This window comes from [Clostridium] innocuum, from assembly GCA_012317185.1.
GTDB classification, from domain to species: Bacteria; Bacillota_I; Bacilli_A; order Erysipelotrichales; family Erysipelotrichaceae; genus Clostridium_AQ; species Clostridium_AQ innocuum.
Map to the genome: position 1 here is coordinate 288,358 of CP048838.1, position 115,343 is coordinate 403,700.

General features: G+C 43.2%; 112 protein-coding genes, 4 pseudogenes and 1 other annotated feature (1 of these 117 running past the window's edge). Of the genes and pseudogenes, 75 read left to right on the plus strand and 41 right to left on the minus strand.

Features of this window, described 5'->3' with window-relative positions:
• Positions 1-305, plus strand: partial view of a transcriptional regulator gene (locus tag G4D54_01465; GenBank protein ID QJA01173.1) — the 3' portion only. It extends 19 nt beyond the left edge of the window; only the last 305 of its 324 coding nucleotides appear in the window; the start codon falls outside the window, past its left edge; the stop codon is at positions 303-305.
• Between the two features lie 394 nt (positions 306-699).
• On the opposite strand, the gene G4D54_01470 is transcribed toward G4D54_01465, so the two are convergent.
• Both G4D54_01470 and G4D54_01475 read right to left on the minus strand, forming a co-directional pair.
• Positions 700-2,388, minus strand: a complete 1,689-nt coding sequence (locus tag G4D54_01470) for a sensor histidine kinase (GenBank protein QJA01174.1) — start codon at positions 2,386-2,388, stop codon at positions 700-702.
• A gap of 13 nt (positions 2,389-2,401) precedes the next feature.
• Positions 2,402-3,103 (minus strand): response regulator transcription factor, encoded by a 702-nt coding sequence (locus tag G4D54_01475; protein QJA01175.1) that lies wholly within the window; start codon positions 3,101-3,103, stop codon positions 2,402-2,404.
• A 288-nt stretch (positions 3,104-3,391) separates the two neighbouring features.
• Here G4D54_01475 and G4D54_01480 point away from each other — a divergent pair, with 288 nt between their 5' ends.
• The gene (locus G4D54_01480; protein ID QJA01176.1) at positions 3,392-4,501 is read left to right on the plus strand and encodes an amidohydrolase family protein; all 1,110 of its coding nucleotides are present in this window, start codon (positions 3,392-3,394) and stop codon (positions 4,499-4,501) included.
• Between the two features lie 417 nt (positions 4,502-4,918).
• On the opposite strand, the gene G4D54_01485 is transcribed toward G4D54_01480, so the two are convergent.
• From G4D54_01485 to G4D54_01495, 3 genes are all read right to left on the minus strand, one after another.
• Complete coding sequence (locus tag G4D54_01485) at positions 4,919-6,112, minus strand: hypothetical protein (GenBank protein ID QJA01177.1); 1,194 nt, start codon at positions 6,110-6,112, stop codon at positions 4,919-4,921.
• Between the two features lie 257 nt (positions 6,113-6,369).
• Positions 6,370-7,614 carry a hypothetical protein gene (locus G4D54_01490; GenBank protein QJA01178.1) on the minus strand — a complete coding sequence of 415 codons (1,245 nt, stop codon included), beginning with the start codon at positions 7,612-7,614 and terminating at the stop codon, positions 6,370-6,372.
• A 179-nt stretch (positions 7,615-7,793) separates the two neighbouring features.
• A complete protein-coding gene (locus G4D54_01495) occupies positions 7,794-9,656 on the minus strand; it encodes a penicillin-binding protein (GenBank protein QJA01179.1) in 1,863 nt (620 codons plus the stop codon).
• Between the two features lie 698 nt (positions 9,657-10,354).
• Between G4D54_01495 and G4D54_01500 the strand changes: the two genes are divergently transcribed.
• From G4D54_01500 to G4D54_01600, 21 genes are all read left to right on the plus strand, one after another.
• Entirely contained in the window at positions 10,355-10,771 is a 417-nt protein-coding gene (locus G4D54_01500; GenBank protein QJA05136.1) for a DUF1934 domain-containing protein, read from the plus strand.
• Positions 10,768-12,411, plus strand: coding sequence for an arginine--tRNA ligase (locus G4D54_01505; protein QJA01180.1), 1,644 nt, complete (start codon positions 10,768-10,770; stop codon positions 12,409-12,411). Before G4D54_01500 ends, G4D54_01505 begins: the two co-directional genes overlap by 4 nt.
• An 18-nt stretch (positions 12,412-12,429) precedes the next feature.
• Positions 12,430-12,750 (plus strand): DNA-directed RNA polymerase subunit delta, encoded by a 321-nt coding sequence (gene rpoE, locus G4D54_01510; GenBank protein ID QJA01181.1) that lies wholly within the window; start codon positions 12,430-12,432, stop codon positions 12,748-12,750.
• A complete protein-coding gene (locus tag G4D54_01515) occupies positions 12,701-12,889 on the plus strand; it encodes a hypothetical protein (GenBank protein QJA01182.1) in 189 nt (62 codons plus the stop codon). Before rpoE ends, G4D54_01515 begins: the two co-directional genes overlap by 50 nt.
• A gap of 122 nt (positions 12,890-13,011) precedes the next feature.
• Positions 13,012-13,881, plus strand: a complete 870-nt coding sequence (gene fba, locus G4D54_01520) for a class II fructose-1,6-bisphosphate aldolase (protein QJA01183.1) — start codon at positions 13,012-13,014, stop codon at positions 13,879-13,881.
• A gap of 300 nt (positions 13,882-14,181) precedes the next feature.
• Positions 14,182-14,853, plus strand: coding sequence for a hypothetical protein (locus tag G4D54_01525; protein QJA01184.1), 672 nt, complete (start codon positions 14,182-14,184; stop codon positions 14,851-14,853).
• Positions 14,854-14,880: 27 nt separating this feature from the next.
• Positions 14,881-16,914 carry a transcription antiterminator gene (locus tag G4D54_01530; GenBank protein QJA01185.1) on the plus strand — a complete coding sequence of 678 codons (2,034 nt, stop codon included), beginning with the start codon at positions 14,881-14,883 and terminating at the stop codon, positions 16,912-16,914.
• 120 nt (positions 16,915-17,034) lie between these two features.
• On the plus strand, positions 17,035-17,493 hold the full coding sequence (locus G4D54_01535; GenBank protein ID QJA01186.1) for a PTS sugar transporter subunit IIA: 459 nt from the start codon (positions 17,035-17,037) through the stop codon (positions 17,491-17,493).
• A gap of 32 nt (positions 17,494-17,525) precedes the next feature.
• Entirely contained in the window at positions 17,526-18,950 is a 1,425-nt protein-coding gene (locus G4D54_01540; GenBank protein ID QJA01187.1) for a PTS ascorbate transporter subunit IIC, read from the plus strand.
• Positions 18,951-18,975: 25 nt separating this feature from the next.
• A complete protein-coding gene (locus G4D54_01545) occupies positions 18,976-19,254 on the plus strand; it encodes a PTS sugar transporter subunit IIB (protein ID QJA01188.1) in 279 nt (92 codons plus the stop codon).
• Positions 19,255-19,354: 100 nt separating this feature from the next.
• Positions 19,355-20,287, plus strand: coding sequence for a transketolase (locus G4D54_01550; protein ID QJA01189.1), 933 nt, complete (start codon positions 19,355-19,357; stop codon positions 20,285-20,287).
• Position 20,288: 1 nt separating this feature from the next.
• On the plus strand, positions 20,289-21,248 hold the full coding sequence (locus G4D54_01555) for an alpha-ketoacid dehydrogenase subunit beta (protein QJA01190.1): 960 nt from the start codon (positions 20,289-20,291) through the stop codon (positions 21,246-21,248).
• Between the two features lie 311 nt (positions 21,249-21,559).
• Positions 21,560-22,291, plus strand: a complete 732-nt coding sequence (locus G4D54_01560; GenBank protein QJA01191.1) for a GntR family transcriptional regulator — start codon at positions 21,560-21,562, stop codon at positions 22,289-22,291.
• Between the two features lie 398 nt (positions 22,292-22,689).
• On the plus strand, positions 22,690-23,436 hold the full coding sequence (locus G4D54_01565; GenBank protein QJA01192.1) for an amidohydrolase: 747 nt from the start codon (positions 22,690-22,692) through the stop codon (positions 23,434-23,436).
• Entirely contained in the window at positions 23,433-23,900 is a 468-nt protein-coding gene (locus tag G4D54_01570; protein QJA01193.1) for a PTS sugar transporter subunit IIB, read from the plus strand. Before G4D54_01565 ends, G4D54_01570 begins: the two co-directional genes overlap by 4 nt.
• A 21-nt stretch (positions 23,901-23,921) precedes the next feature.
• Positions 23,922-24,671, plus strand: coding sequence for a PTS sugar transporter subunit IIC (locus G4D54_01575; GenBank protein ID QJA01194.1), 750 nt, complete (start codon positions 23,922-23,924; stop codon positions 24,669-24,671).
• 4 nt (positions 24,672-24,675) lie between these two features.
• Entirely contained in the window at positions 24,676-25,491 is an 816-nt protein-coding gene (locus G4D54_01580) for a PTS system mannose/fructose/sorbose family transporter subunit IID (protein QJA01195.1), read from the plus strand.
• Between the two features lie 12 nt (positions 25,492-25,503).
• Positions 25,504-26,220: an amidohydrolase family protein gene (locus tag G4D54_01585; GenBank protein QJA01196.1), complete on the plus strand. Its 717-nt coding sequence runs from the start codon at positions 25,504-25,506 to the stop codon at positions 26,218-26,220.
• Between the two features lie 9 nt (positions 26,221-26,229).
• A complete protein-coding gene (locus tag G4D54_01590; GenBank protein ID QJA01197.1) occupies positions 26,230-27,216 on the plus strand; it encodes a translation initiation factor eIF-2B in 987 nt (328 codons plus the stop codon).
• Positions 27,206-28,009 carry a BtpA/SgcQ family protein gene (locus tag G4D54_01595; protein QJA01198.1) on the plus strand — a complete coding sequence of 268 codons (804 nt, stop codon included), beginning with the start codon at positions 27,206-27,208 and terminating at the stop codon, positions 28,007-28,009. Before G4D54_01590 ends, G4D54_01595 begins: the two co-directional genes overlap by 11 nt.
• Positions 28,009-28,404 carry a PTS sugar transporter subunit IIA gene (locus tag G4D54_01600; GenBank protein ID QJA01199.1) on the plus strand — a complete coding sequence of 132 codons (396 nt, stop codon included), beginning with the start codon at positions 28,009-28,011 and terminating at the stop codon, positions 28,402-28,404. Before G4D54_01595 ends, G4D54_01600 begins: the two co-directional genes overlap by 1 nt.
• 25 nt (positions 28,405-28,429) lie before the next feature.
• Here G4D54_01600 and G4D54_01605 read toward each other — a convergent pair whose 3' ends face one another.
• Both G4D54_01605 and G4D54_01610 read right to left on the minus strand, forming a co-directional pair.
• Positions 28,430-29,359 (minus strand): family 43 glycosylhydrolase, encoded by a 930-nt coding sequence (locus tag G4D54_01605; GenBank protein QJA01200.1) that lies wholly within the window; start codon positions 29,357-29,359, stop codon positions 28,430-28,432.
• A gap of 263 nt (positions 29,360-29,622) precedes the next feature.
• Complete coding sequence (locus G4D54_01610; GenBank protein ID QJA01201.1) at positions 29,623-30,318, minus strand: VanZ family protein; 696 nt, start codon at positions 30,316-30,318, stop codon at positions 29,623-29,625.
• 364 nt (positions 30,319-30,682) lie between these two features.
• Here G4D54_01610 and G4D54_01615 point away from each other — a divergent pair, with 364 nt between their 5' ends.
• Positions 30,683-30,994 carry a hypothetical protein gene (locus tag G4D54_01615; GenBank protein ID QJA01202.1) on the plus strand — a complete coding sequence of 104 codons (312 nt, stop codon included), beginning with the start codon at positions 30,683-30,685 and terminating at the stop codon, positions 30,992-30,994.
• On the plus strand, positions 30,972-32,483 hold the full coding sequence (locus G4D54_01620; protein QJA01203.1) for a histidinol-phosphatase: 1,512 nt from the start codon (positions 30,972-30,974) through the stop codon (positions 32,481-32,483). Before G4D54_01615 ends, G4D54_01620 begins: the two co-directional genes overlap by 23 nt.
• A 346-nt stretch (positions 32,484-32,829) precedes the next feature.
• Here the strand turns inward: G4D54_01620 and G4D54_01625 are convergent, their stop codons facing one another.
• Genes G4D54_01625 through G4D54_01645 form a run of 5 tightly spaced genes read right to left on the minus strand, consistent with a single transcriptional unit; the run spans position 32,830 to position 35,701 of the window.
• Positions 32,830-33,336 carry a hypothetical protein gene (locus tag G4D54_01625; protein ID QJA01204.1) on the minus strand — a complete coding sequence of 169 codons (507 nt, stop codon included), beginning with the start codon at positions 33,334-33,336 and terminating at the stop codon, positions 32,830-32,832.
• Complete coding sequence (locus G4D54_01630; protein QJA01205.1) at positions 33,320-33,928, minus strand: ABC transporter ATP-binding protein; 609 nt, start codon at positions 33,926-33,928, stop codon at positions 33,320-33,322. Before G4D54_01630 ends, G4D54_01625 begins: the two co-directional genes overlap by 17 nt.
• A 13-nt stretch (positions 33,929-33,941) precedes the next feature.
• Positions 33,942-34,457: a hypothetical protein gene (locus tag G4D54_01635; GenBank protein ID QJA01206.1), complete on the minus strand. Its 516-nt coding sequence runs from the start codon at positions 34,455-34,457 to the stop codon at positions 33,942-33,944.
• A complete protein-coding gene (locus G4D54_01640; protein QJA01207.1) occupies positions 34,451-35,245 on the minus strand; it encodes a hypothetical protein in 795 nt (264 codons plus the stop codon). Before G4D54_01640 ends, G4D54_01635 begins: the two co-directional genes overlap by 7 nt.
• Before the next feature lie 57 nt (positions 35,246-35,302).
• A complete protein-coding gene (locus G4D54_01645) occupies positions 35,303-35,701 on the minus strand; it encodes a hypothetical protein (protein ID QJA01208.1) in 399 nt (132 codons plus the stop codon).
• A gap of 30 nt (positions 35,702-35,731) precedes the next feature.
• Between G4D54_01645 and tnpA the strand changes: the two are divergent.
• The 9 genes and pseudogenes from tnpA (at position 35,732) to G4D54_01690 (ending at position 42,281) form a co-directional block, all read left to right on the plus strand.
• Positions 35,732-36,115, plus strand: a pseudogene (gene tnpA, locus G4D54_01650) (IS200/IS605 family transposase).
• A gap of 290 nt (positions 36,116-36,405) precedes the next feature.
• Positions 36,406-36,561, plus strand: a pseudogene (locus G4D54_01655) (histidinol-phosphatase).
• Positions 36,562-36,871: 310 nt separating this feature from the next.
• The gene (locus G4D54_01660) at positions 36,872-37,198 is read left to right on the plus strand and encodes a hypothetical protein (protein QJA01209.1); all 327 of its coding nucleotides are present in this window, start codon (positions 36,872-36,874) and stop codon (positions 37,196-37,198) included.
• Positions 37,199-37,365: 167 nt separating this feature from the next.
• Positions 37,366-37,686: a nucleotide pyrophosphohydrolase gene (locus G4D54_01665; protein ID QJA01210.1), complete on the plus strand. Its 321-nt coding sequence runs from the start codon at positions 37,366-37,368 to the stop codon at positions 37,684-37,686.
• Between the two features lie 13 nt (positions 37,687-37,699).
• Positions 37,700-38,530, plus strand: a complete 831-nt coding sequence (locus G4D54_01670; GenBank protein ID QJA01211.1) for a M55 family metallopeptidase — start codon at positions 37,700-37,702, stop codon at positions 38,528-38,530.
• A gap of 23 nt (positions 38,531-38,553) precedes the next feature.
• Complete coding sequence (locus G4D54_01675; GenBank protein QJA01212.1) at positions 38,554-39,144, plus strand: Crp/Fnr family transcriptional regulator; 591 nt, start codon at positions 38,554-38,556, stop codon at positions 39,142-39,144.
• A 60-nt stretch (positions 39,145-39,204) separates the two neighbouring features.
• On the plus strand, positions 39,205-39,507 hold the full coding sequence (locus tag G4D54_01680; protein ID QJA01213.1) for a cupin domain-containing protein: 303 nt from the start codon (positions 39,205-39,207) through the stop codon (positions 39,505-39,507).
• Position 39,508: 1 nt separating this feature from the next.
• Entirely contained in the window at positions 39,509-41,230 is a 1,722-nt protein-coding gene (hcp, locus tag G4D54_01685) for a hydroxylamine reductase (protein ID QJA01214.1), read from the plus strand.
• On the plus strand, positions 41,223-42,281 hold the full coding sequence (locus G4D54_01690) for a hemerythrin (protein ID QJA01215.1): 1,059 nt from the start codon (positions 41,223-41,225) through the stop codon (positions 42,279-42,281). The genes hcp and G4D54_01690 overlap by 8 nt, the downstream gene beginning before the upstream one ends.
• Before the next feature lie 132 nt (positions 42,282-42,413).
• Here G4D54_01690 and G4D54_01695 read toward each other — a convergent pair whose 3' ends face one another.
• Together G4D54_01695 and G4D54_01700 are read right to left on the minus strand one after the other, a co-directional pair.
• A complete protein-coding gene (locus tag G4D54_01695) occupies positions 42,414-42,653 on the minus strand; it encodes a hypothetical protein (GenBank protein QJA01216.1) in 240 nt (79 codons plus the stop codon).
• A 14-nt stretch (positions 42,654-42,667) separates the two neighbouring features.
• Positions 42,668-43,921: a hypothetical protein gene (locus G4D54_01700; GenBank protein QJA01217.1), complete on the minus strand. Its 1,254-nt coding sequence runs from the start codon at positions 43,919-43,921 to the stop codon at positions 42,668-42,670.
• A gap of 360 nt (positions 43,922-44,281) precedes the next feature.
• Positions 44,282-44,489 (plus strand) — a binding site (T-box leader).
• 34 nt (positions 44,490-44,523) lie between these two features.
• On the opposite strand from G4D54_01700, the gene metG reads away from it, so the two are divergent.
• From metG to G4D54_01715, 3 genes are all read left to right on the plus strand, one after another.
• Entirely contained in the window at positions 44,524-46,497 is a 1,974-nt protein-coding gene (gene metG / locus G4D54_01705; GenBank protein ID QJA01218.1) for a methionine--tRNA ligase, read from the plus strand.
• Positions 46,498-46,689, plus strand: a complete 192-nt coding sequence (locus G4D54_01710; protein ID QJA01219.1) for a hypothetical protein — start codon at positions 46,498-46,500, stop codon at positions 46,687-46,689.
• 618 nt (positions 46,690-47,307) lie between these two features.
• Complete coding sequence (locus G4D54_01715) at positions 47,308-47,814, plus strand: hypothetical protein (GenBank protein ID QJA01220.1); 507 nt, start codon at positions 47,308-47,310, stop codon at positions 47,812-47,814.
• 130 nt (positions 47,815-47,944) lie between these two features.
• Here the strand turns inward: G4D54_01715 and G4D54_01720 are convergent, their stop codons facing one another.
• The gene (locus tag G4D54_01720) at positions 47,945-48,481 is read right to left on the minus strand and encodes a flavodoxin family protein (GenBank protein ID QJA01221.1); all 537 of its coding nucleotides are present in this window, start codon (positions 48,479-48,481) and stop codon (positions 47,945-47,947) included.
• A 288-nt stretch (positions 48,482-48,769) separates the two neighbouring features.
• On the opposite strand from G4D54_01720, the gene G4D54_01725 reads away from it, so the two are divergent.
• From G4D54_01725 to G4D54_01770, 10 genes are all read left to right on the plus strand, one after another.
• On the plus strand, positions 48,770-49,084 hold the full coding sequence (locus G4D54_01725) for a hypothetical protein (protein QJA01222.1): 315 nt from the start codon (positions 48,770-48,772) through the stop codon (positions 49,082-49,084).
• A 613-nt stretch (positions 49,085-49,697) separates the two neighbouring features.
• Complete coding sequence (locus G4D54_01730; protein QJA01223.1) at positions 49,698-51,272, plus strand: PTS transporter subunit EIIC; 1,575 nt, start codon at positions 49,698-49,700, stop codon at positions 51,270-51,272.
• Positions 51,273-51,328: 56 nt separating this feature from the next.
• The gene (locus tag G4D54_01735) at positions 51,329-52,654 is read left to right on the plus strand and encodes a 6-phospho-alpha-glucosidase (GenBank protein ID QJA01224.1); all 1,326 of its coding nucleotides are present in this window, start codon (positions 51,329-51,331) and stop codon (positions 52,652-52,654) included.
• 170 nt (positions 52,655-52,824) lie between these two features.
• Positions 52,825-53,601 carry a MurR/RpiR family transcriptional regulator gene (locus G4D54_01740; GenBank protein QJA01225.1) on the plus strand — a complete coding sequence of 259 codons (777 nt, stop codon included), beginning with the start codon at positions 52,825-52,827 and terminating at the stop codon, positions 53,599-53,601.
• A gap of 83 nt (positions 53,602-53,684) precedes the next feature.
• The gene (locus G4D54_01745; GenBank protein QJA01226.1) at positions 53,685-54,230 is read left to right on the plus strand and encodes a MerR family transcriptional regulator; all 546 of its coding nucleotides are present in this window, start codon (positions 53,685-53,687) and stop codon (positions 54,228-54,230) included.
• Complete coding sequence (locus G4D54_01750) at positions 54,230-54,760, plus strand: MerR family transcriptional regulator (GenBank protein ID QJA01227.1); 531 nt, start codon at positions 54,230-54,232, stop codon at positions 54,758-54,760. Before G4D54_01745 ends, G4D54_01750 begins: the two co-directional genes overlap by 1 nt.
• A gap of 199 nt (positions 54,761-54,959) precedes the next feature.
• Complete coding sequence (locus G4D54_01755; GenBank protein ID QJA01228.1) at positions 54,960-56,021, plus strand: DUF2185 domain-containing protein; 1,062 nt, start codon at positions 54,960-54,962, stop codon at positions 56,019-56,021.
• Positions 56,022-56,281: 260 nt separating this feature from the next.
• The gene (locus G4D54_01760; protein ID QJA01229.1) at positions 56,282-56,656 is read left to right on the plus strand and encodes a GntR family transcriptional regulator; all 375 of its coding nucleotides are present in this window, start codon (positions 56,282-56,284) and stop codon (positions 56,654-56,656) included.
• Positions 56,649-57,542, plus strand: a complete 894-nt coding sequence (locus tag G4D54_01765; protein QJA01230.1) for an ABC transporter ATP-binding protein — start codon at positions 56,649-56,651, stop codon at positions 57,540-57,542. Before G4D54_01760 ends, G4D54_01765 begins: the two co-directional genes overlap by 8 nt.
• On the plus strand, positions 57,502-59,019 hold the full coding sequence (locus G4D54_01770; protein ID QJA01231.1) for a hypothetical protein: 1,518 nt from the start codon (positions 57,502-57,504) through the stop codon (positions 59,017-59,019). Before G4D54_01765 ends, G4D54_01770 begins: the two co-directional genes overlap by 41 nt.
• A 283-nt stretch (positions 59,020-59,302) precedes the next feature.
• On the opposite strand, the gene G4D54_01775 is transcribed toward G4D54_01770, so the two are convergent.
• On the minus strand, positions 59,303-60,250 hold the full coding sequence (locus G4D54_01775) for a hypothetical protein (GenBank protein QJA01232.1): 948 nt from the start codon (positions 60,248-60,250) through the stop codon (positions 59,303-59,305).
• A gap of 362 nt (positions 60,251-60,612) precedes the next feature.
• Here G4D54_01775 and rpmE point away from each other — a divergent pair, with 362 nt between their 5' ends.
• Positions 60,613-60,816, plus strand: coding sequence for a 50S ribosomal protein L31 (gene rpmE, locus G4D54_01780; protein QJA01233.1), 204 nt, complete (start codon positions 60,613-60,615; stop codon positions 60,814-60,816).
• Between the two features lie 376 nt (positions 60,817-61,192).
• Here the strand turns inward: rpmE and G4D54_01785 are convergent, their stop codons facing one another.
• A complete protein-coding gene (locus G4D54_01785) occupies positions 61,193-61,417 on the minus strand; it encodes a hypothetical protein (GenBank protein QJA01234.1) in 225 nt (74 codons plus the stop codon).
• On the opposite strand from G4D54_01785, the pseudogene G4D54_01790 reads away from it, so the two are divergent.
• The 13 genes and pseudogenes from G4D54_01790 to G4D54_01850 all read left to right on the plus strand — a co-directional run bounded on the left by G4D54_01790 (position 61,418) and on the right by G4D54_01850 (position 72,866).
• Positions 61,418-62,077 (plus strand): annotated as a pseudogene (locus G4D54_01790) (transposase). It abuts the gene before it with no gap.
• Between the two features lie 623 nt (positions 62,078-62,700).
• Positions 62,701-63,294, plus strand: coding sequence for a thymidine kinase (locus G4D54_01795; protein ID QJA01235.1), 594 nt, complete (start codon positions 62,701-62,703; stop codon positions 63,292-63,294).
• A gap of 405 nt (positions 63,295-63,699) precedes the next feature.
• Positions 63,700-64,164 (plus strand): PTS sugar transporter subunit IIA, encoded by a 465-nt coding sequence (locus G4D54_01800; protein ID QJA01236.1) that lies wholly within the window; start codon positions 63,700-63,702, stop codon positions 64,162-64,164.
• Entirely contained in the window at positions 64,164-64,448 is a 285-nt protein-coding gene (locus tag G4D54_01805) for a PTS sugar transporter subunit IIB (GenBank protein ID QJA01237.1), read from the plus strand. The genes G4D54_01800 and G4D54_01805 overlap by 1 nt, the downstream gene beginning before the upstream one ends.
• A 12-nt stretch (positions 64,449-64,460) precedes the next feature.
• Complete coding sequence (locus tag G4D54_01810; protein QJA01238.1) at positions 64,461-64,745, plus strand: PTS sugar transporter subunit IIB; 285 nt, start codon at positions 64,461-64,463, stop codon at positions 64,743-64,745.
• Positions 64,746-64,777: 32 nt separating this feature from the next.
• The gene (locus G4D54_01815) at positions 64,778-66,157 is read left to right on the plus strand and encodes a PTS galactitol transporter subunit IIC (protein QJA01239.1); all 1,380 of its coding nucleotides are present in this window, start codon (positions 64,778-64,780) and stop codon (positions 66,155-66,157) included.
• Between the two features lie 2 nt (positions 66,158-66,159).
• Positions 66,160-66,831, plus strand: coding sequence for a dihydroxyacetone kinase subunit L (dhaL, locus tag G4D54_01820; GenBank protein QJA01240.1), 672 nt, complete (start codon positions 66,160-66,162; stop codon positions 66,829-66,831).
• Positions 66,815-67,813: a dihydroxyacetone kinase subunit DhaK gene (locus G4D54_01825; protein QJA01241.1), complete on the plus strand. Its 999-nt coding sequence runs from the start codon at positions 66,815-66,817 to the stop codon at positions 67,811-67,813. Before dhaL ends, G4D54_01825 begins: the two co-directional genes overlap by 17 nt.
• 76 nt (positions 67,814-67,889) lie before the next feature.
• Positions 67,890-69,968, plus strand: a complete 2,079-nt coding sequence (locus G4D54_01830) for a BglG family transcription antiterminator (protein ID QJA01242.1) — start codon at positions 67,890-67,892, stop codon at positions 69,966-69,968.
• Entirely contained in the window at positions 69,962-70,630 is a 669-nt protein-coding gene (locus G4D54_01835) for a class II aldolase/adducin family protein (protein ID QJA01243.1), read from the plus strand. The genes G4D54_01830 and G4D54_01835 overlap by 7 nt, the downstream gene beginning before the upstream one ends.
• 1 nt (position 70,631) lies before the next feature.
• Complete coding sequence (locus tag G4D54_01840) at positions 70,632-71,264, plus strand: histidine phosphatase family protein (protein QJA01244.1); 633 nt, start codon at positions 70,632-70,634, stop codon at positions 71,262-71,264.
• Positions 71,245-72,231 (plus strand): dihydroxyacetone kinase subunit DhaK, encoded by a 987-nt coding sequence (locus tag G4D54_01845; protein ID QJA01245.1) that lies wholly within the window; start codon positions 71,245-71,247, stop codon positions 72,229-72,231. Before G4D54_01840 ends, G4D54_01845 begins: the two co-directional genes overlap by 20 nt.
• A gap of 11 nt (positions 72,232-72,242) precedes the next feature.
• The gene (locus G4D54_01850; protein ID QJA01246.1) at positions 72,243-72,866 is read left to right on the plus strand and encodes a dihydroxyacetone kinase subunit L; all 624 of its coding nucleotides are present in this window, start codon (positions 72,243-72,245) and stop codon (positions 72,864-72,866) included.
• Between the two features lie 187 nt (positions 72,867-73,053).
• On the opposite strand, the gene G4D54_01855 is transcribed toward G4D54_01850, so the two are convergent.
• Entirely contained in the window at positions 73,054-73,686 is a 633-nt protein-coding gene (locus G4D54_01855; GenBank protein ID QJA01247.1) for a transaldolase, read from the minus strand.
• Positions 73,687-73,889: 203 nt separating this feature from the next.
• On the opposite strand from G4D54_01855, the gene G4D54_01860 reads away from it, so the two are divergent.
• Complete coding sequence (locus tag G4D54_01860) at positions 73,890-75,008, plus strand: iron-containing alcohol dehydrogenase (protein QJA01248.1); 1,119 nt, start codon at positions 73,890-73,892, stop codon at positions 75,006-75,008.
• Positions 75,001-75,816, plus strand: coding sequence for an HAD family phosphatase (locus G4D54_01865; protein QJA01249.1), 816 nt, complete (start codon positions 75,001-75,003; stop codon positions 75,814-75,816). The genes G4D54_01860 and G4D54_01865 overlap by 8 nt, the downstream gene beginning before the upstream one ends.
• 38 nt (positions 75,817-75,854) lie before the next feature.
• On the opposite strand, the gene G4D54_01870 is transcribed toward G4D54_01865, so the two are convergent.
• Positions 75,855-77,342: a transcription antiterminator gene (locus G4D54_01870; protein QJA01250.1), complete on the minus strand. Its 1,488-nt coding sequence runs from the start codon at positions 77,340-77,342 to the stop codon at positions 75,855-75,857.
• A 418-nt stretch (positions 77,343-77,760) separates the two neighbouring features.
• Between G4D54_01870 and G4D54_01875 the strand changes: the two genes are divergently transcribed.
• Complete coding sequence (locus G4D54_01875) at positions 77,761-79,137, plus strand: MATE family efflux transporter (protein ID QJA01251.1); 1,377 nt, start codon at positions 77,761-77,763, stop codon at positions 79,135-79,137.
• A gap of 51 nt (positions 79,138-79,188) precedes the next feature.
• A complete protein-coding gene (locus tag G4D54_01880; protein QJA01252.1) occupies positions 79,189-80,085 on the plus strand; it encodes a hypothetical protein in 897 nt (298 codons plus the stop codon).
• Between the two features lie 183 nt (positions 80,086-80,268).
• Here G4D54_01880 and G4D54_01885 read toward each other — a convergent pair whose 3' ends face one another.
• Positions 80,269-81,438, minus strand: a complete 1,170-nt coding sequence (locus G4D54_01885) for an aminotransferase class I/II-fold pyridoxal phosphate-dependent enzyme (protein ID QJA01253.1) — start codon at positions 81,436-81,438, stop codon at positions 80,269-80,271.
• Complete coding sequence (locus tag G4D54_01890; GenBank protein ID QJA01254.1) at positions 81,438-81,926, minus strand: Lrp/AsnC family transcriptional regulator; 489 nt, start codon at positions 81,924-81,926, stop codon at positions 81,438-81,440. The genes G4D54_01885 and G4D54_01890 overlap by 1 nt, the downstream gene beginning before the upstream one ends.
• Positions 81,927-82,143: 217 nt before the next feature.
• Between G4D54_01890 and G4D54_01895 the strand changes: the two genes are divergently transcribed.
• From G4D54_01895 to G4D54_01920, 6 genes and pseudogenes are all read left to right on the plus strand, one after another.
• Positions 82,144-83,322 carry a hypothetical protein gene (locus tag G4D54_01895; protein ID QJA01255.1) on the plus strand — a complete coding sequence of 393 codons (1,179 nt, stop codon included), beginning with the start codon at positions 82,144-82,146 and terminating at the stop codon, positions 83,320-83,322.
• Between the two features lie 64 nt (positions 83,323-83,386).
• Positions 83,387-83,875 (plus strand): sigma-70 family RNA polymerase sigma factor, encoded by a 489-nt coding sequence (locus G4D54_01900; protein QJA01256.1) that lies wholly within the window; start codon positions 83,387-83,389, stop codon positions 83,873-83,875.
• The gene (locus G4D54_01905; GenBank protein QJA01257.1) at positions 83,872-85,098 is read left to right on the plus strand and encodes a hypothetical protein; all 1,227 of its coding nucleotides are present in this window, start codon (positions 83,872-83,874) and stop codon (positions 85,096-85,098) included. The genes G4D54_01900 and G4D54_01905 overlap by 4 nt, the downstream gene beginning before the upstream one ends.
• 288 nt (positions 85,099-85,386) lie before the next feature.
• Positions 85,387-85,994, plus strand: a pseudogene (gene mtnN, locus G4D54_01910) (5'-methylthioadenosine/S-adenosylhomocysteine nucleosidase).
• A gap of 412 nt (positions 85,995-86,406) precedes the next feature.
• The gene (locus tag G4D54_01915; GenBank protein QJA01258.1) at positions 86,407-87,243 is read left to right on the plus strand and encodes a hypothetical protein; all 837 of its coding nucleotides are present in this window, start codon (positions 86,407-86,409) and stop codon (positions 87,241-87,243) included.
• 75 nt (positions 87,244-87,318) lie between these two features.
• Entirely contained in the window at positions 87,319-87,843 is a 525-nt protein-coding gene (locus G4D54_01920; GenBank protein QJA01259.1) for an NUDIX domain-containing protein, read from the plus strand.
• 500 nt (positions 87,844-88,343) lie between these two features.
• Here the strand turns inward: G4D54_01920 and G4D54_01925 are convergent, their stop codons facing one another.
• Together G4D54_01925 and G4D54_01930 are read right to left on the minus strand one after the other, a co-directional pair.
• Positions 88,344-88,952, minus strand: a complete 609-nt coding sequence (locus tag G4D54_01925; protein QJA01260.1) for a YigZ family protein — start codon at positions 88,950-88,952, stop codon at positions 88,344-88,346.
• A 73-nt stretch (positions 88,953-89,025) separates the two neighbouring features.
• Complete coding sequence (locus G4D54_01930) at positions 89,026-91,038, minus strand: maltodextrin glycosyltransferase (GenBank protein ID QJA01261.1); 2,013 nt, start codon at positions 91,036-91,038, stop codon at positions 89,026-89,028.
• A gap of 131 nt (positions 91,039-91,169) precedes the next feature.
• On the opposite strand from G4D54_01930, the gene G4D54_01935 reads away from it, so the two are divergent.
• Entirely contained in the window at positions 91,170-92,357 is a 1,188-nt protein-coding gene (locus G4D54_01935; GenBank protein ID QJA01262.1) for a hypothetical protein, read from the plus strand.
• Here the strand turns inward: G4D54_01935 and G4D54_01940 are convergent, their stop codons facing one another.
• The 7 genes from G4D54_01940 to lysA all read right to left on the minus strand — a co-directional run bounded on the left by G4D54_01940 (position 92,358) and on the right by lysA (position 98,724).
• Positions 92,358-92,729, minus strand: coding sequence for a hypothetical protein (locus tag G4D54_01940; protein QJA01263.1), 372 nt, complete (start codon positions 92,727-92,729; stop codon positions 92,358-92,360). It abuts the gene before it with no gap.
• 317 nt (positions 92,730-93,046) lie between these two features.
• Complete coding sequence (dapD, locus tag G4D54_01945) at positions 93,047-93,739, minus strand: 2,3,4,5-tetrahydropyridine-2,6-dicarboxylate N-acetyltransferase (GenBank protein ID QJA01264.1); 693 nt, start codon at positions 93,737-93,739, stop codon at positions 93,047-93,049.
• Positions 93,740-93,749: 10 nt separating this feature from the next.
• Positions 93,750-94,469, minus strand: a complete 720-nt coding sequence (gene dapB, locus G4D54_01950) for a 4-hydroxy-tetrahydrodipicolinate reductase (protein ID QJA01265.1) — start codon at positions 94,467-94,469, stop codon at positions 93,750-93,752.
• Positions 94,463-95,344, minus strand: coding sequence for a 4-hydroxy-tetrahydrodipicolinate synthase (locus G4D54_01955; GenBank protein QJA01266.1), 882 nt, complete (start codon positions 95,342-95,344; stop codon positions 94,463-94,465). The genes dapB and G4D54_01955 overlap by 7 nt, the downstream gene beginning before the upstream one ends.
• The gene (locus tag G4D54_01960) at positions 95,337-96,158 is read right to left on the minus strand and encodes a diaminopimelate epimerase (protein ID QJA01267.1); all 822 of its coding nucleotides are present in this window, start codon (positions 96,156-96,158) and stop codon (positions 95,337-95,339) included. Before G4D54_01960 ends, G4D54_01955 begins: the two co-directional genes overlap by 8 nt.
• On the minus strand, positions 96,155-97,354 hold the full coding sequence (locus G4D54_01965; GenBank protein ID QJA01268.1) for an aspartate kinase: 1,200 nt from the start codon (positions 97,352-97,354) through the stop codon (positions 96,155-96,157). Before G4D54_01965 ends, G4D54_01960 begins: the two co-directional genes overlap by 4 nt.
• The gene (lysA, locus tag G4D54_01970; GenBank protein QJA01269.1) at positions 97,351-98,724 is read right to left on the minus strand and encodes a diaminopimelate decarboxylase; all 1,374 of its coding nucleotides are present in this window, start codon (positions 98,722-98,724) and stop codon (positions 97,351-97,353) included. Before lysA ends, G4D54_01965 begins: the two co-directional genes overlap by 4 nt.
• A gap of 290 nt (positions 98,725-99,014) precedes the next feature.
• Here lysA and G4D54_01975 point away from each other — a divergent pair, with 290 nt between their 5' ends.
• A complete protein-coding gene (locus tag G4D54_01975) occupies positions 99,015-100,112 on the plus strand; it encodes an N-acetyldiaminopimelate deacetylase (GenBank protein QJA01270.1) in 1,098 nt (365 codons plus the stop codon).
• 329 nt (positions 100,113-100,441) lie between these two features.
• Here the strand turns inward: G4D54_01975 and G4D54_01980 are convergent, their stop codons facing one another.
• The 6 genes from G4D54_01980 to G4D54_02005 form a co-directional block, all read right to left on the minus strand.
• Positions 100,442-101,185: a copper homeostasis protein CutC gene (locus G4D54_01980; GenBank protein QJA01271.1), complete on the minus strand. Its 744-nt coding sequence runs from the start codon at positions 101,183-101,185 to the stop codon at positions 100,442-100,444.
• A gap of 23 nt (positions 101,186-101,208) precedes the next feature.
• Positions 101,209-102,318, minus strand: a complete 1,110-nt coding sequence (locus tag G4D54_01985) for a M20 family metallopeptidase (GenBank protein QJA01272.1) — start codon at positions 102,316-102,318, stop codon at positions 101,209-101,211.
• Between the two features lies 1 nt (position 102,319).
• Complete coding sequence (locus G4D54_01990) at positions 102,320-103,276, minus strand: N(4)-(beta-N-acetylglucosaminyl)-L-asparaginase (GenBank protein ID QJA01273.1); 957 nt, start codon at positions 103,274-103,276, stop codon at positions 102,320-102,322.
• 231 nt (positions 103,277-103,507) lie between these two features.
• Positions 103,508-104,602: a DUF871 domain-containing protein gene (locus G4D54_01995; GenBank protein ID QJA01274.1), complete on the minus strand. Its 1,095-nt coding sequence runs from the start codon at positions 104,600-104,602 to the stop codon at positions 103,508-103,510.
• A gap of 391 nt (positions 104,603-104,993) precedes the next feature.
• Positions 104,994-105,314, minus strand: a complete 321-nt coding sequence (locus tag G4D54_02000; protein QJA01275.1) for a PTS sugar transporter subunit IIB — start codon at positions 105,312-105,314, stop codon at positions 104,994-104,996.
• An 18-nt stretch (positions 105,315-105,332) separates the two neighbouring features.
• The gene (locus G4D54_02005; GenBank protein ID QJA01276.1) at positions 105,333-105,662 is read right to left on the minus strand and encodes a PTS lactose/cellobiose transporter subunit IIA; all 330 of its coding nucleotides are present in this window, start codon (positions 105,660-105,662) and stop codon (positions 105,333-105,335) included.
• 204 nt (positions 105,663-105,866) lie between these two features.
• Here G4D54_02005 and G4D54_02010 point away from each other — a divergent pair, with 204 nt between their 5' ends.
• Positions 105,867-107,633: a M3 family oligoendopeptidase gene (locus G4D54_02010; GenBank protein QJA01277.1), complete on the plus strand. Its 1,767-nt coding sequence runs from the start codon at positions 105,867-105,869 to the stop codon at positions 107,631-107,633.
• Positions 107,634-107,915: 282 nt separating this feature from the next.
• A complete protein-coding gene (locus tag G4D54_02015) occupies positions 107,916-109,379 on the plus strand; it encodes a M81 family metallopeptidase (protein QJA01278.1) in 1,464 nt (487 codons plus the stop codon).
• A 748-nt stretch (positions 109,380-110,127) separates the two neighbouring features.
• On the opposite strand, the gene G4D54_02020 is transcribed toward G4D54_02015, so the two are convergent.
• From G4D54_02020 to G4D54_02040, 5 genes are all read right to left on the minus strand, one after another.
• Positions 110,128-111,219, minus strand: coding sequence for a M42 family metallopeptidase (locus G4D54_02020; protein QJA05137.1), 1,092 nt, complete (start codon positions 111,217-111,219; stop codon positions 110,128-110,130).
• A 9-nt stretch (positions 111,220-111,228) separates the two neighbouring features.
• Positions 111,229-112,293 (minus strand): M42 family peptidase, encoded by a 1,065-nt coding sequence (locus G4D54_02025; protein ID QJA01279.1) that lies wholly within the window; start codon positions 112,291-112,293, stop codon positions 111,229-111,231.
• A 132-nt stretch (positions 112,294-112,425) separates the two neighbouring features.
• Positions 112,426-112,950 (minus strand): glycine/betaine/sarcosine/D-proline family reductase selenoprotein B, encoded by a 525-nt coding sequence (locus tag G4D54_02030; protein QJA01280.1) that lies wholly within the window; start codon positions 112,948-112,950, stop codon positions 112,426-112,428.
• A gap of 1 nt (position 112,951) precedes the next feature.
• Positions 112,952-113,281, minus strand: coding sequence for a PTS sugar transporter subunit IIB (locus G4D54_02035; GenBank protein QJA01281.1), 330 nt, complete (start codon positions 113,279-113,281; stop codon positions 112,952-112,954).
• Positions 113,282-113,646: 365 nt separating this feature from the next.
• Positions 113,647-115,008: a PTS sugar transporter subunit IIC gene (locus G4D54_02040; GenBank protein ID QJA01282.1), complete on the minus strand. Its 1,362-nt coding sequence runs from the start codon at positions 115,006-115,008 to the stop codon at positions 113,647-113,649.
• Between the last annotated feature and the right edge of the window lie 335 nt (positions 115,009-115,343).

The window sequence follows — 115,343 nt, forward strand, 5'->3', positions numbered from 1 at the left end:
TTATGTCCAATGACGACAGTCCTGCAGTTTCCAGTGCATTGACAAAAGAAAATTATCAGGTAACAAGACTGGCAACGACTGGAGGATTCCTGCGTGCAGGAAATACCACCCTGATCGTAGGTACTGATGACGATAAGATTGAACGTGCGATTGAAGTGATTGGAGAATACAGCAGACGCCGTACGGAAGTGGTACCGAGTACAGCATCCTACGACATCGGAAGATATGCATCTTTCCCGGTTGAAGTACAGGTAGGAGGCGCAACGATCTTCGTTATCGATGTAGAAAAATTCATTAAATTATAATGCAAAAAGGAACCTCCGGGTTTCTTTTTATTATGCTTTCAGGTGGTGTGAATACACAAGCTTATACCCTTTGGATATCGCTGATTTGCATGTTTAATTCTCATTTGTGATTGTGATGATATATAGGTCTAAGCTTACGTATCCAGCATTATAATATTTATTAACATCCCATCATAGAAAACGGGTATACTTTTTAGAAATATAGAAAAAGGAGCTTCCTTATTCAATGATGTGTCATAGGAAAGCTCTTTGTTTTAGGGTTGCTTTTGTATATCGGCTGTATAACAGTTCCTGTTTTCCGTAGTAACGGTATGATACGCTGATGCCTGCTGTGTCTGTTTCATATTCGTCATCTGTCCGTACGAAACAGCCAGGATGTTGCCTAGTCTGCTTTTCATGGCAGCTCCTTTTGGAAAATCAGCTCCACCTTGAACAGGTCGGCATCAAAGCTGATGTGCATATGCCCGTTTTGCAGCACTGTAAAGCTTTTGGCTATCGCAAGACCTAAGCCGCTGCCCTCCGTATTCCTTGCCTTATCGCCGCGCTGAAAGCGTTCCATGATATCGGCAGGGTCAAAGTCAAGCTCTGTTGCGGATATATTTTTGACAGATATATATACCTCCTGCTCACGTTCCTCCACATAGACATACACACGGGTATGCTCCAAGGCATATTTTCCTGCATTCACCAGTAGATTTTCCAATATGCGAAAGGTTTTTTGAGGATCAAGGCTGAGAACGATCTTCTCTTTACTGAAAGTGTTGCGTATCGTCAGGTCATGCTGAATGAACAGTGCCTCGTATTCCATTTCCACCTGCTTAATCAGAGAAATTAAATCAACATCCATGCGATCCAGCTGTATGTTGCCTGTGCTGGCCTTGCTGACTTCAAATAAATCCTCAATCAAGTGCTTTAGACGATTGCTGCCGGATTCCAGTATTGTGATGTAACGCAGCCGCTCCTCTTCCGGAAGATTCTTGTTTTTCAGAAGGTCGATGTAGCTGATCATGGAGGTTAGCGGAGTTTTCAAATCATGAGAAACATTGGTGATCAGCTCCGTGCGCATATTCTGTGAGCGAACCTCCTGTGCAACAGCCTCCTGAAAGGATGTCTCAATATTCTGAAGATTGTCCTTCAGTGATTCATAGATGCCCAGATCTTCATCCACAGTGGTTTGGAAGTCACCATTTGCAACGCGCTGAATAATGCCTTCAAGCGATTGAAAGTCTCGTTTCATCCTGCTGTTTTGACGATGACGGATAGAATACAGGATCAGACAATAGCATGAAAGCAGAAGATAGAAAAATATTCCGCTGTCCCGGTAGATACATACTATGAGGATACATACGATATGCAGGAACAAAGTGGCGAGCAGGCGAAGCTCTCCCTTATCATGAAAATCAAAGCCGATAATATAGCGATACAGCCGTTTTGCCTGTCTGCCAAGCAATACGGAATTTTGCGTTAGCAGGGAGTGCTTTTGCAGGGATACCCGCACACCGTTGTGCTGCATGGAGCGAATCGCATAGCCGCATCCGGAAAGCACTGCGAACAGTCCGCTTAAACAAGCAATCTGCAACAGATAATAGCTGGAAATCTGCCATGTATCGGCTGAGAGAATATCCAGTGAGAAATCCTCCGGCAGACGAAACATCCGGTACACAAGCTCGCTGCCCCTGATTTTATAGAAATAAAGTCCAAGCAGTGCAGCACCCAGCGTGATTTCATAGGGCAGCCTTTGTGTAAAAAAACGATAGAAGCCGCTTTTTACCGCCCATTTATATGGCATAAGCAAAGACCATGCAAAAAGCAGTGTGCCTACCAGCAAAGTAATGCGCTGCAGGGCCGGCTCCATATATTCCTCAATTCGGGAATATTCTATGGGAATGGAATCATCAGCCGGTTCTTTGATAAATGTATTACCGCTAAAGTCCCGTTCCTCTTCGCTGTTAATGTATTTGTAATGCGTTTTGTACTCTTCGATGGCTTTTTGATCAAGGGATGGAAATACCAGAAACATAGATATGATTGCCAGTGCAATACCGGACAGAAGAATTAGGGTAGTCCAATGTACTTTTTTCATAATTCACCTCTTTTTACTGTTTCTCAATCTTATACCCGACACCCCAAACAACCTTGATATAACGGGGAGCACGGGGATTGATTTCAATTTTCTCTCTCAGATTTCGAATATGGACCATAACGGTTTCGGTGTTGACTGCGGTTTCGTTCCATACATGCTCATAAATATCATCACTGGAAAAGACCTGACCAGGATGCTCCATAAACAGCTGCAGGATCCGAAATTCAATCGGTGTCAGCCGGCGTGATTCTCCATCCACAAAGACCTCCTTGCTTTTGCGATGCAGTTCGATTCCACCCAGAAGCAGCCTGTCCTCCACCTCCTGCTTTTGCTCGAGCAGCTGCTGATAGCGCAAATGCCGCCGCAGCTGTGCATGTACACGGGCGAGCAGCTCCATCGGGACAAACGGCTTTGTCACATAGTCATCCGCACCGATATTCAGACCGGTAATCTTATCAATATCTTCCGATTTGGCAGATAATATGATGATAGGAAACTCATGCAGCTCTCTGATTTTCATTGTCAGGGCAATCCCGTCCATTACCGGCATCATGACATCGATGATTGCAAGATCCACCGTATTGTTTTGTAATAGCTCCCAGGCAATGGCTCCATTCGCTGCTTTCAGGGTCTGATACCCCTGGCTTTTTAAATAAATTTCAATAGCATCCGCAATCGATGCCTCATCCTCGGCAATTAGTATGACAGAACTCATGATGACACTCCTTTTTTATAATTATACAACAGATATGTGCTATTTTCTTGTTTTTTCATAAAATGCAGACATATCAAAGGTATGCAGACAGAGTAATCCGGCAAGGCTGAATCCGATAAACAGTATCATGATATCCAGTATGTTCATAATCCGTCCTCCTGAAGCAAGTATATCGAAAAAGTATTAAGGAACGACGGCATCAATTCAAAAGATTTTCTAAAGAAGTCCGGGTATTTGCTTGTAAAAGGCATTCCAATGAAATACAATTAAGGAAGAAAGGGTGTTTGTATGAAACGAATCATTGAAAATATAAAATTTATGCAGGATGGCACCATGGTGTTTGGTGATCTGCATCTGGAAGATGGCTTTGTGGAACGAATTGATTATAAAACACCACATATGGTGAGTGATATAGCAATACCGGGGTTAGTGGATATTCATACCCATGGCTTTCACGGCTATTCCTGTGAAAATACAGATATCGGGAATCTGCATGCGCTGGCGCTGGAATATCCAAAACGCGGAATCACCTCGTTTTGTCCGACGGTATCAGCAAGATCACTGAATGAATTTCGTACGATCATCGACGCATATCGGAAAGCCTTTCAGGGAGATTATCGGGGAGCACGCTATGAGGGCGTGCATCTGGAGGGTCCATATTTAAATCCGGATCGCCGTGGTTCCATGAAAAAAGAAAATCTTATGGAAATTCATCTGGGTGAGCTGGAGGATTTTTTATCAGAGTATCATGATGATATAAAAATTATGACAATAGCTCCGGATGTAAAAAATGCCATGGAAGCAATCTCGTTACTGCATCTGTATGGGGTTGAGATTTCGCTGGGGCATACGAATGCAGATTTTACCCAGACCAATGAAGCGTTCGCATGTGGAGCTACACAGATTACACATCTGGGAAATACCATGCCGGAAATCACACATCACAAGCCCGGTATGATGGATGCCGTATTCTTATCCGACTGTCTGTGTGAAGTTATCATGGACGGCGTACACATGCAGAAGGAGATGCTGAAATGGGTGATTCGTCTGCTGGGCTGTAGCCGTGTGGTTGCGGTAAGTGACGGCACGCCTTTTTCTGGCTTTCATTATCCGGACGGCTATGAGCTGGAGGATGGAAGTGTTATACGAAACGGCGCTGTTTATAAAGAGGATGTACTGCTGGGCAGCAGCTGTGACCTGCTGGATATCTTTCAGTATCTGTACAAGCAGGAGGGCTATGATCTGTCCGACTGTATCCGTATGTGTTCCACCAACGCTGCAAGGATGCTGAAAACCTATGCCCATGAAATCGGATTGGGAAAAAATATCAATCTAGTGATTCTGGGACATGATATGCGTGTGAAAGAAGTTATTATCAACGGAAGAAGTGCGTTATGAATTTTATGGGAAGATGCTGTGAAGGCTTTGCATAGCTTACGGGAAGTGTTTATGGGAATATAAAAGGGCTCATGGGGTTTTTATGAAACCTGTCATGAGTCTTTTATTGTGGATGGAATGCAAAGGCAGAAACCGGCAATGCGATACCTGAGCTATTATTTTTCCAGGCTTATGAAGCAGAAATAGAGATTCTATGAATCGTTAAGAGTAGAAGAAAGGCAGACAAGGAGAGTTAAGAAATCTAATGACGCTTATAAACTCGTTTTAAGAGGAGTTTGTATTGCTGGGAATACAGGAATCAGTTAATTCTCTTAAAACGCTCTAAAACGAATAAAAATGGTGATTTAAGAAAAATTAAGAATTGCCTGGAGAGCAGAGATACAAAAAAGAAGGCATTTGCCTTCTTTTTTACACAAATTATTTGTTTACACGGATAAATACAGGACCACTTCCGATATAAGCAGATGCTTCAACGGTCGTTCCGCCCTTCCATCCACCATGAACAGCCTGTCCGTTACCAACATATACAGCGATATGAGGAACTCCGGCACCGGCATCATCATAGTAAATTAAATCTCCCGGCTGTGGACTGCTTGTTACGCTACCCAGAGACATATACTCTGCCGGCCAGCCGTGGAAATAGATTCCCTGTGCTGCCAGTGCATTGGAAGCCAATGCTGTACAGTCCTGACCAACACCAAGCTGAGCCAGTGCTGCAGAAGCGATTCCGCCATCAGCAGTTCCCAGGTTTTTAGAAGAGCTTGCAGCTCTGCTACCGGAACCATTGCTTGCAGTATCTTCGCTGTCAGCTACATCTTCACTTGCGTTATCTGTAGTTTCAGCCTTTTCTTTTTTCTTGATTTTCTTTGCTACACCGTTTTTGTCAAACTTGTAACCAGCATATTCTGTCTTGGTTGCAGCCTGACCTTTTTTGTTGAAATAATACTTCTTACCGTCAATCGTCTTCCAACCCTTGGTCATGAAGCCGTAATCTGTGTAATAGTATTTCTCTCCGTCCTTCTTCACCCATCCGGTCGTAATCGTACCGTCATCGTTGAAGTTGTACTTTTTACCATCAATGGTTACAACGCCGGAAGCCAGAGAACCATCTTTTGTGAAGTAAACTTTCTTTCCGTTTACCTTGGTCCAACCGGTAACCAGTTTACCATCCTCGCCGAAGTTGTAAGTTTTGTTATCGATCTTCTGTACACCAGTAACAGCAACTCCAAATTCATTGTAGTATGTATCCTTTACTTCGTTCCATCCTGTCAGCAATACTCCAGATTTCTGGAATGTGTATTCATGACCATCGATGACCTGTTTTCCATTCACACGGTGACCTTCTGCATCAAAGTAGTAGGTAGAACCGTTGATTTCTTTCCAGGAACTTGTAATCGGATGACCCTCGTTGTTCAGGTAGTAGCTGCCAGCCTCATCAAATACCCATGAGCTTGTTTTTACCTGGCCTTCCATTTTGTAGACTCTGTCCGTGCCACTTCCGTGCCATCCGTCAGAATTTTGTGCCGCATATACCGTAGTTACTGCTGTTCCAGCTGTAGCCAGACACAGGACTAAAGCAACTTTCTTTGTGTTTTTTTCGATAAAATTCATGTTATCACCTCGACATCAACGCCCTCATTGTAACAAAGCGTTTTTTTATTTGCAACCCCTATTTTTTGAAAACTTACGATTTTGTCACTTTTCCGTCCCATCACGATTCCCTTTAAAAGCTTTGTTTATAGGCTGAAACCCGATTTTAGAAAATTTTAAAAAAGTTATGAAATTTTTTGTATTTCTTCCGTTTTTCATCCGAAATGCGTCAGAAACACAAAAAGGAGCCGTAGCCCCTTTTTATTGTTTTTTGCTTTTTACGGTCTGCGGATTGCCGTGATACTCTGTCCGCTGTTGTTGCTCCAGAAGCTTACAGAGGATGTGATAACTCCTGTAGATGGATTCGTTGCATGAACCATCTGTCCGCCGCCTACGTAAATGGATACGTGTGCACCACCGCTCCATACAATCAGATCGCCTGGCTGCATATTGCCGTAGGATACCGCTGAACCGACACTTGCCTGTCCGCCTGCTGTTCTCGGGATGCTGATGCCTGCCTGTGCATAGGCATAGGAGGTCAGACCGGAGCAGTCAAAGCCTGCAGGTGAGGATCCGCCCCAAACGTAAGGGGAGCCTACCATGGAAGCCGCAATGCCTGCCGCACTGGAGTTGCTTCCGGAACCTGCCGGATTCAGATTTGCACTTGAGGAGGAAGAGCTGCTTGAAGCCGCCGCGGAGCTGTTGCCAGCTGTGCGTGTGCTCTGTACATTCTCATTGCTTTCTGTTGTTTCTTCTTTTTTCTTCTCTTTGATTTTCTTCGCCACACCGTTCTTATCAAACTTGTAGCCTGCGTACTTCGTGCTGGTTGCTGCCTGTCCCTTGCGGTTGAAATAGTATTTCTTTCCGTCAATGGTCTTCCAACCCTTTGTCATAAAGCCATACTTGTCGTAATAGTATTTTTCTCCGTCTTTTTTCACCCAGCCACTCTGTAAGGAACCGTCGCTGGAGAAGTTATAGGTTTTTCCGTCAATCTCTGTTTTCGCTGTTGCCAGTGAGCCGTCTTTTTTGAAGTACAGCTTCTTTCCATCTACCGTCTGCCATCCGCTGACAATGTTTCCGTCCTTATCGAACAGATACTGTTTTTCATCAATTGTCTGCAGACCGTTCAGCTTTTCGCCGAATTCGCTGTAGTAGGATGTTTTTGTCTGATTCCAGCCGGTCAGCAGTACGCCGGATTTCTGGAACTGATATTCATGACCGTCAATGACCTGTTTTCCGTTCACACGGTGTCCTTCGGAGTCGAAGTAGTAAACAGAGCCGTTGATGGTCTTCCATTCGCTGATAATCGGATGCCCGTCTGCATCCAGGTAGAAGCTTCCGCTTTCGTCAAACAGCCATGAGCTGGTCTTGACAGCGCCTTCCTCTTTGTAAATGCGGTCCGCTCCGGTTCCATGCCATCCGTCCGCATTAGTGGCAGCATATACAGTTGTGACTGCAGTTCCAGCTGTTGCCAGGCACAGAATCAGCGCCACTTTTTTGGTATGTTTTTCAATAAAATTCATGTTGTCACCTCACAGTTTTGCATTCTAACAGAGAAAATTCCTTTTTGCAAACCCATTTTCTGTAAAATGTGCCAAAAGAATGCGTACAGTGAAATGACACAACAGCAAATCGCCGCTTATTCATGGGCTTTTTTACTGTTCGGCAGGATATATAAAATTTTTTTGATTTTTTTTATACCCTACTCTTTTTTGAACCAGTAGACAGAGCCTTCGGAATCTTCCGTACCGGTGATGGGATTCACTCGTTTTTCCTGAATGCCGTCACTGGGCTGATACCAGACACCCTTACGTTTTTTGTATAATCCGTTAAAGGTATCCTTGAAGATATCCTTGCTGATGGTGTAATACTGCTTTTCCAGTTCGCGGTTATCATCGAAGCCGCTCCAGATGCCTACGGTATATTCCGGATTAAAGCCCATAACCAGTGAATCCCAGTCGCTGGTGCCTGATTTAGCCGCTACGGTGATATCCGGCTCATGCCCGTACATGCTTGGGAAGGTATAGGATTTATTGCGGATATCGAAGGTCGAGGTCATCATCTGATTCAGTATCAGTGTTTCATCCCGCTGGAGCAGCCGTTTCGGCTGAACCTCACGCTTGTATACAACATCATTCCCGCTGGTGATATGAGAAATGAGCGCAGGCTTAACATACAGACCCTCGGAAGCAAAGGTATTGTAAATACGGCTCAGCTCCAGCAGCGACATATTCACGGTGCCGAGCGCCTCACTTGGATTCGGAGAGGATTGACGGATGTTGAAATCAAGCAGTGCGTTGTGCAGTGTATCCACACCGAGAAAAAGCTGTGTTTTTACGGCGTAGATATTGTCACTCAGGGAAATGGCATTGATCATGGAAATTTTTCCGTTCGCATAGACATTGCCGTAATTGGTCGGCGCATACTCCTCATCATCGGATACGCGGAAGGTCGTCTTCTGTGAGGTGAATTGCGTGGATGGGGTAAAGCCCTGCTGGAGGGCGCAGTAATACAGCAGCGGCTTGATGGTACTGGCGACCTGTCGGGAGGAATAGATGGCGCGATTGTATTGTGAAATCGTATAATCCTTTCCTCCAACCATAGCCATTACGTTTCCGGTGAAGGGCTGTGTGATAATGCCGGCTACCTCCAGCTCACTGCTTAAATCCACATGCTTCGTGACAGCATTGCTCAGCTGCATTTGTACTTTTGGGTCATAATAGGTGTGTACATGAATTTCCCGGTTCAAATCGATATTCAGCTTGCTGAGCTCCTGAATAACCGCATCAATGTAGTATTCATCAATGCCGTAGGTACTGATGTTTACATTGGTGGAAAGCTTCAGCTTTTCCTTTTTGGCTGCTTCATACTGCTTTGATGTAATGACATCGTTATTCTTCAAAACCTCCAGAATCAAATGCTCCCGCTTGATTGCATTGTCCTTGTGCAGAAACGGGGAATAAATACTGGGGCCGTTCGGTATTCCTATCAGCATGGCAGTTTCCGCTATGCTGAGCTGATTCAGCTTTTTATCAAAGAAATACTCTGCGGCAGCATTCACACCATACACACCGTGTCCGAAATAGACCGTGTTCAGATAGCCCTCCAGAATGTCCTTTTTGCTGTACTGCATTTCCAGACGGGCTGCATAAAAAAATTCCTGCACTTTCCTCGATAAGGTCTGTTCATTTGTCAGAAACAGATTTTTTGCATATTGCTGTGTGATCGTGGAGCCGCCCTGTCGGATATCCCCATGAATGAGATTGGTACCCAGCGCCTTTGTAATGCGCACAGGATCAAAGCCGGCATGGTAGTAGAAACGTTTGTCCTCTACACTCACAAACGCATCCTGAACAAATTCGGGAATATCATCAATGGACGTCCACTGCATATTTTTTTTGAAATTGGATTCGTATATGATATCGCCGTTCACATCATAGATTGTAATGTTCTTTCTCTGTTCATCCAGCGGTAGTCGATTGAACAGGGCGTAGGCATAGACACATACAATCAGTGTGAGCAGTGCGAAGATCATTCCAAACACCAGCTTGCGGATTCTTTTCATAGCAACACCTCGTATGCTATTAGTGTGAGCTTTTATGCGTGCTTTAAACACAAAATATGAAAGTGGTATACACCATCCACTAATATTCTATAATTATAATATACTATGATTGATATAATAACTCGTTGATGGAAGGTTAGCTGAGATGAAGATATATTTTTCCTGTACGAAATAAAATTGCCAACTCCTGCTGAACAGAAAATCATATTTGAAATAGAGTCTATTTTATATTATAAAATTATAATATATCAATTATACTATAACTTATGCAGAAAACGTTAGGGGAAATGATAAAGAGCTTTAGGAGACTGTTTTTGTGAATTCACACCCTATATAATATAAGGAAGAGTTTTTTTGAAAAATGAATCATCAGAACCAGAGTGACTATATAATATAAGGAAGAGTTTTTTTCTGGATTTAAATGATTGGAAGTAAAAGGATGGAGAATTGTCGGAATGGATTATTGTATTGTATAATAGATAATCCCTTGTACGCAATCTGATTCTCAAAGTGGAATATGCTTATATATTCTAAAAGTATAATATGGTTTTGCATTGATTACTGTTATTCCACTATTATAATAATATGCGCGATTTGATAAAAATGTTCTGTATGCATATTTTGTGCGTAAAGTGGCAGTTAAAATTTTAAAGAGAAAAAGTGAAAAAAAGGTTGCACGATATTCAATTTCTGCTATAATGCTCATGATAAGTGGTGACAGCATGAAAAAGCATATCGTAGTAAAACAGAAACATCTTTACACAGAAGAGCGGAACCTCATGTTTGTAGGACAGGCTTTTTTTTCGGATTCAGACGGCTGTCTTCGGCTTTCCTACAAGGAACGCGGCAGCAATACTGCGGTCAGCGTTGAGGCTGAGAACGAGGAGCTTCGCATTCAACGGGACGGAGAACTCATGACACGGCTGACGTTTCAGCATAAAAAGCAGACGACAGGTTCTATTCTGTCAGAATTTGGAACGATCGATATTGGAGTTTTTACGCATAAATATATAAAAAGAGAAAATATTATAGCCATTGAATATGATATTCTAAGCGGTGACGAGGTCACGGACGGATATCGTATCCTTTGGATTTTAAAGGAGGATAAGGTGTGAATCAGATTGAGAGCAACTTAAAGCAGGCATTGCACAATGCCGTGCAGAAAGCATTTGATACAGAGCTTGATACAGCGAGCATTGTAATTGAAATACCAAAGGACAAAAGTCATGGTGATTACTCTACGAATGTGGCAATGCAATTGACCCGGGTATTAAAAAATAATCCGCGTAAAATCGCAGAGGCTGTTGTTGAGGCACTGGATAAAGCGGCGGCAGATATCGAAAGCTGTGAAATTGCAGGACCCGGCTTTATCAACTTCACAATCAAGAACACATCCCTTGCACAGATCATAACGAGGGTTCTGCAGGAGCAGGATAACTACGGAAACAGCAACGATGGACAAGGTCTGAAGGTGAATGTGGAATATGTTTCTGCGAATCCGACAGGTGATTTGCATCTGGGTCATGCAAGAGGTGCCGCGTGGGGTGACAGCATCACCCGTTTGATGAAAGCAAGCGGATATGATGTGTGCCGTGAATATTATGTTAATGATGCCGGAAATCAGATTGTAAATCTCGGCAAGAGTCTGCAGGCGAGATACCGTGAGCATCTGGGTCTGGATTTTGATCTGCCGGAGGATGGCTATCACGGGGAAGATGTTAAAAACATCGCAATTGCGATTGCGGAAGAATATAAGGATGCCTATGTAGAATACAGCGATGCCAACCTGAAATTCTTTAAGGAAAAGGGGATTGCATTCGAGCTTGATAAAATACGGCGTGATCTGGATAACTTCCGGGTGCACTTCGATGTATGGAGCAGTGAACAAAGCATTCGTGATGAAGGAAAGGTCGAAAAGGCACTGGAGGTATTGCATGAAAAGGGTCTTACGTATGAAGAAGACGGTGCCCTCTGGTTTGCGACAACACGTTTCGGGGATGATAAGGACCGTGTTCTTAGAAAAAAGGATGGCTCCTACACATATCTGGTACCTGATATAGCATATCATAAGGATAAGTTGGATCGTGGCTATGATCTGCTCGTGGATTTGCTTGGTGCCGATCATCACGGATATATTCCCCGTCTGAAAGCGAGCATTGAAGCATTGGGAAATAACCCGGACAAGCTGCAGGTGGATATTATCCAGATGGTACGCCTTGTTGAAAACGGTGAAGAGGTCAAGATGAGCAAGCGTCTTGGAAACGCGGTAACCATTCGGGAACTCTGTGAAGAGGTCGGTGTGGATGCCGTACGCTATTTCTTTGTCCAGCGCGCCGTGGATACACACCTGGATTTTGATCTGGGGCTTGCCAGAAAACAGAGCAATGACAACCCTGTATACTATGCGCAGTATGCACACGCCCGTATCTGTTCGATTCTGCGACAGGCTTCCGAAATTGCGGAGGCGCAGTCCTTTGAGCTGCTGACGCATGAAAAGGAAATCGCACTGATGAAGTATATCAATGAATTTACGAATGTAGTAAGCGATGCTGCACGTTCCCGTGCACCGCATAAGGTATGCAATTATATTCAGAAGCTGGCACAGCATTTCCATAGCTTCTATAATGTATGCAAGGTAATAGATCCTCAGCAGCCGGAACTTTCTTCCCAGCGACTGGCACTGCTGAAAGCCACAAAGATCACATTGAAGAATGCCTTATATCTAATCGGCGTTGACGCCATTGAAAAAATGTAGGAGGAGCATGAAGTTATTATGAAAAAGTCTATGGTCGATGTAGCATATGATTTGATGTCTACGAAGAAGAAAGCTATTGTATTCCTGAAGCTGTGGGAAGAAGTCTGCCAGGTTATGGCATTTACGAAGCAGCAGGAGGAAGACAATATCGCACAGTTTTACAGTGATCTGTCGCTGGATGACCGATTTGTAAATGTCGGAGAAAACAAATGGGACCTCAGAGAACGCCACACCTATCATGAAGTTGTTGTGGATACGGAAGAAATCCTTATCGATGAGGAGGCTGACGATGACTACGAGGAAGACGATGCTGCAAAAGCAGGGGATGAAGAATTCTAAAAAGGATGCATCCCCTTTTTTCATGCCTCTAAGCCGTTATCAGCATGTGCTATGGAAGCATAGCAGCATACTGCTTTTGGAAAATCAGGGAAGGAAGGCCGTCATCCTACGGATGCCTGCCATGGCTGCTGTGATATAAAAGGTTTTCCGTAAGCAAACTTGAAATATGCCCTTTTTTGAAAATATGTGTCCAAAAGCTTTTCAAAAGGGGAAAAATGCAGTAGAATAATAGTGTTAAGAGACTAAAGGAGGAATTTGATTATGGCATTAGTATCCGCAACAGAAATGCTGAATAAAGCACACGAAGGTCATTACGCAGTTGGTGCTTTCAACATTAACAACCTTGAATGGACAAAGATGATTTTACTGGCAGCTGAAGAAGCTAAATCTCCGGTTATGTTAGGAGTATCTGAAGGTGCTGCTAAATACATGTGTGGATTTAAGACTGTAGTAGCTATGGTTAAAGAAGTTCACGACAGCCTGGGAATCACTGTACCGGTTGCTCTGCATCTGGATCACGGAAGCTACGAAGGTGCAAAAGCCTGTATCGAAGCTGGATTCACATCTGTAATGTTCGACGGTTCACACTATGCATTCGAAGAAAACCTGGCAAAATCCAAGGAAATGATCGAACTGGCTCATTCTAAAGGATTATCCATCGAATGTGAAGTTGGTGGAATCGGTGGTGAAGAAGATGGTGTTGCTTCCATGGGTGAGCTTGCTGATCCTCAGGAATGTAAGACAATCGCTGAGCTGGGAGTAGACTTCCTGGCTGCCGGAATCGGTAATATCCACGGAAAATACCCTGCTGACTGGGCTGGTCTGAACTTTGAACGTCTGGGAGAAATCCAGGATGTAACAAACGGAAAACCACTGGTACTGCATGGTGGATCAGGAATTCCTGCTGATCAGATTGCTAAGGCTATCTCTTTAGGTGTTTCCAAGATCAACGTTAACACTGAGCTGCAGCTGGTATTCGCAGATGCTACTCGTAAATATGTTGAAGCTGGAAAAGACCTGGAAGGTAAGGGCTACGACCCTCGTAAACTGCTGAAGCCAGGATGCGATGCAATCAAAGATAAAGTTACATCTATGATGAAAGAATTCGGTTCTTACGGTAAAGCTGAATAATCAAACAAAACGAAACGGCAGATATCTGCCGTTTTTCAAAACTGAGGCTGATGGGCGGTAAAAGCTGTCATTTCGGCAAGGTATATGGGGTATGCTGCAAAAAAGCATGCTCCTTTTTTTTCTCTGCTACGTTTGATTTTCCCGGGAAATAGCGATTTCTTTTCAAACTATATAAGGATAGAATCTATAATTGTACAGATTGTGTCAAAAGATGTGAAAAGATTTGGATTTGATTTTGAAAGCTATGCTTGTTATTTTATAAATAGAAACATTCGATTCTGATATCGTAGGAGTGATGGTATGAATAAAATTATGCTTCTCGTCTTACTGACGATTATTATGATAGCGGTAGCCGTTCCCTTTGTTATTCGCAGCCTTTTATGGAACAGAGTATTGAAACTGCTTCATAACGGGCAGTACGATAAGGTTCTCATCATGCTGAACAGCAAAGCGTTTCAGCTGTTTTTTAAGGAGTATGACCGTAACTGGAACACGCTGCGTGTTTATCTGGCACAGGGAAATAACCGTAAAATTGAAGAACAGACCAAAAAGCTGCTTGACAGCCGACTTACAAATGCGCAGGCATATCAGATAGCCAGTCAAACCTATTTTTATTTCCTTGACCGGGAAAACCGAGATGTATGTGAACGGCTGCTCTCATATATTGAAAAAAGCGCAGGGGAGGAAGAACTTTTATATGATCGAATGCTGTTTCGCATCATGATTGAAAAAAAGAGTGAAGATATCGCAGAAATGGAAGCACTCCTTGAGAAAAAGGAAGCAGAAAAAATAAAAAAAGATCAAAAGCAGGATCAGCAGGTACAGATGGGTATTCTACAATATCTGCTTGGACTTCAGTATTCCTACCAGAAAAACCGCCGACAGATGGAGCTGTATCTGAACAAAGCCAGAGTGAATCTGAAGGGTACGCCATACCATAAAAAAGTCAAACAGCTATTGAATAAAGCATGATTTCGTTTAAGACGCGGGAGGAATTGCATGAATATTATGTTGAATCTTGACAAGCGCTGTCAGGAAATCTTAAAAAGGCTAATGTATGCCGGAGGATATCTGAAAATACAGGATCTTGCAGATGAAATGCAGATATCAAGACGCAGTGTGTATTATGATATCACTAAAATCAATGAATGGCTGGAGGATCAGGAAATCGATCCGCTTGTTCAGGAACGCGGCAAGGGTATTTTTGTCAGCAGTGAGCAGTCCAGAAGGATACAGGAGGCAATGAGTGATCAGGGGAGTGATAACTATCATGTCTTTACCCCGGATGAGCGAAACCGGATTGAGATATGTGCAATCATTATCCGTTCCCATCCGCTGTATATAGAGAATTTCATGGAGGTATGTCAGGTCAGCAGAAATACGGTGATCAATGATCTGAAAAATGTCATACGATTCCTTGAAAATTACAATCTGGAGCTGACCTACGATATCAAAAGCGGCTATCGTATTGCTGGAGACACGATTAAGAAGCGTGCAATTTTCTTTATGCTGTTTCCATCCTTATGGGAGTATTATGACCGGCAGGTTGTCCTTGCGGAAAATGAGCAGTATATCCGTGAAATTCTGGTAAAGCTGAAGAAAATTGAAAGTGAGCTGCATGCGGAATATGTCAGCGGGGTACTGCCGACACTTGCTGTTTTTATGTCTGCTATTGACAAGCGCAGTGATCAGCTGACGTTCTCGGATATGGATGAGGAGGAGATTGTAGAAACAAAGGAATATCAGCTTGTTTCACAGTATTTTCCGGATTTGGAAAATGGTGAGAAGATTTATGTAACTCTGCATCTGCTGGGGTCGAGACTGCAGACGATTCCTGTCAATGTCATGAAGGAGCAGGATGAAACCTACGAGATTTCCAAGAACCTTGTTCATGAATTTGAACGCCTGACCTGTATATTCTTTGATCAGGAGGAGGAGCTGGTGGATGCGATCAATGCGCATCTGAAAACATCCCTGTATCGCTATCGATACGGTATTCAGCTGGGAAATCCGATGCTGAACAGCATCAAGACGGAGTATGAGGAGCTTTACGAAATTACAAAAAAATCCTGTGAATATCTGGAAAAGAAGCTGGGCTGTCTGATATCCGATGCAGAGGTAGCCTACATTACACTGCATTTTGGTGCATTTCTGACGACCAATCAGACACAGAAGCGCAATCTGCGTATCCTGATCATCTGTCCAAACGGAATCGGAACAGGAAATATGCTGCGTAATGAGGTGGCTTCACTTGTGCCGCAGGCAACTGAAATCGTGAACCTTCCGTTGAGTCAGTACGAGGAAAATCATGATTTTGATGTTGTGATATCCACCGTCGTCCTTCCGAAGGAAAAGAAGCTGATTGTCGTACATCCGATTCTGACAGATCAGGACAGGGTTACCATACTGCGTAACTGCATGTATACCGAACCGCAGGCCAATCTGCAGATACAGGAGATTGTGCGACTGGCAACCAGTTATATTCCATCCTCCAAGCTGGATGAGTTTGAAAAAGATTTGCAGGATTACTATTCCAGCATACAGATTCGTACGGTGCCCCACCGTAATTTCGGTCAGAATCTCGTATATTATCTCAAGCCCTCCCATATTCAGATTTGCCGGGAGGATTGTGACTGGGAAGAGGCTCTGCGTCTGTCCTGCCGTCCGCTTCTGATGGAGGACTCCATTACACAGGAGTATGTGGAGGCAATCGTGGAGGATCAGAGAAACCGCGGTCTGATGATGTTTCTAGCAGACGGACTCGTGCTTGCGCATGCAGCGATTGAAAAGGGTGTGAAGCTGCTTGATGTGGCCTTATGCACCTTTAAGCATCCGGTTACCTTTCTGAATGGAAAGCAGGCACGCATCATCATCGTATTATGTGCGGAGGATCAGACCAAGCATATCCGCATCCTGAATGATGTGCTGAATATATTTTCAAAAAAGAAGAGTATTGAGCAGCTGGCAGCATTGGAAAGCAGTGAGGATATTCAGAGCTATATTCGCGCGCATACACAGGAAAATGAAGATTAATTTGCACTTAAGCGATTACAAATTGCACGATATCTAACATTTTGCACAAAAACGGGAAAACAATTGGTCTTGTATTTCCAACCGAAAAAAAAGATAATGAAAACGTAAAGAGGTAAGGTTATGACATCTATGGAAAAACTGTTACAGGAAAAAAACTGTTACCTGAGAGATCGGGTGCAGGACTGGAAAGAAGCTGTTCACATTGCATGTGAACCACTGATCGAGCAGAATTACTGCACAACGGCATATGAAGCTGCCATTTACGAAATCACAGAAAGGCTTGGTCCATACTATGTACTCTGTGAGAACCTGGCCCTGATTCACGCCAGCAACCAATCCGGTGTCAATGACACACAGATGGCTGTGACCGTGCTCAAGGAGCCGGTGAAATTCAAGCCGGACGGATATGATGTCCGTGTACTGGTAACACTGGTTGCCAAAGACAGTGAATCCCACATGGAAGGGATTCAGGCTGTATCCAACATCTTCTCCGATGAGAAGAAGGTTCAGGAAATTCTGGACGCAACATGCCCGAAGGAAATATTCGACCTGTTTGTTTCCAACGCATGTGAAAAATAGCGTTAACCATTTGAAAGGGAGGATTTACACATATGTTAGAATTTATTATCAACATACTGTCCACACCTGCAATTCTTGTAGGTCTGATGTCTTTGCTGGGTCTTGCGCTTCAGCGTAAACCAATCGAAGATATTGTCAAGGGAACCGTTAAAACAATCGTCGGCTTCCTCGTATTATCTGCCGGAGCTTCGTTCCTGCAGTCCGGATCATTGAATGCGTTCGGTGATTTGTTCAATTATGCATTTAGTATGCAGGGGGTTGTACCAAACAATGAAGCCATTGTTTCTCTGGCTCTGAAGGACTTCGCTACAGATACTGCTTATATCATGTGTCTGGGTATGGTCTTCAATATCATTATGGCTCGTTTCTCAAGAATGCACTACATTTTCTTAACAGGTCATCATACTCTTTACATGGCATGTATGCTTGCCGTTATTCTGAATGTCGGTGGTCTTACCAGCTGGCAGCTGTGGCTGGGCGGCGGACTTCTGCTTGGCTTCATCATGGCATTCTCTCCTGCGTTCTGTCAGCCGACAATGCGCAAGATTACAAAAACGGATGAGCTTGGCTTCGGTCACTTCGGTGGTGCCGGATACTGGTTTGCTGCACAGTGTGGGAAGCTGTTCAAGGGCAAAGGGAAATCAACAGAGGAAGTTAACTTCCCTCAGCGTCTGACATTCCTGCGTGATACAACCGTAGCAATCGGTCTTACGATGGTTATCTTTTTCCTGATCGTTACAACTGTGGCGGTAAGCAAGGGTATCCTGAGTGCTGATGCTGCAGCTGTTCTTGAAAAATATCCAAACCTGGCTGGTCTGCTGAACGTTGGGGCTGAAACAAAGACACACTGGGCTGTATGGGCTATTACAAGCGGTCTGAGCTTCGCCGGTGGTGTTTACATCATCCTGAGCGGTGTTCGTCTGATCGTTGGTGAAATCGTTCCTGCATTCCGTGGTATTGCTGAAAAGCTGGTGCCGGGTGCTGTACCTGCAATTGACTGTCCGGTCGTATTCCCTTATGCACCAAACGCTGTACTGATTGGATTCCTGGTATCCTTCCTTGGCGGTATCGTAGGTCTGTTCATTCTTGGATTCATCGATTCCAGCATCATGAGCGTTGCATTGATTCTGCCTGGTGTTATTCCTCACTTCTTCTGTGGAGCAACCGCCGGTGTATTCGCAAATGCTGAGGGTGGATTAAAGGGCTGTGTATTTGGAAGCTTCATGCACGGGTTACTGATTACCTTCCTGCCTGCAATCTGTATGCCGGTTATGGGTTCTTTGAACTTCGCTAACTGTACATTCTCTGATGCAGACTTCTCCTGGATGGGAATCGTCTTCGGAAATATCGCTCAGATTGTTCAGGGCGTTGGTCTGTTAGGTGTCTGTGCGGTTGTATTCCTGATTCCTATCGTGTACAATTATGTTGCACCTAAGAAAGCAAAAAAAGCTGAATAGGCTTTAGAAAGAAGGAAAATAAATTATGGAAATCAGAAGCATTATGTGTTGCTGCGGACAGGGACTTGGAAGCAGCATGATCGTCAGCATGAATGTCGAAAAAGCTCTGAAGAAGCTGGGTGTATCCGGTGTAAAGGTTGAGCATACGGCAATCGGTGAAGTAACAGAAGGAAGTGCTGACCTGTTTGTCATCGGAGCAGACCTTGCACCTCAGATGACGAGCTACAAAAACAAGATCATCTTAAATCAGCTTATGGATATGAATGAAATCGAAACCAAGCTGAAAGAAGTATTCGGTCTTTAAAAAAACGGAAAAAGAAGGCTGTTTCTTCCATCCTTCTTTTTCTTCACAAATTTTTGATAAAAAACAGCAGAAATAAGCGTGAAAACTGGAGCATCGCTAATTGTACAGCGAACGTAAAAAGAGCAGTACCATACATTGCCTGAAGGCTTGCACGCTATCTGAAAAGGAGGTAATAGCATTGGAAACATCACAACTGAAGGAATTGCAGGTATTTGCTGCACAACTGCGAATGGATATACTGGAAATGCTGGAACACAGAGGATACGGACATTTGGGAGGTTCTCTATCCATCGTTGAACTGATGAGTGTTCTGTATGGTAAACAGCTGCATGTGGATCCGAAAAACCCGAAGATGGAGGATCGCGATATGGTCGTTTTATCAAAGGGTCATGCGGGACCTGCCTGGTACTGTGCGCTGGCAGAGAAGGGCTTTTTCGACAAGGAATGGCTGATGACACTGAATGATGGTGGTACAAGACTTCCAAGTCATCCCGACCGTACAAAAACTCCGGGTGTTGACATGACAACCGGATCTCTGGGACAGGGTACAAGTGCTGCTGCAGGTATTGCGACGGGGCTGCGTATGAAAGGATCAAGTCATTATGTCTACATGATTGTGGGAGATGGCGAGTTGAATGAAGGGCAGTGCTGGGAAGCCTTCCAGTATGTTGCTCATTATAAGCTGAATAACTGTATCGTGATTATTGACGATAACAAGCGGCAGCTTGACGGGTATACGAAGGATGTCATGAATCCTTTCAGTATTCCTGATAAGATGAAGGCATTCGGCTTTGATGTTCAGGTCGTAAAGGGAAATGACATTGAAGCGATTGATGCGGCAATTGAACAGGCCAAAGCGGTAAAGGATCAGGCAGTATGTATCGTTCTGGATACGATCAAAGGACAGGGTGTACCGTACTTTGAAGAAATGGTATCCAATCATTCTGTTAAATTCAACAGTGATGAAGTTATCTATGAAACACATAAGGCGATTGCAGATTTAAAGCAATTTATTGAAAAGGAGGGACAGTAGAATGTTTACTCTCAGCAAAGACCGCAGTAAAAAAGGGAAAGAGCTGCGTATGGTTGTCGTGGAAACACTGCAGGATATGATGAAGAGCGATGCTCAGGTTGTGGCAATGGAAGCTGACCTTGGCGGTGCAAGCGGCTTTACCAAGATTCAGAAAAGCAATCCGGACCGGTTCATTCAATGCGGTATTTCAGAAGCAAACATGACAGGTGTTGCGGCAGGGCTGTCTGTGACAGGCTTCAAACCGTATTTACATACGTTTGGACCCTTTGCTTCCAGAAGAATCTACGATCAGATTTTCCTGTCTGGTGCATATGCCGGTAATACAATGAACATATACGGTTCGGATCCCGGATTTACGGCAGGGCCAAACGGGGGTACACATACTACATGGGAGGATGTCGCTCTGATGCGCGCAATTCCGCATGCTGTGGTATGCGATGCAGCCGATGAGGTACAGCTGGACTGGATCATAAGAGAATTCGCAAGGATGGAAGGTGTGCATTATATCCGTGCAAATCGTAAGGATGTACGCAATGTATACGAAAAAGGCTCCACCTTTGAAATGGGAAAAGGAAACATTGTAAGAGAAGGAAGCGATGTTTTGATTATATCTGCCGGACAGCTGGTGAGCGATGCACTGGATTGTGCGGAAGTATTGTCAAAACAAGGAATTTCCGTGGAAGTCATTGATATGTTCTGCATCAAGCCGCTGGATGAGGAGCTGATCATTCGTGAGGCAGCAGGGAAAAAGGCTGTTGTAACATTTGAAAATCACTCGATTATCGGTGGTCTGGGAAGTGCTGTCGCAGAGGTTCTTGCGGAGAACAATATCTCTGTAAAGTTCAAACGACATGGTGTTAAAGAACGCTTCGGCGCAGTAGGTACTCCGGAATTCTTGCAGAAGGAATTCCGATTAACTGCAGAGGATTTGCTTCAGACAGTGGAAAACACATTGAAATAATACAAAGAGGGATCAGTCTGAATCTGATTCCTTTTTGTATGCATATCCGTCTTCGACAACATGTATTATATCAGTGAATTAACACATAAAATGCTATGCAATAGATATACCGGAAATTCCAGAAACTATGAGGCTTCTGCGTCTGTCCTTCTTCATTCTCATACATGGTTCTGCCATTTTTAAGTGTTCTTTATCACATGAACGAAGTAAAACCTTAAAAAAGAGAAGATGTTATATCATGTTATCTTTATTTTTATAACATGTTGTGTTATATTTTAAAGGGAACTACATTCAGGAAAGGGGATGAAACAATGCAGAAAAAAGAAGGTGCTCCGCTGTATCTGCAGATTTACAAGGAGTTGCAGAAACGAATAGAAAATGGAGTATATAAAGAAAATGAGCTTCTGCCATCAGAAGCATCCTTACAAGCGGAATTCAATGTCAGCCGTATAACGATTAGACGTTCACTTCAGGATTTGGAGCTTGCCGGATTTATAAAAGTGCAAAAGGGGAAAGGTGCTATGGTGCTGGCGAATAGAAAATATACCGATTTAGTCGGTGTCAGCAGTTTCTCACAGGATGCTATGAAGTCCGGGGAACGGCCTTCTTCTATTATCTTGGAATTTGAAGAAATGAAAGCTTCCGGAATCGTATGTGATTACTTACAGCTTCAGGAGGGCGCTGATATTTACCGCCTGAAACGTCTGCGCTTGAAAAATGGAAGAATCATCGGGATGAATGAACAGTTTATATCGAGGCAAACCGGTTTTGAACTACACGCAGATGTATTGAATGAAAAAACATCAATCTATGCCTTATATGAAGAACAGGGTCTCCATATAGAGCGTGCAGTAGAATCCATAGAGGCGGTAATGCCATCTACGGCATTGCGGAAAGAGCTTTATATGAATGAAGGAGAGCCGTTATTTAGGAGAGAGCGAATCACTTATGATTACAAGAACAGGCCGCTGGAATTATCGATAAATTCCTATAAAGCGGATGAATACAAATATATCATTACATTGAAAAAGGATGAGCTATAAGCAGCTTATTGATCTGTTGCAGTAGGCTTTCACTCTGTGGCTTCACGAGTCTGTCTGCATGCTTATGATATCCCGTTGAGGAAAATGAATATGTCATATTTTTGATGAAAGCAGTGAACGGTTGTTTGCTGCTCTTTTTAATTTACAGCAAAGTAATGCATACCGTATTGCTTCATAAGTAAATAGAATAAAAAAGGGCATATAATCCAGTCCGCCATTACTTTTTTGTTTCGATGATATAACAAGTAAACAGCTATTATACCGCATGTTTTTATGTAAAAGGCTTACATAGATAACAAAATTTGTAATTCATACAGTTAATATTGACAAACATGATATAATAAGTTATTATATGGCTGTAACATGTTATATCATGATTAGAACAGGAGGGAGACGACTTGAAGTATTATGATATTCACTCCCATTTAGGGAAGACAAGCTCCGGAGATGAAAACACACCCAGCGAGCTGGTAACAGATTTGAAGATTTATGGTATTGAAAAGGTCGGTATCAGCTGTCTTTCAGGGATATCTACAAGAGAGCAGAATGATTTGATTTACCGTGCAATGCAGGAATATCCAGAGGTCATTGAGGGCTATGCGTTTATCAATCCAAAGGATGCAGCTGCAGAAAATGAAATAGACCTATGCCTTGGGACATATGGCATGAGTGCAGTGAAGTTTCATTCCTGGAAGCATGGCTATTATCCGGATAATTCCGGATCCCTCGATCGCCTGCTGGACAAAATCGATTCCTATGGTGTGCATGTGCAAACCCATGTCGGTACTGCACCAATCAGCAATCCCTATGTCTGGGCAGAATATGCCAAAAAGCATCCGCATGTCCGTTTTGTATTCACTCACATCGGGTATTATGAATTTGGGATGTCCACGATAGAAGCGGTTAAGGATTTGCCGAATGTCTGGGTGGAAAGCTCCGGACAAATGGATGTAGAGGTATTAAAAAAAGCGATAGCTGTGCTGGGATCGAAACGTGTCTGCTTTGGTACGGACTGGCCCTATAAGCCGGTAAATATGGAGATCAGCAAATTTTATGAGTTGGAATTAACAGAAGAGCAGCGCGCTGATATTTTTTATCGGAATGCTGAAAAATTATGGAAGCGAGTAAGGGAGGAACAGATATGAACATAACTACGTTTCGAATTGATGATCGACTGATTCACGGACAGGTGGTAACCGCTTGGATAGCACATAGTGATGCTAAGCAGATTTTGGTTGCGGATGATGCGGCTGCGAAGGATACCCTGCAGCAGTCCCTCCTCAAAATGGCAACACCGAAAAAGGTTGATTTAAAAATTATGAGTCTTGAGGATGCAAAGCAGCTGATTCAAAACGACGAGAGTGATACAAAAACACTGCTGCTTGTACGCGGTCCGAAGCAGGCGTTGTATTTGATTGACAGCTGCAGCGATGTAAAAAGTATAAATGTCGGAAATATCAATATGAAAAAGGGGAAAAGAAAAATTCTGGGGAACTGCTGGCTGAATGATGAGGAAGAAAAGGATATTCGTCTTCTTGCAGAAAAGGTGGAGGTTGAAGTACGCGCTGTACCAAATGAGCATAAACAGATTCTGGTAAATCTGCTTTAATTTAGAAAGGAAGGGAATTTTATGAGTTTATTTTTACAGGCATTTCTTGTCGCGCTGGCTGTGACAATTGCATTTATTGATGCACATACAACACAGACACACATCTTCCGCCCAATATTTATTGGACCACTGGTTGGTGCTATCATGGGGGATTTCAATACCGGATTGCAGGTAGGTGTAACCGTTGAGCTTATGTTTCTTGCTGTTATCTTTGTTGGAACAGCAGTACCCCCCAATCCCACGATTTCAACAGCAATCGCAACTGCTGTAGCCATTTTGGGTGGCGGAGGGACAGATCTGGCAGTAGCAACTGCACTTCCTGTATCCTTCATAGGTCAGATTGCGGAGACGGTGCAAAATTCCGTAATCAATGTATGGTTTATGCATAGAGCGGAGCATGCGATTGAAATACTGGATACAAGAGGGCTGGTTATGAACAATATCGTCTTTACAATGGCGATGAATGCCCTTCTCTATGGAGTACCAACCTTTCTTGCTGTATATTTTGGTGCCGATTTTGTAGCAGGTATCATTAAAGCGATTCCGGATAAGATTATAACCGGATTATCTGTAGGAGGAAATATGGTAGGTGCTGTCGGTTTTGCTTTACTGCTCAGCTCTATCAAAAATCATACCATGTGGCCGTTCCTGTTTCTCGGATTTTTCTTTGCGGCCTATCTGCAGATCAATATGGTAGGTATTGCACTGCTGGCTGTTGTTTTTGCGGCACTGTATTACTATTTCAAACTTGCAGATGAGGGAAAGGAGTAGGCAAATGGAAGCAAAGAAATTAACAAAAAAAGATTTATGGAAGGTATTCCGCGGTCAGCTTACAATCCGTGGAGCAAATAACTATGAGCGCCAGCAAAATGCCGGCTTTACTCAGGCTATGATGCCGGTCATTGAAAAGGTCTATGACAATGATGAGGATAAGCGGGAGGCTTATGAACGGCATATGGAATATTTTCTGACAAATGATATCACAAGTGCTATTCCTGTCGGAATTGCTGCGGCAATGGAAGAAATGCACGCGAATGATCCAGATATGGACCCCAATGCAATCAATGCGGTAAAAACTGCCCTTATGGGACCTCTTGCAGGCCTTGGGGATTCCTTGCTGAATGGTACAGCAAGACCTATTCTGGCAAGTCTTGCCATTTCTCTTGTACATGCCAATCTGGGATGGGTAGGACCGATATTCTTTGTTATCGGTATGAGTATCGTTTCCCTGGGCATCCGCTATCTGGGAGTATTTCAGGGATATAAGCAGGGAATCAAGCTTGTTGAAAAAATTAACTCCAGTGGTCTGATTTCCAAAATTACAGATATTGCCGCAATCGCTGCCTATACGATTGTCGGAGGCTTCATACCGGCTCTGGTTGTTATGAACATTCCGATTGAAATAAAGTCCGGTGAGACAGTTATCAATATTCAGAAGACATTGGATGGTCTGATGCCGGGTGTTCTGGGTCTGGCCTATACCTTCCTGATGTATTATCTGGTAACAAAGAAAAAAATCTCGGCAGTTAAACTGATTTTCTTCACAATGGTGTTTGCTATACTTGCAGTTTATGCAGGCATTCTTGGCTAAGGAGGTGCTCTGATGATAGATATTCATTCGCATTTAAAAACAGACAGTGGAGAAGGCAGTGTGCAAAAGCTCTTGCGGGATATGGACCGTTTCCATATCAATCGGCGTGTTATTTCAGATATGCGCTATGATGATGTGCAAGACGGAAACCAGAAAATTGCTGAGCTGGTAAAGGAATACCCTGAGCGTTTGATCGGATGTGCAGTGCTGAATCCTGCACTATCTACGATTCTCGAGGATACAAGACATGCCTGCTCGCTGAAAGAAATCCGTATGATAGAATTTGATTCATATCGTCATGGCTATGCTCCCGATGATTGTCCTGTTCTGGATGAGGTGTTCGCAATGCTGCAGGAGCGCGGTTTGCCTGTTAAGGTATTTTCCGGTATTGGCGCAAAGGCCTTGCCGCATCAGTGGGAATCGTATACAAGAAGATATCCGCAAATACCGTTTATCTATTTGCATATGGGATGCTTTGATTACGGGTACAGCTGCGTGGATATTGTAAAGCGTAATAAAAATGCATATGTAGAAACGAGTAATCAGTATGAAATGCAGATTCTGAAAAAGGCATTCCGGCAGCTTCGTGAAGAACAGATCGTATTCGGAACAACCTATCCGCAGCGTTTTACAAAAAATGCTGTGGAGGTATTTGATTTATTTGATTTGAAAGAGGATCAGCTGCAGATGTTTACGGATGGAAATGCCAAACGTCTGCTGCAGATGTGAGGAAAAAGAATGTATACAGTAAATTTAGAAAAGGCGAGGAAAGCTCTTCCGGCTGCTGCTGTGAAGGACTTTGATGACATTGTTGAGCAAAGAGTATTAGGGGCTAGCAAGCATATTCAAATGATTGGGAAAATGATTGAGCAAATTGCTGTTGACAGTGTTGAAACGAATCGTACGATAGCGGAAATGCTGGAGCGAATCCAGGAGGTCTGTCAGTTTTTTATTCATACCAGAGGAGAGGCATCGCAGGCGATAACGAATGCTGTCTATCTGATGACTGCCGGATACAGACAGCATGAGGAACGTGATATTCGTACCTATGCACAGTGTATTATAGATGTGAAAAAGCAATATGAGCGGGATTGTACGGCCGCATCAGAAACCGCTGTTTCCTATGCTGTGGAAATAGGGAATCGTATGTCTGCAATCATGGTATATGATTATTCCAGCAGTGTGGAAGCATTCCTGCGTAAAATCAACGGTCCCAAGCGTATTTATATACCGGAAAGCCGTGTGATCAATGGCGGTGCTCCCTTCGTTCAGCCATGTCTTGAAGCAGGACATCAGATTCATTTCATTCCTGATGCGAGCATGATGTATTATATGAAATCCTGTGATGGTGTTTTTATGGGGGCAGAGAGCATATACCCGGATGGTACGGGCTTCAATACAACCGGATCTGATATTGTCGGTCTGCTTTGTGATTATTTTCATGTGCCGCTGTATTTTATATCCCCTTTGATCAAGCTGGATGTACGTCCTGTGTATGGAAAAGAGAAATGTACGGTGATAAACGATTTGCGAAGCAAGCTGGAGCCTGTGGCAAATCCGAAGCAGGTGAAGGGAACCATTGATTATACAGCACCGGAGCTGCTTGCGGTGTCGCCGGGGTTTATCAAGGCGTTCATCACGGAGCAGGGAGTAATTCCGGCTACGCAAATGTATGATATAAGCATGAAGTATATAAAAGAACTGAGAGGTGCAGATGATGTTTAAACCTGATTGTACGGCATTTGCCATGATCCAGCCCAGTGCGCTGCCTGGAAGCTACCGGCATGAGGATAAAACGATTGATGATATCGTTGCAGAGGTTTTGGAAGAAACACAAATGATTGTGGATAATGGCTTTGACGGCGTAATTTTACAAAATATGAACGATATGCCAATCAAGCAAATTGCAGCTCCGGAGGCAATCGCCTATATGACGCGTATCGCATATGAAATAAAGCATCAGTATCCGCAGCTTATCCTTGGTGTTCTTGTGAATTGGGATGGCGTTGCCAGCCTTGCCGTGGCGGATGCCGTACATGCCGATTTTGTGCGTGTGGAGCATCTGTTTACAGGCGCAAATGTTACAAGTGCAGGTATATTGGAGGGACAGTGTGTTGAAATCGCAGCCTTGCGTAAGAGAATACGCTCCAAGGTTCCCGTATATGCGGATATACAGGAGGTTCATGGAATCCCGTTAGGTGGTAAGCCGATTGATGATGCAGCATGGGAAGCAGTGCATGAGGCTTTTGCGGATGGATTGTTTGTATCCGGCAAAAGCAAGGAGGAAAGCCTTGAAATGATACATGCTGTACGTAAAAAGCTTCCGGATACACCGGTAATTTTAGGTGGAGGCGCCAATGGCGAAAACATTGAAGAGCTATTGCAATACTATGATGGTGTATCGGTCGCAACATGGGTGAAAAATGGAAATATGAAAAATCCAATTGATCCAAAGCGTGCAGAGATTTTCATGAGCAGTGTGCAAAAGGCCAGAGAAAAGAAACGGGGGAGATCGTAATGACAGGACTTATCATCTGCGGTCATGGTGACTTTGCTGCAGGGATGTACAGCTCCTTGAAGCTGTTAAATGGGGAGTGTGAGCATCTTGTCTGCATAAGCTTTCAGGAGGGAACCTCCTTTGAAGACCTGTGCGACACGGTGAATAAGGAAGTGGAAAGGTTTATCGACGGAAATGTCATTATCCTCACTGACTTGCCGGGCGGCTCTCCTTTTAAAGCTGCCGCAATGGCTACCTTTCAGTATGACTATGCCAGAGCGGTAACCGGCACGAACTTTCCTCTTTTGCTGGATTTGGTTTTATCAAGGGATTATGCAGAGGATGTGGATCAGCTGCTTGATCAAAGCATTGATAACGCAAGGGAAGCGTTAATGAAAATGTCATTGGAGCAGTAAATGAAAATAAGAAGAGAAAGACCTTTTATGAGGTTCCTTCTCTTCTTTTGCTATTTGTGAAGAACGTTTCATCCTGCCATTCAATCTTTAATCCTCCGTTATCTGATATCTGAATCGGAAGCATGCTGTAGGCAGAGGAGCGCAAATCATCCGGGTGCCAGTGATCCAGCAATACATAGGGCTGATTCTGCACAAAGAAAATACAGGTCCCCTGTCCGTCAAAGGTGGTACGATATGCAGGACCGGTGCAAGGATTATCGATCAGCTTCCATGGTCCTATCAAATGGTCACAGATGCCATATAAGGAGGGATTGGGTTCCCAGCCACTGCATCCGGAAGTAATCATGTAGTAGCGGTTATGGGAATACATGATGGCCGGTGCCTCCCGCTCCTGATCCTGGAAAATACTGATATAGGAACCGGTAACATCCAGATAATCATCACTTAATCGTGCAATATTCATTGTTTTATTGTAATTTGCACTGTGAATCAGCCAGGCACTGCCGTCCAGATCCTGAAACAGCGTCATATCCCTGCTGTCCTGCCGGTTGGGCTGAAAGCTCTTTAGCCAGACAAATGGTCCGGTTGGAGAAGCTGCTACCGCAACATTAACACCGGCATAGTAATAATCTGCAGTATCCGCATGGGTATACATTACAAACTGCTTGGTGCTTTTATTATATAATACTCTGGGGCGTTCACATATGTTTTTGGTATACAGCATGTGTGCAGGGTTGTTTACTACCGGTGAAAGTACAATACCTTCATTCCTCCAGTTTTCCAAGTCTTCAGAGGAGTAACAGGAAATACCAATAAAATCGACGTGACGATTAACTGTTTCCGTATCCTTGTTCTCTCCATACCAGTAATATATTCCTTTATGCTGCAGTATCATTCCGCCATGTGCCTGTATAGGCTTTCCTTCGGTATCCGTCCATAATGTTTTGTTTTTCATTGTTAAGCTCCTTTTTCATGTCAGTCTGTAAGCATAGCAATATTATAAGGGATGCATCTATAACATACAATGGATATCAATATAGAGATATGCTTTTGGTGTATCAAAACGAAATTTTATAATTTCAACCTGCTTTGGTATCTTTATTTTTAAGTTTCCTGAATTGATTAAATGTGAATCCATACGCTGATTTTGTTTGTCTAGGCGAAGATCACAAAGCTAGATTCTAGTGAACGAAGTATGAGCCGAATGGAAAATACTATTTACTTTTTCAAAAAGACAGATAGACTTTTATACAACGGAGTAAAACGTAAAATTATATAAGACAACAGAACACCGCTGAAATTCAGGATAAAATCATCAATATCCATAGTACCGCTCAGTGTAAAAAACTGCAGAATCTCTACCATGATGATGATAAATGCCATACGGAGCGGCAGCTTCACAGGACGCTTCGCCCAGTCAGTAAGTAAAAGCAGGAAAAAGGAAAACGGCATAAAGGCGACAAAATTACCCAGCAGATTCATAACGGCAATCCGGTTGTCCACATACGGCATATCGAAAATCGCCATCATCTGATGAATGGTTGCGAACGGCTTCAGACTGGTTCCATATTCCCATTGCATTCGCAGGGCATCCGGATAGGACTGCGAGCGCAGGTCTACATAATCTCGTGCGAACTCACTGGCAAAAAAGAGGATATAGATCATTTGAAATATATAGAAGGAAAACAGGACGGTCCACATGAGACGCAGATTTCTTGTTTGCTTTTGTGTATCATAGAGACGGTTCTGCAGGCAGACACCAAGGATCAGTGTCGAGCATATGAGGACAGAAAACATAACGATTCCTGAGAAGTTCAGATAATTTTCTATTGTGAGATAAAAATAAAGCAGCATTGCCGTTATGGATATGCCTAGGCATACATAGGACAGCTCTTTTTTATATTTCATGGACATGCAAAAACTCCCTTCATGTGTATATATGATATAGGAGAACGGATATTTCCACAAGAGGAGAAGCCTTAATATTTTCTTATGTTTGTCGAAAGAAATAAGATAAGCGAAGAAAGCGGCAGCAGAACTTCTCATCCTGTCGTTTTTTTGGAAAAGCTGTTGGACATGGAAGAAAAACTTCAACGGATTCTTCTACTAAATCACAGGGCGATACCATATACTGTAACGGATATCCCCGTGTAAAATATAGGATGAAAAAGCATGGTACAGACAACTGTACGGGAATCTTTAACTTTTTCTTAAGACGGGAAATACCATATACAAATGCGGATTCTGTAGTATAATATCTTTGTGAGGTTAAACAAGGATGAAGATATTTACATGTGAAAAATGCGGTACTTCTATCAAACTGCATTTTATAAAGGGCTATGTGCATCTGCGCTGTCCTGCCTGCGGGGCAGAGTATCAGCTTGATACTGGAAGCCTGAAAAAATATATGCTCATACCCCTGCTGTCCGTTGCGGCGGCGGTTGGTACCAGCTTGCGATTTCTGCAGGGAAGAACAATTGATATCAAATGTATCTATATACTGACAGTGTCTTTTGTGCTGTCGGGGCTGCTGGGCACGCTTTGTGTCAAGACAGGACTGTTAACGTATGAAGAGAAGGAAAACAGGTGAAGGCATGAAAAAAATGAGGAAAACACCAGAAAAACAATATCAGCTGGCTGTGGACGGCATTCGTCCGCTGAATGTACAGGACAGTAAGGATCGGCTGCTTGCATTCTGTATGGATGTCAGCATCATGCTGTGTCCGATTGCTTTATGGAATATTATTCTGCTTGCCGTGCTGGGAAATATCATCAGCATCTCCGGCATTAAGCTGATCAGCATCTTTATCGGGGGGCTGCTTGTTATCTCTATTTTATTTCTGAACAGCTATATTTACCGGCAAACCGGCGGACAGAGTGTCGGCATGCGCATGTTCGGCTTTAAGGTGGTCAAGAAAAGCGGGCGCAGGGCCAGCAGACAGCAGCTTCTTCTGCGGGAGCTTGTAGGCTTCGATCTTCCGTTTATCATTCTGATGTATTTTACAAATGCATTCGGTGTTGTTGCATACTGGGGGTTGAACGGTTTGTTTACGCTTGCGGACAGCCGTCATCGCTCTTTGATCGATCTTGTTCTTGGAACACGGGTTGTTGCATTAGAGAAAGCACAACAGCCTGTACAAAAAGAAAAAGCTCCGCAGGCGGTAAAGCAGCCGCTGCCGAAACAGGCTGAGCAGCCGGAATTGATTATGAATACGATGGATCTGCATATTCATTCCAATTTCTCCGATCGCGGGCAGTATAATGTCGAAGAGATTTTCCAATATGCGAAGCGCAACCACATTCGGACGGTTTCCATAACCGATCTGGACTGTGCAAAGGCAAACAGTATTGCGGTGAGAATGAGTGAGCTGTATGGTGTAACCTATATTCCGGGTATTGAAATCAACTGTGATCTGCGTGGAAGACGTGTGCGTATTCTCGGTTATTTCATTCAGTATAACAGTGAATTATTCGCACATATTGAAAATGAAAGTCTGGTGAATGAGAAGAGGGCCAGCATTGACCGTGTCCGCAGATTTGAGGCATTGCTGGGACGTAATATTGATGAGGAACGGCTTCTGAAAAGCAACCGGTTCCAGCGTTTGAGCGGTGAACTGATTGCCAAGCATGTACTGAATCGACCGGAATTTGATGATTGTGCCATTTTAAAGCCGTATCGCAGAGATGAATTCGGATGGCGAGCTTTGAATAAAGATTACTTCGCATACGGAAAGCCATGCTATGTACCTGTGAAGTATGCATATCTTAAGGATGTACTGGATGTCATTGAACTGACGGGCGGTATCTCTGTGCTTGCCCATCCAGGAAAGCTGCTGGTACAGGAGCCGGAGCTACTGGACGAGGCTTTGCGCATGGGTGTACAGGGAATTGAAGTCTTCCATCCAATGCATACAAAGAAGGAAATGGCAAGTCTGTTAAAGCTTGCGACAGACCGTAAGCTGCTCGTCAGTGCGGGAAGCGGCTTCTATAATATGGAAGGAAACACACGCATCGGAAGATGCAACTGTCCAAAGGAGGCAGAAGGCTTAATCGATATGATGCTGCATGCACGTATGTAAGAAGATAAGAACAGACAGATTCATAGAGGATGAATTTGTCTGTTCTTGTAACTATTAAAAGTCGTTTATCTACAGGACTCCTTCCAATTAGTGACTTAAACTTATACGAGAAGAGTCATTACAATCATTACGTAATACTTTTATTTATTATGTCTCTTTATCCCTATGAACCCTTAAAAGTTAAATATTAATGTTTTATATATAGCTGCTGTAGTCAGTATTAGGGGTGTTTATAATGAATTATTTTTTTTAATATAAGTTACCTTATTCCACTCTTTCTGGCGAAGTCCAATGTAAAAATAGTTTAATGAATAAGAAGCTACTATCACCTGTAAGTAACACGATTTTAAAAGATAGTTAAAAGGCCATATAAATATTCAATGCATAAATGAAGAATAATCATGAATATAAATATTATGATACTGTCTACTTTTTTGTCATTAGTCGTCTTTATTTTGAGTAATAGCAAGTAAATAAATAACAACCCTGCTTTATCTATCATAATAAAGCCTATATAGATATGATGAGAAAATAGATAACAAGAAATAAGTTGTATTACTGCTAAAAATATATCACTTATCAAACTTTTTTTAATAATTAAATCACGAAGCAAATTAGGTTTTCGAATTTCTATTTCATACTTTAAATTCATAAAGTCAAATGTAGTATCAAAAAGATATAGTATTTCAAATAACAAGAAGAGACAAGTAAGACATATCATTAAAATGTTCGTAGGCATACCGTAAACTACCTGATTGAAAAATATTTTATTGTAGTTTAATAATAAATAGGAGATAGGAAAAAGCAAACTGTAAGCTAATAGATATTTGTGCTTTCTAATCAATACATTCATATAATTGTTCCTTATCTATAGTAAATTTCCTATTGAAAGGGATTTCGTCAACTCCATCATGAGCACATATAATAATAGTTTTCTTATCAGAATTTAATTTCTTTACAAGTTCAATAAATTTATTGCTTGATGTATTATCGAGACCTCTTGTAGGCTCATCAAATAAGATAATATTCTGATTTTCCATAATAGCTTGAATAATACCAAGTTTTTGACGCATACCTACTGAATATTTTTTTACTGCCCTTTTATCTTCTAAAGTTAAATCAAAATATTCCATATAGCTTTGAACAGTTTTTCTATCGTAACTGTTTTTCAGATCATATAAGAATTTCAAATTATATTCAGCACTCTCGTTCTCAATAAACGCAGGATTTTCAATTAAAGCACCTATTTCAATATCATTATTTTCGATTATTACTTCACCTTTATCTGCATTTAAAAGACCAGCAATTATCTTTAAAAGAGTAGATTTTCCTGAACCATTTGATCCGGTGATATGAATCAAATCACCTCTGTGAATATCCATATTTACATTACGTAGAATGCTAACATTATGAAAAGCGATAGAAATATTTACAAGTTGTATCATTTGATTGTCTCCTTCACAATTTTTCGAGTATAGGCAGCATGATTAAGTAATGAAACACAAACATTAATAAAAATGGTGCCATTAATAATATTTTAGTTATTCTTTTGCTAACAAAAAGAGCGGCAGTATTTAAACAACTAATCATAAGGTATAGGATACTGATGTTAATCAAATATAGCATATATATCTTTGGCATATATGCAAGTTGATTATAAAATGGAAGTATATAAGTTATGATGATAAAAATAAGAGAATTAAGAAACTCTATGCATAAGATTTGAGTTACAAGTTTGTTTTCTTTGATCCTTAAGAATATGTGATATTTCATAGCATATAAACAATTAGCCCTCCAATAGTTAAAGGAAAAAAATATCGAACACGTAACTAAAGGCAAGTAGTTATTCCCTATGTATGATATAAAGCCAATCTTCGAATCGCTTTCATATAGAAATAGGAAAAAAATCAAAATAGAAAGAATATATAATAGGATATATTTACTCTTAAGAGATACTATGTAATTTCTCAGCATAAGTATTTTCTCCATCTCTTTAAAAGCACATACAATATAGAAATAAAGAATATATAAAATATGAAGGCAGAAAGATAATTTAAATACCCTATTTGAAGCAATGACATTCCAGGACAAATCAAACTTGTAGGTAAAATTGCATTTGTCAATAACCGTAAGGGTAAAGGTATTGATTTATATTGAAAAATAATTACACTTAATCTTATTACTAAATTCACTAAAACTACACTACCTATCATTATCAATAATGGATAAAGGTGAAAGAAATATCGCCTTTTAATAAAGAAAATGGATACATATACAAAAATGATAAAGAGAGTGAAGCCTAGGCAACTGAATAGTGAGAACAAGAGATAATTGATAATGGGATTTTTAAAAAATAATAAATAATCATCAGGAATAAAATGAATAGACAATGAGGGATGATAAACAAAATATATACCTAAAAGAATGAAACAATGTAATAAAGATATGGAAAGAAAAGATTCTGCTAGAAGTTTTTTCAAATTACGGATGTGAAATTTTTTTATACCGATTCGTAATATTGCGATGTTTTCTGCGCCATTTTCATGTAGTGCGAATATATTATATAGCAGAATGTTAGGAAGAATAAGCAATAGTAACAGAATAAATATAAGATTTAAATTAAAATCCCAGATACGAATACCAACAGAGAATAAATTCCATTCATTTGCATATTGGAAAAAATCCTTTGCATAAAAAACAGCATAGGAGCTGAGAGTAATTAATGCAGTAAATAAGATTATTAAGTGTTTTTTTTGTTTCATAATGGCCCCCTTTTATAACAAAAACCGAAAGACTTCGGTTTTCTATTATGTATTCATTTAATTTGTCGGTGTAAAATTAATGGAAACTTGACCTCCAAAATTTACATTAGAAGAGGAAACTCTTGCGCCAATCCACCAATCCTTGGACTTGTATCCGTTTAAATAATAAATTCTTTTATCATAACCTTCCGCTAAAGAATAATATGAATTGGAACGGCGTTCCCCATGGAAATAAAAGTCTCCATATGTCGTCCAACCTGTATTATTAGAATATAGATGAATATAACCATAGTCACAAGCTTTGTTTTTCTTAGTAGATGTTTTCGTTCTTTCACTCCAAGCACCCCAAGCTGGGACATTTAGCGTTTCTTTTGAAGACCATTGAGTAGCAGATATTGAGAGAGTTGTCGTTAAAGCAACAACTAAGGTGAAAAAGCATACAAAAATTTTTTTCATAGTACCACCCTTTCTTTAGTTAATTATAACATGTTATCACCTTGTTTACAAGCTCGTATCATATTGTTTACCCCCAAATATAAAAGAAAAGTGTTTTATGGAGAAAAGAGGCTGGAAATTGGAGTTATATTAAGATAATTATGTGATTGGAAGGGGGAAAAATAATAACAGCAGAAGTATGTCCAGATCATGTACATATGCTAGTGGAAATACCGCCGAAAATGACAGTATCAGGATTCATGGGATTTCTGAAGGGGAAAAGCAGTATTATGATATATCAGAAATGGAGAAGCATGAAATACAATTATAGAAACAGATCATTCTTGTGTAGAGGAATACAGTAGGAAAAATGACAAAGTAATCAAAGCATGTATAGAGCAGCGACTGAAAGAAGATGAATTGAGTGAACAATAGATTCTCCATATAGAGGACTCGTTTACAGGTAATCGTAAATAGAAATGCAAATACGTATTGTTATGCTGGAAAGCGTAGCTTGAATTTGAGCTCCTTGGGGCGATTACGTAAAAACACCAGCTATGCTAGTGGATATTTATTCTTTTATTGTATCTTGATTATGATAATATTCAAGCAATTACCGTCATTCTTAACTATCATATAAAAAGCATATACTTTTGATTCCTCTACAAAGATGAATTAATTATATTCAACATTCATTTCAGAATTAAGTATACTTACGCTTACTTATGGCAAGTCTGTTAAAGCTTGCGACAGACCGTAAGCTGCTCGTCAGCGCGGGAAGCGGCTTCTATAATATGGAAGGAAACACACGCATCGGAAGATGCAACTGTCCAAAGGAGGCAGAAGGCTTAATCGATATGATGCTGCATGCACGTATGTAAGAAGATAAGAACAGACAGAAGCCATACAAGCCGGTTTCTGTCTTTTTTCAGCTGCGTTGCAAAGCTGCCTACATCATAAGGGCGTATCCCTGCTTTATGATGAAAAGAAGTACCCTATATCGACTTAAGAATGCTTAAGCATTTCATCCTATACAAGCTGTACGATATATGCTATAAATAATGCAGATGCATCCGTTTACCGGTATGGAAAACCATCGGATTCACGGCAATTTCCTGCTCCTCCTCATCGGATAAAGGCAATTTACACATTTATCATTATCGTGCACACGATACAGGAAAGGGGTATTCAATGAACCTATATCTTACAGATTTCAACCAAAATGCCACGCTGATACCTATTTTTATGCACGGACTGGCGATTTCCATCATGCTGACAGTGGGGACGCTTTCCATGCTGAAAAAGAAGAAGGTATGCGACAAACGCTATTTCATCTGGGGGCGGATGAACCACATAGCATGTGCTGTGCTTCTGATCTGGATCATAACGACAAAGGGATATGGTCGGCCGCTGGAATTTTTATTCCTTATCAGTTTTGTCCTGCTCCTGTATCTGCTGCTGTTGATCACCCTGATTGTTAATTGTTTAAAAATCAGGCACAGAGGGTCAGCTTCATGAGCTTGCAAGACGGTCTGTTAAAGACTGTAAGGTCTGCATATCGTAGAACGGTATGTGTTGGGAATACACGACAGTAAGGATATATGATACAATAGCGCTGGATGCATACAGCTGCAGAAGCTGTACTACACAAAAAGACAATAGAACATAAAGAAAAGAGGTATACTATGGAAACAGCAATCGAAAGAGTAAGAGCTTTTGTAAAGGATCGCGATTGGGATCAGTTTCATACGCCGGATAATCTGGCAAAATCCATCTGCATAGAGGCAGGGGAGCTGCTGGAATGCTTTCAGTGGGATCCGGAGAAATATGAACATCGCGCGGTGTGTGAGGAGCTTGCGGATGTGATGATTTACTGTATGCAGCTCGCGGATAAGCTGCAGGTGAATATGGAAGACATCATTCTGGATAAAATGGAAAAGAATGAAAAGAAGTATCCTGTGGAAAAAGCCAGAGGAAATGCAGCGAAGTATGACGCATATGAATAAACAGGAGGCAGCTATGAAAAAACTGTATATTTCTGCGGATATCGAAGGAATCTGGGGAAACGGGGCCTTTGCACATACTGCGAAGAATGGCACAGAGTATGAGGAATACCGCACGAATATGATTTCGGAGGTAAACCTGTTGATTGATAAGCTGTTTACGGCAGGAGCTGAGGAAGTCGTGGTGAATGACGGTCATGGCAATATGGATAATCTGAGCGCATCAAGACTGGACCCGCGTGCCTGTATGGTGGTAAGCAATGGTGCCTATAAGGAATATGGGATGATGGAGGGACTGGACGATACCTTTGACGGTGTATGCTTTGTCGGATATCATTGTCGCAGCAATACCCGCGGCGTCATGGCACACACGATATGGGGAACCTTGGTGAGAAGCATCCGCGTTGACGGCGAGGAAATGGGAGAGAGCGGCATCAATGCCCGACTTGCCTGGGAATATGGTGTTCCGATCGTGCTCATCAGCGGCGATGATCTGTTGAAGGAACAGCTGAAGGAGGAACTGCCGATGCCGTTTGCTTATGTGGAAACCAAGCGTGCAATCTCTTCCCAGTGTGCCCTTTCCTGCAGCTGGCAAATGCTGGAGGAACGCTATGAGCGTGCCGTTTCATCCATGGAAGCACATTGTGGACAAGCGCCTGTCTATGCCAAAAAACCACATTGTGTGGATATCACCTTTCATCATGAACGCAATGCCGATTTTGTTTCCCGCATGGACGGCGTGACACGGATATCGGATTGCACGGTACGCATACAGAAGGACAGCTATGATGAAGTATACCGGTATCTTCGCTTTGTTATAAAAATAAGCAATGCATTTGCCGCATAAAAGCAGAGAAAGCAGGTGAAGCCATGAAGCAGATGCATATTCTGGATCAGATGAAACCGGAGGAGGTCGCAGAGCTGAAGGCGCAGTCTGTCACGAAAACGTTTCAGCGCCGGGAAATCATTTTCCATAAGGAAGACACGCCCAAATATTTGTATGTATTGCTGGAGGGTGCGGTTTGTGTTTTTGATGATACACCGGACGGTACCCGCAATATTCTGACCATCATACGGGAGCCGATGGACTGCTTTGCAGAGGTTTATCTGTTTATTGATGAAAAGCTTCCCTTTTCTGCGGAAGCGATGAAGAAAAGCACGGTGCTTATGATTCCCCGCAGTGTGCTGCACCGGTTTCCCCGAATCAGCCGGAATCTGAATGTCATGCTTTCACAAAAAGCATATACGCTGTCACAGAAGCTGAAGCTGTTAATGAAGGACAGCCTGCGTGAAAAAATCATGGAATATATGCAGCAGCATCCCGATGTCCTGTTGAAGCGCCATGAGCTGGCAAGCTTTCTCGGTGTCAGCCGACCGGCTCTTTCCAGAGAGCTGTATCGCATGGTGGATGACGGACTTCTGGTTCTTGATGAGCATGGAAACTTTAAAACGGTAATATAGATTACCGCTTTTTTTCTGTCTGCGCGATATACTTGCTTCGTAAGCAAGGAGGCGATATCTGTGAAAACAGAAACAATACAGGAAATGGCAGGAATGCAGGACGGTGCTATCGTGTCGAAAGTACTGACGCAAAACGGAAGCACAACGCTGTTTGCACTGGCTCAGGGAGAGGAAATCCAGGAACATACGAGTACGCGGGCAGCGCTGGCAATCGTATTGGAGGGACGTATTATATTCACCGTTGATGGAGAAGAAAAGGAAATACAGGGTATGGAGGCAGTTCATCTTCCGGCATCTGTTGTACATGCCCTGCGTGCAGACACAAACAGCCGTATGCTGCTGATACAGAAGGGAGAGCGGTAATATGGAAGAAATGTTTTGCTTTCAGTGCCAGGAAACGATGAACGAGACGGCATGTACCGTACAGGGCATGTGCGGGAAAAGTGCAGCGTGCGCCAATCTGCAGGATGCCTTGATACGGGCAAGTCAGTATGCCGCATTATATGATACAGCATCGGACGAACAGCTTATGAACAATCTGTTCATGACGATAACGAATGCTAACTTTTCCACAGCGGATATCCGCAGGGCGATTGAAAAAACATATACCGGAAAATCTGTGGAGGAGCTGACACGGGAGGGATGCCTGAAGAACCGGAAAGAGACTGTGCGTTCCTTGCAGGAGCTTATTTTGTACGGACTGAAGGGGCTGTGCGCCTATCTGTCGCATGCAGCTGTGCTGGGATTCCGGAAAGCTGAGCTGAGCAGCTTTGTCCGCAGCACCCTTGTATATTTGCTGGAGGATCACGAACAAAAGGAGTATCTGACATTGCTTGATAAGACCGGCGAGATGGGTGTACAGGCCATGGCACTGCTGGATGAAGCAAACACAGCCACCTATGGTCAGCCGGAAATCACCACGGTATCTCTGGAAACAGGAAGCCGTCCGGGTATTCTGGTATCCGGACATGATCTGCATGACTTAAAGGAGCTGCTGGAACAGTCACGCTCACAGGGAATCGATATTTATACACATGGGGAAATGCTGCCGGCGCATTCTTATCCGGAATTTAAGAAATATGAGCATTTCAAAGGGAATTACGGAAATGCGTGGTGGAGACAGAATGAGGAATTTGAAGCATTCAACGGGCCGATTCTGATGACAACCAACTGCATCATTCCGGTAAAGGACAGCTACAGGCAGCGCATCTTTACAACCGGTGTTGTCGGATATGACGGACTTGAGCATATAGAAGCAGTGAATGGAAGGAAGGACTTCCGCTGTATTATCGAACTGGCGAAACACTGTCCTGCACCGCAGCAGCTGGAAACAGGAAGTGTAACCGGCGGCTTTGCACATGCACAGGTCATGGCGTTACAGGATCAAATCGTGGAAGCCGTAAAAAACGGGGATATCCGGCAGTTTATCGTTATGGCAGGCTGTGATGGACGGCATGCCTCCAGAAGCTACTATACTGATTTCGCCAGAGCACTTCCAAAGGATACGGTGATTCTGACTGCCGGATGTGCAAAATACCGTTATCTGAAGCTTGATCTGGGAATGATCAACGGGATTCCCCGTGTGCTGGATGCGGGACAGTGCAATGATTCCTATTCTCTGGTACTGATTGCAGAAGCACTGAAGGAGGCCTTTGGCTTACAGGATATCAATGAGCTGCCAATCCTCTATAACATTGCATGGTATGAGCAGAAGGCGGTCATCGTATTGCTGGCACTGCTGCATCTGGGTGTGAAGAATATCCATCTGGGGCCAACGCTGCCTGCCTTTTTGAGTCCTGAAGTTGTACAGTGGCTAAAGGAGAGCTATGGAATCAAAACGATTCAGGAGGTTGAAAAAGATATGGAGAATTTCGGTATTACGAAACGTGAACCATCCTATGGAGATATGACGATGGCTGAGCTGTTGAAGCTGGATGAGGGGATGGAGGATGTGCTGTATGAAGCAGGCTTTCACTGTCTGGGATGTCCAAGCGCTCAGCTTGAATCCTTACGCGATGCCTGTGAGCTGCATGCCCTGAACGTTGATGAGGTGTGCGCAGCCATACGGGAGTACCGTCATGAGTAAGCGGCTGGGAGGAATTCATCAGCTGCTGTATAAGCGCATCTGTTTTCTAAGCGAATGGAATGAAGCCTTGTGCAGTGCGTTGCACAGGGAACAGAAGCATCGCTGTCACAGGCTGCAGCTGACAGATCTGATTGATGAAACCAACATTCATGAAAGCCTGCAGGAAATAATGAAAGAGGTACAGCGCGAGCATGCTGCGTTAAGTGAGCGTCTTGTCCATGCGCAGGGAAAAGAGGCTGCTGCGCAGGTGATTGCAGGCTTTGGACAGCGGCATACAGTGGATGGCGATCTGACACAGCTGCTGAAGCAGATCGAAGCACTGTTTCTACATGGAATGCCCTGTGAACGTAACCTGATCATGGAAGTGCAGGATGATACACATGCACGTATTGTATGGAAGAATGATTCCCAGCTGCAGTATTACCAAAATCCTTCCTTATGGCTGTGGGAGCGGGAACAGCTGCTTCAAAAAATGCTTCCGGCAGGCTATGTATATGAGGAGTATGCAAAGGAAGCAGTTTTATATAAAGATGCTGTGTCCCGTACATGGGTGGAACAGCTGGAATATGAGCATGAAATGATTTCACACCTGCTGGCTGCCATGCAGGAATACTCGCTATCCATACTGCGGACAAAGCAGGTGGACAGAGAATGGCTGAAAAACTGTCTTGATTATCTACAGGAATATGCGGATGTCTTTCATCATCAGAAGGAGGAGGAGCTGGTGTTCAGCCGTTTGAAGCAGGCAAGTCCGCAGGGGAAACTCCTTGTCGAACAGGGAATGCTTGTGGAGCATGATCTCGCAAGATATTACATCCGCTCCATGAAGAAGCTGCTAAAGAAGGATGTCACTGAGGAGGTCTGTGTACGTCTGATCGGTTTCATTCAGGCATATATTGATCTGCTTGAACGTCATATTGAAAAGGAAAACAGTGTGGCGTATCCCTATGCGGTGCGTAAGCTTGCGATGGATGAGATTCAGAAAGCGTTCGATGCACATGGTGAGTATGAGCGGATGGAGGAGTTAAGGGAGTTCTTGAAGCTGTCCTGATGGATGCATAGCTACATCTGATTTCCTGTCATAGAGAAAAAGAAAACCTTTCTACAGGTGTAAGGACACGGGCAATGAAGTTCTTCACAGCGGTGTTGATATCCGGTAGAAAGGCTTTTTCTATACAGGTGCTTATTCCAGAGAGCCTGACGTATCTGCTTTATGCTTCAGGTACAGCTGCTTCAGCTCCTTCTGATAAAACAGCAGAAGGAAGATGAGGGTCGCAAGACCTCCCCTGAGGAGATAAAGCAGGGCGGTTTTATTGTCATTGTAAAAGATAAACAGTACGGCTCCGCAGGTCATTTGATAGCCTGTTAGGATGAGGGATGCAATCATAAGCGCAATGCTTCCATACCTTATATATGCTTTCATATCGGTTCTCCTATCTAACCTGCCAGTGTCGGCGAGTCACTGATTTCTTTATCGAAGGTAAAATTGATGCCGTCCTTTGATTTATAGCGTCCTTTGACAAGAGCATTATTCTTTATATAATCGCCGTCTGTACCCTGAGCGACGATCATATAGGTTATTCCCTTCTCCTGATAAACATATTCCATCTGAACGAATGGCTTGAAGCTGCTGCCCAATATCTCCACCTCATGAGCAGGGATTGTCAGTGTGGTATACGTATTTCCATCATCCTTTGTATAGTATACAAGCGGATTTCCCTGTTCATCCGTTCCGGCGCCGATGTAGGCAGTTTCATCGGAAAGAAAGATAATGTCTCTTTTCTCATTCAATACTTTACCAGACAGCTGCTTCCAGGTTTTTAAATCGCTGCTTTTAAACGTGCTGTAATACTCATGACCGAGTGAACGATCTGTCGCCAGTGTGATATAGCAGCTGTTTTCCGTTTTTGACAGATAAAGCGTATCTCCGCGATAGGTTCTTGAAATAATTCTGCTTTTTTCCCATGTCTTTCCCATATCTTCACTGTATTGCAGGTAGCTTCCGGTTTCGTCATAACAGACAAAGGCAGTAAAGTCCCTGCTTACAATATATCCATGTGCGGGAAGCAGTTCATTGTAGGTACTGTTATTTGTACCTGCGATATCCTCATAGGGTACCGGAACCTCGGTAAAGCTTTTCCCTGCATCATAGGTGACATACAGCTGATTTTGAGAGAATGCATAGGTTTCCTTCCTGTCAGCCATCGCGTAATGCGTGGTTGGCGGTTTGCGCAGGGAAGGGTCTGTCTGGATTTGATACTGTACCGGTGACATTTTGTTTTTTACAGTATATCCATTCAATGTTTTCTCAAGCTGTAATACAACCTGCGCTACATACCAGCCGTTCTCCTGCAAGGCGGCGGTATAGTAGGATGTGACATAAGGGTTATCGCTTGCGGGCCTGAATTCATAATCGAGCTGTACAAAGCCCTCTTCCTTATTTAAGACTTCAATGGTTTTTACTCTTTTATCCCTGATGCGGAATTCAAAGGGGACAAAAGGTCCTTCATATTGCTTGAAAAACTCAGCAAACCATTGTTCGGTGACTTTCTTTACATCCGTGTTTTCCGTTTGTATGCTGCTGCCGATAATCGCTGTGGGATTGTATTGATTCCAGATACCGTACAGTACCATAGCGGATACCCCGCAGGCCATCAGCAGACACAGCAGCGCCAGTCCGATTTTCTTCATGCTATGCACTTCCTTTTTTCATAGTATAGCACAGGTTGACAGCGATAGATACATGAAATATGATATGGCAAAATGCTATGATTTCCGGTTTCTTGAAAGTCATACACCTTTGTTGATGTATGCCCTTTTTGATGGCACACCCGTCGGGTATACAGCCATTTCCGTTATTTATCAATAAACGGAAAAGCAGTATGTTTTTCCTACGGTGATTTCGCAAACGGACAAACCTTGCAAATAGCTTTCTCTTTTTATAGAGACATGCGGCCCTGAGCGATGTTTCGGCTATGCATTATTGTGCGAAATCCTTTATTTTATGTATTTTTCCTTGTCTTTGCGGGAAGAATTCTATATAATGATACTGCAAAGGTAATGACAGGAAGAGTAGCTTTTATCCAAGGCGAAGAGAGAGAATGGCTGGTGTAAATTCTCATGAGGAAAAAGCGAACATGGCCCTGGAACCGTTTTTCTGAATAATTAGGAAGAACCGCAGGCCGGCGTTAACGGCAAATGAGGTGTACGTGTATGCGTGCATGAATAAAGGTGGTAACACGAAGCTTTCGTCCTTTGGCGGGGGCTTTTTCTTATATAAGGAGGATATGAATATGTGTAAGGAATGTAAGAACAAAAAACCATACTACATCACAACCGCGATTACCTATACATCGGGAAGACCGCATATCGGTAATACGTATGAAATCATACTGACAGATGCGATCGCAAGATACAAGCGCCAGCAGGGCTTTGATGTGTTTTTCCAGACAGGTACGGATGAGCATGGACAGAAAATCGAGGAAAAGGCAAAGGAAGCCGGTGTAACGCCGAAGGAATTTGTCGACAAAGTTGCCGGAATTGTGCGCAAAAACTTTGATATGATGAACACATCCTACGATTACTTTGTTCGTACGACGGATGACTATCACGAAAAGCAGGTCCAGAAGATCTTTAAGAAGCTGTATGAACAGGGCGATATTTACAAGAGCACCTATGAGGGCTTATATTGTACGCCGTGTGAATCCTTCTGGACGGAAAGTCAGCTGATTGACGGAAAATGTCCGGATTGCGGGCGTCCTGTGGAAAAAGCAAGTGAGGAAGCATACTTCTTCAATCTTCAGAAATATGCATCGCGTCTGATCAAGCATATTGAAGACCATCCGGAATTTATTCAGCCGGAATCCAGAAAGAATGAGATGATCAACAACTTCCTGAAGCCGGGTCTGCAGGATCTGTGTGTATCCCGTACATCCTTTAAATGGGGGATTCCTGTTGATTTTGACCCGGGACATGTTGTCTATGTCTGGATTGATGCCCTAAGCAACTATATTACATCACTGGGCTTTGACGCTGATGGAAACCATGGGGATCTGTATAGGAAATACTGGCCTGCGGATGTACATATCATCGGTAAGGACATTCTGCGCTTCCATACGATTTACTGGCCAATTATGCTGATGGCACTCGGTGAGCAGCTACCAAAGCAGGTGTTCGGTCATCCATGGCTGCTGGTTGGAGATGGAAAGATGTCCAAATCCAAAGGAAACGCCATCTATGCGGATGAGCTTGTGCATTACTTCGGTGTGGATGCCGTGCGGTATTTCGTACTGCATGAAATGCCGTTTGCACAGGATGGAACGATTACCTGGGATCTGGTTGTGGAGCGTATAAACTCTGATCTGGCCAATGTTCTTGGAAATCTTGTCAACCGTACCATTTCCATGCAGAATAAATACTTCAACGGGGTGATTTCCAATCCGCTGGAGCAGGAGGATATCGATAAGGAGCTGATTGCTCTTGCTCTGGATACGCCGAAGCGTGTGGAAAAGAAAATGGAAACCCTGCATGTCGGAGAAGCGATTGATGAAATCTTTACCCTGCTGAAGCGCTGCAACAAGTATATTGATGAAACGACGCCATGGGTGCTTGGCAAGGATGAAGCGAAGAAGGATCGTCTGGCAACTGTTCTGTATAACCTGCTGGAATGTATCCGTTTCTCTGCCGTACTGCTGAGCAGCTATATGCCGGAAACCGCTGAGAAAATTCTTGAGGAGCTGAGCACATCCGAGCGTGATGCAGACAGCCTGAAGGAGTTTGGAATGCTGGAATGCGGGCATACAGTGGAAGGAAAGCCGGAAATTCTGTTTGCACGAATTGATGCGAAGGAGTTTATGGAAACACTGGAAGCAGACCGCAAGAAGGAAGAAAAAGCCGCAAAGAAGGCGGATAAAAAAGAAGCGAAGAAAGAAGATGCACCTGTTGAACAAATCGGAATTGAGGATTTTACAAAGGTGGAGCTGAAGGTTGGAACGATTATCTCTGCCGAAAAGCATCCAAAGGCGGACAGATTATTGGTGGAACAGATTGATCTGGGTGAGGAAACCCGCCAGATTGTCAGTGGTATTGCCGCAAGCTTTTCACCAGAGGATGTTGTCGGAAAGAAGGTCATCGTTGTGACCAATCTGAAGCCGGTCAAGCTGCGTGGTGTAGAGAGTCAGGGCATGATTCTGTGTGCCAGCAATGCGGATGATCTGGATATTGTAACGATTGTTAAGGATCTGCCAAACGGAACGAAGGTGAGCTAATTGCAAACAAAAACGGTACTGCCTGCATTACTGACAGCTATATTCGTATGTCTGATTTCCTGTTTCTTTATCTATTATGGTATCGACAGTGATCAGATCGTGTTGTCGGTGATCGGTGGGGCATTGCTGATTGTTGGGATTTTACGTCTGGTATTGTTTACGAAAGCATATCGTGAGCAAAAAGAGAAATAAGAAAGTATGAAGAAGGATTCCATTTCTGTCATAAGAGATGGGGTCTTTTTTTGTATGCGTACATATGGAGACCGGGATTTTTTTACCGTGATGGAATGGTATTTCTTTTAGAGGGTATGGAATTGCATATCGCTTTGCCGGATTACTGTGAAATGGAGGATGTGTATTTCACTTATAGCTGTCATAAGCAACAGGAACAGCTAAGCACAAATCACTTTAATGAAATACCGCAAAATACATTAACGAAAAAGCACAAAGTACATTAATTGAATACCACAAAGTACATTAATGAATTATCACAAAAGGCCGAAAATATCCTAATTTTAAAAAATCCTCTTTTCTCAAAAGAAGAACTTTTTTGTGTATTATCCGTATAGATAAATTAGACTTGACATACTTAGGAACAACATATCGAAATTTTTAATTTCTTTAATTTCCACTTTTTTCGATAGCTCAATACTTAACTCGAAAAATGATGGACAGTCATTCACAGGTTTGAATTGATAATATCTGCATAATGTTCAAAGATATCATTTATATACAATACCTATTGTAATTTTGTTACTAAAAGCATGTAATTTTTGTAACAAGGAGTGATGTGTTGTGGGAGAAAATCTTATGATGAAAATGGAAGAACGGATGAAAAACTCCCCCAAAGGCACTATTTTCACAAACAGTGATTTCTATGATATAAGCAATCCGGATGCAGTTAAAATGCCTCTTCACAGACTATACAGCAGTAATAAAATATACCGGCTTATCAGTGGATATTATACTATCCCATACTACAGTAATGTTTTACATGAATATGGATATCCTTCGGCAAATGCTATGGCAGAAAAGCTTGCTGAGAAGTATGCATGGAATATCTGTCCGTCTGGAGTGGTATCCTTCAAAAAGAAGTTTTATCCATGTAATTGGGCACGATATGATTTAGTATTACAAGGCGGCTGCAAACTGGTACCGAAGGAAAATGCTATCGCATATTTTGGAAAGGATTATAAGGCGATGAGCAATATGATTTATGGTGAATCCATACCCTGTGAAACAATGATGAAAAGGATACAGCAATTCGAGGAGCAATTAAATAAAACGGTGCTAGATCAAATAAAGATACAAGGCTAATTCATTGTAATCGTTCTTTAAATGTTTCGTTATCTCTTTTACTTACATATTTATTTTGATGTTGCATAATTCAAAACATCATATAAAAAAGGGTAACCCATTTTTATATGGTGTTCACCCTTTTAAATCTTTATAAGCTGCGTCCCAGCTCGTACGCCTCTCTCGGATAATCAGATTGCTCAATATCCTCTCTGACATACATTCCCAATGCATACACACTGCCGATGCATGTCCACCGCATATAGCGGAAAGCATCTTCAAAGTGGTGCTTTAATGCATCAAATGTCCAGTCCTCCGTATCGCCGCAGGTAGCTAATACAATGGTTTTTTTCTGCTGTTCCCGTAATGCAGTATTGTTCGCATAGAAGCGGTCGAATACGGCTTTGATCTGTGCACTCATTCCGAAATAATACAATGGTGTTACAAACACAACCAGCTCTGCATCCGCAAGCATTGGATTCAGCTTTTCCATTCCATCCTTAAACACGCATCCGTTACCGGTCTTACGGCATGTATCACAGGCAATGCATGGATGGACATCCTCTCTGGCGGCATGAAACACATGGATTTCATGTCCTTTTTCCTGTGCTCCCCGTATAAACTCTTCCATCAGTAGTGCAGAAGTGCCTTTCACATGCGGACTTCCGTTGATAACAAGTATGTTCATAATCTGTGCTCCTTTTCCTCTTTATTATGTATGATACCACTTCATGTCACGGAAGTAAATCGGTCAAAGAATACCCAAATAGGATATTCATCAAAAGATTGTATCTGATCATCCTATGTAACCATTATTGAAACAACAGATATTGTTATATAATGGATATATCGATATAATATAAAAACAGTAATTAAATAGATTTCTGCAGTTAAGATGAGTTAAAAAACAAAATAAGAATATGGAATGCAAAGCATTTAATGCAGAGTTTATGAAAACGAAAACGAGGAGAAAAACATGAAAATCATCACGGTATGTGGTAGTCTGAAATTCAGGAATGAGATTATGAAAATCACAGAGGAAATGACATTGCAGGGAAATTGTATGTTAAGTATTGTATATCCGACGAATTCAGATATAGCTGTGTATACAGGAGAAGAAAGGGAGCTGCTTGGTAACATGCATAAGGAAAGGATACGTATCTCCGATGCAATCCTTGTTGTGGATATTGATCATTACATAGGAAGCAGTACACAAGGTGAAATTGAGTTCGCAAGAGCTTTAGGAAAAGAAATTATATACTATACGGATATTGTAGGTACGATGGAGTGATTATTTGTTTCTGAAATTTTATTTTTCACAGATTGGTATTTTGCAGGAGGATAGCAAGCAGACAGTTTCTTCATCTTATCCGAAGGGAAATGACATAAGAAACCACATGTTTCGTAAACGTTAAGAAAAAGCATGACAAAACTGTAAGGGAAGGGTAAGGAAATCGTATGGTATGGATAAGCTTTCTACGATATACTGTTATTAACAAAAGGAGGCTGAATGCATGACACAAAAAACGATGTCCGTTCTGCTTGCCACTGCCTTTCTGGTTGGTGTTGGATACAAGGCGATGCGCCACGTATTTCCAAAAAGCAGATAATCAGTATACGAATACATAGGGAATCTATGAAAAGCCGCAGAAATCATCTGCGGTTTTTCATATATCTGTGTGATATGAAAATCGCTGTAAACATCAATAGCTGCCGGTGCCACTCCATAACCGTCTGACCCATAAACGATTCTCTGGGAAATTTCCTGTAAAAAGGGAAAAATTCCTACTTCTGTCACCTTGGAACGAAACGAACCGGATTGCTTGTGGATGGTAAGCCTTTTACGATACAATAGCGGTGTTAATGAAAACCTTTACATGTAATTGGGAGAATTGGAGGATGTTATGAAACAGAAGACTCAAAAATTTGGAGGGGCCATGTTTACACCGGTGCTGCTGTTTGCCTTTGCCGGAATCATGGTCGGTCTTGCGACGACCTGTATGAATCCGCAGATCATGGGGGATCTGGCGAATCCGGAGTCTATATGGTACAAATTCTGGGCAATGATCAGTGCCGGTGCGAATACCGTGTTCAATCAGCTGCCAGTCCTGTTCGCAGTTTCTCTGCCGATTGCGCTTGCGAAAAAGCAGAATGCCAGAGCGTGCATGGAAACCTTTGTGATCTATATCACGTTCAACTACTTTGTCAGTGAATTTTTAAACCAGTTCGGTTCTTCACTGGGCTTTGACTTTGCCGCGGAGGTGGGAGGTACCAGTGGACTTGCCATGATCGCCGGTATCAAAACGCTGGATACCGGAATGATTGGAGCTATCCTGATTGCGGGTATTGCCATTTATCTGCACAATAAATTCTATGACAAGGAGCTTCCGGATTATCTCGATGTCTTCAAGGGATCTGCCTTTGTTGTCATGATCGGCTTCTTCGTCATGATTCCTGTCGCAATTCTCATTGCACTTGTATGGCCGCATGTTCAATCCGCCTTATTGGGTCTGCAGGGCTTCTTCAAGGCGAGTGGTGCTGCCGGTCTGTTCACATATAATCTGTTACAGAAGCTGCTGCTGCCATTCGGTGTTCATCACTTTATCTATGCACCGGTTCTGTTTGATAACGTTATTGTGGATGGTGGTACGATATCCTACTGGGCACAGCATCTGCCGGATTTCGTCAACTCCTCCAAGCCGCTGATTGAGCTGTATCCGCTTGGCGGCTTCTCCAACGGAGAGCTTGCGAAAATCTTTGGTGTCATCGGTGTTGCCCTTGCCTTCTATAAAACAGCACGTCCTGAAAAACGGAAGATGGTTGTCGCACTGATGGTGCCAGCCTGTCTGACCGCGATGATGACCGGGATTACTGAGCCGCTGGAATTCACCTTCCTGTTTGTGGCGCCTGTGCTGTACGTTGTCTATTCAGTACTGTCCGCACTGCTTGCGGTGGTCATGCTGCTGTTCGGGGTCATAGGAAACTTCGGTCAGGGTATTCCCAACATCATCTTCCTGAATCTGATACCACTGTTTAAAAATCATGAAATGATGTATGTCTGGATGCTTGTCATCGGTGTTGCCTTTACCGCGATTTACTACTTTGTATTCAAATTCATGATTCTGAAATTCAATTATGCAACACCGGGAAGGGAAGCGGTGGATGAAGATACCAAGCTGCTGACAAAGGATGAGTACAAGGCATTAAAGGATGAGAAACAAAGCTTTGGCAGTGACCGTTTTGATGTGAAGGGCATTATAGCTGCCCTTGGCGGTGGAGATAACATTCTGGAAATCAGCAACTGTGCGACACGCCTGCGTCTGCTTGTTAAGGATGAAAAGGCGGTACAGAGCCTGGAAGAGTTTAAGAAATACGGGGCAATCGGCCTTGTGAAAAACGGCACCTCCATTCAGGTCATCATCGGTCTGGATGTACCAAAGGTAAGAGAACAGGCAGAGCTTCTGCTTGGAAGAGAATAACGAGTATAGTTTATTACGACAGCCCTTAACAAAGGCTGATAAAGGAGGATACTGATATGAAGAAATTTTCAATACTGATTGCAGGTGGAGGAAGCACCTATACACCGGGTATCGTTTTGATGCTGCTGAGCCATCTGGACCGCTTTCCGCTTCGTTCTATCAAGTTTTATGACAATGATGCAGAGCGTCAGAAAATTGTTGCGGATGCATGCGAGGTCCTGATTCGTGAGCGGAATCCGGAGATCAGCTTTCTGGCAACTACCGATCCGGAAACAGCCTTTACGGATGTAGACTTCGTCATGGCACATATTCGTGCGGGAAAATATGCAATGCGTGAGCTGGATGAGAAAATACCGATGAAATATAATGTCGTCGGACAGGAAACCTGTGGACCTGGAGGAATTGCTTACGGTATGCGTTCCATCGGTGCGATGCTGGAGCTGGTTGACTACATGGAGAAATATTCACCGCAGGCATGGATGCTGAACTATTCCAATCCTGCCGCAATCGTAGCGGAGGCGACAAGAAAGCTGCGCCCGGATTCCCGTATTCTCAATATCTGTGATATGCCAATCGGCATTGAACGTCATATGGCGGAAATCCTGCATCTGGATTCCAGAAAGGATATGGACATCTCCTATTACGGACTGAACCATTTCGGATGGTGGACGAGTATTAAGGATCATGCGGGAAATGATCTGATGCCTGTATTAAAGGAACATATCAAAGAAAAGGGATACTGTGTGGAAGCACAGATGTATCAGCACACGGATGACAGCTGGACAGATACCTTCCGCAAGGCAAGAGATGTCTATGCACTGGATCCGGATACCCTGCCGAACACCTATCTGAAATATTACTTCTACCCGGATTATGTAGTGGAACATACCGATCCTGCCTATACCCGTGCCAACCAGGTTATGGATGGCCGTGAAAAATTCGTATTCGGAGAATGCCGCAAGATAGCAGAGGCACAGAGCAGTGAGGGAGCGGATCTGCATATTGATGAGCATGCATCCTATATTGTCGATCTGGCATGTGCACTGGCATACAATACGAAGGAAAAAATGCTGCTGATTGTGGAAAACAACGGTGCTGTACAAAACTTTGACCCGACTGCAATGGTTGAGGTGCCTTGTCTGGTGGGAAGCGATGGACCGCAGGCGCTGTGCATCGGGGATATTCCACGGTTCCAGAAGGGATTGATGGAGCAGCAGGTCGCTGTGGAAAAGCTGGTTGTGGAAGCATGGGCGGAACAGAGCTATCAGAAGCTGTGGCAGGCCCTGACACTGAGTCGCATGGTACCAAGTGCAAGCGTCGCAAAAGCGATTCTGGATGATCTGATCGAGGCGAATAAGGATTACTGGCCGGAATTAAAATAAGAATCTGAAACTTATGTTATAGATTATAGAAGAGAACACCCGTGGTTGCATACGCTTATGCATACGGGTGTTTTTTTGCTGTAACTGCGTGGGAATGCTGTGATCTTTTTCAGAATTGCTGGTTTATGATGGAATTCATGATATAATCGTAGAGAATGAGGTGAAGGATCATGAAACTTGCAGAGCTAGTCAATCAGCATTATAAGGAGCTGTCCTCCAATGACCTGTACATTTGGGACTATATACAGGCGCATGGAAAGGAATGTCAGAATCTGTCTATCGTTGAGCTTGCACAGCGCTGCCATGTTTCCAAAACGACGATCCTGCGCTTTGCCCAGAAGCTGTCGCTGAAGGGATACAGTGAATTGAAGGTATATCTGAGCTGGGAAAACCGGCCATCCGGGGATATGGTGATTGATGAGCATCTGATTGAGCATGTATGTGATACAAGCAAATACGCCATTGATGAGCTGCGGGAGCGTGATTTCACGGATATCTGTGAAATGCTGTATCACTCTGGACGCATATTCGTATATGGAACAGGAGCCTTGCAGGATTCTGTGGCAAGGGAGCTGCAGCGTATGTTTTTATATTGCGGAGAATTTGTCTATGTTCTATCCGGCGAAAAGGAAACGGAAATGGTTCTGCCCTTCTTGAGCCGTGATGATGTTGTGATTCTGATTTCCCTGCGCGGAGAAGGGGAGCTGATCAATGAGTTTGCTTCTCAGCTTCGTCTAAGAAGCATCAAAACGATATCCATGACGCGACTGAAAAATAATGAGCTCGCTCATAAATGCACGAAAAGCATCTACATCACAACCTCACAGGTGATGATTGGCAATCATATTCTGCATGAGGCGGCAAATCTGTATTTTGTATTGGCAGAGCTGCTGTTTCTGCGCTATTCCCAATATAAACAGAAGCAGGATGGTATAGGAATACGATAACCGCAAATATGGCGGTTTTTTCTTTGAAAACTCTTGCGGGTGACGCAGGGGAATAGTCTACAATAGGGGAAGAGGTGAAGAATATGTATCAGATTCATGAGGTGTGCGAACGCTGTCATTTAAGCAGAAAAGCGATTCGTCTGTATGGGGAAAAAGGACTCCTGCATCCGGATAGGATACAGGGAAATCGAATGTATAATAAAGAAGATGTAGTGCGGCTGCAATGTATCAGCTATTATCGTGGACTTGGGTTTTCTCTGGAACAGATTCAGCAGCTGTTGCATGGCAGCAGTGAAAAATGTTTGAAGGAGCTGCTTATGACACATAAAAAGCAGCTGAATCAAAAGCTGGAGGAAAAGCAGGAACAGCTGAGGGCTGTAAACAATGTTATACATGCGATCCGGCAGCATGAGGAATTTGATATCACTGCAGCGGTATCGGATGAACAGCATGACGATGATTGTATGGAGGGGATGCTGATCTGGAAGTGGAATTCCATCTATCAGATTTATAACTATCGATGCAGCAGAAAGACCTATCGGCATGCGGTTATTTCCACACGGCTGTTTTGTGCGATTCTTGTAATTGTACTGGTGTTTGCATGGCTGGAGAAGGGAGGAATTCTGTAATGATTACCATACGTGAGCTTGCGGATTCCTGCAATATCAGTGTACGGACACTACAGTATTATGATCAGATTGATCTTTTGAAGCCCAGCGGTTATCAGGGGCGCATTCGTGTGTATGATGAAGCAGCAAAGAAAAAACTGAAATGTATCCTTGCATGGAAGGTACTGGGCCTAAGTCTAGAGGAAATCACAAAGCTTCAGCAGGGAGTCATGGATCGGGAACAGCTGTTGATTCTGCTGGAACAGAAAAAGGAACAGCTTATGATATCCAAGGATGCTTTACTTAAAAATCAGATGCAGGTGGATGACATATTGTTTCATATCCGGCAGTCTAAGGAGTGGAATCCCGGCGACTATACGGAAATTTTATCACTGCAAACTACGGATCATCCGTATTCACTGACAACACATCTGGTTGCGCTGCTGCGTAATATGACGCTGCTCAAGGTGATCATTTTGATATTTTACATATTGGATGCCCTCTGTATTGCTGCACTTATCGCAGAATGTGCAACCCTTCTATTCCCATAGGGCAATAAATCATAATTCAGATGCTTTGATAGAAAGATATGGAAAGCGGCAATGGGCTTATTCATATTCAAATTCGGAACGATTTCGTATTCATGCAGAGGCTAAGCTGAATACGAAGATAATCTTATACATCCGTCGTTTCCCTACCGGGTAAACTGTTGTATAATAGTGATATTGATCATACAAGGAGACGAAGGATATGTCACAGAAAAAAATTACCTATATCAAGCTGCTGCATCAGCTGGAAAAAAAGATGAAGACCAAACGCCTTGAGGGCAAGGTCGCTATACAAAGAGAAGAATTTGAAATTCTGTTGTCCGGAATACCTTCAATTTTAAACGGATACGATCTGGTAACGCTTGAGGTAGGTGAAAACATCAACCGTGAGGCATTGCGAAAGCATCTGAAGGAACAGTTTGAAATCACCGATAAAGAGAGTGCAATCAGGGCAATCAAAGCCTTTTTGAATGATAATGTGCAATGGCAGTACGAGCAGTTTCTGGGCTTCTGGAGGGATGAGCCTCAGTTCGATTTGGAAGAGCTGGATGAAAAAGCAAGGCTGTTCTTTGAGGGCTGCAAAACCTTTGCGAAGCAGTTTTACCCGTTCCTGAAGGAACAGGGCTTTGCCGGCTTTGATTATGGAGAATGTGTCCGCATGATACGGGAATGCTATGCAGTGGACATTCTGGATCGGGAAACGGCGGACATGATGCTGCAGGATATCGGAACCCGTGCATTCCGGCAGTTTGACAGCTGGGAGGAATATGCGCTCAGTTATCTGTGCGGAGGGTGTTATTTCATGTTCCGCAGCTCCGGGATGAACAACGATTATGGAAGTATGATGTTTCAAAATGAGCTGCAGGCGATTGAAAAGCTGTTTTTTGAAAATCGTACCAATGTATGGAACCGCTATTCCTGGCTGGAGGGAAAGAAGTATTTCCCGGGCATTAAAGAAGGGAAAAAGCTGTTTAACAGCACGTTGGGCTGCTTTGTGACGGATCGTGTCAGCATAGATCAGGATGCCATCTGTTATATGGTACGCGAGGAGCCCTCCAAAGACAATCCGGACAGCGGCTGGAGAATCTTCGCCGGAGATGAAACACAGGAGTATATTGATGATATTGAACATACGCAGGTTTTCGCTTTAAATACCGTATGCAATTATGATCCTGAAATCATCCCGTTTCTTGACGAGCCGGTTGGTACGGTGATTGTGCGCAATCGGGAAGGAAAGCTTGAAAAAGAGGAAAAGCAGAATTAATAACAGCTGTTTTTATGGAAATTCACACTCTGTTTACTGTATATCTGCTATATAACTTATACCAAACATAAGGTTTGGACATGATCTGAATTCAGATTGTCCGGACCTTTTTCTTCATATTCATTTGGTCCTATGGTAACCGGTATAGTCATAAATAGTTTGAGAAAACAGATATCCGATATAGTTGTTATTGACAGAATACGAATACCATGATAGTGTATTACTGTAGTTAGTACACTAATGCACTGGAGGTGCAATTGATGTTTGTAATTGACACGCAAAGCAAACTTCCGATATTTGAACAGCTGAAAAAGCAAATACTGGAGTTTATTACAATTGGTATTCTGTCACCAAACGACAAACTTCCCTCTGTCCGTGCCATGGCTTCGCAGATCGGTGTAAATCCCAACACGGTTGCCAAAGCCTATCAGGAGCTGGAGGAGCATGGATATATTTATTCGGAGAAAGGAAAGGGATGCTTTGTGGCAGACAATGAATCCGATAAGCTGATACAGGAAGAAAAGCTGAAGGACTTTAAGGGAACAGTTCTTGATATGAAGCAGCATCATATCGAAAAGGAAGCGCTCTATAAAGTGGTGGATTCCGTATATGAGGAGGGAAAGGATCATGCTTAAAATCAGGTCACTGACAAAGAAATTTAAAGAAAAGACCGTGCTGATGGATGTAAACCTGGATATTCACAGCGGCAGTGTTTTTGGTCTGATCGGTCCCAATGGTTCAGGTAAATCCACACTTCTGAAAATCATGGCCGGTATTATGAAGCCGGATCTGGGATGTATCTGTATTGATGATGAAAGGGTATTTGATAATCCCAAAGTGAAACGTGATATTCTGTTGATCAGTGATGATCCGTTTTATTTCTTTAATGCCACGTTAAAGGATATGAAGGAATTTTACCGTGTATGGTATCCAAATCTCAATGATGAAATCTACGAGAAATATCGTGCTATCTTTAAGCTGGATGAAAATAAGACACTGAAGAATTTCTCCAAGGGTATGAAGCGTCAGTCCTTTATCGTTCTGGCACTTGCAATTTCACCAAAATATCTGTTTCTTGACGAGGCATTTGACGGTCTGGATCCGGTGATGCGGCTGACCTTTAAACGGGCAATCAGTAAAATGATCGAGGAAAAGGAAATGACTGTAATCATATCCAGTCATAATCTGCGTGAGCTGGAGGATATTTGCGATACATTCGGTATCTTGGAGGATAATACGATTCGAACTGCCGGCTATGTGGATGAAACGAAGGAAAATATCCACAAGATTCAGCTTGCGTTTAAAGAAGAAAAACGTGAAGATGATTTTAAGGCACTGGATTTGCTGTCGATGCATGTGCAGTCGCGTGTAGTGAATCTGGTTGTTAAGGGAGATATTGAAAAAATTAAAAATTATTTGAATACGATGGACCCTCTGATGATGGAAGTGCTGAATGTCAATCTGGAGGAGGTCTTCATCTATGAAATGGAAAAGAAGGGGTATGGTGTTTATGATGAATGATTTTAAGGCCTATCTGCGCTATTATGTAAACAGCAATAAACGGCTGTTGATACTGGTTTTTATCATTCTGTTTCTGATAATGCCATTCTTTACCTTTAATTATATGGGACTGCCGCGCGACCCGTATTCACTGGATACCTTCTATATGGGCTTCATTGCTCTGGGAGCGGCAACCTGTGCTGGAGGCTGTATCCTGTCATATTTGTTACCAATATATAATTTTCGCTATTTGTATAAGAAAAGAAGTCATGAGATGTACTTCTCTTTACCGATACAAAGAAAGCATCTGTTTCTATACAACTATATCAGCGGGCTGCTTGTCGTACTGGTCCCGTTGCTGATGAACTATCTTCTGGGCTACTTTATAATGCTGGGGCTCGGATATCGGGAGAGACCGCTCTATATGCTGATACCGTTAATCTTCTTTCTCGGTTTATCCATCCTGCTTTTGATTCAGTATTCCATTTTCACCTTTTTAAGCGTGAAATGCAACAATCTGATTGACAGTATTCTTGTCAACGGTGCTTACGTTGTCATGCCGTTTATTGTCATGCTTTCCGCGACGATTTTCTTTAGTAATCAGATAACGACAATTCTTGGAGATATCGGCGCATCACCAAGTGAATTTATCAATATGGGAATGATCCAGATGCTGCTTTCCATGCCGAGCACAATTTATGCCTTTCTATTTAATATGATAGCTTCCATGGCGTCGGAAATGCATAGAATTGATACTCTGATAAACGCATTTAACTGGCTGTACTTTCTATATTGGGGAGTCATCGGTGTGCTATGCTTCTGGTTTGGCTGGAAATCCTTTGTGGATAGAAAGCCTGAGGATGCAGAGCAGCGAACTGTTACCTTATTCGGATACCCGGTGATTATCACGGTTATCACCTTCTGTATGGTTTTATTCGTCATGAATATCAATGGCGGTGTCGTTGTTCCCAGCCTGATTATACTGGTTGCATATTTTTGTATGATATTCTTCTCCAATCGAAAGATACAGATAAAAAAGCTTCACGTAATCGTATTTGCATTGCTTTATATCGGAACTTTCGGCTTTAGCTATATGTATACGCAGACAAAAGGGCTGGGGATGGTAAAGGAATTTCCATCGCTGACAGATATGAAGCGTGTAAATATTGATGTGAATTCATCTTCTATTGAAAATGATTCCGCTATGCAGTTCTATGATGCGAAGAATAAAGAATATTATGATGGATATGGTACTTCTGTTCAGGATGAGGAATCCATGAAAGATCTGCTGGATGTGCAAAAGGAAGTCAGTACTAGGAGTGTGAAGGAGTACTTTTATGATAATGCGTTTTATATCAGCATTTCCTATATCAAGCAGGATAACTTTCAGGTTTCTCGAAACTATACACTAAAAATGAATAAAAAGAATAAGGACTATCTACAAAAGCTGATGGAAGAGCTGAAGCATACGGAAAAATTCTCTGTTATGCAGCATTGAGAAATGAGCTGAAAGTAAGAAAATCTTTCTTGTTGTTCATAGAAAGTATGAAGAAAAAAAGTCATTCTTTTACCACAAAAGGAAGGCTTTGCTGTTGGATGAAAGGGGTTCTATTGCATAATAGAGTACACAATTCGCAAGGGGATTGCGATACCTCTTATAGTAAGCAAAAGGCTCTCAGCACTTATGTGTGCAGAGAGCCTTTTTGCGTTGTACATCTAAAACAGTAACACACAATGTATGTATGGAGAGGTGTTAAAAGGCGTTGCTTACAAATGACAGCTTATATCGTCGTGTCGGACTTGCTTATTCGTTTTTTTACAGACTCGAAGGTATCACATTCCAGAACCAATGTGGATACTATATGCATTTGTTCCTCAGTTAATGCCTGTAGCCACATTGCGCAATCCTCATGAAACTTGATTTGCATCTGTCTGTGTAAGAGCTGCCTCTCTCCTTCCAGCTTACCTTCTATCTTTCCTTCCATTTTTCCGGCAGCTTTTCCCTCTTCAAAGCTGTCACGCAAGCCGTTGCGGTAACGTGCTTCTCCCATTTGAATCGCCATTGCGGTTGACCACAGCTCATCATCCTTCCGCATTTCCTCGTACTTGTCCATGAATACCTTCACCAGCCTTTCCTTTGACTTCAGTATATCATTTTTTTCATTATTTTCAAACAGGTATACCAGCTGTTCAAAGTCATTCAGCCTCTGCATTTCCTTCTCCTTTACGATGTCATTAATTGCCGGCATATGAACAAAGGTGCGAAGGATGAGTGGATAGTAGCTTTCATTCTCTCCCTGCTCATTGCGCATCTGATACTGATTGATCAGATTTCTGTTGTTCCATGCATACTCATCAATGAAGATAATTTGATAAACCGGCTTTAATTGATCATAAAACTCACCGCTTTTCAGCTGATTGTTCAATGCTCTGGCACCGTAAAATTCAAAGCGCATCATTTCCGCTATTCCCCTACAGGTCGTCTGCATCTCGATATTGAAATGACGATTTTGTTCATCCTTTACATGCACATCCAGAATGATGCGCTTCTTTCCGATGATGCCCGGATCCAGATTCGGATTGAGGACGGTGCTTTCCTTTACCTTGATTCCGGTAACACGTTCAATGATGGTGTTGCGGGCGTACACAGAGCCTTCATCCTCACGGGAAAGGGCGTACTTAAAAAATAGATCGTTACTGTAGTTGAGTTGATTCCTTGCATTTGACATTTATATGTCCTCCATTCTGTAAGGGTTCCTTACTCCTTCTATACGTATGGAATCTGTCAAATTCCTAAAAAATCCACGAATGATTGATAAAATTTGTTATTTTTCACGTTAAAAGGAATTTAACTATACTGGCATTGCTTTTAAAGGATTTCCTTAGCAATATGCAATACGATTTTTTATTTTCAAACAGTAAATGAAAATCATCTGATGGTCCTGCGATTCGCAATGTCTCACACGAAATATTTCATGTATTTCTTATGTGAATTTACTAAAAACCTATTGCTTTCGCAGAAACTTATTGCTATAATTGTATAGCACTTACTTTAAACCCACCTGAGGTTTAAGGCGGAAGGAGAGTTAAAATGAAAAAAGGAATTCATCCAGAGTACCACCGTATTATGGTAAAATGTACTTCTTGTGGAGCTGAATTTGAAACTGGTTCAACCAGCAAAGAGTTGCGTGTTGATACTTGTTCAAACTGCCATCCTTTCTATACAGGACGTCAGAGATTCGCTGCTGCACAGGGACGTATTGAAAAATTCAACAAAAAATACGGACTTAAATAACAACTACAGTGGAAAAGGGGCATATGCCTCTTTTCTTTTATCTAAAAAGCAGGCAGAATACCCCCACCTCAGTGGTCGATGAACAGGTGGGGGATACTCTGTACACCCTGCGGGCGTGAATGCAGCCATATTTCTATTCATCCTTGTTTTCTTTCTATTTTTCACGAATCGTTTCTTAAATTTTTCTCGCGTTCGTGGTATAATGATGTCAACAAAAGGAGGTTTTCCTTCATGAAATCATATCGCACATATTCTAGTATCCTATCTGCTAATCACCCGCAAAACCCCCGGCTTTTCTGCTCTTACACATCGTGCTAAAAATCTGTACAACGTTGCTTCGTTCTATATAAGAAATGCGTACAGTGCTTCCATCAAATCAAATGAGGATCGCTTTCCACATGAGATACAGGTCCTGGAAGAACTCAATGGTGTCGTTGATGAATTGAATGTCATACGTCAAAAGCATCATAGCACACCATTCCACATCATTGATCATGAACATCGCTTTGTTTCCATGCAGCATCTGGATGTTTTTTTTAAATTGCGTAACCAGATCGATTACCGTGCTCTTCCTGCGCAGGCTAATCAGAATGTTTTGCATATGCTGTATCGTGACTGGAAAAGCTTTTTTGCTGCTTTAGCGGGTTACAAAGCACATCCTGACAAATATGAAGCAATCCCTCATATCCCTCGATATGCAGATAAAAACGGTTATAAACCCTTGATCTTTACCAATCAAATATGCAAACTGAGAAAAGACAAACATGGTTGGTATGTAAAGTTTCCTAAGGCAATGCTGCAGGCAGGGTGTGTACGTGACCGATATGATCTTGGTAAGATGGACCTGCATGAACAGAAGCTGAAGGAAGTACGTCTGATTCCCAATGGAGATACTATCAAGCTTGAAATCGTATGCGAGATAGAAATCAAGGAACCGACAATTACAATCCATGAGGCAACCAGAGTAGCCGGTATAGATATTGGTGTCGATAATCTGACAGCGATTGCGTTTACGAGTGGGCACCACCCTGTGCTGATAAAAGGAAATGAAATAAAGGCAGTCAATCAATTCTATAACAAACAGATTGCACATTATCGCTCACTGCTAAGAACTGGAAAGAAGGATAGCAAAGGGATCCATCAAACAAAACGAATGAAACGTATCAGCGAAAAGCGAAATCGACGTGTAAAGGATATCCTGCACAAAGCATCAAGAAAAATAATAGATCTATGTGTGGAGGAAGGAATCGAAGTTATCGTCGTAGGAAATAATGCGGGTTGGAAGAAGCGTATCCATATGGGGAAGAAGAACAATCAGACATTTGTGCAGATACCGTTTCATACGCTGATCGAAATGATCAAATATAAAGGAGAAGCGGCAGGAATCAGAGTCGTAGTCTGTGAAGAAGCAATACAATCGAAGGCTAGTTCCATTGACGAGGATCAAATACCAGTCTATGGAAATGATGTAACGCATACCTTCACAGGGAAAAGAATCAAGCGAGGATTGTACAGAAGTAAAAACGGCATTCTAATGAATGCCGATATCAATGGAGCAAGCAATATCATACGAAAAGTATATCCATGTATGCCAAAGCGAGAGCGATGGAGTAGAGGTACTGTGAACGTACCAGTTACGTGTATCTGAACACGAACAAAATGTTTTGATGAATGCGCAGGCATCCATTAGAAGCCGCTTGCTCTATAGCTGGCGGTAGTTCACAGGTATTATATTTTCTGAATTACAGGAAGTGGATAAAGGTTTACCTAAAAGCTGAGATATAGGATGAAAGAAAATGAAAGTTAAGTAACAGATGTAAATTGCACATACCGGAATCACTTTATGATATAATACAAATCGTAATGTTAGTGAGGAGTGTCGTTATGTATCAGCAGTATAAGGAAGGATGGCTGGAGGTAATATCCGGCTGTATGTTTGCAGGAAAGACAGAGGAGCTGATTCGCCGGATCAAGGTACTGGAATATGCGAAAAAGAAAATCGCCGTATTTAAACCGAAAATCGACGATCGCTACAGTGAGGAATGTGTTGTATCGCATTGCGGAAGCACGGCAAAAAGCTTTGTGATAAACCGTGCACATGAGATTTTTGATTACATAGATGACAGCTATGATGTAATTGCAATCGATGAGGTACAGTTTTTCGATGCAGAGATTGTAGAGATATGCGATTATTTTGCAGATCATGGAAAGCGTGTCATGGTTGCCGGGCTGGACATGGATTTTCGCGGGGAGCCGTTCAGTGTCATGCCGCAGCTGTTTACACATGCGGAATTCGTTACAAAACTGACAGCGGTGTGTACAATATGCGGAGCACCTGCCACAAGAAGCCAGCGGCTGATTGACGGCAGAGCCGCCCGCTACGATGATCCAATCATTCTGGTGGGAGCAAGTGAGCAGTACGAGGCAAGATGCCGTCATTGCCATGAGGTGCCGGGGAAGCCTTTGATCCATAAATAAACAGAGATTTACTTAAAGCAGATACGTCGAATCGGATATATCTGCTTTTTTTAATATCCTCATAAGGTATGGGCTAATGCGTGGCTCTTTTATGTTTCACACGCATGTCCTATTGCTTTTATCTATTCAGAATATAGACTTCCTGTAAATTTCCAATTAAAAGCTATGTGCCGGCATTTCATCATTGCCGGTGAATGTACTTTCGTACTTGCTGGTATCTCATTCAAAGAGAATCGTTTTATTTTTTGCACAACGTGAATGCTCATCATAGTGATGTGCAAATGTATATCCAAACATAGTACCTAACAATTCTTGTGAAAACGGTTTCTATAAAATATACTTATTTTGTAAGGAAGAGCTTGCGCGCAAATATGATTTTCCTTTAACAAAAGGAGGTTTGATAAGATGAATGATACATTGATCTGTGATGAGCTTTGTGAACTTGATTTAGATGTGAGAAGTACAGATGAGTTTTTTGAAGTCATGAGCAAAAAGGCTAAGGATCTGGGCTATGTAACAGAACAATTTCTATCAGCCATAAAAAAACGGGAACAGGATTATCCTACCGCATTGCCGGTAAAGCCTTATCCGGTTGCAATACCGCATTCCGATCCCATCAACATCGTGAAGCAGTTTATTGCACCTGTTCGTTTGAAAAATGCAATCAGCTGGTGTGAAATGGCGAACAATGACAGCATCCTTTCGGTACAAATTGTGTTTCTTCTGGGCTTTAAAAGAGAAGAGGGACATGTGGAAATTCTACAGCTGCTGCTGCAGAACTTTCAGAACGAGGACACGATGGAAAGCTTGCTGAAGGCCGCAACAAAGGAAGAATTTCTGGAAATAGTGAAGCAAATGGAAGGACTCTAATGAAAAAAGTAATCGTTGCTTGTGGGAATGGGGTTGCAACCTCTCAAACAGTGGCTTTTCGTATCAATCGCATGCTGGAAAAAGAGAATATCACCAATGTCAGGGTGGAGGCAGTGAACCTGCGCTCTTTACAAAGAGAGCTTCATGGAGCTCTTGCCTATATCGATATTACAAATAGTCATATGGATTATGGAATTCCTACTGTTAACGGACTTGCTTTTCTCTCAGGAGAGCATAAAGAAGAAGCGTTTCAAGAACTTATCAAAATCATAAAAAACAGGTAGAAGGAGAACATTATGAAAAAAGTAATCGTGGCTTGCGGAAGCGGAGTAGCTACAAGTCAAACAGTGGCATCAAAGGTAAATCGTTTGCTGAAGGAAAAAAACGTTGATGCAAAGGTAGATGCCGTAGATTTAAAATCGGTAGACCGTTACCTTGTAGATGCTGCAGCATATATCACAATAACAAAGGTCACAAAGGAATACCCAATCCCTGTAATCAACGGAATCGCATTTTTGACAGGCATGAATCAGGATGCGGAACTGAGTAAATTGATTGAGGCAATAAACAACGGAAAATAGAACTTTGAAGGAAGAGAAAGAAGGGAAATATAATGGAAATTTTATCAGATGTTGTTAATTATCTATTAAGCTTAGGCGCAGCAATCTTTGTTCCTATTATCATTATCATTGCCGGTTTGATTGTTAGAATGAAATTGAAGGATGCAATATCCGCAGGTATTACACTCGGGGTAGCGTTTACCGGGATGACGATGCTGATCAATTTTATGACGGGGGCAATTTCACCGGCTGCGGAAGCGATGCTGAAAAATACAGGGATATCTCTGCCAATCGTAGATGGTGGCTGGACCACAATGTCAACCATTTCTTGGTCCTGGCCATATGCGTTCCTAATGTTTCCACTCATGATTGTCATCAATATAATCATGCTGGTTATTAAAAAAACAAATACATTCAATGCGGACTTATGGAATGTCTGGGGTAAAATTTTTACAGCGGTTGGCGTTGTGGCAATTACCGGCAGCGTACCGCTGGCATTTCTGGTAGCCGCCATACAGATTGTATTTGAATTAAAAACAGCGGATGTGCACCAGCGCAGAATTGAAGAATTATCCGGTATTCCAGGCGTAACCTGTACACATAAGATGGTCCTGTTTGGAGCGTTGATGTATCCGATTGACTGCCTGTTGAAAAAGATACCTGCATTTAACAAAAAATTTGATGCGGCTGCATTAAAGGATAAAGTTGGTATCTTTGCTGAGAATCATGTATTGGGGTTTATTCTGGGCGTTATCTTCGGTTTGCTTGCTCAATATCCTGTCGCAGAAACACTGACGCTTGCTATTCAGTGTGCCGCAGCCTTAACACTGTTCCCGGTCATCACAAAATATTTTATGCAGGCGCTGTCACCAATCAGTGAAGCGGTATCTGACTTTATGAATAAAAAATTCAAGGGAAGAACACTGCTTGTCGGTCTTGACTGGCCTTTCCTTGGCGGTTCCAATGAAATATGGCTGGCAGTCATCTGGTCTGTTCCGGTAACCTTGATCTGTGCAATGCTTTTACCGGGTAATGCGATACTGCCGTTTGCAGGAATCATCAATATAGCACTTGCTGTTCCTGCTTATCTTGTAACAAAGGGAAATCTTCCGAGAATGCTTATTTTATGCACACTTGGAGTTCCTGCGTTCCTGTGGGTAGGTACTGCATTTGCTCCCTTTATCACAGACCTTGCAAACACAACCGGTGCGGTAGCATTGAAGGCCGGCGAAATGATTTCCAATTCCTCGATTGACGGGCCGGTATTCACGTATGCAATTTCACAGGTATTTGATGTGATCAACGGCAACTGGATTCCGATTATCGTATTGTTTGTATGGGTTACCTGCTATGCATTCTACTACCGCGCATTAAGCAAAGAAAACAAGCTTGCCGAGGCGAAGGATGGTAATGCAAAAGCAGCAGGTGAGTAGGCATGTCTTTTACTAATAAAGAAGGTAAGCTTATCGTATTGAATATCATAGATACAATACAAAAGCATAAGGATTACCTAAGTGAAATAGATGGTGCAATCGGTGATGGCGATCATGGTATCAATATGAATAAAGGAGTAACGATCGCAAAGTCACAGGTGGAAAAAAACGAGACATTAAGTGAAGCGCTGTGCACGCTTTCCTGTGTGCTTATGGAAAAAATAGGAGGATCCATGGGGCCTCTCTACGGTTCAATTTTTATGGGAATGCAGGCCGCATTGGGAAATGCAGAATACATTAACGGTGCAATCATTGAAAAGATGCTGAAGCAGGCCTATGACAATATTCAGATGATCTCACCGGCTAAGCCAGGAGATAAAACATTGGTAGATGTCCTTGCTCCTGCTGTTTCAGCGTATGCATCAGTCTTTGAAAAAACACAGGATACATGCGCTGCTCTTACAGCCTGCTCACAGGCTGCAGAAGAGGGGATGCAGGCGACCTGTGATATGCAGGCTAAATTAGGCAGAGCATCACGTCTGAAAGAAAAATCAATCGGTCATCAGGATGCAGGGGCAACCTCCTGCTGCCTGATTCTGCAGACATTCTGCTCAACGATAATAGCGTTGGAAAAAGCTTCACGAAAGGAGACTGGAGATGCAGCGATTTGTTAACGATCCGGACATGATTGTAGATGATATGTTAAAGGGGTATGTGAAATGTCATAAGGATATCCTTCATATCAGTGAAAAGAACGATCATGTAGTTGTGAAAAACCGGCAAAGGAAGCATAAGGTAGGAATCGTAAGTGGAGGGGGAAGCGGTCATGAGCCATGTTTTCTTGGTTATGTCGGCGAACACATGCTGGATGCTGTAGCAGTAGGAGAAGTATTTTCTTCTCCCCCTGCCACTGCGTTTCATCAGGCATTTTTAGAGGCTGATACCGGTGCAGGCGTTGCCTGTCTGTTTGGCAATTATGCCGGCGATAATATGAATGTGAAAATGGCAGTACAAATGGCGGCAATGCAGCAGGTAAATGTACGCTATGTTACGGCCAATGATGATATTGCAAGCGCACCGTTGGATGAAAAAGAGAAGCGTCATGGAATTGCAGGAAGTCTGTTCATGTGGAAAATCGGGTGTGCAAAGGCAGAGCTTGGCGGTACGCTGGATGAAGTGATCGATGCAGCACAGGCTGCTGTAAATGAAACCAGAAGCTTGTGTGTAGGGCTGACCCCCTGCTCAATACCTGCTGTCGGTCATGCTAATTTTGAGATTCAGGAAGGTACCATGGAATATGGTATCGGACATCATGGTGAGCCCGGGCTGATTGTAGAATCATTGAAAAGCGCAATAGAAATCGCCGCGGTACTCTGTGAGAAAATAGAAGCAGATTTAAAGCTGAAGCATGGAGAAGAAATATCTGTCATCGTATCCGGGCTGGGCGGAACGCCAATTATGGAGCTTTATGTTCTTTATGATGAGATAGAGAATTATTTTACAGAACGCGATATTTCAGTCTATCGCTCCTTTGTAGGTGATTATGTAACCTCGTTGGAGATGAGTGGAGCTGCGCTGACGGTGATGCGTATGAAGGAAGAATTTAAAGAATTGCTGGATTTTCCTGTTGATACACCGGCAATCACTATAAAATGAAATTTGAGAAAGCTGTGCGGATCAGTAGAGGATGATGCTGCCCTGCTGATCACGTTATTTATAAGGAGGAATCGCAATGTCGTTGGATGAAAGAGGCTTGAATATTTTAAAACTGCTTGTAAATAATCCGACGATCAGTGGTTCTCAACTGGAAAAAGAAGCAGGATTGTCACGAAAACAGCTTAGTTATTCTTTAGCGAAGATAAATTTTTATCTGAAGGAAAATGGATTTGAAGAAATCGGAAGAATGCGGACGGGGAAATTTATCATACCCCATAATGTTATCAATTCCTATAAAACAAATCAGTTCACCTTTGATGAAGGTGCGTATGTATTTATAGAAAAAGAGCGTCTTTACTTGATTGCCCTGATTCTCTTGCAGCATAAAGAGGAGCTCAGTATTAACCATTTCACCTCGATCCTGAGGATTAGCAAGAATACGGTTTTGAATGATTTGAAAAAACTGCAGACGGTGATTTTACAGGAATTCGATTTGAAGCTATGGTATGATCGTTCCAAGGGATATTATCTGGTTGGCAAGGAATATGAAAAGCGTACGTTGATGATTCGCATGATTCAAAGCATCCTGCCGTTGCTGAGCGGAGAATCTATTCTGCTTTCCATACTTGAAATTGATGAGGAACGGATCCGGATGCTTTGTGCCGATGTAGAGGAAGTAGAAAAAACCTTGAAAGTACGTTATACCGATGAACGGATACGGGAGATTCCCTTTATCCTATATTTCATTCTTATTCGAATCGAGGCTCAGAAATTTTTGGATGTGCTTCCGGAGGATTATCAGCATATTGCAGGTACCAGTGAATATGGCTCTATTATGAATATCTTCGCTAAATATGATATCCAGAATACAATGGATAAATTATATCTGGTATCACAGTTTCAGATATCAAGTGTTAATTTTGAAGACAGCCGCAGTAAGAAATTTGAAAAGGAACTGGCGGAAGCGGCAGAGAAGACACTTGAGAATTTTGAAAATCTCGTCTGTATTCGTTTTCAGGATCGTAAGGCCCTGCTGGATGCTCTGATTCAGCATCTGAAACCGGCCCTTTACAGAATACGCTATCAGTATCATATCGAAGGCAATATTCTCAATATGATACTTCCTCATCATTCCTATCTATTTGAAATCACAAGACATGCAATGGTGCCGTTTGAGGAGATGTTCCATATTCTTATTCCGCAAGAGGAAATGGCGTATATCACCATCCTGTTTGGCGGGTGGATGACAAAGGAAGGAACACTGGATTTTCTTGAGAAAAAAAGAAGAGCTATTGTCGTTTGTACCAATGGTATTTCCATTTCCAATTTTCTGTTTCTGAAGCTGAAGGAGGCATTCCCTGAGCTTGAATTTCTTTGTTCTTTATCCTCACGGCAGTTTTACGAATACCATAAGGAATATGATGTTGTATTTGCTACCGTTCATCTTGATACAGCGGTACCACAATTTCTGGTAAAGCCGATTATGGATGATAACGATTTGCATAATCTTCGCAAAAAGGTGTTCAACGAGCTTTTGAATAAAACTATTTATGAGGTTAACTCAGCAAGTCTACTTCATGTTATTGGTAAATATGTGGATGTAAAGGACCGTAAAGGACTGTTGACGGCATTAAAAAGCTATCTTGGTGAAACCACGCAGGAAATGGTTCTGACAGAGCATTGCCATCAAATGGACACAAACAATCTTCATGATCTGTTAACACCGGAAACCGTGCATATAGCAGGGCATGAACTAACCTGGATGGAAGCTATTCAAACTGCATCGGAACCATTGCTGAGAAATGGCTGTATTACAACGAAATATATAGAAAATATGATTTACAGCGTCAAATATGATAAACCGATCTGGACGATTGCGGATGGTCTGCTGCTGGCACATGCAAGTGTAGAGGAGGGGGTTAATGCATTGGGCATGTCCCTTCTAAAGCTGCCGGAAAGTATTTGCTTTAATGGTTATATGGAAGCTGTTATCGTTGTCGTTATGGCAACACCAAATCGTGAAATTCATTTAAAGGCGCTGTATGCACTGATTGATATCGTAGAAAATGAAGAAGATTTTAATCGGATGAAGTCTACAGACTCCATTTCGGAAATATTAGATATAATATCTAAAGAAAGGTACGAGGTATGTTAGAGAATTTAAAAAAAGATGTATGTGAGATTGCGAAAAGAGCACAGCGTGATGGATTATGCAAGCATAAATCAGGGAATTTCTCAGCCCGTGATGTGAAAAGCGGCTATATTGTTATTACACCGACAAGTGTGGATCGTGAGCTGCTGACTCCAAGAGATATGATCGTGATGGATTTGGAGGCCAATGTAATTGAAAACCTGTCCGGTTTAAAACCGACAAGTGAATCGCTGATGCACATTACCATTTATAAGACCAGAAAGGATGCGAATGCTATTGCACATACCCATTCTATGTATGCAACTACGTTTGCATTATTAAATAAGCCGATTCCTGCTATCGTATATGAAGTCGCAAATATGGGACTTACAAAGGGACGCGTGCCGGTGGCGCCTTATGGAAGACCGGGGACGATGGAGCTGGCAAACAGTGTGGTTGATGCATGCATGGAAGCTGAAAGCTTTTTGATGGAAAGTCATGGCGCTGTAGCCTTTGATTCTCAGGATATTTATGAAGCCTTTTTGAAGGCCGCTTATATTGAGGAACTGGCACAGCTTTATTATAATGCAGTTACTGTTTTACAGGGCAAGGAACCAAAATCATTCGCTCAGGAAGAATTACAGAAATGGGAATACCCAAAAGAAATCAAATTCCCGAAGCAGTGATATGATGTATTTCTATTTTGTGCGCCATGGGGAAACACTATCCAATATATGGCATACGCTGCAGGGATGGTCGGATACTCCGTTGACGGAAAAGGGAATCGCACAGGGAAAGGCTTTGGGAAGAGGACTGGCAAATACACCGTTTGAGAAGATATATTCATCAACAAGTGAACGCGCTTATGATACTGCCTGTTATATACGGGGAAAAAGAAATATGGAGATAACCATGTGCAGGGGTCTGAAGGAAATGAATTTCGGTACCTTTGAAACCAAGGCCAATACATTTGCCGGATGTGAAACCTATCTACAGAGAATTCAGTTTCCATGGAAGGCTGCCGGTGGAGAAAATCTGGAGGATGTCTGCCAGCGAATCCATCAGACAATGAGACAAATATTGGAAGAGAATAAAGGGGGACATGGGAATATTCTATGTGTGAGTCATGGAATTTCCATACTGGCTGCTCTGCATACTGCGGATAAGGAAGTTTATGAAGAATGTCTGAGGAATGAAGTGAGGTTTGGAAATTGCAGTGTGACAATTATCGGCTATCATAAGGGAAGGTACACGGTAGAATGCATCAACTCAACAGAATATGTTACAAAGGGAGGCTATTATGAAAAAGATTATCAATGACCCGAATAAGTATCTATCGGAGATGCTGGAAGGGATCTATATCGCTCATCAAAATCAATTGACATATGTAAATGATGATCCGCAATGTCTGGTTACCAAAACAAAAAAAGCAGGGAAGGTGGGAATCGCAACCGGTGGAGGAAGCGGACATCTGCCTTTGTTTCTGGGATATGTAGGTGACGGTATGCTGGACGGCTGCAGTGTAGGCGATGTCTTTCAGTCTCCAAGCGCTGAACAGATGCATGCAATCACAAAAGAGATTGATTCAGGTGCCGGAGTTCTCTATATTTACGGAAATTACAATGGGGATATATTTAATTTTGATATGGCGGCAGAAATGGCGGATTTTGAGGATGGAATTCGTGTGGAAACAGTGCTTGGTGCAGATGACGTCGCTAGTATCGGACCGCTTTCGCAGGACGAGAAGACAACAAGGCGGGGTGTTGCAGGTATTTTCTTTGTTTATAAATGTGCCGGAGCAGCTGCTGATAAAATGATGAGCCTTGACACTGTGACACGCATTGCAAGAAAAGCAAGCTGGAACACAAGGACGCTGGGTGTTGCTTTAACATCCTGTGTCGTCCCCCGTGTCGGGCATGCCGGTTTTCATATCGAAGAGGATGAAATGGAAATCGGAATGGGAATTCATGGAGAAACGGGTATTCGCAGAGGAAAGATTGAAACAGCTGATCAGATAATAGAAGATCTTCCTTATGCACCTGGCGATCGTGTTGCGGTACTTGTAAATGGTCTGGGGGCGACTCCACTGGATGAACAATATATCGTAACGAGAAAAATCAATCAGCTTCTCATGGATAAAGGAATAGCTGTTCACCGCTATTATGTGGGGGAATATGCAACCTCACTGGAAATGGCAGGAGTATCCATATCCTTACTGAAGCTTGACGAAGAGCTTACAGAGCTGATTGATTATCCGGCAAATACCCCGTTCTTTAAACAGCTGTAGGAGAATTTAATATGGATGTTAAATATATAAAAAGCCTGTTAAACTGTTTTGCAGAGGTTATGCAGGAGAATAGAGAGTTCTTAATTGAACAGGATAGTATCGTGGGAGACGGGGATCTCGGCTTAACGATGAGTGACGGTTTTCAGGCTGCTGCGGAGGCTGTACGCAAAAGCGATGAAACAGATGCAGGCAAGCTATTATATATGGCAGGAAAAGCGATGTCTGTTGCCGTACCCTCTACAATGGGTACCCTGATGGCAAGTGGATTTATGCAGGCGGGGAAAGCGTTAAAGGGTGTCTGTGAGCTCGATCTGAACCATATAGCACAGTTCTTTCAGGCATATGAAGCTGGTGTGATGCACAGAGGAAAAGCAAACATAAACGAAAAAACGTTCCTTGATGGTATTGACCCTGCTGTACAGAGTATGAGAAGCAGCCTAGAAAACCATGAGAGCCTGGAAAGCTTCGCACAAAAAGCATATGAGGCAGCATGTGCAGGCTATGAAAATACTGCTACCATGCTGGCGGTTCATGGCAGGGCGGCTACCAGAGGAGAACTGAGCCGTTCGCTGAAAGATCCGGGGGCCTGCGTTGCTATGCTGATGATGAAGGCATTTGTGAAATCCGTTAAATAGCAATGGTGGCTAACTATTTCTGAATGCAGATAGCCAGATAGTATACGTCATGCCTGCGTGATCGGTGCATAAAGTAGCAAGGGAAGACGCAGACTGAAATTCGGATAGGAAACAAAGAAAAGGACTGTGTCTATATGATGACAGTCCTTCTTATAGTAGATAGACAAACGGATTTTCTACATTTCCTTTATCGTAGATAAAAATCATCCTCGAAGGTACGTGCTCCGCTATCGGTTAACGGATGCTCAAGTGATTTCATATACAATGTGTATGGAATCGCGGCATAGTCCACCTTCATTGCTGCCAGCTTCTCCAGCTGTGCCAGATTCTTGATGGATGCGGCAACGGTTTTCACCGGATATCTCTTAGCTGCTATCATTTCCTGAATATTGCTGAGAATACGCATGGCATCACTTCCGTACTCCTCGTTTCTTCCGATAAAGAAAAACAGATAATCCACATGGGCATTGATGGCTGCCACAGCCTGTCCCATGGTGAAAATCAGTGTCATTGCCGTTTTAACTCCACGTTTATGCAGCGTGTCTGCAAGATGCAGACCATCCTTTGAAAAATTGATTTTAATAACGATCTCATTGTATAGGGCAAGAAGCTCCTCTGTCTGCTGCAGAATTTCCTCATAGGTTCCGATGACCTCTCCACTTAGGAAATCAAGCTCCCTGTTTGAATAGCCGTTAACAAAATCATGCAGACGGATATCGTTTTTGCGATACATACTTGTGTTGGCTGTTACACCTCTTGCGCCCAGCATCAAAGCCTCTTCTATTTCCTGTGCATTTCCGCTGTCAATCAGATACAGCATACCATCACTCCTCTTCTTTTTCTTAAGTATACAAAATCTGTGCATATTAGGGCCTTCATCATGCAACCTTTGTTTCCATAAGGATGCGGTAAATATCTCCCTGTATTTTTTTCCGTATCATTATGGAAGCACTCTGTATAGTTGTGTTCTATACAGCGGTGAAAAAACACGTATAATGAAGCTGTAAAGAGGAGGTATGTATTATGTTTCATTATTATCAGCCTACAAAGATTCATTTCGGTGCAGGTCAGCTGAATGAGCTGGGGCATGTTTGCAGAGGCTATGGAAAGACCTGTTTTCTTGTAACAACACCGGATGCTCCCCTGCAGCCGTTATATGAACGTGTGAAGAAACTGCTGGATGCGGAAGGTATCAGCGTTATTCATTTTGATAAGGTAGAACCCAATCCAAGTGTGGAAATCGTAGAACAGGGATTTGCCATGCTGAAGGAGCAGCCTGCCGATTTTGTATTGGCAGTCGGGGGCGGAAGCTCGATTGACACAGCAAAGGCGATTGCATTTGCGAATGGTAAAGAGTCGATTGACTGGGATCATCTGTTTAACGAATACAGCTCACCGTTTGCATATTATCCTTCCTACAGTGAAAAACACCTGCCCCTGCTGAGTGTACCGACAACCTCAGGAACCGGTTCTCAGGTAACACAGGCGGCTGTCATCACAAGAGGAAAAGAGAAAATCACATTCTTTCATCCGGATAACTTTTCACAGGAAACGATTCTGGACCCGCAGCTGATGCTGACCCTGCCAAAGCGCATGAGTGCCGCTACCGGCTTTGATGCGTTTACCCATGCGTTTGAGAGCTACATCAATGCCAATGCATCTCCTTACAGCGCAATGGATTCCATGGAGGCAATGCGACTGGTGATTGATCATCTGCCACATGTACTGGAAGATCCGCAGAATCTGGAATTCCGTACAAACATGTGTCTTGCCGACACACTGGCTGGCCGCGCACTGGCTAATTCCGGTGCAAGTGCACCGCATCCGCTCTCTGAAATTATTGGCGGAATTGTACATCTGCCGCACGGGGAAGCACTGGCTGTCGTTTTCCCTGCCTTCATTCAGCATATGGCAGATAAAAACAAGGAGCGTTTTGCGGATGTCGCAAAGCTGTTTGGCAGTGACGATTTATATACGGCAATGATTGAATTCCTGGAAACAATCGGGCTTCACAAGAAGCTGAAGGATTTCGGAGTCAGTGAGGAAGACTTTCAGGAAATTCTGGCATCTCCAGTTCTGGATCATCTGCCATTCGGAAGCAGAGAGGAGCTGGAGGCTATTCTGAAAGACTCCTATGCCTGAAATTCGCCTCATAGGTCTTGATCTGGATGGAACCCTGCTGAGAAGGGACAACTCGGTAAGTGATGAAAATATTAGTGCATTGCAGGAATGTATAAAACAAAACATTCAGATATATCTGATCAGCGGACGTCCTTACTGCTTTACAAGGATGATTGCGGAAAAAATTCATCCATCCGTAAGGGTGATTTCCTCTAACGGAGCGATATACGAAATAGGGACGAAGTGTATCATGCATACGATAGAGCCGCATGTCCTGTATCAGATTATTGATGTGCTGAAGGAGCATGCACACGCACGTGCCTTTTTCAAGGGGAAGCACGAATTCTTTACGCATGAGCCTTATGATGAGAGATTTCTCTACGATCATATAAATAATCAGCTGCCGGCAGATGTTCAGGTAACATCCTTTACCGGCATGAGTTGGGAAGAGCTGAAGCACCATACTCATGATATTGCGAAGATACTGGTCTATGATATGCAGACGGATCGGCTATTAAAAGCCAGAAAACAGATAGAATGTATAGAAAACATCACGGTAACCGATTATCAGCCTATCAGCTTTGATATCACTGCCGGTGGTGTTCATAAAGGGAATGCTATAAAAGCTGTACTGCAATCCCTGCATTTGAAGAAGGAGGAATTTATGGCTTTCGGTGATGCCATGAATGACCTTCCCATGTTTGCGGAAGCGGGACTTACTGTAGCCATGGCAAATGCTGCTGAGGAAATTCAGGCATCCTGCGATATTGTAACTGCAGATTACATGGATGACGGGGTTGCTAAAGCAATACAGCGGTATATTTTATGAGAAAAAGGGGCTGCATGTACAGTCCCTTTTTCTGTGGTTTAGAAATGATTCTGATGATTGAACAAACTCTGGATATCATCCCGCAGCCGTTGTAGAAATGTCTGATCCGGCAGCATGGGAATCTGATACCAGTGAACAGATGGCGGTACGGTAAGGGGAAAGGTGGAAAATATGACAGGATAATGCATCCAACTATCCGGCTCGCTAACCTCCTGCCATCGTATTACACGTTGGATTTTCACCTCCTGGATATGCGTTTGCAGCAGCCGTAAGGAAAAAATAAGCTCACTGTAGCGATGCTCGTATAAAAAGACTGCCTCCAGCGGCTGCAGTGTGTATTGCAAAGCAGCAGCTATATGAAGGGTGATGTAGGATATTTCATCCTCCGGAAGCTGCAGGCCGCAGATATCCTGTACAATCTCTTTCATGGAGGAAGCCATTTGGTAGGGAATCGGAAATTTAGCTTTCATAGCATCCTTCAGCGGATTGTCATATTCATAATAATAGACGGATTTTTCCAGAACATTCGATAAATGCTGAAAGAGCCGCTTTTCAAACGTATCACTGTCGATTTTAGGGTAACGTGCATAAATCGGCGGTGTGAACCGCCGCAGGATTTCTTTGCAGGCTGCCTGTATTTCCGGCGTTTGCAATAAACCGGTATTGGTGTTCTTCAATGTCAGAAGGACAGATAAGGCATAGGAAAGCTCTTCCTCGGGAATTGTCTGCTGCAGATGATGTTCTATTTCTTTGCGTAGGTGCATCAACTGTTGAAACAGCGCCGTCTTTTGCAATGGATTTGGACTGTGCATATGCACATGATTTCCTCTGGATATACGATCCAGTGCAATATAATACAACACACTGACATATTCCTTATCCGCCTGATTCAGCTGTAAAAAGCTGCATACTTCGAACTGACGGATATAAAGCAGGATGTTCCTTTTTACGGTATTGTCTGAAAAGCATGCTTCAACAAAATCATTCAGCGGCTTGTGGAAGGTTATGGTACGGGCTTCATGCAGCTCGTTAACCAGCTGTGCCAATGCTTTGCGAATGCGCTTTTCTCCTTGCAATATCTGTATACCACTTCTTGTATGGGAGATGGACAGCTGATAGGTCCGCAGCCATTGCTCAGCCTTTCGTATGTCTGCATACAGAGAGCTGCGAGATATATGGAGTGTTTCCTCCAGCTGAAACATGCGCAGTGGACGTGAAAAGCGAAGCAGACTGTAAAGGATGTAGCTGACACGCTCCCTTGGCAATATAAGAGGACAGCGCGTTTTTTCATCAAGCAGATAAGTTTGCAGCTTCATCATATTTTCCCTGCTTCCGGAAAGTGTTATTCCGCATCCGGGTTTTCGTGTAAGCGTCAATGAGAATGCGGCTAGTAAAGCATCTGCCTGCTTCAGATACGTCCGTACGGTTTTTTCAGACAGTCCGACCTGTTTCGCCAGCTGAAAGGTTGTGCAAAAGGGAGAGACGATCAGCTGCTCCAGTACCGGATATAAAAAATAAGGTTTCATAGTTCATCACATCATCAGTATAGCACAATTTAAAAAGGACAGCTTCGTCCAAAATTACCGTATTATTGCGGTAAATTGTACGTAGGTGTTTTCATGATTCTGCGGTATAATAAAGATGTCAGGAATGATGTTATCATCCCATGGCGATTGACATCCTTTGTTTACAGATGTCGCTGTATCATGAAGTCTGAGCATGATACATGAAAAAGGACGCTGCGCCGTCCTTTTTTCAAACGCAAAAGCTTACATGAAGCAAAAAGGAAAGCCCTGCGGCATCAGGTTTCCATCACATATATCAGCAGCCTGTCGAAACGGTTTTTCTTTTTTAATTCTTACAAAAAGCGCTCCTATGCTTATAAGCATCATTGCCTGCCAGCATAAAAGTATGGTAAAATTACTCACAGTTTGAGGTGATAGCATGATAGACGGAAAGGTTTTTGTACGGCTGCTTCTGACAATCGGACTGCCGATTGTTTTACAGCAGATTATTTCATTGAGTCTGAATATGATCGATACCTTCATGATTGGAAGTATCGGTGTGGGTGAGCTGGCAGCTGTAGGGGCGGCAAATAAGGTATACTTTATATTCTCCATTATCTGTTTTGGGATTTACAGCGGCTCGAGTATTTATGTATCCCAGTACTGGGGAATCCGCGATGTAGAAAATATCCGCAAGGTGATTGCAATCGAAATGCGCATCGGATTTTTCCTTGCCCTGTTTACCGTTGGGCTGGCGCTGGTGTTTGCACCGCAGATTCTGCATCTGTTTGTAAGAGAACCGGATGTTGTGGCAATCGGTGCCTCCTATCTGCGTATAACCTGTTTTACGTATCTCATGACTGCATTCTCTTTTCTTATGAGCTTTAATTCGCGTGCCATTCATAATCTGAAGGTACCTACCCTTGCCAGCGTCCTGGCGATAACCGTCAATACCGTATTGAATTACGGACTGATATTCGGCAATTTTCATCTGCCGAGGCTGGGCGTTGAGGGTGCTGCTATCGCTACGTTGACCGCAAGATTTGTGGAAATGCTGCTAATCCTGGGCTATGTTTATTTCAGTGAAGACCATCCGCTGGCAGTTGACGGTGCGACCATTCGCAGACTGGATGTACCACTGATGAAGCGTGTAGTGAAAACTGCTCTTCCGGTGGCTATGAGTGAAAGTGCATGGAGTATCGGAACGACGGTCTGCTTTATAGCGTACGGTCTGCTGGGAACGAGTGCAGTTGCCGTTGTGCAGGTGGCAAGTGTAATCAATGACCTGTTTCAATGCGTGTTTTTCGGACTGGGGAATGCCTGTGCTGTCATGATCGGGAATGAGCTGGGAAGAAATCATACAAAGCTGGCGTATTCGTATGGAAGAGTCTTCATTGGAATCAATATCGGCTTCTGCCTGGTTATGACAGCAGCCCTGCTTCTTATGAAAGGCAGGATTATCGATATCTACAATTATGATGCTGCCACAAGCCAGATGCTGAATCTTACATTGATCGCCTATGCGCTGTATACCACACCGAAAATGATGTCATATGTACATATATGCGGGATTCTGCGCTCCGGAGGCGATACGAAGTTCTGTATGTTCTGTGATTTGATCGGTATATGGTGTGTCGCAATCCCCATGTCCTTTCTTGCGGCTGCTGTCTGGAGGCTGCCGCTTCACTGGGTTGTTGCACTGTCCTTCAGTGATGAGCTGGTAAAGGCTATGGTTACACTATGGCGCTTCCGCTCCAAGAAATGGATTCATGTCCTTGTCCGCAGGGAACAGGAATGTGAAATAAGCGGCGCATAATGCTTGAAAGTATGCTACTATATACATATAAAAAGTAAGGGAGAAATTCGTATGGATCATTTACCTGCACAGGAGGCAAAGCATGTCATCAATCTGCTCAGCGGACTGTTCCTGTACGCATATCGGACAAAGAATAAGAAGGCAAAAGTAACCATGGACAATATGGAGCATCTGTGCCATGTGGGGAGTACGATCGTGTTCCGCAATGAACAGTCAAGCAGGCGTCTCATTTCACAATACCTCAAGCTTCATCCTCAGCTGCCGAAAGAGGACGCTGCCTGTATTGCAAGGTTTCAAGGCTGTCGTAAGCAGCAGCTGTATGTCATGATGTATGAGCAGGAATATACCTTTGTAATGGATCGCAGGGGCAGAACGCTGTATGGCGTAAAGGGGATTACAGATTCTTTGAGCTTCCTGCTGCGCAATCAGACACTACCCTGCATGGTGCAGTATGCCATCCTGCCATATAAAAATCATTTCATCCTCGACAGTATCGGAAACACGCAGGCAATTGCGGATCTATCCTTCGTAATAGAGCTTTTTGAGGAATATCGCAGTATTGCTATGGAAAAAGGTGCGCTGCTTTCAGAGCATGAGACAGCTTCCTTCTCGGTGCTGGAGCGCAATATGCAGGAAAAGAAGGAGGAGCTTTTCTCCGATTTTCTGAATCCTTTAAACGCTATATTGTGGAATGCAGGTCAGGATCAGAAAAACAGCTTTCTGGAGCTGGCACTTACCGCATGGAATCTAAGCTATGGCAGCGATAAACAGGCAGAGGAGTTCTTTTCCAGGGATGTATTTCGAAGATATGTGAAGCCGTTGATGGAGTATCGCAGAACGGCATTTGCCAATGTAAAATTTCTCATCGATCGTCTGGAGGCTCCGCTTGCAGGAGAAACATGCATGAGGGTAGTCGAGAAAAAGGAAATCGAACAGCTGGAGCTGTAATGCATAAGAAACAGGGCATTACGGCAGACTTTTGTAAAGCTTGATTCCGCTGATAAACATACCGTAAGAAAAAACTTAGATAAATAAAAAGACTCAGGCTTTATCCTTCCTATAAGGATTGTCTGAGTCTTTCAGTGTTTAAGCATAAACATGCCTCGTTATGCATGCAGAAGGTCTGTAAATTTATTTCTGCCGGAATTTATCCATGAAAAGATCAATGCGCTCAATAGCCTCACGGATATGGTCGATACTGTAGGCATAGGATACACGAATAAAGCCCTCGCCTGCATCGCCGAACGCAGTGCCTGGTACACAGGCTACACGCTGATCCTCGAGCAGCTGAACACAGAATTCATCACTGGTTAAACCGGTACCGCGAATATCCGGGAAGATATAAAAGGCGCCGTGTGGCAGGTGTGTTGGAAGGCCAATGCGGTTGAAGCCCTTCGTAATGAAATTTCTTCTTGTCATATACGATTCCCGCATTTCTGCGACATGGATATCACCGTTGCGCATGGCATCAATGGCACCGTATTGTGCAGCTGTCGGAGCGGACATGATGATATACTGATGAATCTTATTCATCGCATCCGTAAAGGTCTTGTTCGCAAGAACATAGCCAAGCCGCCAGCCGGTCATGGCATACGCCTTGGAAAATCCACTGATGATGATAACCTGATCCTTGATTTCATTGAAATTCGCAGGTGAACAGAAGGTACCGTCATAGGTAAGCTCTGCATAGATTTCATCACTGATTACGATAATTTCATTCTCCTTCAGTATGGGAACAAGCTTTGCATAGTCCTCCCTCGTCATCACACCGCCGGTCGGATTGCTCGGAAAATTCATCAGAATTGCTTTGGTCTTTGGTGTAATTGCGGCTTTCAGCTTCTCCGGGGTCAGCTTGAACTGATCCTCGTGCTCCAGCTTAATATGCACCGGTACTGCGCCGGTCAGCTCAACACTCGGTGTATAGGCTACATAGCTTGGCTCCATCAAAATGACCTCATCCCCGGGATTTACAATGGCACGCATGGCAATATCGATGGCTTCACTACCGCCTACCGTGACAATGACATTATCCACAGGGTCATAATCCAGCTGGAACCGGCGCTTCTGGTAAAGACAGATTTCCTCACGCAGCTCCAAAAGGCCCTGATTTGCTGTATAGTGTGTTTTTCCACTTTCTATGGAATATATGGCAGCCTCACGAATATGCCACGGTGTGTCAAAATCCGGTTCTCCTACCCCCAGAGAAATCACACCCTCCATTTCACTGGCAAGGTCAAAATACTTTCGAATGCCGCTTGGCTTGATGGTTTGTACGTGCTTACTTAAAAATTTCTCATACATTATGGTGTCACCACCAGTCGTTCACTCGGTTTTTCCTCTTCATCCAGAACAATACCGTTGACCTTATACTCCTTTAGCACGAAAAAGGTAGATGTGGAAACGACATTTTCTGTTGTTGCCAGCTTGGCACCGACAAAGTTAGATATTTCCTGCATGGTTCTTCCATAGATAATGACAATAAATTCACTCTTTCCACTCATCAGATACATGGTATCGACTTCCGGATAGCGGTAGATGTTTTTGGCAACGCGATCGTAGCCGAAATCACGCTCCGGTGTAACATCCACCTCAATCAGTGCCATGACCTTATCCTTATTGGTCTTTTCCCAGTTGATAATTGTATGGTAGCCACAAATGACCTTTTTCTTTTCCAGATCACTCATAGTGTGGATGACACTTTCCTCATCCTCCAGCAATACATCCGCCAAATCTCTGGTGGAGTATCTTGCGTTTGTTTCCAGCAATGACAGCAATAATTCTTTTTTCATCCTTTATCACCTCGCATAATACTTATATTTTAAACCGAGATGCTTATGAAGTAAACAAAAAGGTGAAAAGTTGATGTATTGCGAATCTTATCACAAATTCAAATGATGTTTGAATAGAGGCAGCAGCTATATTGATGTGTTTTACACTATAAATCCAGGAATGTAAAGCTTATAGCAGTACAAATTCTGATATAATAAAAAAATGACGGGCAAACATATGATTGAATTGAAGGGAGAGCAGGCAATGTGGTATATGATAGATTATGAGAATGTGCATGAAGAAGGTCTATATGGTATAGAAATGCTCAAGAAGGATGATAGAATATTCGTGTTTTATAATATGGGGGATAAAGAAAATGTTGAAAACGGTAAATTAAGGGAAGCAGCTGAAAAAGGCATTTCCATTCAATCTGTCGTCCTGTATAAAAGGGGAAAGAATGCGCTGGATTTTTATATCGCTTCAAAAATAGGAGAGCTATGCGGACAGGGGATGCAACAGGATATCGCAGTTATAAGCGGGGATAAAGGCTTTCAGGCACTGTGTGAATACTGGATGTATGTAGCGGATATCAGAAAAAGGATAATTCTGAGGGATACCATCTATCACGCTCTCTTTGATTTTGAATACGATCAGATCGGTAATTCCTGTTCAGATTTCAAAGCTATCTATCTTCACTGTATAAAACAGTATGGTAGAAAAATGGGCTGTGAGCTTTACTGGCATTTAAAAAAATATATGGAAATACGCAGAAATTATGTAAATGTTACAAGCATGCAAGACCAACGGAAATATTATGTTGTCTTAAGAGGATATAAGCCTGGTATATACGATACCGTCAATGACTATGAACGTAATATAATAGGGTACTCCAATGCTTTTGGCAGGGTGTTTTCTTCCTATGCACAGGCGGAGGATTTTTTTCTCGATTACTTGGCAGACAGCTGTTTCGCAGCTTCCACAGCATCCATAAATGAGCTTTGGAATGATTTTTGTTATCGTGTGAATCAAAGTCTGCAGTATGAGAACAAAACCATCATGAATGGAAGTCTTGCGGGGTATGTATGTGGAGGGTTTCATGCGGATACCCGCAGGTTTTATGCATTTTGGATAATTGCTTCAAAGGATGGCATCGTGATGAAAATGAAAAATATAATACATGAAAATGAAAAGATGAAGAAGATAGGTGCTGTCGGAGGAGAAATTCTTGCAAGTAAGGCGGTATTAACATATGCTTTAAAATATGAATATCAGGAAATTAAAATGTATTGCAGTCATATAAAAGTGGCAGATTGGATAGAACGGGGTGTGCATACGGATAAGCTGCCGTATAGTCTGCACGCAGTCATAGGAAAAGCCAAAGATAGGCTGAAAGTTACCGCAGTGCATTTTCAATAGTGAAATTGGAATTTATGAAATGTTATGCGGATGCTGATCGTTTTACACATGAAGGAGAAAACTTATGGATGAAAGGGAACAGCTGTGCGGGGATCTGGATGAGCTGCTGGAGGTTTATGGCGATATGGTGTATCGGGTTGCCCAGCAGAATATGGGGAATATCGCAGATGCGCAGGATGTTGCACAGGACGTCTTTCTGCGTATTCTGAAGAAGAAGCCGCAGTTTACATCAACAACCCATGAAAAGGCATGGATACTACGGGTTACTGTTAACATTTGCAAGGATTACTGGAAATACCAGCGGCTTCGCAAAACGGTGGAGCTGCAGGAAAATCTGGCCAAAGTGAAAGAGAATACAGATTTCGGTTTGCTGTATGAGGTCATGCAGCTGCCTGTAAAGTATCGCAATGTTATTTATTTGTTTTATTATGAGGAGCTGAGCGTCGCTATGATTGCGGATATACTGCAAAGGAAAGAGGCGACGATTCTGACATGGCTGCATCGGGCAAGAAAGCAGCTGAAAAACAGACTGGAAGAGGGTGACAAGCAATGAGAAAATATCGTGAGGAGCTGAATCAGATACATATGAGTGAGGAGCTGAAGCAAAGGATACGTAATGCAGCAGCAAAGCAGGAACATCCACAGCGCCGTCAGAAACAGCAGCTGCGCTTCATCTATGGCTGTACAGCCCTGTGTGTCGTTATTGTTATCTGCTTCAATGTATATGATAGGAATGCACTATCACAGCAGCCGGAAAACGCCGCGCAGATTGCGAACAGCATAGAAAAAAATAAAGCAGCGGATGAAGCTGTACCGGGTACGGTGCAGGAACAGGCAAAGGAAAGTAAAACCGGATCAGCACAGGATCGTGTGATACCAAAGGAAACCTATGAGCCGCAGACAAAGACGTATATGATAGGAGGGATGGGGGTTACGGATAAGGCTTTCATACAAAAGAAAAAAATAAAAGAAATGCCGTATGAGAAGGATCGCCTGGATATACAAAGCACCCTACCTGTTTTCAGAAAACAGTATGGTAATGGAGCGAATTTGGACTCTATCCCGGAAAAAGAAATGCAGAAGCAGAAAAAGAAAGCGGAAGAGCTGTTTCAGATAATTAAGAAAAAAACATCGAAAATACTTAACATCACAGATATTATGGCAGATGGAGACGGGGAATTGCGCCTTGTTTTGCATACAGATAAGAAGGAAGGTACAAGAGCACAACAGCAAAAGATTGCAGAAGAGCTGATAAAGACATATCCTGAGCTGTTCTCCTTTCAAAGAGGAGATATTCAAACGAGCTGTAATATCAGTATGGGAAATGGAACAATGATTTGCGAAACGGAAATCTTTCAGGCAGAGGATGATGATAAAAAGAGCCTGCTGTATCAGGTAAAAGAGGGTGCCACACTAACAAATGCGGGAGATGGTGTATATTATCTGAGTTTTCCATATGATAAAAATTTGGAGCAGCTGCAGGATTTTACTATCATGAGCAGGAAAGAGGCAGAACAGGTAATGCGTCAGGGAGGGTTTTACAGCACGCTGGAGCCTTCTGAATTTTCTATTGGTGAACTTGAATTTTTACATGTGGAGCTGTCCTATGGCGGAAGAAAGGAAGGATATGTCTCTTATCTGCCATATGTTATACCGGTGTATCGCTTTTATACATGGGATGCAGGAACATCAAAGACGGTTTTATTGGAAGTACCGGCCCTATATCCACAGGATTTACGTACGTTAGAGGACAATCACTGGTATTTTAAGGATTGATAATATAAAAAGCAGACTGGTTTGGAATACACAGAGATAAGGAACAGGACTGCATGAAAAGGGATACGAAAACAAAGCATGGGGAAGGAAGCTGAAGGAAAGAATAGCGTGAAAGAAACTCTGATAAAATAAACAATTTAAAATAATTTACATGTGATATTTGTATCCGAATAAGAAAGCGGAGAAATGGAGTCATATATGAAATAAATTGGAATACTGTGTGCCGGTGATACAGAGCTGGCGGCATTTTTACCATATGTAAAGGAGACTGAAGTAATCGAGAAAGCGATGCTCGTCTTTCATTGCGGAAACATTGATCGTGTGGAAGTGGTCCTTTTATACAGCGGTGTCTGTAAGGTGAATGCGGCAATTGCGGCACAGCTGCTGATTGACTGCTTTGCAGTGGACTGTATCATTAACGCAGGTACTGCAGGGGGCATACAGGAACAAGTGCAGCTTTTTGATACCGTAATTTCCGAGAGAATCGCCTATCATGATGTGGCGGATGATATTCTGACAGAGTTTCATCCCTGGATGGACAGTGTATATTTTTATGCAGATGAAAACCTACTGCAGTCTGCGAAAGCCTACAGCAATACAACAAAGCAGGTGATTTTATTTGAAACAATGGTAAGCGGTGAGCAGCGTGTGACTAGGAAAACAGAGAACAGATTTTGACTGGTTTTACCCCGTTATGCACCGATATGGAAACAGCAGCTGTTGCCCATGTCTGTTATGTGAACAAGCTTCCCTTTCTGGCCATACGCACGATAACCGATACGGCGGGGCATAAAGGAATCGGGGAATTTGAGAAAAACTGTGCTGCGGCCTCCGCGATATCGGCAGAAATCGTTTGCGCTCTGCTTCCCAGCTTTTGCGGGCAATTACATAATTAGAATGGACGGATATCCGTCTTTTTCTTTTCAGGCGGTATGCACATGATTGGCAGAAAAGTATTTCTTATGTGCTTTACAGTCTCTTTTCTTATGGAATCCGAAGATCCCTTCCTGTTTACATATACCTTGCCATTTGTAAGCATATGCAAAATATAGGCAGTAATCCCCCTGTTCTGGATGGATTGCGGAAGAAATATGAGAAGAAAACGACCAATTATGGAAAAATATGTTGAAAAATTCTCAAAAGGTTGTAAAATTAAGTTAGGAATCCCCTTACATTTTTAAGAAATAGGAATAATTCGGCAGATAAACATCATATACTGGTTATGAAGGTGAATCTGTATCCATATAGACATACATAGTTCATTTTATCTTCAAATGTAAAATACGACAGGGAAAGGAGGAGAGAACTATGGCTATTTATGATATTTTATGTGAAGTAAAAGACGTAAGAGAAGCAGATACCGGTATCTGTGAATTCAATGGTTTCCTAGAAGATTATCTTTCCATCATAGAAACAGCAGAAGGAAAAGAGGACGACTACACTATCCTTTCGCAGCTCTTTGAAAAGGATCATAATCTGAAAATTTGTGCAAATCTGAGGCTGAACATCAACAAGGATGCGATCGCCAATCAGATTATACGCTACAAGGATTCATTTAAACTGCCGAAGGGAACAATCAAATGTCCGTATGTTGTATATGGAAGCTTTGATGAACACCAGAAGGCGATTATTCTTACATTGGGAGATAAAGAGGAATATGTGATGGCAAAGGCGCTGTATTATGTCATGAGCGAACCGGAGAATGAATATGAAGGAACGCGGAATGAGATTATCGCCTTAAGTGTAAACAAGGAAAGTGTTGATACCCTGCTGGATACGGTGGAAAGCTTTTTCGAGAGAAACCGCAAGGCTGGTATTGTACAAAGAGAGCTTGATGCAAAGCTGTTCCTGAACTATGATGAAATGTATGAACTTGCTCAGAAGATCGCGAGCTACCAGCTGGTAAATCTGAGAGACATTCTTGCGAAATGCGATGATAAGGAAGAATGTATTAACAACATCATCGCAAACTGGTTCCTGCTGAAAAAATTCTCCTATGTGCAGTACATGATGGATAAGAACAATCTGAACAGGGTGCATGAAGGAAATGTCAAGAAGCAGCGTCAGGTGGCAAAGGAGAAATGTGATGCCATTGGCTTTGTATCCTACAGCGAGCTTTGGAAGCTGGTAAAAGAGCTAAGATAAGAAACCGAGAGGTTTCTTTCTTTTGCATGTCGAATATAAACAGGCGTATAATAGATATGATTGTGAGGTGACGTTATGAAATATTGTTATGAATGCGGAGAGAAGCTGCATATGAAGGAGCTGGAGCATGAGGGGATGGTTCCCTTTTGTGAAGCTTGTCGCGCATATCGATTTCCTATTTTCAGTACAGCGATTTCCATGGTGACACTGAATCCGAAGCGGGATAAAATTCTGATGATACAGCAGTATGGAAAGCCCAATAATATACTGGTCGCAGGCTACGTCAATAAGGAAGAGTGTGCAGAGGATGCCATGATCAGGGAGATGCAGGAGGAGATTGGAAGAAAGGTGCTGGAATACCGTTTTCTGCGCAGTGAGTATTTCCCGAAAACCAACACATTGATTTTCAATTTTGCTGTGGTTATTGACAGTGAATGCCTGGAGAATGTAAGTACATGGGAAGTGGACCGTGCTGCCTGGTTTACCTTTGATGAGGCAAAGGCTTCGGTAAAGCCGGCTTCTCTGGCACAGCGCTTTCTTTTGAATTTCCTGTCGGTTTATGAACGGGATGCAGAGCATTTCTTTATCAGACATTGTTAATCGTATAAGAGAAGGATGATGATTCTTCTTTTTTTATACTGCTTTATCCCGTACAGCATTTCAGGAGATACGATAAAAAAGCAGAAATCAATGATGACTCCTGCTATTTTGGCTGTTATTGCTTTGGAATAATCTGCATGCGCCTGCACATGTAGGACCGTCAAAGCTGAAAATCTTCTCATTCATCTCCGTATGTTCCTCGGACTTCTTATACTGGGAACCTATCGGCATAGAAAGGATAAAAGTACAGGTGACCACTGCTTCCATAGCTTCCTGTAAAAATACTGTCATGTTCTTCAAATAGCATTGAGCGAATTTTACACTCCTGTTTCATGCGGGAATCAAGCTTGAAATCCGAGTTTGCAGAGAGTTATTAAATTCTTTGCTCATGCAGGATAGAAATCTCTGTGTCCATTTCTTCTTCAATATAACCGTATACCCTTTGGGTCACAGCATCAATCCTTCCAACAATCATCACAAGATATCAGACGGCGACAGCATTAGACTTCCACATCAACGATGCGTTCCTCTATAAATTCCGGCAGAAAGCGCCCGTTTGTAATCTCTGCCATATCCGCATCCAGAGGCTCTTTGCACATCCAGAGATAGGTAACCTGTTCTCCGTAATCCTTATCTAAAACAGTAACCTCATTTTGCCGGAAATAGTGATCCAGCTTTCCAATCAGCTCATAGCTGAAGGTCATGGAATACACCAGGCGTTTTTGCTTCTGTGTAATGACGGCTTGATCCAGTGCATTGGATACACTTTTTGAGTAGGCACGAATCAGTCCTCCGGCTCCCAGCTTAATACCGCCAAAATAGCGGACGGTTACCGCAACGGTATCCTGCATCTGACGGTTTGCCAGACATTCCAGCATGGGGACACCGGCTGTCCCCTGTGGCTCCCCATCGTCATTGCTTCGCTGCAGCTCATTCTGTTCTCCGATGATAAAGGCATAGCAGTGATGCCTTGCGTTTGGATGAAGCTTTTTGATCTGCTGTATAAACTCCTTGGCATCCGCTTCGGAAAAGCTTTTATGCAGATAACAGAGAAATCTGCTTTTTTTGATTTCCAGCTCTGCCATGGTATCTTCTTTTAATCTGTACATACGATCACCTATGCTTATTATAACGGATAAAGGAGCGAAAGAAAAGCCGGTTTGAAGAAACAAACGTTTCCAGTCATTCCGGCTTTAATTCTATAAACTTTACCTCTCCCGGATCAAATTCCAGTGGTATATTCTGGAAGCTGTCCATCATGATATCATGAGTAAACGGGTCTTTTGTAGAAAAAATCTGTTGCAGGGAGGCCGGGGTAAACGGCAGCTCGCAGATCATGTTTTCCGTATGTATGTGCAACAGTACACTGTCATGCACGTTGGTATTGCATACAACCAGCAGTGCTTTCTGTGCACTTATGTAGGTGAACCCGATACCGTAATCTCTTGGAGAGTCAAACCATACGGGAATACAGGCATTCGGATCCGTAACAGCTTCTTCATAGGCTTTCCGGATAGCGCTTGTCTTCTCAAGCAAGGCAGGAAGCACAGGAAGATTCGGATTGCGGTAATCAAACCAGTATTCATCCAGATATGCCTGTCTGCGATGCCGGGGATCTTCCTTAGGCAATGCGTTCAGATATTTGGAATCGCCGTATTCACTCAGCTGCATCGGCTGCACCTCAAAGGACTCCACACCATTCATCATGAACGGAATTCCATTTGGCAGAAACTGATTCATCACCGTCAGCATAATCGCAGCGGTATTACCCTCCACACTGACGATACGGCGGGAATCAAAGGACTCACAGGCCGCAAACATCAAACAGGCATTTCCCTTTAGTCGATAGCTGAAGCTGTGAAATTTAAAATTCCATACATCACTTTCCTCATAGGCCCCGCTGCCGGATATGGCATCATAGCCTTTATTCAGCCATAACGTACTGTTGTCACTCACCGTATCCTCGGCTATCATGACAAAGGATTTCCTCTGCTTTCTTGCTGCTTTGGCCATAGCCCTTTGCAGCTTTTCCGGAAGCAGATACGGCTTTTCCAGAAAGATGCCGTCTATACCAAGCTCCTGCTGATACCAGCTGATATTTTCACACAGGTAATCCCACAACGCTGTCATCGGCTTTCTCGCCGGATGGAGGTCATAGCGGATGATATCCTGCATCAGGTATGGCTTGGCCTGTGCTCTTATATCCTTGGGAACCTGCGTGTGAATGTCCTCATACATGCGCCATATGGTCGTATCCAGCTCGGCAGGGATAGCGGCATTGATCTGATCCACCATGGATGGAGCAATTGTTGTATGCAGGGCTCTTTCGATTTCTCTTAAGCTTTCAAACTTATGCAAACCAGCGGGAGCCTCCTGAAACAGGGCGATATGCTGCTGGACATCCGCACTTCGGTAAAAATCCTTCAGGGCATAGGTGAAGGGAAGGGTATTCTGGGGCAGTGCATTGCAGCGAGGCGGGTGATAAGCGTTTTGCTGATCGCTGTCATACCAGAAAAACCACTCCGGATGTTCCTTATAATAGCTGTTCTCTCTTGCCAGCTTGCCGGGACAGTATTCCAGAATTACACGGAATCCCAGCAGATGACAGGCCTCCAGAAAGGCGGCGCATTGTTCTTTGGCATCCAGCTTTCTGACTAGCTTGTCCTGCAGCAGCGCATCGATGCTTCGAAAGTCTGTGACGGCCTCCTTGACCGGATAATCATGTGCATTCTGCGTTTTGCAAAGCGGAAAAATCTGATGCAGCAGCAGAGTGTTGACACCCATGCGCTTCAGCAGCGGAAGCAGCAGGATGCTTTTCAGAAAGGTTCCGTTATCGTTGAGATGGTAAAGATTGTCACTCACCAGGCGGTCGTCGCGATCATGGTCCCAGGCGGTTGCTGTGCGAACCATGAGAGAATACACACTGGCATGCTTTAGCCAGTCTCTTTTATCAGAGGGTTTCTCTTTCGTAAGCTGCGGCTGTTTCCAGTTTCCATCCGCATCCTTCAGGATATTGCGCAGAGTGAAAAGATAAAACTCATACGGATGTACAAGCAGCTCTCTGCTGCGGATGCTCTTTGCTGGACGGTATCCATACAGATTCCAGGACTGCGGAATTGCATAATTGTAAATTTTCTTTGCATGGCTTTTGCACTGCTTTTCCAGCTCCTCATATAAGCGTTTTAAATAATTCATGTGAAAACCCCCTTATACGTATAGTATTCTATACGTGGCGAAAAATGTCAATCGTTAATTGAGAAAAGAAAGCGATTTCGACACTTTTTTCAGTGTATTATTTTTATACTTGCATCACGAGGAGGATGCATATGAAGAAGCTTTTATTGTGCATACCGGTGCTGCTGATGCAGGGCTGCAGTGGCGCTGCTTCACAGCCTGCGGATATCCATATGAAGGAGGACCGCTATGAAATCGAACCGGGGGCACGCCTGAATATCTATCTGCCGGATGAGGGCTTATCCGATGCTCTGGAAGCACTCTGGAATAAGACCTACCCCGAATATCGTAATGCACTGCATTTTTCACAGGAGGATAAATCCCTGCAGGCTCATGATCTGGTGTGGGTCAAGGATACGGATGCATTGAATGAAACAGCTCCCGCTTATCCACTTACCGGAATTAAGCAGCATCTGGAATATCCCTGGCCCGCCCAGCTTGAGCGAACAGCTATAAAGGACAGCTTCTTTCCTGTGAGCGGAAAAGGACTGGTCTTTGTTTATAATACATATACCGCGAAGCAGCGGGGACTGACAGCGGGTGATTTTGATGATTTCAAAAGCCTTGCAGGAAAAAAGGATGTATATTATCAGAATCGCACGCTTGCTTATACCATACCGTTTTTCTTTGACCGTGAGGATGAGGAGGACGCGGCAGTATCTATGAAAACCGTTGTACAATCGTCGTTATTTAAAGAACGGCTGCACCGATACCGCAGCTTCCATACGGCTTTGGATCTGCATGATGATACACTAGATGATGAAGCCTTTTATGAGGACGGACGTTATGTGAGTGGCCTCATTATGAACGATACAAGCTTTGACAGCTCAACGGCATATGCAGATATGCATCTCCAGTTTACGGCGATGCTGTCCTATGACGATACATCCCTTCGTCCCATGCTGGATGTATACGGCTTTACGGCCAATCAGAAGACACGCTATCCCAATGCTGTCTTTGCCTTTTTACAGCTGGTACGCTCACAGGAGGGCATAAACACCTTGCTGGAGAATAATCTGCGTCCGCTGGTACAGCGAGAGGATGTGGAAAAGCTTGGAATCTATGATGCCTATGTGAAGCAGATTTTGTGTGCAATGAACGATTCGCAGCTGCGAAATACTTCTTATATAAAGGAAAAATCGTCGATTACATTGCTGGATCTGTATGAGAACAGTAATCTGCTTTCCCTGCTTCAAAACAGCCTGTATACAAAAGAAAATGACTCTCACGTACAGAAAGCCATTCATCAGGATATTACACACTGGATACTGACACAGTAATCAGTGTGTTTTTTTGTTTGCTTTGCGGATATACAGAAGCAGAATCAGCGGCAAAACGGCAGGAATCAGACTGTAGAAACCGGCTGTGGTATCGTGCAGAAAGAAATAGACACAGCATACCAAAGAAAACAAAATCCCCCAGATACAGCTGATTTGAAGGGTGGCATAGGTATCCTTTGTATGAACAAACAGGAAGGATTTTTTATAGTGCTCGCGATACTCCGCACTGCTTGTATATTTATGATAATGCGATATGGTATACCCCACAGCCACGATGACTAAAACCATGACGGAATTAAGGTGGTAATATACACTGATGATATATAGCGGCAGATACCATAACAGCTCCAGCCAGGATAATGAACGTTTCATAACATACCTCCGGATTACCCGATTATTATAACACAGTTCCAGCAGGGTATCTATGCTCAGACAGCATCTTGCAGATACACTGATGGGAGTCATTCCACTGAGGCCTATCATTGCGCAAAGCGTATTATCGGATGTACTGTTTTCACAAGAAATTTATTTATGATAATGCTTAATAGAGTTTTGTGATGCATGTTTTCAAATAGAATCAGCGTTGTTGTATCTAAGCTGTGCTGCCTATACGAAGGGATATTGACCGGATGCCACGAACAGCTGAAAAAAAACGGGTCATGCTTCGATCCGCTTTTCTCATTTAGATTCTACAAACTGCGCAATGCGTCAACCAGCTCGGTTTTCTCTGTGGCTTTTGCATCCTTTTCCTTGATGACGCGAGCCGGGCATCCTGCGACCACACTGTTGGCAGGAACATCCTCAATGACCACAGCACCTGCCGCAACCACGGCATTTTTTCCAATATGCACTCCCTCGATCACCACGGCATTTGCACCGATCAATACATCATCCTCCACAATGACAGGAGTTGCGCTTGCCGGTTCGATAACCCCCGCAAGAACGGCCCCTGCACCGATGTGACAATGCTTTCCAACAGTCGCTCTGCCGCCCAGCACAGCACCCATATCAATCATGGTACCTTCACCGATGATGGCACCGATATTGATAATAGCGCCCATCATGATAACGGCATTGTCACCGATTTCCACCTGATCTCGGATGACTGCCCCAGGCTCGATCCGTGCATTGATATATTTTTTATCCAGCAGCGGTACAGCGGAATTGCGGCAGTCGTTTTCCACGACCATATCCTCGATGCTTTCCGCATTCTCCTTCAGGATTGGCTCAATGATCTTCCAGTCACCGAATATGACCTTGCTGTCGGTCCCGAATACCTTACAGTCCGGAAAAGCAACCGGCTTTTTTTCCTTCAGATACACCTTTACCGGTGTCTTTTTTTCTGCGTTTTGTATAAATGCGATAATTTCCTTTGCGTCCATGACTTCCTCCTTATGCGAACAGAATATCCTTCATGGTATACATACCCGGCTTCTGTGTAACGGCAAAGCGTGCAGCGCGCAATGCCCCGTTCACAAAAATTTTACGGCTGTTGGCAGTGTGCTTGATTTCGAAGATTTCATCATCTCCGAAAAAGTAAACATCATGCTCCCCTGCAACTGTGCCGCCGCGCACGGCGTGTATACCGATTTCCTTCTGTCGTTTCCCTACAAAACCGTTCCTTCCGTGTACCTCCCGGTATGTATGCTCCCTGTTCATGGCAGCTACCAGCATTTTGGCGGTACCGCTTGGCGCGTCCTGCTTCTGGTTATGGTGCTTTTCCACAACCTCCATATCAAAGCTTTCCTCCAGCATCGGTGTAATCATTTGCAGAACCTCCTGAAAAACTGCGATTCCAAGAGAGAAATTTGCCTGAAATACAACCGGTGCCACACTGCTCAGCTCTTCCACCTGGCGCTTCTGAATATCATTATGCCCGGTGGTGCCGCAGATATAGGCACATGCATGCTCCAGTACAAACGGCTTGATCCAGGTCAGATTGTCCGGATGAGAAAAGTCAATGATGATATCCACATGCTCCTGCAGGGTGGATACATCCGGATGATTGGTACCGTCGGCAATCATAACGACCTTCATATCGTCGCTCTGCTCAATGGTTTCCACAATCATTTTTCCCATTTTCCCATAGCCTGCAACAAGTACATTTAACATAGACCGGCCTCTTTCATTTCATGTAACAGTGCCTTGCGGTGTGTTTCCTCCATTTCACATAACGGAAGACGGTATCCGCCGACAGCCTTGCCCATCATGTTCAGGGCTTCCTTGACAGGAATCGGATTGACCTCGATAAACAGGGCGTGAATCAGATCAAGATAGTGTAACTGTGTCGCTAACGCCGCCTCTGTATCCCCGTTCAGGTAATTGTGCACCATTTCATGTACTTCCTTCGGCATGATATTTGCCCATACGGAAATGACGCCGCTGCCGCCAAGCGATAACAGGGGAATGACCATATCATCATTTCCACTAAACATAACGAAATCATCACTCAGATACCGTGCAATGCCTGCGGCATACGCGATGTTTCCGCTTGCTTCCTTGATACCGCAGATGTTCGGGTGTTTGCTTAACACTTTGACTGCTTCCTCGCTGATACTGCATCCGGTTCTGCCCGGCACATTATAGAGAATGATCGGTTTGTCCACAGCATCCGCCACGGCAGTAAAATGGGCAATCATCCCCTGTGCATTTGCCTTGTTGTAGTAGGGAGAAATCACAAGCAGTGCATCGGCTCCCATAGCGGCATATTTCTTGCTCTTATCAACGGCAGTTTCCGTACAGTTGGAGCCGCTGCCGACAATTACAGGGATTCTTCCTTTGATTGTCTGCAGGGTGCATTCCACGACCGCATCATCCTCTTCGTGCGTCATGGTGCTGGATTCACCGGTTGTACCCAGAACCAGAATACCATCCGTTCCGTTTTCCACATGCCATTCCAGAATTTCCTTCAGCTTATCAAAATTCACACTTCCATCCTCATGAAACGGAGTTACCAGAGCGACAATACTTCCTTTAACATTAAACATATGCAACTTCTCCTTTCAGGATCCTTTCGGCAGGACCAAACATGTGGACGTGCTGCTGATCATCGATATCAATATGCAGCTCTCCACGCTTTACTATAATTTTCAGATTTGCGGCACAGCCCTTTTTCTCGTGGGCGATGCGTGCTGCGGCACAGGCACCGGTTCCACATGCCAGCGTCATACCGACACCCCGCTCGTACGTTACCATCTGCAGGGTATGCGCATCCACGATTTGCACAAAGTTGACATTTGTCTGTTCTCTGTACAGGGGATGGTGACAGATTGCATGCCCGATGTCGTTATAATCAAAGGCAAAGGCATCGGATACAAACACAACGGTATGTACCGTTGACATGAAGAAGCTGTAAACCGGTATGCTTTTATCACCAATACACAGCTCATATCCCATGACCGGCTCCTTCAGCGTATCCACCTGAATGCTTTTGGGATCATCATCCCAGGTCCCCATATCGATACGTACCTGAAACGGCTTCAGAGATACCCGTGTCACATGCTTGCTGCCTGCCAGTGTTTCCACATCGTATTCCTCAGCGGTTTCAATGCCTTCATCATAACAGTATTTCGCAAAGCAGCGGATACCGTTTCCACACATCGGTGCACGAGAGCTGTCCGCATTGTAGAACACCATTTCCAGCGGCTTCTGCTTCACCAGAATACAGCCGTCTGCACCGATTCCCGTGTGGCGGTCACAGACGCGCAGGACGAAATCCTCAATGCTTCGATCCTTTAACAGCTCCCAGTCGGTAATGATAAAATCATTTCCGCAGCCATGATATTTGGTTATCGGTATCATAGGTCAAAGGCCTTTCCGAGCACCTCAACCGCCTTCAGCTTATCCTTTTCCTCAATCGTCAGGGAAATGGAAATCTCACTGGAGGTGATTTGATAATAGCGGATATTGTGATCGCTCAGTGTTGTCAGAACCTTCGCGGCTATACCACTGTGTGTGGAAATCCCCACTCCGACAATGGACAGCTTCACAAAGCCAAGCAGACGGGAGATCGGATAGCGGGAATGCAGCTTATCAATATTTTTCAGAATCACATCCGATTGCTGTTTATTACAGTAAAAGGCAAAATTAACCTTACCGTCATGAGTCAGCTGCTGGGATATGGTGTCCAGATTGATATCCAGCTGTGATATCATCGCAAACAGCGAGTTCAGAAACTTTCCGTCATTGGGCAGGTCGTTTACCCTCATAATTGCATAATCCTCTTTGATGCTGATCCCTGTGATCGGCATGTCTTCCAGATGCTTCGTTTTTTCCATAATATACGTTCCTTTGTCTAAATTCTCTTCCAGTGCTCTTCCCAGATACAGACGCACTCCGTACTTGCTGGCAAGCTCGACGCTTCTTGTTTCCAGTACCCCTGCACCAAGACATGCCATCTGCATCATTTCATTATATGTGATTTTGTGCAAACGTTTCGCATGCGGATACATTCTGGGGTCAATGGTATACACGCCGTTGACATCGGTGAAAATATGACACTCCCAGCCCAGCTTGGCCGCCAGTGCCACCGCAGTCGTATCACTGCCGCCGCGCCCCAGCGTCGTGATGTCCCCGACCTCATTCGCTCCCTGAAAGCCCGCAACTACGACAACCTTATCATCATTCAGATGCTGCTTCAAACGGGTGATGTCAATATCCATGATACGGGCATGGGAATGATGATCGCTGGTTATGAACCCACATTGGTATCCGGTTAGAGAAACTGCCGGAACACCCAGCGCATCAATGGCCATCGCAAGCAGGGTGATTGTTCTCTGTTCACCGGTGGAAAGCAGGGAATCCAGCTCGCGCTCATTAACATGCTCACCGATTTCCTTCGCCATGGCTATCAGCTTGTTGGTCGTCTTTCCCATGGCGCTTGCCACGATGACCACCTGATTCCCCTGTGCCTTCAGCTTTGCCGCATGTGCTGCGATTGCCTTGATCTGCGCAATCGTGCCGACGCTTGTTCCTCCATACTTCTCTACAACATTCATACCTTGATTTCCTCATCACATTCCAGCTTGCACATATCCTCATATGTTTCACGTTTTACCACAAAGCGAACCTTACCATCCTTTACGAATACGACCGCGGGCCTTCCCAGACGATTGTAATTGCTTGCCATACTGTAGCCATAGGCACCTGTCGTATACAATATTAACAGATCGTTTGTCTGTGCGTGCGGCAGCTGTACGTTTTCCACCAGAATATCTCCGGATTCACAGCATTTTCCTGCAACGGTAACTGTTTCGCTTTTTTCCTCATCCATGCGGTTTGCGATATCGCAGGCATAGGCTGCCTGATACAGTGCCGGACGGATGTTGTCCGACATACCGCCATCCACAAAAATATACTTTTTATTTTCCGTCTGTTTCTGATAGCCGATGCGATACAGGGTGGAGCCTGCCTCCGCAACGATGCTTCGCCCCGGTTCAATCATCAGCTTTTCTAACGGCAGCTGATAGCGGTCACGCTCCCATTTGCAGGTATCCAGAATTGTCTGACATACCTCCTGCAGGGGAATCGGATGATCCTCACTCGTATAGTAAGCCGCAAAGCCGCCTCCCAGATTTAATGCTTTCGTGGTGATACCGTATGCCTTTTGCATATCGTTCACAAATTTCATCAGTGTCTGAATTTCCGCCACATAGGCATCCTTATCAAAAATCTGGGATCCGATATGCGAGTGGAATCCCTCAAAGGTGACATTGGGAATACTCGTCAGCGTCTGAATCATATTGCGGATATCCTCCATACGGCTGATGGAGATACCAAACTTGCTGTCCAGGTGTGCGGTTACAATATATTTATGGGTATGTGCCTCAACGCCCGGATTTACACGAATCAGTGTACGAACGGTTGTACCAACCCGCTGTGCCGCTTTTACCAGCAGCTCGCATTCCATCGCGTTATCGACAACAACGCAGCCGATCCCTGCTTCCAGTGCCATAATCAGCTCATCCCATGTTTTGTTGTTGCCGTGAAAGTAGATTTTTTCCATCGGAAAGCCGGCCTGCATGGCAGTATACAGCTCACCGCCGCTGACGACATCCAGACACAGGCCGTGAGCTGCCGCCATCTGAACGATCGCCTTGCAGGAGAACGCCTTGGACGCATACAGAACCTCGGTTTCAAAATCCTCGCTCTGAAACAGCTCGTGAAACTGGCTCATTTTCTGTGTGATTTTGTTCTCATCATACACATATAACGGAGTACCGCAGGCATTGGCCAGCTGTTCAACGGAAACTCCGGATATTTCTAACACTTTTTTACTCATTTCCATCACCTCATTAAAAAATGCCAGCAGGGGAAGTGTACCCTTACTGACATCGCTGAAAACCTTATGACAATAATGATAGCACATCTACTGATGGTAGACAGTCTTATGGATTTTCTCCATAAGCCCACCACAGCCCTATGCCTAAGACTGCAGTTCGGCGGAATTGCTGAAACCAGCTGTCAGGTGTCTGCCGACTCCAGCTGATGTAGTCGCTCCCGCGCCTCTATCTATTTTTCTGTATCATATCACTATTTAAGGTAAATTACAACCGTTTTATGAAAATTAAATGATAAAATTTCATAAAATGAAAATATTTACATGAGGGATGGTTTCCTATATAATAAACATAACATAGAGCAGGGAGGATGAAGGATATGTTAGAGAGAATACAGAAATTTCGCAGGGACCTGCATCAGATACCGGAGCTGGAGCTGGAGCTGCCGAAAACACAACGCTATGTGCAAGAGACGCTCAGGGATCTTCCCTGTACGTTAAGCTCACCGATTCCCAGCAGTGTTGTGGCTTTTTTTGACGCAGGAAGAAAGGAAAGCATCGCCTTTCGCAGTGATATGGATGCATTGCCGGTAACAGAAGCTACCGGAAGAGCGTTCGCATCCAGACATGCAGGCCGCATGCACGCCTGCGGACATGACGGTCACATGGCAATGCTGCTGGAGTTCGCACACCAGCTGTCTACGTATTATAAAGAGCTTCCGCACAACGTGGTATTGATTTTTCAGCCGGGAGAGGAAACACCGGGCGGAGCGGAGCCGATGTGCAAAAGCGGTATCTTTGAACAGTATCATATCAAACGGATTTTCGGTTTTCATGTATGGCCGATGCTGGACAATGGTGTGATTGCCACACGCAGAAACGAATTTATGGCACGCTCCAGTGAGGTGAATATCGATATTACCGGAAAAAGCGCACATGCGGCAAAGTATCAGGAAGGCATTGACGCGATGGAGATTGCGGCGCGCTATCTGCTGGATTTATATACGATGGAACAGGAGGAGCTGTCAGCGGAAACCTATCGTTTACTGCGCTTTGGTTTACTGAAGAGCGGTACAGTTCGTAATGTTGTGGCAAATGCTGCCCGTATGGAAGGAACCCTTCGTGCCTTTCAGGATGAAACCTATCAGTATTTGAAAAAGCGTATGCTGGAGCTGGCGAAGCCGTATGAAGAACAGGGGGCAGTGTTCTCCTTTGATATCAATACCGGCTATCCCGCAGTCATGAATGACGCTGCCCTTGTGGATCAGGTGCGGAAGCTGGATCCGAATATCGTGCTGCTGGAGAAGCCCGAAATGATTTCCGAGGATTTTGCCCATTATCAGCGAAAGGTACCGGGCGTATTCTTCTTTCTGGGGACAGGTACCGGGATTGCCCTGCATGCCCACAATTTTGACTTCGATGAAGAGGTACTGGAAGCAGGAGTTAGGGAATACTGCAAGCTGAGCAGGATGGAATAAAGCGGATATAGTTATCAGGTATTCCTACAGCATAGAAGGAAAGAGGTATTGTAGCTGTGATTGAAAACTGTTAACGATTTTCTTTCATCAGCAAACAGAGGAATCAGCTGTAAAGGTGATAAAGAGCGCTGTGTCAGTTAAAATCTACGTATTTCAGAAAATGGCTTTATCCTCATAATACGTCAGATATCCTTTATTTCAGATAGATAGAGTGAACATCGGATACGTAAAAAGGAAGCTCCGCATCTATAAACAATAGAATGAGGAACTTCTTTTCTTTATGAAGCTGTAAAACATGGAAAACTGATTTTCCGTTATTCAGCAGATGGCTATTGAACGCTCCAGATTAAATGCTCGACTTTTTTACTGTTTACAACCTCATAATCGCTTTTATGACCCTGCGGTCCATAGCTGTAAGTAACACGCTCGCCACAGGTTGTTTCATCCCGCAGCCAGTCTTTGCAAGAGGAGTGAATCTGTTTTACTCCTGTATAGGCTATGAGCTCCTTTGCATTGATGGCATCTATACCGCATCCGGCGAGTATTTCGATTTGATCGCCATAACGCTCTTGTAATTGCCGTATGATTTCCTTTCCCTCAAATGCCGTGGGGTAAGTACCGCTCGTAAGCACTCGGTCTACTCCTATATTGATCAGGGTTTCTATTGCTTTGAATGGATCTTTCACACAGTCGAAAGCGCGATGGAATACCACCTGCTTATGGTTCACTTTTGCCAGTGCAGTAATATGCCCACTCTGCTCTGTATCAATATTCCCGTATGCGTCCAGGCAGCCGAATACGATTCCATCGGCACCGTTCTTGATCATATCTCTTGTTTCCTCTACCATAACGTCATAATCCTGTGAAAGATAATGAAATCCTGCCCCGCGGGGACGTATCATCGTCATAACGCATAGCTTTGTATGTTCCTTTATTAAGCGCAGTGTTGCTACACTCGGTGTTAAGCCGCCCATATGCAATGCACTGTTTAATTCGATGCGCTTTGCACCTCCGGCTTCTGCCTGCTGCGCATCATAGTAACTGCCGCAGCAGATTTCAATTTGAGTATTCATATAGGTATCCTCCTAATGCCGCCTTATTTTGCCAGCTTATACAAGCTTAATGCATATATTTTTGCATTCATGATAATATCCTTGATATCCATCCATTCATCCGGCTGATGTCCGATTCCCTTTTGACCCGGGAAGCTTGGTCCGAATGGAACGATGTTCGGCATTGCCTTTGCATATGTTCCGCCCGTTGTTGTTACCGGTGTTCCATCCAGACCGCTTACCTGTTCATATGCACTTTGTAACGCTCTGACCATGAAACAGTCCTTTTCAAATCGAACAGGATCATAATTGTGAAGCAGCTGCAGTGTACAGCAGGAATCAAGCTTGGTACGTATTTGTTTCTGTATGTCTTGAATGCTGCAGCAGGCAGGATAACTGAGAGTAAATTGAAATACGACATCCTCCTGCTCTGTACGCAGCGCATACCCGCGCATTTGCATTTCTCCATATTCATCATCGTGATAATCAATGCCTAAACGATTACCGCTTGCTGCACTTTCCAGAAAATACGTGGTAACGAATGAAAAGAATTGCTGCAGATGCACTTGATCAGCACGAATCTGCAGATTTGCACGACCTCTTTCTCCATATACAACAGGGTATTTACAATCCGGTGTCCATCCCATAACAGGCGGTTTTTCTTTTGAAAGATAATATGTCAAATCCTCAAAACCACTTTCTTCATCCGTGCCGAACATGATGCGTACCTGTCTGGACAACGGTATATGCAATCGTTTCAAGGCATAGAGAGCATATAAACAACTCAGGACAGGTCCCTTATTATCAAGGATACCGCGGGAAAAGATACGCCCGTTTTCATCCATGTAACCGCTGAAGGGAGGATGTGTCCAGCCTTCGCCTGTTTCAACGACATCCAAATGTCCCATGACACCGATATAGTCCTCACTTTCTCCATATTTGGCATATCCTACGTAATTATCCACATTTACAGTTTCGAAGCCGAGTTCTTCTGCTAATTCCAGGGCTTTATCAAGTGCTTTTTTTACGCCTTTTCCAAAGGGAGCGTTCTCCTGCGGCTCACTCTTGACGCTATCTATTCTTACGACCTCTAAAATTCCCTGTATCATTTCCTCTGAGATTTTGTCAATCTCCGCCAGTATTTTATCTTCCATGCTATTTCTCAATCAATGGTGCCATGCGGGTACTCATATAATTCTCCAGCCATTCACTGCTGGCTTCTTGATGTACGCATTTCCCATGTTCTCTTTTTGTCACATATACAATCGGCTTTTGTGTCTGTGTTGCGACTGCGAAAGAAAATCCCTCTATGTTTGTGGCAACGCCCCATTCTCCTTTATTGTTCATTGCGACAAGCGAAATGTCGCCTGCCTTGCCGCGGCGTTTTGTAAGCTCTTGATCCAGCTTTGAAACAGCGATATCACAAGCCTCCTGCGGATGCTTTCCCTCCTTCATCAGCCGGACGATCTCATAAGAGATACAACCCTTCATTAAATCCTCACCGAGTCCTGTAGCGCTGGCACCGCCTGCCGTACTGTCCACATAAAAGCCGGATCCTGAAATCGGGGAATCGCCGACTCTGCCTTTTTTCTTCATAAATAAGCCGGAGGTAGAGGTGGCTGCCGTCATATCGCCGTGACTGTCAAGACAAACCATACCCACCGTGTCATGTCCGCTGTACGGCTTGATTTCCAACTCCTGCACATCCTTAACACGATTTTTATAATGAATTTTCGCGCGATCGCTTAACATATTTTTACGTTCAAAGCCCTCCTTGTGTGCAAATTTTTCCGCCCCCTCACCGACCAGCAGATTGTTTACGGCTTCCTTGCTTAACCGGCGGGCAATACTGATAGGATTCGCAAAATCCTTAATTGCGGCAACTGCTCCGATATCAAAGGTTGTTCCATCCATATAGGCCGCATCCAGTTCCACTTCCATTTCCTCATTTGGCAGACCGCCGTAGCCCACGGATTTATAGTATGGAAAATCCTCTACCTCTTTAATTGCCGTCTCGATAGCATCACCGCTGATACCATCGTTTTCCAATATTCGGGCAGCTTTTTCGATTCCTTCCGCTGCCATTCTCCAGGTCGCTATAATACCCCACATATTCATTCTCTCCTTTCGCATTCATCAACTATCATATTCTCCTTCATTATAATACCATTTCAGTATATCGTTTCTAAGATCATTTCCTAAAGCCTAGGAAGTATGTGTTTTCTTGTTGAAAGCTGATCATATCCGCACAGCCTTGGTGAATTACGCATACTGTTCCTTGTAATTGCCCAGCAGCTTCATCCTCCGTACTACAAGAGGGGGAACGAAGGACTGATGAGTTTTTTATTCGATAAAGCCAAACAAATGCTCGGGGTGTTTTTCCATTTCATCAAGAATCATCATGTCATCATTTGCAATATGACCAACGAGATTACGCTCACCGTCATTTTCCATATCTGTTAACAGGATTTCGATTTCTCCGCGATAATGCGATAAATTGTCATTTACAACTACAACATCTCCGCGATGGAACATTCTCTGTTCACTCATCCGTTGCGGTATTGCTTCTTCTTTGAAAAAGAAACGCGGAAGGGAGCTGCGGATATAATAGTCGCTGGCATCCTGCCGCCCGGTATGCGGATAGTCAAACAGTGCTTTCTTTTCAGCCGCACAGATATCCTTTTCCAGTTCCATGCGGATTGTTGTTTTTGATAGATCGACAGCAGCCATCGCTTTTAACTCCGCTTCACTGGCGTACGCATTTCCAATCAATATATCATCAATCAGCTCACAGGCCAGCATATGGCGCAGCTGTACATCAATCGGCTTCGTACGGTGGAGCTCTACGGTTGGAAGTCCGGCAGATACCGGCCATGGACCGAAGGTATCCGGTTCCCGGCTGGTCACGAAGGCTGCTGTATGAAGTCCCAGCCCCTTCCATTTCTCATTTAAATTCATGAACAGCTTCCAGCCGATTCCGCTGTAGCGTTCCGGATAAAAATTATGACAGATTGTAACATTATGCGGATCTGCGCCGTGCTTCAGCAGATAGTCGATTGAGGAATCCGCACTTCCGTTAAATTCAATTTTAATGCCATATTCATTATGGGTAATCGCCCGGTCAAGAAAATCGTCAAAGTGACCGTCCAGACGAATGATATCCACATGCATGTCATGAAATACCTTTAAATCCAAAGGTGTTGCGCCCAGGTGTTTGAAAACATCCGGATTGGTGTCGACGGCTACTTCATAGCCGAGTGCATGAGCGCGATTCATGAAATCAGTAAATTCCGTAATGATTTCTTCCTTTGCTTTTTGTACTGAAAGCAAGCATGTAAAAATTCTTGTAAATCCGTATCCGGCTGCTGATTCCATATATGCCTGATCTTTTTCAGGGGTTGAATGCTCCGGATATACGCTGATACCTAATTTGTGCATAAAATGCCCTCCTTATAATACTTCTATTATAACGCAGGCTGCATAGGTTATCGCGTATACGGTTTCCTAATGCTAGGAATAAAAAGCATCGTGGCGATTTCTTCAGCACCTCATTCAAAAAACGGGTGCAATGTCCGTCATATTATTTGTGCGTATAATGCCCTCACTTATAACACTTCCGGTATTCTGCAAACGGCAAAGGTTATCTTATATACTGTTCCTTAAAACAAGCATTAAAAAAGAAAAATCTGTTTCCATATCGCTAGGTTCTTATCCAGGTGCAGATCAATATCGCAAATGAAAAGGCACAAAATTACATTGTAATCTCGTGCCGGATAGCCACAAACTGAAACAATCGAGCGTGAGATAGAGCCCGGCTATTGGGGTATTCTTATTTCTTAAATGATTTAATCAGCTTGATTGCGGTTTTCAGGACTTTTTCTCCGTTCATCATACCATAATCGGAGGCGTCAATCACCGCTACCGGAGCAGTTTCTTTGAATCGTCTGTTTGTTTCTTCGTACAGATATTTTACCTGAGGTCCAAGTAAAATACAATCAGGGTGCAGCTGTTCGACAATATCGCCGATTTTAGAATGAGAATATGCCTTTACTTCTAAGGGAAGGCCGTGAGCGTCTGCCACATTCTGCATCTCCTGAGCCAGCATACTCGTAGACATACCTGCACTGCAAAATAGATAAATTTTCTTCATATCGTTCTCCTTTCTGCTCTATTTAATCTTGCTTTCAAGCGCTATGATTCTTTCATAATTCTGAATCATTTCGTCAGCGATGATTTTAAAGCTTTCCGCACTCATCAACTGATCTTCCGCATGGATCAGAAGCAAACCGGTTTCTACTTTTTTGCCGCCTGCTTCCTGCTGAATCATTTTCGCATGAGCTTCATGTCCTTGAAGGAAACTTTTATCTCCCTCTTCAATCATTTCTCTGGCCCTTTCAAAATTCGCTTTTTTAGCTTCCTGTATTGCTTCTATATAGCTGGAGCGAGCCATTCCTACAGCAGAGATAATTTGAAAGCATTGCTTTTCCAAACCTTCCATTACTCATACCCTCCTCTTAAGTGATCTTGATCACGCACTTCTATTATACTAGCCATTGAAAAAAATACTTTTAACACAGTTTCCTAATCATTAGGAAATTGATTATGAAGGAGTGATAGTACTTCCTAGGATGTTAGGAAAACGTTCTACTGTCTCTTTGCATTTCAGTGCCTTATAATGAGTACAGGAAAGAAGGTTTTAAAAATGAACAGATATGAATGGTCGCTGGATGCTTTATATAAAGGCTACGATGACCCCGCTTTTCAAAATGATTTGAAACAGTATCATGATTTACACGACGAGCTTTCTGCACTGACGGAAGAAATGAACACACTGGAGGAATGCTGTGCGGTGAAAGAAATCCTTCAGCTTTTGGAAAAGGAATATGATTTATCCGGCCGTCTGCACATGTACACGATTTTACGCCAATCTGTGGATACCAATGATAAACAGACTCTGCAATATTTGAATATCATCAATTCGAGAATATCCTCTTATTCCGTCTATTGTTCGCAGTTAAAGGATTATCTGGCACATATAAAGCATATGGACTCCTGCATACAGCAGGACGAAATGCTGAAGGAGTATTCCTTTCTGCTGTTTACATTAAAAGATAAAGCCTCTCATTCTCTTTGCAAAGAGGAAGAAGCGCTGCTGGCAAAGCTTTCGCAGACAAGTACAGCAGCATTTCGTGATATGTATTATCATTTGACGGCAAATGTCTCCGTGGAGTGTCTGGGGCAAACGATGACTCTGACACAAGTGAAAAATTTATGTCATTCAACTAGCAGAGACGTGCGAAAGGAAGCCTTTCTGTGTGAAATGAAGGCCTATGAATCCATCAAAGAGCCGCTTGCCTTTTCCATTAATAACATCAAGCGTCAACAGCTGATGGAAGCACGTATGCGGGGGTATGAGGATCCCCTGGATAAAATGCTGCAGGATTCCTTCATGAAGAAAGGAACATTGAACACGATGTATGTCGCTGTTGATAAGTATCTACCTAGGTTTCATGAGTATCTGCGTACAAAAGCAAAGCTGTTGGGATATGATAACGGACTTCCGTGGTATGAAATTTACGCGTCCCTCGGTACGTGCGATATGTCCTTTACGATCGAAGACTGTGAAGCGTATATACAACTGCATTTCAGAAATTTCTCCACTGATTTATATGATATGACAAAGCAGGCAATAGATGAGCATTGGATTGATTATCCAAGCCATACGGGTAAACAGAGCGGGGCATTCTGTGAAAATCTGGCATGGATCAAACAGAGCAGAATCATTACCAATTATGGAAATACCCTGAGTGACGTTATCACGGTGGCACATGAGTTAGGACATGCCTATCATGGAATGCTGGTTGAAAATGAGCGGCCTCTAAATAGAGAATATTGTATGCCGCTGGCAGAAACGGCATCTACATTCAATGAGAATATCATGTATCGTGCTTTAATCAATGATGCAGACCGTGAAAATAAATTGTTCTTGATTGATACGCAGCTGTCTGCACTCTGTCAAAATATCTGTGATATCACAACCCGCTACACATTTGAAAAATCTGTATTTGAACAGTGTGAGGAAAGGTTTATGTTTGCTTCCGACTTGATGCAGCTGATGCTGGAGGCGGAAAAGAAATGTTTTAAGGATGGGTTGGACCCGAATTGGCTCCATCCGTATCGCTGGATTACAAAAGTACACTATTATATCCCAGATATCGCTTTTTATAATTTCCCATATACCTTCGGCGCCTTATTTTCAAGAGGCCTGTATGCGATGTATGAAAAAGAAGGGGAGGCATTCCTTCCGAAATATCGCGCCTTGCTGAAGGCATCAACTACGCATACGGTAGAAGAAACAGCGGCCATTGCCGGTATAGATTTGGAGGATGCCGCTTTCTGGGAAGCCTCACTTGAATCCATCATAAGGCAAATGGATGAATTTCTGATATTAGCGAAAGAGACAGCATAGAATCAGGGCTGAATTGCATGATTGTATCAGTCCGTCAGCTGCCGGCAGTCAGATAGAAAAGGCGTCCAAACAGAAGCTGTTGTATACTGCGCTAGGAGGTATTGGGATAACTGTTTTTCTGACAGCAGATGCTGCAGAACGAAAGCGTCCGGATATCTGCTTTTCCAATAAAAATCGTTTTAAGGGTTTATGTAGAGATTGATAAGTAGAAAAACCGAATGCCTGCTCTTTCAACAAATTTTATGAATCTATATAAAGATAAAAGTAAAGGAGAAACGTTTTATGAAAGTATTATTTGCTTATTTCAGCTCAGAATCGAATGAGCATTCACGCAGTTTGATGACCTTTGATAAATTTGTTTTTAAGTTTGGTGAAGAGGCCGTTCAGCATGTTTCCTGCCGTAAGGTTTTTGAGGATGCCGGTATAGAATTGATTCCGGCAATCATTGCCCGCGGACACCCGCATGGCCCTGTCACATACGATGCTTTTGAATTTATCCGTTCACGTATGATGGTAGAGGTGAAATCACATATTCATGAAATTGATGGAATCTTTCTGTTTTTACATGGCGCCAGTAAAGTGATCGGCTTGTCAGGAGGCTCGGCTGAGCACGCTTTCCTGAAAGAAATACGTGAAATAACCGGGCCGTATATGCCAATCGCCCTTGTAATGGACCCCCATGGAAATCTGTCCGAAGAGCTTGTAAGCAAGGTGAATATCCTGCGCTGCTACCGTCATTCTCCGCATACGGATGCAGAGGAGACATTTCAGTTTGTCGCAGAAAAATTTGTTGAGCTGTTAAAGAACAGAAGGAACATAAGACCGGTATACCGAAAGGTTCCTATCATAATCGGCGGGGAAAAGAGTGTATCACTCGATGAGCCGATGGTATCCATCAACCGGCTGTGTGATGAAGCAGAAAAGGATGAACGCATTATGAGTGCTTCTTTTCATATCGGCTATCTGCGCCATGATGGTGACAAGCTGGGATGCTCTGTTGTCGTTGTACCGCAGAGCGGTAAGTATCGAGCCTATGCCGAGGAAGTGGCAGATCATATTCGTGCGTTTGCATATTCACGGCGTCATGAATTTCATTATCACGGCAATACCGGTGAACCGCAGGAGGTCTTACATAAGGCAGTTGCTCATACAGGAGGAACCGTATTTATTACAGATTCAGGAGATAATGTAGGCTCCGGAGGAGATGGCTTTAATACCTATATGTTACGACAGATTCTCGCAATGCATGATACCAACCATAAACAGTATCTGGTAAGCGGAATTGTTGATCACAACGCTTTTAAAAAACTGTATCCCCGACATGTAGGCGAGCATGTCAGTCTGTGCATTGGCATGAACTATGATGAATTATGTAAAAGCGTACCGATTGAAGGAACTATAATCGCGAAAGGTATACCTGATGAAGGGTACGAGCATAAAAAAGATATGGGGACTGCGATAACGGTCCGATTAGATCATGCACCGGTAAGCGTTGTTATTCTGAATGATGCGATTCAGTTTTATGAGCCGGAGCAGTATACCCGCTGTGGTATCGTGTTAAAGGAATATGATGTTGTTGTGGTAAAACAGGGATATATCTCTGCCGAGTTTGACGCATATGGTGATTTGTGTATGATGGCGCTTACTCAGGGGCCGACATATCAGAGAAGTGAATTATTAAAATTCAAGCAGATTTATCGACCGATGTGGCCTTATGATGATTATGACTTAGAGGATATGCTGTAACAGGGCATAACGGGGCTTATTCTGGGTGATTCCGTAAGTGCGGAGGAGTGCATGGAAGAAAGAGGTAATAGGGCATACCGAGGCATAGTTTGGGTGAGCCTTTCAGATGGTAAAAAGCAATACCCACATAAATCTGTTACAGATTAAAGAGTTCTCTGGCCTATTCCACGATTGATTCTTTCTCATATTTGACTATTTGATTATAGATAATAAAAGCACAAGATCATGCGCAATCATGAAGCTGATCCTGTGCTTTTTGTTGTGAATTATTTGCGATACCCATGTTCGAATAAGAACGCCATAATAAGAGAATGCCTTTTTTTCTATTCTGCATAACAGAAGAAAAGAACATTGAACATTATTTTTTACATGTGTTAAGGATGAACGGACAGGGCTGTTTATTCTATTTTATAGCAGAATATGCCCCTTTTTTTCTATTCTGCATTACAGAAGAAAAGAACATTGAGCATTATTTTTTACATGTGTTAAGGACGAACGGATAGGGCTGGATATCCTATTCCACATTAAAATTTAAATCCTTTTTTGTTTCTTATTGTCTGACTTAAAGTACATTGCACAATTACTTTAAATAATTTTCAGGATGAACGGATATCACGTAATCTGCCTGTCATGTTTAAGGATTCATGGATTTCAATGTTATAAGGCTCACAGCGCATAGGATAAAAGCAGCCATAGTAAGAGGTAGGTATGGTTTGCAGTTTCATGAAAAAAGTGTCTTTCGACACCTTTACTGTATTGCGGTTCTCATTGCACTTACTTTATCCCAGGATAAACGGCGGCAAAATTCTGCAATCGCCTCTACCGTCTGCACATAATCTCTGCGGTGTATGATCAGGTGATGGGAATGCATATAGCGTGTTGGAATACTCAATGTCATGGTTATGATACCATCATATGCTTTGTGAATATTGTCGGCATCGGTTCCTCCGGCAGTCATCATATCGTAGTTGATGCTGAGTCCTAAATCCCTGCAAATCTCTTCCATTTCCCGTAACAATGCCTTATGGGCAATAATACCGGCATCCATTATAGACAGCACCACACCGTTGCCAAGCTTGACATCTCCCTTATCCATCGGTGTGTCCAATGCTGTTGTGACATCCAGTGCAATCGCTACATCCGGATGCAAAAGGTTCGCTGCTGTACGGGCCCCCCGTAATCCGACTTCCTCCTGCACAGTGCCCACAGCATAGACGTTTGCCTCATGCGCGTCCTTCTGTATGCGGTATAATACATCGACAGCAAGGGCTGCACATAAACGATCATCCCATGCTTTCCCCATCAGATAATTAGGATTGTTCATAACTTCAAACTTTGTATCCGGGGTGATCATATCTCCTATTTGAATCCCTAATTCCAATATCTCTTCACGGTTATCCACCCCCATGTCAAGAAATAAATCAAGGGGCTTTATAACCTTTTCTTTTACCTCAGGGGGCAGTCCGTGCGGAGCGCAGGAACCGACGACGCCGTGATATCGTCTACCTTCCTTTGTGGTTACATATAATGTCTGAGATGGCAGAACATGTCCCCACCAGCCGCCTACGGGCAGCATGCGGATATAACCTTGTTCATCAATTTCACGCACCATGAAGCCAACCTCATCCATATGTCCGCAGATCATCACCTTTGGACCGTCAGCATTTCCTTTCTGCAGACCTGCTATGGAGCCAAGGTTATCGTATGTGATTTCGTCGCAGACAGGGGTTAACCACTTTTTCATGATACGGCTAACTTCCTTTTCGCATCCTGAAATTCCATGAGCTTCGCTCAGCTCTCTGATCATTTCCAGATTTATCGTTCCATATGCCTCTTTCATATGCATACCTTAGCGATTCTCCGCTTTATAAGCGTTAATTTTGTTTTCATCAAGCGATGTGATGATGGCAAGCAGTGCACTCTTCGCACAATCGTAATCACGTATATCAATCATGCTGTTTCCCGTATGGACATTACGTGCGCAGATGCAGGCGCTTAAGGTTGGACAGCCGGAAAATAATTTATGTATCCAGGCTGCGTCTGTCTGTGCCATATTATAGTAATACTGATAGGGCAGCTGCTGATTCTTACAGGTCTGTACAAGGGTATCCAGCAATAGGCGATTTGGCATCATGCCCTTATCATAATAACGAATCAGGATTCCTTTTCCAAGCTGCCCGACTGCCTGTTCATCCCTGGTGATGTCGTTTGCTGAACTGCAGTCCAATACGATTCCCATATCCGGATGAATCAGTCCTGTCGCTGTCGTTCCACCCCGTATACCTGCTTCCTCCTGTACGGTTGCTCCGATATACAAATCCACATCAAGCTTTGTTTCCTTCAGTGCCTGCAGCAGCTCGATAGCCATAATACAGCCATAGCGATTATCCCATGCCTTGGAAAGGATGCGATGACCGTCACCAAGCATGGCAAATCCGCCGTCAAGAACGGCGCTGTCTCCAACCTTAACGCCCCAATCAGCAGCCATTTCGGCATTTTCCGCACCGAAATCTATCCGCATATGCTTTGTGTCGCAGGCGGCTATTTCATCCTTATCACATACGATGGTACCGATGTACTCTCTACCGCTGGCTGCCTTTAAACGCACCCGCTGTGCATGCAGACTTTGTGCATCCATCCCGCCGATACATATAAATTCAGCAAGGCCGTTCTTCTTAATACTTGTAATCATAAAGCCTACCTCATCCATATGACCGCAGATCATCACTCTTAATGCATTCGGTTTTCCGCTTTTCTTTACGGCGAAGATAGAACCCAGATTATCGTATATAATTTCATCAGCATAGGGCTCCATATGCGTTTTCATAATTTTTGAGATATTCCTTTCATCTCCGGAGATACCAACAGCCTGTGTTAACTCCTCCATTAAAGCAATCGTTTCATTCGTCAACATAAATACACCTCTTTCTCTTTCATAAATTCATTATAGGCCTTTTAGAAATAATGTATTTGAAGATTGCTTCCTATGTATTAGGAAAAAAGAAAAGCAGCAAAACAGCTGCTTTCCATGTAATCAATAAGGCCTTTAATGATATGCATATTCCTTGATCATATCACTGACATCTTCTTTTTTCGCAAGCTTCAGGGCAAACTCACACATCATTGCCAGACTTTGCGGTAATCCCGTACCACCCTTTTTCGGCATTTTAAGAATGGTCACATGATTTTTAAATTCATCAATAGCTGTACCGCATTCCTCAGACATGATAGCAAACGCCGGTATGTCTGTCAGCTCATTGATTGTCTGAGCTGTTTTTGCGGCCATTTTTCCATAGTTCCCGTAATTAAAGCACGGACCGCAGATTACCACATCCGGATTGAGCTTCTTGCTCATAGCAGCAAATCTTTTTCCGTTGGTATCCGGATCCTGTGCAAAGGTTCCATCACCGCAATACAGTGTTGCACAGATGCTTCCTCCCATATCCGTTAAAGTCTTTTCAAACATATGACATGAACCTATTGCCATCGGTTTTCCTCCCATTGCCAAATCAGGACTTTCTTTTCCGCCAAGTCCTGCCTGCGTTTGATCAAATACCATCAATACTTTCATTTTATAATTCTCCTCGCTTTCTTTTCTGCAACAGAAGCAATGCTTTCTTTAATACTTTTTCACCGTCCATCATCCCATAATCCTCCTGTGAAATCAGCATGACAGGGGTTCGCTCATCAAAGCGCTTTTTCGTCTCATCAAAAAGATATTTTACCTGTGGACCCAGCAGGATGATATCCGGATGTTTTTCTTCAACGATGCTTTGCATCTTTTTATAAGAGAATGCATTAACTTCGATTGGAAGCATGTGTTTATCAGCACAGTCCTGCATACGGCTTGCCAGTAAACTTGTAGACATTCCCTGGTCACAGAACAAATAAAGTCGTTTCATACATCATCCTCCCTTATACATTCATTATAAATCCTTTTCATGTGCAATATAACCAATCATATTTCCTAACTGTTAGGAAATATATCTATGACCAATACTTAATCACAGCTTTTTTCGTGCAAAAAAGAGGTAGCAAATGCACGATAACAGGAGTCATAACGGGCTTGAAATTTCCGGCTAACATCGTATTGCTTGAGTCGCAAAGAAAGAGCTGTAATTCATGCTTATCACATTTTCATAATATATATCTATTGAGATTGGAAGGGGGGGCAGCTAAGAAAAAGAGGCTTCGCATCTTATTGGTGCAATACAACAGATGTGAAACCCGCTCAGTCTATAGCTGTGTAAGAATAGCGTCTGGTATGTTACAGATCATCCAATGATAAATCATCAAATGAAATATCTTCTTCCTCTGTACCCTCTGAATTTTCTTCATCATGCAAATAACCTTTATCGAGCGCTTTAATGAATGGGAAATAGATACAGCATCCGATAACCAGCAGAATAATCTGCCATACTGCGGCAATCCAGCTTCCTGTTGATAACCAGCCGGAGAATCCGATTGGAGTCGTCCACGGTAAGTTGACACCGGTTGTCTTTGGCAGAATTTCTGCTATTGTCAGTAAGTAGGATGTAACTAAATTAAATAATGGTACAAAGATGAACGGTATAATCATAATCGGGTTTAATACGATAGGCAATCCGAAAATGATTGGTTCATTGATACCGAAAATACCCGGAACAATGCTTAATCTACCCAACACCTTGATACGTTCAGATTTACAGAACAGCAGCATACAAATAACGAGCGATAGCGTACTTCCACCGCCGCCAAAGTTCGTGAAGAAGTTTGAGAACGGATTGGTAAAGATATGCGGTAGTTCATTATTCGGCGTTCCTGCTTCAAATGCAAGCAGCTGATCGGCAGTTAATACGTTGCCGATGAAGAATACAGAGTTCATTACGGCAGGACCGTTTATACCGAAGAACCAGAGGAATGTACACATGAAGCTGTAAATAGCATTTGCCCCCAGAGTATCCCCCAGTCCTTTCATAGGCGTCTGAAGTACGGTGAATACAAAACCCTGTGCGGTTTCAAATGGTGTAAATTCAAAGAAGATACGAATCAGGAAGCATACCAGTAAAACGATGGCACTAGGTACCAATGCAGCGAAGGAGTCTGCTACAGCAGGTGGCACACCCTTTGGCATTTTGATTGTCCATCCCTTTTTGTAAACCCAGATAAACAGAAGTACGCAGAGTATAGAGCAGCACAGAGCCATGAAGATACCGTTCGTACCGATATTATCAAAGGATAAACCTGCAAATGCACCTTCTAAAACCACTTTTCCCGCGTCATTGACCGCATCATGAATGACCGGCTGCAGGATGAAAAATGAAACTAAGGCAACGGCAGCGCCCTGTATTTTATCTCCACCAAACTCTCTGGCCATAGCATAGCCAGTACCCAAACAAGTCAGTAAAGCGGTACAGTTAAAGGTTGCGCGAGATACGGCTTTAAACCATTCCTCCCAGCCTGCCCCAAATACTCCTGTCCAGAAGTCAGACCATCCGGGTATCGGAAAATTGGCGATCAATAAGAAAATCGAACCGACGATCAGTAATGGCGTGGCTATTAAGAAGCCATCACGAATGGCAATCAAGACTCTGTTTTTACTTAGCACATCAGACATTGGCATAAGTATTTTCTCAAGCTTGTTAAACATTTTATTTCCTCCTCTTTTTTGTCTTAAAAAATTTAATCGTGCGCACTAAACTTTTTACAATCTAATTATAATAAAAGTTTACTGCTCGCAACATGAAAATGATTTCCTAAGGTATAGGAAATCCACTTTTTCTGACGGTGATGGAAAACATAAATATAGATATATTGCAGGAAATGTATCTATTGCAGGGAACAGCAGGATATCGGAATGAAGAACTAAAAAAGCAGGGATAATAAAAGATATCAGGGTCAGGGACTTAAAATGCAGAGAAAAGCAGAGTATCGAAGTGAAAAACTGGAAAAAGCAGCGATAAGTAAGATGTCGGCATGAAGAAC

Excerpts from the sequence above, each read along its gene's own strand:
- rpoE (QJA01181.1), top strand. The coding sequence starts at position 12,430 with ATGAAAAAGTCTATGGTCGATGTAGCATATGATTTGATGTCTACGAAG.
- metG (QJA01218.1), top strand. The coding sequence starts at position 44,524 with ATGTGTAAGGAATGTAAGAACAAAAAACCATACTACATCACAACCGCG.
- lysA (QJA01269.1), bottom strand. The coding sequence starts at position 98,724 with ATGTGCTATCATTATTGTCATAAGGTTTTCAGCGATGTCAGTAAGGGT.
- G4D54_01960 (QJA01267.1), bottom strand. The coding sequence starts at position 96,158 with ATGATACCGATAACCAAATATCATGGCTGCGGAAATGATTTTATCATT.
- G4D54_01895 (QJA01255.1), top strand. The coding sequence starts at position 82,144 with ATGATTGAATTGAAGGGAGAGCAGGCAATGTGGTATATGATAGATTAT.
- G4D54_01880 (QJA01252.1), top strand. The coding sequence starts at position 79,189 with ATGGATCATTTACCTGCACAGGAGGCAAAGCATGTCATCAATCTGCTC.
- G4D54_01930 (QJA01261.1), bottom strand. The coding sequence starts at position 91,038 with ATGAATTATTTAAAACGCTTATATGAGGAGCTGGAAAAGCAGTGCAAA.
- G4D54_01595 (QJA01198.1), top strand. The coding sequence starts at position 27,206 with ATGATGTTTAAACCTGATTGTACGGCATTTGCCATGATCCAGCCCAGT.
- G4D54_01990 (QJA01273.1), bottom strand. The coding sequence starts at position 103,276 with ATGTGGGGTATTATAGCGACCTGGAGAATGGCAGCGGAAGGAATCGAA.
- G4D54_01540 (QJA01187.1), top strand. The coding sequence starts at position 17,526 with ATGTTAGAATTTATTATCAACATACTGTCCACACCTGCAATTCTTGTA.
- G4D54_02020 (QJA05137.1), bottom strand. The coding sequence starts at position 111,219 with ATGAAAGAGGCATATGGAACGATAAATCTGGAAATGATCAGAGAGCTG.
- G4D54_01905 (QJA01257.1), top strand. The coding sequence starts at position 83,872 with ATGAGAAAATATCGTGAGGAGCTGAATCAGATACATATGAGTGAGGAG.
- dapB (QJA01265.1), bottom strand. The coding sequence starts at position 94,469 with ATGTTAAATGTACTTGTTGCAGGCTATGGGAAAATGGGAAAAATGATT.
- G4D54_01805 (QJA01237.1), top strand. The coding sequence starts at position 64,164 with ATGAAAAAAGTAATCGTTGCTTGTGGGAATGGGGTTGCAACCTCTCAA.
- G4D54_02035 (QJA01281.1), bottom strand. The coding sequence starts at position 113,281 with ATGAAACGACTTTATTTGTTCTGTGACCAGGGAATGTCTACAAGTTTA.
- G4D54_01645 (QJA01208.1), bottom strand. The coding sequence starts at position 35,701 with ATGAAAAAAATTTTTGTATGCTTTTTCACCTTAGTTGTTGCTTTAACG.
- G4D54_01825 (QJA01241.1), top strand. The coding sequence starts at position 66,815 with ATGCAGCGATTTGTTAACGATCCGGACATGATTGTAGATGATATGTTA.
- G4D54_01920 (QJA01259.1), top strand. The coding sequence starts at position 87,319 with ATGAAATATTGTTATGAATGCGGAGAGAAGCTGCATATGAAGGAGCTG.
- G4D54_01665 (QJA01210.1), top strand. The coding sequence starts at position 37,366 with ATGGAAACAGCAATCGAAAGAGTAAGAGCTTTTGTAAAGGATCGCGAT.
- G4D54_01660 (QJA01209.1), top strand. The coding sequence starts at position 36,872 with ATGAACCTATATCTTACAGATTTCAACCAAAATGCCACGCTGATACCT.
- G4D54_01610 (QJA01201.1), bottom strand. The coding sequence starts at position 30,318 with ATGTCCATGAAATATAAAAAAGAGCTGTCCTATGTATGCCTAGGCATA.
- G4D54_01735 (QJA01224.1), top strand. The coding sequence starts at position 51,329 with ATGAAGAAATTTTCAATACTGATTGCAGGTGGAGGAAGCACCTATACA.
- G4D54_01590 (QJA01197.1), top strand. The coding sequence starts at position 26,230 with ATGTATACAGTAAATTTAGAAAAGGCGAGGAAAGCTCTTCCGGCTGCT.
- rpmE (QJA01233.1), top strand. The coding sequence starts at position 60,613 with ATGAAAAAAGGAATTCATCCAGAGTACCACCGTATTATGGTAAAATGT.
- G4D54_01700 (QJA01217.1), bottom strand. The coding sequence starts at position 43,921 with ATGAAGAAAATCGGACTGGCGCTGCTGTGTCTGCTGATGGCCTGCGGG.
- G4D54_01795 (QJA01235.1), top strand. The coding sequence starts at position 62,701 with ATGTATCAGCAGTATAAGGAAGGATGGCTGGAGGTAATATCCGGCTGT.
- G4D54_02010 (QJA01277.1), top strand. The coding sequence starts at position 105,867 with ATGAACAGATATGAATGGTCGCTGGATGCTTTATATAAAGGCTACGAT.
- G4D54_01860 (QJA01248.1), top strand. The coding sequence starts at position 73,890 with ATGTTTCATTATTATCAGCCTACAAAGATTCATTTCGGTGCAGGTCAG.
- G4D54_01850 (QJA01246.1), top strand. The coding sequence starts at position 72,243 with ATGGATGTTAAATATATAAAAAGCCTGTTAAACTGTTTTGCAGAGGTT.
- G4D54_01870 (QJA01250.1), bottom strand. The coding sequence starts at position 77,342 with ATGAAACCTTATTTTTTATATCCGGTACTGGAGCAGCTGATCGTCTCT.
- G4D54_02025 (QJA01279.1), bottom strand. The coding sequence starts at position 112,293 with ATGTTGACGAATGAAACGATTGCTTTAATGGAGGAGTTAACACAGGCT.
- G4D54_01615 (QJA01202.1), top strand. The coding sequence starts at position 30,683 with ATGAAGATATTTACATGTGAAAAATGCGGTACTTCTATCAAACTGCAT.
- G4D54_01725 (QJA01222.1), top strand. The coding sequence starts at position 48,770 with ATGAAAATCATCACGGTATGTGGTAGTCTGAAATTCAGGAATGAGATT.
- G4D54_02040 (QJA01282.1), bottom strand. The coding sequence starts at position 115,008 with ATGTTTAACAAGCTTGAGAAAATACTTATGCCAATGTCTGATGTGCTA.
- G4D54_01755 (QJA01228.1), top strand. The coding sequence starts at position 54,960 with ATGTCACAGAAAAAAATTACCTATATCAAGCTGCTGCATCAGCTGGAA.
- G4D54_01635 (QJA01206.1), bottom strand. The coding sequence starts at position 34,457 with ATGCTGAGAAATTACATAGTATCTCTTAAGAGTAAATATATCCTATTA.
- G4D54_01845 (QJA01245.1), top strand. The coding sequence starts at position 71,245 with ATGAAAAAGATTATCAATGACCCGAATAAGTATCTATCGGAGATGCTG.
- G4D54_01555 (QJA01190.1), top strand. The coding sequence starts at position 20,289 with ATGTTTACTCTCAGCAAAGACCGCAGTAAAAAAGGGAAAGAGCTGCGT.
- G4D54_01925 (QJA01260.1), bottom strand. The coding sequence starts at position 88,952 with ATGTACAGATTAAAAGAAGATACCATGGCAGAGCTGGAAATCAAAAAA.
- G4D54_01915 (QJA01258.1), top strand. The coding sequence starts at position 86,407 with ATGGCTATTTATGATATTTTATGTGAAGTAAAAGACGTAAGAGAAGCA.
- G4D54_01775 (QJA01232.1), bottom strand. The coding sequence starts at position 60,250 with ATGTCAAATGCAAGGAATCAACTCAACTACAGTAACGATCTATTTTTT.
- G4D54_01890 (QJA01254.1), bottom strand. The coding sequence starts at position 81,926 with ATGAAAAAAGAATTATTGCTGTCATTGCTGGAAACAAACGCAAGATAC.
- G4D54_02005 (QJA01276.1), bottom strand. The coding sequence starts at position 105,662 with ATGGAAGGTTTGGAAAAGCAATGCTTTCAAATTATCTCTGCTGTAGGA.
- G4D54_01740 (QJA01225.1), top strand. The coding sequence starts at position 52,825 with ATGAAACTTGCAGAGCTAGTCAATCAGCATTATAAGGAGCTGTCCTCC.
- G4D54_01495 (QJA01179.1), bottom strand. The coding sequence starts at position 9,656 with ATGAAAAGAATCCGCAAGCTGGTGTTTGGAATGATCTTCGCACTGCTC.
- G4D54_01535 (QJA01186.1), top strand. The coding sequence starts at position 17,035 with ATGACATCTATGGAAAAACTGTTACAGGAAAAAAACTGTTACCTGAGA.
- G4D54_01985 (QJA01272.1), bottom strand. The coding sequence starts at position 102,318 with ATGGAAGATAAAATACTGGCGGAGATTGACAAAATCTCAGAGGAAATG.
- G4D54_01885 (QJA01253.1), bottom strand. The coding sequence starts at position 81,438 with ATGTATGAGAAATTTTTAAGTAAGCACGTACAAACCATCAAGCCAAGC.
- G4D54_01690 (QJA01215.1), top strand. The coding sequence starts at position 41,223 with ATGAGTAAGCGGCTGGGAGGAATTCATCAGCTGCTGTATAAGCGCATC.
- G4D54_01750 (QJA01227.1), top strand. The coding sequence starts at position 54,230 with ATGATTACCATACGTGAGCTTGCGGATTCCTGCAATATCAGTGTACGG.
- G4D54_01570 (QJA01193.1), top strand. The coding sequence starts at position 23,433 with ATGAACATAACTACGTTTCGAATTGATGATCGACTGATTCACGGACAG.
- G4D54_01545 (QJA01188.1), top strand. The coding sequence starts at position 18,976 with ATGGAAATCAGAAGCATTATGTGTTGCTGCGGACAGGGACTTGGAAGC.
- G4D54_01560 (QJA01191.1), top strand. The coding sequence starts at position 21,560 with ATGCAGAAAAAAGAAGGTGCTCCGCTGTATCTGCAGATTTACAAGGAG.
- G4D54_01490 (QJA01178.1), bottom strand. The coding sequence starts at position 7,614 with ATGAATTTTATTGAAAAACATACCAAAAAAGTGGCGCTGATTCTGTGC.
- G4D54_01865 (QJA01249.1), top strand. The coding sequence starts at position 75,001 with ATGCCTGAAATTCGCCTCATAGGTCTTGATCTGGATGGAACCCTGCTG.
- G4D54_01770 (QJA01231.1), top strand. The coding sequence starts at position 57,502 with ATGAAATGGAAAAGAAGGGGTATGGTGTTTATGATGAATGATTTTAAG.
- G4D54_01830 (QJA01242.1), top strand. The coding sequence starts at position 67,890 with ATGTCGTTGGATGAAAGAGGCTTGAATATTTTAAAACTGCTTGTAAAT.
- G4D54_02000 (QJA01275.1), bottom strand. The coding sequence starts at position 105,314 with ATGAAGAAAATTTATCTATTTTGCAGTGCAGGTATGTCTACGAGTATG.
- G4D54_02030 (QJA01280.1), bottom strand. The coding sequence starts at position 112,950 with ATGAAAGTATTGATGGTATTTGATCAAACGCAGGCAGGACTTGGCGGA.
- G4D54_01955 (QJA01266.1), bottom strand. The coding sequence starts at position 95,344 with ATGTTTAATGTTAAAGGAAGTATTGTCGCTCTGGTAACTCCGTTTCAT.
- G4D54_01875 (QJA01251.1), top strand. The coding sequence starts at position 77,761 with ATGATAGACGGAAAGGTTTTTGTACGGCTGCTTCTGACAATCGGACTG.
- G4D54_01855 (QJA01247.1), bottom strand. The coding sequence starts at position 73,686 with ATGCTGTATCTGATTGACAGCGGAAATGCACAGGAAATAGAAGAGGCT.
- G4D54_01720 (QJA01221.1), bottom strand. The coding sequence starts at position 48,481 with ATGAACATACTTGTTATCAACGGAAGTCCGCATGTGAAAGGCACTTCT.
- dhaL (QJA01240.1), top strand. The coding sequence starts at position 66,160 with ATGTCTTTTACTAATAAAGAAGGTAAGCTTATCGTATTGAATATCATA.
- G4D54_01785 (QJA01234.1), bottom strand. The coding sequence starts at position 61,417 with ATGCAAAACATTCTGATTAGCCTGCGCAGGAAGAGCACGGTAATCGAT.
- G4D54_01760 (QJA01229.1), top strand. The coding sequence starts at position 56,282 with ATGTTTGTAATTGACACGCAAAGCAAACTTCCGATATTTGAACAGCTG.
- G4D54_01575 (QJA01194.1), top strand. The coding sequence starts at position 23,922 with ATGAGTTTATTTTTACAGGCATTTCTTGTCGCGCTGGCTGTGACAATT.
- G4D54_02015 (QJA01278.1), top strand. The coding sequence starts at position 107,916 with ATGAAAGTATTATTTGCTTATTTCAGCTCAGAATCGAATGAGCATTCA.
- G4D54_01940 (QJA01263.1), bottom strand. The coding sequence starts at position 92,729 with ATGAAACGTTCATTATCCTGGCTGGAGCTGTTATGGTATCTGCCGCTA.
- G4D54_01525 (QJA01184.1), top strand. The coding sequence starts at position 14,182 with ATGAATAAAATTATGCTTCTCGTCTTACTGACGATTATTATGATAGCG.
- G4D54_01640 (QJA01207.1), bottom strand. The coding sequence starts at position 35,245 with ATGAAACAAAAAAAACACTTAATAATCTTATTTACTGCATTAATTACT.
- G4D54_01695 (QJA01216.1), bottom strand. The coding sequence starts at position 42,653 with ATGAAAGCATATATAAGGTATGGAAGCATTGCGCTTATGATTGCATCC.
- G4D54_01625 (QJA01204.1), bottom strand. The coding sequence starts at position 33,336 with ATGAATGTATTGATTAGAAAGCACAAATATCTATTAGCTTACAGTTTG.
- hcp (QJA01214.1), top strand. The coding sequence starts at position 39,509 with ATGGAAGAAATGTTTTGCTTTCAGTGCCAGGAAACGATGAACGAGACG.
- G4D54_01765 (QJA01230.1), top strand. The coding sequence starts at position 56,649 with ATGCTTAAAATCAGGTCACTGACAAAGAAATTTAAAGAAAAGACCGTG.
- dapD (QJA01264.1), bottom strand. The coding sequence starts at position 93,739 with ATGGACGCAAAGGAAATTATCGCATTTATACAAAACGCAGAAAAAAAG.
- G4D54_01975 (QJA01270.1), top strand. The coding sequence starts at position 99,015 with ATGTTAGAGAGAATACAGAAATTTCGCAGGGACCTGCATCAGATACCG.
- G4D54_01745 (QJA01226.1), top strand. The coding sequence starts at position 53,685 with ATGTATCAGATTCATGAGGTGTGCGAACGCTGTCATTTAAGCAGAAAA.
- G4D54_01835 (QJA01243.1), top strand. The coding sequence starts at position 69,962 with ATGTTAGAGAATTTAAAAAAAGATGTATGTGAGATTGCGAAAAGAGCA.
- G4D54_01530 (QJA01185.1), top strand. The coding sequence starts at position 14,881 with ATGAATATTATGTTGAATCTTGACAAGCGCTGTCAGGAAATCTTAAAA.
- G4D54_01600 (QJA01199.1), top strand. The coding sequence starts at position 28,009 with ATGACAGGACTTATCATCTGCGGTCATGGTGACTTTGCTGCAGGGATG.
- G4D54_01630 (QJA01205.1), bottom strand. The coding sequence starts at position 33,928 with ATGATACAACTTGTAAATATTTCTATCGCTTTTCATAATGTTAGCATT.
- G4D54_01470 (QJA01174.1), bottom strand. The coding sequence starts at position 2,388 with ATGAAAAAAGTACATTGGACTACCCTAATTCTTCTGTCCGGTATTGCA.
- G4D54_01585 (QJA01196.1), top strand. The coding sequence starts at position 25,504 with ATGATAGATATTCATTCGCATTTAAAAACAGACAGTGGAGAAGGCAGT.
- G4D54_01810 (QJA01238.1), top strand. The coding sequence starts at position 64,461 with ATGAAAAAAGTAATCGTGGCTTGCGGAAGCGGAGTAGCTACAAGTCAA.
- G4D54_01605 (QJA01200.1), bottom strand. The coding sequence starts at position 29,359 with ATGAAAAACAAAACATTATGGACGGATACCGAAGGAAAGCCTATACAG.
- G4D54_01515 (QJA01182.1), top strand. The coding sequence starts at position 12,701 with ATGACTACGAGGAAGACGATGCTGCAAAAGCAGGGGATGAAGAATTCT.
- G4D54_01500 (QJA05136.1), top strand. The coding sequence starts at position 10,355 with ATGCTCATGATAAGTGGTGACAGCATGAAAAAGCATATCGTAGTAAAA.
- G4D54_01675 (QJA01212.1), top strand. The coding sequence starts at position 38,554 with ATGAAGCAGATGCATATTCTGGATCAGATGAAACCGGAGGAGGTCGCA.
- G4D54_01480 (QJA01176.1), top strand. The coding sequence starts at position 3,392 with ATGAAACGAATCATTGAAAATATAAAATTTATGCAGGATGGCACCATG.
- fba (QJA01183.1), top strand. The coding sequence starts at position 13,012 with ATGGCATTAGTATCCGCAACAGAAATGCTGAATAAAGCACACGAAGGT.
- G4D54_01840 (QJA01244.1), top strand. The coding sequence starts at position 70,632 with ATGATGTATTTCTATTTTGTGCGCCATGGGGAAACACTATCCAATATA.
- G4D54_01620 (QJA01203.1), top strand. The coding sequence starts at position 30,972 with ATGAAGAGAAGGAAAACAGGTGAAGGCATGAAAAAAATGAGGAAAACA.
- G4D54_01995 (QJA01274.1), bottom strand. The coding sequence starts at position 104,602 with ATGCACAAATTAGGTATCAGCGTATATCCGGAGCATTCAACCCCTGAA.
- G4D54_01980 (QJA01271.1), bottom strand. The coding sequence starts at position 101,185 with ATGAATACTCAAATTGAAATCTGCTGCGGCAGTTACTATGATGCGCAG.
- G4D54_01800 (QJA01236.1), top strand. The coding sequence starts at position 63,700 with ATGAATGATACATTGATCTGTGATGAGCTTTGTGAACTTGATTTAGAT.
- G4D54_01475 (QJA01175.1), bottom strand. The coding sequence starts at position 3,103 with ATGAGTTCTGTCATACTAATTGCCGAGGATGAGGCATCGATTGCGGAT.
- G4D54_01730 (QJA01223.1), top strand. The coding sequence starts at position 49,698 with ATGAAACAGAAGACTCAAAAATTTGGAGGGGCCATGTTTACACCGGTG.
- G4D54_01715 (QJA01220.1), top strand. The coding sequence starts at position 47,308 with ATGATGAAAATGGAAGAACGGATGAAAAACTCCCCCAAAGGCACTATT.
- G4D54_01580 (QJA01195.1), top strand. The coding sequence starts at position 24,676 with ATGGAAGCAAAGAAATTAACAAAAAAAGATTTATGGAAGGTATTCCGC.
- G4D54_01815 (QJA01239.1), top strand. The coding sequence starts at position 64,778 with ATGGAAATTTTATCAGATGTTGTTAATTATCTATTAAGCTTAGGCGCA.
- G4D54_01900 (QJA01256.1), top strand. The coding sequence starts at position 83,387 with ATGGATGAAAGGGAACAGCTGTGCGGGGATCTGGATGAGCTGCTGGAG.
- G4D54_01965 (QJA01268.1), bottom strand. The coding sequence starts at position 97,354 with ATGAATGTTGTAGAGAAGTATGGAGGAACAAGCGTCGGCACGATTGCG.
- G4D54_01485 (QJA01177.1), bottom strand. The coding sequence starts at position 6,112 with ATGAATTTTATCGAAAAAAACACAAAGAAAGTTGCTTTAGTCCTGTGT.
- G4D54_01670 (QJA01211.1), top strand. The coding sequence starts at position 37,700 with ATGAAAAAACTGTATATTTCTGCGGATATCGAAGGAATCTGGGGAAAC.
- G4D54_01935 (QJA01262.1), top strand. The coding sequence starts at position 91,170 with ATGAAGAAGCTTTTATTGTGCATACCGGTGCTGCTGATGCAGGGCTGC.